This is a genomic window from Kribbella qitaiheensis (assembly GCF_042657745.1).
Lineage (GTDB): Bacteria > Actinomycetota > Actinomycetes > Propionibacteriales > Kribbellaceae > Kribbella > Kribbella qitaiheensis.
In genome coordinates this window covers 1-115343 of record NZ_JBHSKE010000005.1, presented here as the reverse complement: position 1 = coordinate 115343, position 115343 = coordinate 1, and the positions used below count along the sequence as shown (strand labels likewise).

Sequence of the window (115343 nt, the reverse complement as noted above, 5' to 3'; positions counted from 1 at the left end):
TGTCGTACGCCGGTGACTCGATCGCGCTGATCGCCCTGATGCTGCGGGTTTCCGGTGACGGCGGGCCGGGTGCGATCACCGCGCTGCTGCTGGCCTTCGCCGTACCGACCGTGGTGATGATCCCGTTCGCCGGCCGGATCGTGGACAGCTACGACTCGCGGACCGTGCTGGTCTGGTCGTCGCTGCTGCAGGCGGCCGCCGGGGTCGGCCTGGCGTTCTGCCACGGCCTGGCCGCCACGCTCGCCCTGGTCTGCGTCCTGCAGATCGGCCAGGCCGTCGCCGGACCCGCGTGGGGCGCCCTGATCCCGCGGATCGTCGGCGAGGACCTGGTCGGTCGCACGACCGGCACGAGTCAGGCCTTGATCGGCGTAGCCACTCTCGCCGGGTCGGCCGTCGGCGGCGTACTGGTCGGCTGGTCCGGTGATCGCGGGGCTCTATTGGTGGATGCCTCGACCTTCCTCGGGTTGGCGCTCGTCGCCCGGGTAGTCCGGACCCGCCGCAGCCCCGAGCCGGGCGCAGTACGGGAGCGCGGTGCACTGATGGCCGGCTTGCGGAGTATGTTCGCGGACCCGCTGCTGCGGATCCTGGTGCCGGCGCTGTGGGTGTTCGTCCTGGTCGGAGAGGCCGTCAACGTGGTCGAGGTCTTCCTGATCACGGACGAGATCGGCCTCGGCCCGAGTGGGTACGGCGGCGTCCTGGCGGCCCAGGGGGCCGGAGCGATCGCCGGTGCTTGGTTCACCGGCCGGTTGCGGACCGACAACGCCCGCTCACACGCCGTCCTCGCCGGTACGGCGGCGATCGGGTTGTCCTGCGTCCTGATGGGCCTGGCCGGCGGGGTGGTTCCGCTCGTGATCGGCGCTGTCGCGGTCGGATTCGGCAGCGGCATGCTGAATGCCGCGACCAGCACGCTGGTGGTGACCAGGTCGGCGGAACTGGTCCGGGGCCGGGTGATCGCCGCGCTGGGCGGCACCGCCCGTGCCTGCAGCCTGCTGGCCCTTCTGCTCGGCGGCCTGGCCGGCTCCATCTTGGGGCCGCGGGCAACGTTCGTGACCGGCGGCACCGGCTGCGCCGTCGCGGCGGTGGTCGCCGCAGTACTCCTGATTCGGGCCGGGAGAGGGGCTGCGGGTGGCCGTCCCGGGCAGGCGGAGCAGGGCGGCCCGCCTTCGGCGGTACTAATGGATTCGGTCGAGAGGGGAGTCAGTCACTAGCCTTTGGGGCATGACTGAGCCACGTGAGAACCCGGTGACCCCCGACAGCGGGCAGGACGACCTGCCCGAGCAGATGCGGGTCCGCCGGGAGAAGCGTGACCGGCTGCTGGCCGAGGGGGTCGAACCGTACCCGATCACGGTGCCCCGGACCCACCTGCTGAAGGACCTGCGAGCCCGGTACGACGGCCAGGAGCTCGAGCCGGACACCAAGACCGGTGAGCAGGTCTCCGTCGCCGGCCGGGTGATCTTCCTGCGCAACACCGGCAAGCTCTGCTTCGTCCGGCTGCGCGAGGGCGACGGCACCGAGCTGCAGGTGATGCTGTCGCTGGCCGACGTCGGTGAGGAGGAGCTGGCCCGGTTCAAGGCGCTGGTGGACATCGGCGACCTGCTGTCCGTGCAGGGCGAGGTGGTGACGAGCCGCCGCGGCGAGCTCTCGGTCCAGGCGACCGCCTGGCAGATGGTCGCCAAGACGCTCCGGCCGCTGCCGAACGAGTACAAGCCGCTGAGCGAGGAGTCCCGGGTCCGGCTGCGCTACGTGGACCTGATCGTCCGGCCGGAGGCGCGCGACATGGTCCGCATCAAGGCCGCCGTGCTGAAGTCGCTGCGCGCCACCCTGGACGCCCAGGACTACGTCGAGGTCGAGACGCCGGTCCTGCAGTTGACCAACGGCGGCGCGGCGGCCCGGCCGTTCCGGACCCACCTGAACGCCTTCGACCAGCAGATGCTGCTCCGGATCGCGCTCGAGCTGGATCTCAAGCGCGCGATGATCGGCGGCGTGGACCGGGTCTACGAGATCGGCCGGACCTTCCGCAACGAGGGACTCGACTCCACTCATGCCGCGGAATTCTCGATGCTGGAGGCCTATCAGGCCTACGGCGACTACAACACGATGAAGACTTTGCTTCGTGATCTGGTCCTGAATGCGGCGGAGGCCGTGGGCCGCACGGTGGTGACCGGACGTGACGGTTCCGAGATCGATCTGAGCGCGCCGTGGCGCGAGGCGAGCGTATTCGACCTGATCTCCGAAGCGGTCGGTGAACCGGTGGACGTGACCACCGACGCGGCCGCCCTGACCAAGCTCGCCGAACAGCACCAGGTCGAGTTGCAGCCGGGCTGGAATGCCGGCGAGATCGCGCTGGAGCTGTACGAGAAGCTGGTCGAGCACACCCTGATCCAGCCCACCTTCGTGCAAGACTATCCCGAGTCGGTGCGCCCGCTGGCGAAGCCGCACCGGTCAATTCCCGGGCTGGTCGAGGCTTTCGACCTGATCATCAACGGGGTCGAGCTGGCGCCGGCGTACTCGGAGCTCAACGACCCGGTGATCCAGCGTGAACGCCTGGTGGCACAGTCGTTGCTGGCCGCGGCCGGCGATCCCGAGGCGATGGACCTGGACGAGGATTTCCTCCGCGCGATGGAGTTCGGGATGCCGCCGGCCGGCGGGATGGGGATGGGCGTCGACCGGCTGGTGATGCTGTTCACCGGGGCCGGTATCCGCGAGACGATTCTCTTCCCGCTGCTTCGTCCGGAGTGACCTGATTGGCCGCTGAGAGCCGCCGATAAATCGGACCCGGGGACCGTTGCATAGCACAACCAACGGCCAAATCCATTCCCGGGTCCGATTTTTGTGCCGGACCGTCCTGCAGCCGGCTGAATACCGATGGTCACGACGGATGCGTTGCGTCGCCGGGTGCGGAGGTTTTAGTCACATCTTTCGGTTACATTGTGCCTGTTGAATGACACGGTGCCGGTTTGTGCGGTACAAATCAGGAGCAACAATTCCGCACGTTGATTGTGCCCGGTGGCGGGCGCGGAAAGGACTGTCATCGATGGCGCAAAGGGTCCAGGTGGTTCTCGAGGACGATCTCGACGGCGGTAAGGCCGACGAGACCGTGTCCTTCGGTCTGGATGGCTCGACGTACGAGATCGACCTGTCCAAGAAGAATGCCGCCAAGTTGCGTGACGCCCTGGCCGCCTACGTCGGAGCGGGGCGCCGGGTCACCGGCCGCCGCGGTGGCGCCGGCGGCCGTGCGCGCGGACGGGGCCGGTCCGCGACCGACTCCGCCGACATCCGCGCGTGGGCCAAGGACAACGGCTACGAGGTGAGCGAGCGGGGTCGTATCTCCGCCGAGGTGCGGGCGGCGTACAACGACGCCAAGTAATTCCCCGGACTGCGGTCCCGGCGCCAGCGATGGTGCCGGGACCGTCCGCATTCCGGCCGTTTCACACTGTGGACACGACGGGGACCGCCACGGCGATACCGGCCCGCGCGGATAGCTGAGCGGACAGGGAACTCCAAGAATTCGCTGGTGGCGAACACCGGGCGCGGCGGGAACACCGGGCCCGGTACAGAGGTTGTTCCCTTGTGATCCCCAGTTGGCGGCCGTACGAGAGGTCGCAGCTTGTTCGCTGAGAGCGAGCCTGTCGGTGCCGGGGACTAGCATGCATGTACGGGGGTCGGCCTATACGGCACGTCCGACTCCTCTGAGGCAAGGAGCGCTTTGGCGATGTTTGAACGATTTACGGACCGCGCCCGTCGGGTAGTCGTCCTGGCCCAGGAAGAGGCCAGGATGCTCAGCCACAACTACATCGGGACCGAGCACATCCTGCTCGGCCTGATCCACGAGGGTGAGGGTGTCGCCGCCAAGGCTCTCGAGAGCCTGGGTATCTCGCTGGAGGCTGTCCGCTCTCAGGTCGAGGAGATCATCGGCCAGGGGCAGCAGGCTCCGAGCGGGCACATCCCGTTCACCCCTCGCGCCAAGAAGGTACTGGAGCTCTCCCTGCGTGAGGCCCTGCAACTGGGCCACAACTACATCGGCACCGAGCACATCCTGCTCGGCCTCATCCGCGAGGGTGAGGGCGTCGCCGCGCAGGTCCTGGTCAAGCTCGGTGCGGACCTGAACAAGGTCCGTCAGCAGGTCATCCAGCTGCTGAGCGGGTACCAGGGCAAGGAGACGGCGTCCGCCGGCGCGCCCGCCGAGGGTGCGCCCAGCAGCTCCTTGGTGCTCGACCAGTTCGGCCGGAACCTCACCCAGGCCGCCCGTGAGTCCAAGCTCGACCCGGTGATCGGGCGCGAGAAGGAGATCGAGCGGGTCATGCAGGTGCTGTCCCGGCGGACCAAGAACAACCCGGTCCTGATCGGTGAGCCGGGCGTCGGCAAGACCGCGATCGTCGAGGGCCTGGCCCAGGCGATCGTGCGTGGCGACGTGCCCGAGACCCTGAAGGACAAGCAGATCTACACGCTCGACCTCGGCGCGCTGGTGGCCGGGTCGCGCTACCGCGGTGACTTCGAGGAGCGCCTGAAGAAGGTGCTGAAGGAGATCCGCACCCGCGGCGACATCGTGCTGTTCATCGACGAGATCCACACTCTCGTCGGGGCCGGCGCGGCCGAGGGCGCGATCGACGCGGCGAGCATCCTGAAGCCGATGCTGGCCCGTGGTGAGCTCCAGACGATCGGCGCCACCACCCTCGACGAGTACCGCAAGTACGTCGAGAAGGACGCCGCGCTGGAGCGCCGCTTCCAGCCGATCCAGGTGGCCGAGCCCTCGATCGCGCACACGATCGAGATCCTCAAGGGCCTCCGGGACCGCTACGAGGCGCACCACCGCGTCACCATCACCGACCCGGCCCTGGTCGCGTCGGCGCAGATGGCCGACCGGTACATCTCGGACCGCTTCCTGCCGGACAAGGCGATCGACCTGATCGACGAGGCCGGTTCCCGGTTGCGGATCCGCCGGATGACGGCTCCGCCGGACCTGCGCGAGTTCGACGAGAAGATCGCGAACGTGCGCCGGGAGAAGGAGTCGGCGATCGACGCCCAGGACTTCGAGCGGGCGGCGAGTCTTCGTGACGACGAGAAGAAGCTCATCAACGCGAAGGCCGAGCGCGAGAAGCAGTGGAAGGCCGGCGACATGGACGTCGTCGCCGAGGTCGACGAGGAGCTGATCGCCGAGGTGCTCAGCACCGCGACCGGCATCCCCGTCTTCCAGCTGACCGAGGAGGAGTCCTCCCGGCTGCTCAAGATGGAGGAGGAGCTGGCCAAGCGCTACATCGGCCAGACCGACGCCGTCAAGGCACTGTCCCGGTCGATCCGGCGGACCCGTGCGGGTCTGAAGGACCCGCGCCGGCCGAGCGGCTCGTTCATCTTCGCCGGTCCGTCCGGTGTCGGTAAGACCGAGCTGTCCAAGGCGCTGACCGAGTTCCTGTTCGGTGACGAGAAGTCGCTGATCAGCCTCGACATGTCCGAGTACTCCGAGAAGCACACGGCCTCACGGCTGTTCGGTTCGCCTCCCGGGTACGTCGGCTACGAAGAGGGCGGCCAGCTGACCGAGAAGGTGCGCCGCAAGCCGTTCAGCGTGGTGCTGTTCGACGAGGTGGAGAAGGCCCACCCGGACATCTTCAACTCGCTGCTGCAGATCCTGGACGAGGGTCGTCTGACCGACGCCCAGGGCCGCGTGGTCGACTTCAAGAACACCATCATCATCATGACCACGAACCTGGGTACTCGCGACATCTCCAAGGGCAGCCTCGGCTTCTCGCAGACCAGCGACACCTCCGGCTCGTACGAGAAGATGAAGGCGAAGGTGACGGAGGAGCTCAAGCAGCACTTCCGCCCCGAGTTCCTGAACCGCGTCGACGAGATCGTGGTCTTCCACCAGCACGACAAGGAAGCGATCGTCAAGATCGTCGACCTGATGGTCGCGCAGGTGGAGGAGCGGCTGAAGGACAAGGACATGGGCATCGAGCTCACCCCGGCGGCGAAGGCACTGGTCGCCGACCGTGGCTTCGACCCGGTCCTGGGTGCTCGCCCGCTGCGTCGCGCGCTGCAGCGTGACGTGGAGGACGTGCTGGCCGAGAAGATCCTGTTCGGGGAACTGCGTCCCGGCCAGATCGTGCTCGTCGACGTCGCCCCCGAGGGCACCGTCAGCGAGGACGGCGTGCCGGAGTTCTTCACCTTCAAGGGCACCCAGAAGGCCGCTACCAGCCCGGACCTGGAGCTGACCGAGATCGCCGGAGGTCCCTCCGGCCTTCAGGACACCTGATCCAGGCTCTGGCCTAGGCAAACCGAAGGGCTCCGCGGAAACCAGTCCGCGGGGCCCTTCGCCGTACTCAGGCGCGGTGACAGACCGCGCAGCGGCCGCGACAGTCATTGATTCCTCCGGCTTCACGTGCTTCCACGGTCGCGCCGGAGGTACCTCTGCCGCCTCGGTCCCACGGGTGGTGCCGCTCCCTCCGCCGAGTGATTCAGCGGGCGTTGCGCAGCCGGGTGACGGCTTCTTGGAGGGCCTCGTCGGTGGGGCGGGGCTGGTGGGTGCGGGAGGCGATCAGTTGGGCGGTGGCGGCGAGGAGCCAGGTGAAGCCGGTGATGGCGGCGAGGGCGGGGCCGGGGCCGGGCCAGGAGTCGCTGAGCGAGCCGAGGTCGCGTGCCTGCCAGGAACCTGCGATGAAGAGCATGGCGATGAGCGCGGTGACGGCTGCTGCCGCCTGGCTGTAGATGCTCGAGGAGGAGGCGGGCTTGGTGGGGTCACGCCGAGGGGGAAGAGCCAGCGCGAGGATCGAGGTGATGAGCCCGGCCAGCCAGGTGAGGGCCACCGATGGCTGGGTCTCCAGGCCGAGTTGCCAGACCGAGAGGCCGAGTCGCCGGCTGAAGGTCCACGGGAGCAGCAGCGTGACACCGGCCGCTAGTGCGGTCAGCAGAGTCACTCGGCCGAACCAGCGGTGCTGAGAGATCGCGAGCGCCTGCTCCGCGGCGTCCAGTCGGCGCGGGAGTTCCTCGTCGGGTAGCAGGTCGCTCATCGGGTGGGCTCCAGGCGGACGACGTCGGTGCCGAGTTCGAAGTACAGGGACTTGCCGATGACGGTGACCTGGTCGGCGGCCTGCGGGACGCATTGGGCCGGTCCGGCGATCACGGTGACCTTGCGAGGCCCGTCCACGCGGACCAGGTGGCTGCCGTCATACCCCCAGAGCTTCCCGTCCGGGCCGGCGAACCAGTCGCCGTCGGTGGTCCACTGGTCGGCGGCGACGCCGGTCGCGGTGATCGGCCAGCCGGAGGCCGCCCCGCCGAGCAGCGTGGTCGCCTTGCCGTCCTGCGAGACGTGGACGAGCCGCTCGCCCAGGACCATGGCCGCGTCGCCCGACCCGAGCTGGACCAGACCGTCCTGCTTCAGGGTGCCCTTCAGCTGGATGCGGCTCACCTGCGGGCCGGGACCGTAGAAGTTGTAGAACTGCCCGCTGATCGCGGTGACGAGCCTGCCGCCGGCAGCGGCCGCGAACTCCCCACGCTGGTCGGGCGCGACCGGCCGAGGATCGCGCACCGCCTCAGCCCCGGCGGCCGTCCAGTGCACCGCTACTTCGGCCGATGGCTTGCTCTGGCCGGCCACCGTCCACCACACACCGCCCAGCCCGTCCGGAGCCCACGCGTGCGCCGCATTAGGCACCCGGAGCCGAATGAGCTTGCCTTGGGCATCTAAACCCAGCTGCATGCCAGCGCCCGGAACCGCCTTGCCTGGCAGCCCTTCTGCGGTCACCGCTGGTTCCGCAGGCTGCACTGTCGGCAGCACGGTCGCCCTGTACTGCGTATTGCCATCCGCAGGCTTCCGGCGATCGCAACGAGCTGTTGGCTCGGGTGCAGCCGGGTAGGAGCCGGCTGAGGCCGCCGCGTCGGTGATCTCGAGGATCTGGTCCCCACCGCCCGGCGAAACCCCGAGCAGGACCGACCCGTCGGGCCGGGCCTCGATGCTGTCCACGCCGGCGGTTCCACCAGGCAGCTCACGCAGTACGCCGTCCGGAGTGATCACGGAGGTCGGGGAGCTCCCACCGAGCCACAGGTTGCCCCGAACGTCCACGCCGAACGCCTCAACCGTCAGGGAGGAGCTGGCCGCGTCCTTGCTCAGCAGGCAGCCGGCGGGAGAGACCCCGGTGAGCTGCTGCGGCACACCGCCAGGCCTGAGCATGGCAAGACCCGTCTGGCTGGTCCTCCAGGCCGTAGTGCCGTCCGGCCCGGTGGAGACGGCATTTCCTGGTCCGCCCGGTCCCGGATCGACCAGGAAGTCCTTGAGCGCCATGCCGCGCCGGAACTCGTTCGCCGGGATCTGCCAGGTGCTGGTCGATCCCCAGATCACCACCGAGCGATCCGCGTTGCGGTGAGTCATCGCAGGCCCTTGCCCGGTCGCCAGCACGTCGACGTCAGGTGTCACGTAGTAGCTGCCGTCGGAGTTCTTGTGGCTCAGGCTGATGTCTGCGGCAACCAGAGTCAGCGGGACCGAGAGGATCGCCCAGGGACGATTCCCGGGACCGCCGGCGAGCAGGACCATCCGGTTGTCCATCACCCCGAGCAGTGCGGGCGGAGTCACCCCATGGCTCAAGGCGACCCGCGGCAGCGCCACTCCGTCGCGGTACTCGAAGAGCGTGGAGCCTTCCGAGCCGGTCCGGCCGAGCAACCACTGGCCCGGCGTACCGTCGAGTGTTCCGGCGATGGAGTCCAGCGGGTCCGATGTTCCGATGGCGACGCGCATGCCGAGCCGGTCCACCAGTTGGCCGCCCTGAAGATCCAGTAGCCGATGCGGAGCCCCCGCCGCCACCACAGGCCGGTACTCCGGTGCTGCCGCGGCCGGTACGAACAGCCCGGCTGCAACGGCGGCCAGGCCGGTCACCGCAACCAGCACCAGGCGCAGGGTCCACCCGGGCGCGCGGCGGCGTACGGAGTGGGCTGTGGCGGCCGCACCGACAGCAAGAAGCAGCACCCCGAACGCCAGAGCGAGCCAGGCTCCGACGCCCACTCTGTAGCCGACTCCGTCGGAGAGCCTTGGCGGTAACTGCACGAGGGCGCTGAGGACACCGGCCACGACCAGAGCGCCAGTGGCGACCGCTGTCACGCGAAGGACGAGGTGGGCCGGCTTCGGCACGATCAAGGTGGCGACGGCCGCGCAGAGTGTCGCCAGCGCAGTCACTGCGAGCACCATTGCCCAGCCCTCGGCGGACGGGATCTCCCAGAGCTGGACGCGGGCCACGCCGGCCTCGGCGCCGGTAGGTCCGAGCGCCACCGGGTCGAGCAGATCACGCCAGGGGAGGACCGTCGACGCCAGCAGCAGTGCGGCGAGTGCGCCAGTCAGTACCGGCTCGATCGTTGTCCTGAGGTCGGCCGAGTTCTCGGCGACGGGGCCTAGGCGAAGGAAGGCGGCTCGCAGATCGGACTGGTCGAGCGGTTCGTCGGATGAATTTTCAGTAACATCCGCCGGCGCCGCGAGCAGGCGCGGCGGAGCCGGTGAGCGCGTCGCCCAGAAGGCCGCGATCGAGCTCGCCAGGCCCCCGCAGACCACGACGCCGATCACAGCCGGTGAGGTCGCGCAGCCCGTTCTTCCCTGGGTGGCAAGGCCGACCCAGGCGGTCGCGGTGACCACCACGAGGGCCACTGCGCCCCAGCCGCGAACCTGCGGCCGAAGCCAGATCCTGTCCGCACACAAGCGATCCGCGAGCAGCAGCGCCAGCACTGTGACCGGTACTGCGAGGGCGGCGCCCCGTCCGTTCACCGGCTGGGTCGTCGCGCGCCAGAGGTAACAGCCTGTGCTCGCGGAGCCGGGGATCAGCACGGCCACAGTGGCGGCGACGGCGAGACACGCGAGGGCTGCACTTTGCCACTGTGTTCGTCGTAAGGTCCTCCGGTGCTGTAGCTCCTCGGTCCGGAGCAGAGCCGCCGCGGCTTTCGATTCGGTGGGAAGATCGCGCAACGGCATGAAAAGAAGTTACCCGGCTGTCGATCTCGCTCGTTGTAGCTGCATGACCACAGGTTTCGGACCCGGACTGTTGGAGAGGGGGCCGGAGATGGAATCATCTCCTCGCATGGACGCCCCGCGTCTCTCTCTGACCCAGGAACCGGTCCCCGACGCCGGTTCCTTTGGCGTGCGGCAAGCGGGTGGCGTACTCGAGCGAGCGCAGCGGATCGCGGACACTCTGCGGGAGCAGGCGGAGCACGAGAACGACAGCGCCCTGGCGGAGGCGGAGCGGATCCGCGCCGATGCCGAGCGGGTCCGGGTCGCGGCGGAGCAGGTCGCGCAGAAGCTGCGGGACGACGCCGGCTCGGCGGCCCAGCGGCTGCTCAACGACACCGAGCGGGCCGCGGAGCAGCTCCGGTCCGAGGCCGAGGCCGATGCCGAGCGGGTCCGGCGCGAAGCCAACGCCGAGGCGGATCGGCTGCTCGAGGAGTCGACGGCCGCGGCCCAGCGACTGCGCAGCGAGTCCACCGCGGCGGCCGAGCGACTGCGGTCCGAGTCGGTCGCGGAGGCGGAGCGGGTCCGGTCGGCAGCCGAGGGGGAGGCCGAGCGGCTGAAGCTGGAATCGGAGAGCGCGGTCGAGCAGCTGCGCAGTACTGCGGCAGCCGGGGTGGCCCAGCGCCGATCCGAGTCGGAGGCGGCCGCCGAGCAACTGCGGGCCGAGTCCCACGCGGCGGCGGATCGGCTCCGGCAGGAGTCCCAGGCCGCCGCGGACCGGCGGCTGGCCGCGGCCGAGGCGGAAGCGGCCCGGCTGAAGGAAGACGCCGACGAGCTGGTCGACGAAGCCCGGCAGGCCCGCGAGTACGCCGCGCAGGCGGTCGAGCGCGCGAGCCGCGAGGCGCAGCAACTGGTCGCCGATGCCGGCGAGCAGGCCGCCCTGGTCTCCCAGGCCGCGGTGAACAACGAGGCCGAGCTGATCGCCCGGGCCGAGTCGGAGGCGAGCGAGCTCCGTACCGCGGTCGAGCGCGAGGCCGAGTCGGCGCGCGAGCGGGCAAGGGTCGAGATCGCCGACGCGCACGCCGAGATCGAGCGGCTGCGCGGTGAGAACCGGGCCGAGCTGGAGCGCCGGACCGCCGCGCTGGAGGAGACCGAGCGGGCCAAGCTGGCCGCGATCTCGCTCGAGATCGACAGGCTCCGGGCCGCGGCGGTCGAGGAGATCTCGGCGCGGAAGGCCGAGGCCGAGGAGGCCAACGAGCGCCTGATGGCCGACGCCCGGGCGCAGGCGAAGCTCGTCATCGACAGCATCGAGGCCGACCGGCGGACCGCGTCCGCCGAGGCGCAGCGGATCGTCGAGGACGCCAACCTGGCGGCCGAGACCGCCCTCGCGGAAGCCGAGAAGCAGACCGCCTGGAGCAAGAAGACGGTCGACGACCTGGTCGCCGCGGCCGAGCAGGAGGCCCGGGGCATCCGCGACCGGGCAGCGATGGACGTGGCCGAGGTGGCCCGGCAGAAGCGTGCCCATCTGCGCCGGGTGGTCAGCCGGACGACCAGCCGGCTCAAGCAGACCCAGACCGCGATCGCCAAGGAGAACGCCGAGCTGACGGCGCTCGCCGAGACGACGCTGAGTTCCGCCAACCAGCAGGCGGAGGCGACGCTGGCCGCCGTTACCCAGCAGGCGGAGAAGGTCACCTCCCAGGCGCAGGGCAGGGCGGACCGGCTGAAGGCCGCCGCCGAGGTCGAGGCCAAGGAGATCGTCACCCGGGCGAACCGCCGGGAGGCCGAAGCGCAGGCCAGCACGCAGGTGCTGCGCGAGCGCGCCGCCAAGGATCTGGCCGACGCGCAGCGGCAGTCGCACGAGCTGATCCGCAAGTCCCGCGCCGAGGCCCAGGGCCTCGAGGCGCAGGCCCGCGAGCACGCTGACGAGCTGCGCGCGCAGGCCCGTAAACTTCTCGCCGACGCCGAGGCGAGGGTCGCTGCGCTCAACCAGCGCCGCGACGAGATCACCAAGGAGCTCACCCAGCTTTCGGGTGTGATCGAGGCACTCGCTATCCCTGGGTTCCACGCAGGTGGTGGAATGTCCGGTAGCGAGGGTTCCACGGGGGAATCAGGATGAGGACGTGACAGTCAGATCCTTGTCAGTGACAATGTGTGATCCACCCACCCACCGAAGTGAGCATCAGAAGACATGAGCAGTGAAGCCCCAACCCCGTTCCGCACCGTTCTGCGTGGCTACGAGCCTGCCCAGGTGGACCAGCACGTTCGTGAGCTGACCACCTCGCTGACCGCACTGCAGCAGCAGTCCGAGCAGCTGCAGCGCCACGTCCAGGAGCTGCAGACCCGGACGGACGCGGCCGAGTCGGCCGTGATCACCGCCCAGGAGGACAACAAGGACCGCACGCCCACGTTCACCGAGTTCGGTGAGCGGGTGGCGAAGATCCTGTCGCTGGCCGACGACGAGGCCCGCGATCTGGTCACCCGGGCCCGTACCGACGCCGAGGCGATCGTCGCCGACGCCGAGGCGCACGCGAAGAAGGTCCGCAAGGAGGCCGAGCAGTACTCCCTGGACTGGAAGAGCGAGGTGGACGCCGAGGCTGCCCGCATCCTCGAAGAGGCGCGCACCCAGGCCGACGACATGCGCGACGAGGCCGAGCGCGACGCCACCGCGCGCCGTAGCGAGGCCCAGGCGCTGTACGAGCAGGAGCGGGCCAAGTCCGCCCAGGCAGCGGCCGCCTTCGAGACCACCCTGGCCGAGCGCCGGGGCAAGGTCGAGCAGGAGTTCGCCGCCCGGACGGCCCTGGCCGAGCAGCAGCTGGCGGCGGTCACCGACCGTGCGGCCCAGGTGCAGCGCGAGGCCGACCGTTCCCGCTCCGAGGCGGAGCGCCTGGCCCAGCAGCAGCTGGCCGACGCCAACCGTCAGGCGCAGGAGATCGTTGCCGCCGCCAAGGACAAGTCCGAGCGGATCCGCGCCGAGTCCGAGCGTGAGCTCGCGGCCGCGACGCAGCGCCGCGACAGCATCAACGCGCAGCTGACCAACGTCCGGCAGATGCTGGCCACGTTGTCCGGCAGCCCGGCGATGCCGCTGGACCTGCTCACCGACGACGACGCCGAGGCCACGGCGAACGGCAGCAAGAAGAACTGAGCACTAACCGCTGAGGCCGGCTCCCGGGGCAAACCACCCCGGGCCGGCCGCCAGCACCTCGCACCGGACCCGCACCCGCCGGCCCGGTTTTTCTGATGCTCTTCTCCGCTCTCGGAGTCAGGCCGGCAAGGCGTAGCGGTTCCGGGGGAGCGGATCCACCAGGCCGTCCGCGACCAGGCCGTCCAGGGCCCGCTCGCGCTGGAGCTGGTCGGGCCAGCAGGCGTCGAGGTCAGCCTTGGCGACGGCGCCGGCCGCGGCCCGCAGTACGGCGAGGAGGCGGCCGCGAGCCTGGCGGTCGGTGCCTTCGTAGGTCTGGCCCTTGCGCGGCGGCCCGGAGTACTGCGGACTGCCGGCCAGGACCCATGCGCACTGACTGCGGATCGGGCACTCGGCGCAGCGCGGTGTGCGAGCGGTGCAGACCAGCGCACCCAGTTCCATCGTCGCCACAGCCCAGCGAGCCGCAGTGGGCTCGTCGTCAGGCAGCGCGGATACCGCGAGCCGCTGGTCGGCCGCAGTCGGGGAGATGCTCGGCTGAGCAGTGCCCGTGAGTGCCCGGGCGAAGACGCGGCGCACGTTGGTGTCCACGACCGCGTGCCGCTGCCCGAAGGCGAACGACGCGATCGCGGCGGCCGTGTAGGTCCCGACGCCCGGCAGCGCGAGCAGCGCCGCGTGGTCGTCCGGTACTTCGCCGCCGTGCTGCTCCACGATCGCCCGAGCCGCCGCGTGAAGCCGCAGGGCGCGCCTGGGGTACCCCAAGCGGTCCCAGGCCCTCACAGCCTCACCTGGCGCCTCTCCGGCCAGGTCTGCCGGCTTCGGCCACCGCTCCATCCAGACCTCGTACGCCGGGAGCACCCGGGCAACGGGGGTCTGCTGCAGCATGAACTCGCTGACCATCACCGCCCAGGCGCCGGCCGAGGGGTCGCGCCAGGGCAGCGTGCGGGCATTCGCCGCGTACCAGCGCAGGACGGGCCCGTGCAGGGCTGATGCGAGCGAGAGCGGCGAGTCTGACATGGCGAGCACAATCCTGACATTAGGGTGCGAGCATGAGCAGCCTGCTCCGACCTGTCGGGCATCTGCCCGCCAGCGTCTACTGGTTCCGGCGCGCACTCGTGCTCGTCGTGCTGGTGGTCGTCCTGGTGGTGCTGGTCCGCGTGATCGGCGGAGGCGGTGGCGATCAGCAGAACACCGCGGCTACCGACCCCGGGCAGAGCCCCAGCACCCAGCCGACCGTCGTACCGACTTCCACGCCGTCGGGCCCGGCCAGTACGAAGACGTCGGGCGGCAAGACCTCGGAGCCGGGCAGGACCTCCGGGACGGCGAAGACGTCAGAGCCGCCGAAGGACGTGACGTGCACCGGCAGCGACGTGAAGATCGACGTGCTGCCGGCCGGCAGGTCGCTCGCGCCGGGTGCGTCGCTCAGCCTCGCGATCCAGTTGAGCGCCGTCGGGGACGAGTGCAAGGCGACGGTCGATCCCACCCGGCTGTCGTTGACGATCACCTCGGGCAATGACCAGATCTGGACCACGACCCATTGCGGGCAGGCGATTCCGCGCGCCACCCTCGTCCTTGCCAAGGGCAAGCAATCCACCACGACGGTGCTCTGGAACGGCCGCCGCTCCGGCCCCGGCTGCCTGCCCGGCCAGCCGCAGGCGAAGTCGGGAACCTATGTGGCCAAGGCCGTCTACGACGGCCGGGCCTCGACCGAGCAGGCCTTCCGGATCATCTAGGGCATCGGATCCCTACGCTGCTTCGGCTTTCGCGGTGGCCGTGTCGGCCGGCCGCTCGAGGTACTTGGGCTTGGTGAAGAACAGCGCGGCGATCAGGCCGATCACCAGTACTGCGGCGGGCAGCATCAGCGACTGTGCCATCGCGTCGCTGAAGCCCTGGTGCAACGCCTCCGGCAACTTGCCGCCACCGCCCTCGGCTGCGGCTGCTCCCCCCGGCACCATCGGCAGGTTCGCCGCCAGCCGCGCCTCCATCAGTACGGCGATGCCCGCGCTGCCCAGCACTGCCCCGACCTGACGGGTGGTGTTGTAGACGCCCGCGCCCGCTCCGGCCTGGTGCATGGGCAGGTTCCGCGTCGCGGTGCTGCCGATCGGCGCCCACATGAACCCGTTCGCGACACCGAGCAGCGCGATCGGCAGCAACAGTTCCCAGATCGGGACCGTCGGCTCGATCACCTGGCTGAGCCAGAACAGCGACACCGAGCAGCACAGCAGGCCGAACCCGGCGATGAACCGTGGCGGCGCCTTGTCGGTCAGCCGTCCCACGAACGGCGCCAGCGCACCCGAGATGACGGCCATCGGCACCAGCAGCAGCGCCGACCGGGTCGGGCTCAGCCCGCGCACGGTCTGCGCGTACAGCATCAACGGGAACGCCATCGCGGTGATCGCGAACCCGACTGTGGTGATCGCGGTGTTCGCCAGCGAGAAGTTGCGGTCCTTGAACAACGACAGCGGCAGCAACGGCTCGGTCTTGATCCGCGCCTGCCAGACCAGGAACAGCGCGATGAACACCAGGCCGGCGATGATCAGCGACCAGACCGACAGCGGTCCCTTGATCTGACCCCAGTCGTACTTCTGTCCCTCCTGGATGCCGAACACCAGGCAGAACAGGCCGACCGTGCTCAGCGCCACCCCGACCAGGTCGAACTTGTGCTCGTGCGTCGGCAGGTCCGGCACCAGCCGCCAGGCGAGCACGAAGCCGACCACGCCGATCGGTGCGTTCACGAAGAAGATCCACTGCCAGCCGAGGCCGTCGACAAGGACGCCGCCGAGGATCGGGCCGACGAGGGTCGCAACACCCGCGGTCGCACCCCACAGGCTCATCGCGCGGCCGCGCTCGTTCGGCGGGAAGACCCGGGTGATCACCGCCATCGTCTGCGGCGTCATCATCGACGCACCCAGGCCCTGGAACACCCGCGCGACGATCAGCATCTCGATCGAGGTGGTCAGGCCGCACCAGACGGATGCGAGGGTGAACAGCGTCAACCCGGCCAGGTACAGCTTCTTCGGGCCGACCCTGTCGCCGAGCCGCCCGGTGATGAGCAGCGGTACGGCGTACGCGAGCAAGTAGGCGCTCGTCACCCAGACGACCGTGCCGACGTCGGAATGCAGTTCGTTCAGGATCGCGGGCGTCGCCACCGAGACGATGGTCGTGTCGACCAGGATCATGAAGAAGCCCAGCACCAGGGCCCACAGTGCGGGCCACGGCCTCACGTCGGGGCTCAGCTTTTCTTGCTGCGGTACGGCCATGGCAGGTCCTTGCTCTCAATCCGGTTGACGATGGTCTGGAGCCAGTCACGCTCGGCGACGGCTTGGGTGCGCAGGTAGTCGGCCACGAACCAGTACGCCTCTTCGACGTCCTCGGTCCGGACCCGTTCGATCGTCGCCTCGATCTCGTCCACCTGCTTCTGCAGTAGTTCGAGGCGCCGGTTCAGCACCCGCACGGTCTCGTCGGCCGGCAGGTTGTGCGCCTCGCTGAGCGCCACCGGGAAGAGCGGGTACTCGTACACCGGGGTCTCGATCGCGTCGCTGATCCGCCGGCGCAGGGCGGCGTTCCCCTCGGCGGTGATCGCGTAGGTGGTGCGCTCGGGACGGTTCCCGGCCCTCTCGGTGCCGGTCGCCTCGACCAGTTGCTGACCGGCCAGCCGCTCGACCGTGTGGTACACGGTGCCCAGCCGGACCTTGATCAAGCGGTCCTCCTCGCGGCTCATCAGCACCTGGAACATCTCGTAGGCGTGCATCGGCCGCTCGTTCAGCAGGGCCAGCACGGCCATGCCGACGGGAGTCAGCTCCGTCATCGTCCTCCGCCTGGAATAGTCGGCGTGAATTGATCCACGTGGAGTATTACTCGCGCGACGGCGGTCACGCAAGCCTTGAGTGGACGCGGAAACGCGGCGCCGGCTGAAGCTCAGCCGGCGCCGCGTTCGCAGTACGGGAGGTCAGACGTAGCGTTCGAGGATGCTCGACTCGGCCAGCCGGGACAGGCCCTCGCGGACCGTCCGGGCGCGGTTCTCGCCGACGCCGTCGACCGTCTGCAGGTCGTCGATGCTGGCGGCGAGGAGCTTCTGCAGGTGGCCGAAGTGCTCGATCAGGCGGTCGATCACCGCACCGGGCAGGCGCGGCACCTTGGCCAGCAGGCGGTAGCCGCGTGGGGTGACCGCGGCGTCCAGTTGCTCGGCCCCACCGAGCTGCAACGCGCGAGCCACCTGGCCGATGTCGAGCAGATCCGTCGGGCTGACCGCGTCCAGCTCCAGCAGTACGTCGTCCGCCGTCTTGGGGCGACGCCCACTGGCCGGTGGCAGGTAGTCCCGCACGACCAGTTCGCGTTCACCCGCGACACCGGCGACGAGCTCGTTCAGCTGGAGGGTGAGCAGGCGTCCGTCGGTGCCGAGCTCGACGACGTACCCGTCGATCTCGGTGGCGATCCTGCGGACCATCTCGAGCCGCTGCGCGACCGCGGCCACGTCGCGAACGGTGACCAGGTCCTCGATCTCCAGCGCGGACAGCGTGCCGGACACCTCGTCGAGGCGGAGCTTGTAGCGCTCCAGGGTGGCGAGCGCCTGGTTCGCCCGGGACAGGATCGCGCCGGAGTCCTCGAGCACGTAGCGCTGGTCGTCGACGTACAGCGCGATGATGTGCATCGACTGCGACACCGAGATCACCGGGAAGCCGGTCTGCCGGGCGACGCGGTCGGCGGTGCGGTGCCGGGTGCCGGTCTCCTCGGTGTGGATCGACGGGTCCGGCATCAGGTGCACGGCGGCACGCAGCATCCGGCTCATGTCGCGGTCGAGGATGATCGCGCCGTCCATCTTGCTGAGCTCACGCAGACCGGTGGCAGTGAACTCCACCTCGATCTCGAACCCACCGGTCGAGATGGAGTCGACCACCTTGTCCTGTCCGAGGACCAGCAGGGCGCCGGTACGGCCCCGCAGGATTCGTTCCAGGCCTTCACGCAGTTCGGTACCGGGAGCCACGGCGGCGAGGGTCGCGCGCATCCGGGCGTCGGTGCTGTTCTTGTCGGAATTCGGGGCCACGGTCCCTGAGTCTATGCGGCTCAGACGTGCGTTGTGACCGACCCGCCTGCTTTCCGGCCACTCGTGCGACGGCGATCGGGTCGCATCTACGAACGCCCGTGCATCAGACCGTGCAACCGCTCGTGCACACGTGAAATCAGGGCTTTCCTGCTCCCGAACGTGATCGGGCGTGCCAGCTTGCGACGAGCGCGCGGCGGTCCAGAGGAGCAGGCTCGGGATCTCTACTGAGGTACATGCCGAGCACAACCGCTAAGCCCGCTATGGCGGGCAGCGCCGGCCATGGCCGCCCTAGCGGCAAGACTGCGAACCCCACACCACCAACCGCGGCTCGCAGCGTTCAGGGGCAGCGGATGATCTGGCCGGCGTAGGAAAGGCCGCCGCCGAAGCCGAACAGGAGGACGGGGGCGCCCACCGGGACCTCGCGCTTCTCGACCAGCTTCGACAGCGCGATCGGGATGCTCGCCGCGGAAGTGTTGCCGGACTCGATCACGTCGCACGCGACCACCGCGTTGACCGCGCCGAGGCGCTTGGCCAGCGGTTCGATGATGCGCAGGTTGGCCTGGTGCAGCACGACGCCGCCGAGTTCCTCGGGAGTGACGCCGCCCTTCTCGCAGACCTGCCGGGCGATCACCGGAAGCTGCGTGGTGGTCCAGCGGAAGACGCTCTGCCCCTCCTGGGCGAACTTCCCGTCGCGGCCCTCGATCCGGACCGCTTCCGACATCTCCGGCACCGAACCCCAGACGACCGGGCCGATCTCCGGCTCCTCGGTGGCGACCACCACGGCCGCGCCGGCGCCGTCGCCGATCAGGACGCAGGTGGTTCGGTCGGTCCAGTCCGTGAAGTCGCTCAGCTTCTCGACCCCGATCACCAGCGCCTTGGACGCGGCACCCGCCCGGATCGCGTGGTCGGCGGTGGCGAGCGCATGGCTGAACCCGGAGCAGGCCGTGTTCACATCCAGCGCCGCCGGGCTCCCCAGCCCGAGCCGGGCAGCCACCCGGGCGGCGATGTTGGGGGAGCGGTCGATCGCGGTACAGGTGGCGACGACGACCAGGTCGATCTCGGCGGTGTCGAGACCGGCGTTCGCGATGGCCTTCTCGGCCGCCCGCCAGGCCATCTCGTCCACCTGCTCGTCCGGCGCGGCGATCCGGCGCTCGCGGATCCCGACCCGACTCTGGATCCACTCGTCGTTCGTCTCGACCATCGTGGCCAGCTCGGCGTTGGTGAGCACTCGCTCCGGCTGGTAGTGGCCGAGGGCGACAACTTTCGAACCGGTCATCTCGAGTGCTCCTCAGGGGTCGGGGCCGGCCTGGGTCGGAGGCCGGTTGGGGGCGCCCACCAGCCTACGTTCCGGTTTCCCGCCGCACGGACACCCGTCTCACCCCCCGTACTGCGGCACGCGCGTCGGTGCGGTCTCGTCGGGGATGTCAATGCCGGCTGGTCGAGTCCGACCGGGAGGTGACAGCGATTGGTTCGAGGTTTCAGGAGTGCGTCATGCGGAAGATCATCCAGTTCGTTCACACCTCCCTTGATGGCTACATCGAGGGACCGAACGGGGAGTTTGACTGGCCTCAGTTGGGGCCGGAGTTGGAGGAGTATGGGCGCGAGCTTCACGGGCGGGCCGACACGTTCCTCTATGGGCGGGTTACCTGGGAGATGATGTCCGGCTTCTGGCCGCAGGCGGAGTCGATGTCCGATGATCCCCACGACCTCGCCTTTGCTCCCATCTGGCGCAAGACGCCGAAGGTGGTCGTCTCCACCGGCCTCACCCACGCCGACTGGAACACCACAGTCATCAACCGCGACGTGGCCGCGCGGTTGACCGCGATGAAGGAGCAGCCCGGCGGCGTCATCATCCTGACTGGCGGGAGCACCCTGGCCGGCAACCTGACGGAGCTGGGGTTGCTGGACGAGGTGCAGATGGTTGTCCACCCTGTGGTCCTTGGCGGCGGCAAACAGCTCTTCAAGGAAGGAACCCCTCGGCACCCTGTGGATCTGCTCGAGTCCCGCACCTTCGACGGTCGAGTAGTCCTCCATCGTCATGCGCCGTCGGTCAGAGGGTGAGTGCCGGTGTGGTCGACGCGGAACTTGAAGCCGTGCTTGGTGGTCCATTGCAGGGCTCCGTCGTTGAGGCGGTGGACTGTCCAGTGGCCGTGGGTTTTGACCCGGTGGCTGTAGCGCCGTAGCGGGGTGAGGTTGGTGGTGCTGGTTTGGCGTGGTGGTCGGTTGGCGTTGAAGTTGTAGGGCTGGATGTGGTCGAGGTCGGTGCTGTTGGTGGTTTCGGTGGTGCCGTAGGGGAATTGTTCGATGGGGTGGGTGAGTTTGATGTGTTCGCGGATGCGGCGGGGGATTTCGTAGGCGTCGACGCTGATCTTCTTGTTGAGGTCGATGACGGGCTTGACCACGATCTGGTCGTGGCCGAGGAGTTCTTCCAGGCGGTTGGCCAGGACGGGGCCGAAGCGTTCGACGCGGGTGATGCCGCCGCCGGCGAACAGGGTCTGGTCGGTGATGTGCACGTAGAGCGTCGTCCGGGCCGGCTTGCGCCCGCTGCCGCTGCCGGTGTCCCTGCCGTTGCCTCGGGTGTGGTTGCTGTAGGCGCCTTGTTTGATGGCGGCTAGTTTCTGGGCGAGTCCGCGGCGCGCGGCAGCATCCATCCCCGCGCCGGGTGCTTCGCCCGGGCCGGTGTGGTCGTGGTGGCTGCTGCTGTCGGTGCTGTGGGTGCGGTGGGTGGGCGCTGGTGGTGGTTCGGAGAGTAGGTCGAAGGCCGGCTCGCTGGGATGTGGCCCATCACGGTCTGCTTCGTCGTCCACGCCCGGCTCGTCCGGGGAGACCTGGTCTCGGGCCGTGGGTTGCGCTGCCGGGGTGTTGGTGAGGTGGTGGGTGACGGCGAGGAGTTCGCGGGCTAGGTCTGGGTCGGCGAGGATGCCGATGGCTTTGGCGCGGCGTTGGTCGAGGGGGTCGGTGTCGCCGAGGTCGGCGAGGGCGTCAGCGACCTGGGCGAGGGTGGTGTTGAGGCGGATGATGTCGCCGGTGGCGGCTTTGACGTACAAGGTGGTGGTGCCGTGTTCGTCGGTGCGGCCGGGCCAGACACCGCGTTCCTTGGCCTTGGCCTCGGCGGCGGCTTGGGCGGCTTCGGGGTCGGCTCGCCACAGGGCGGCGCGGACGATGTTGGCGATGCGGTGCGGGGTGACGGTGTCGACGATGGCGGCGAGTTCGGCGTCGACGATCGCGGCGGCCTGTTCGGACAGGTTGAGGCAGGCGGTGGCGATGGTGCAGGCTTTCCAGGCGGTGGCGTGCTCGGAGCGGACCTGGGCCCAGATCCGGGGCAGCCGGTGGCGCAGCGCGAGGGCCTGGCCGAAGAACGCGGCCGCGGAGCCGGTGGAGCGGCCGGTGACGGCGCCGAACTCGGCGACGGCGAACTCGGCCACCGCCGGGCAGCCCGGTCCGCCGTAGACGACGCCGCGTTCTCCACCAGGGACGGTCTGGTCGCCGCGGAGCGTGGCCGGGTCGGGGTGCAGGTCGGCGAAGTGCAGGGCCAGTTCGAGCAGCTCGACGTCGGTGCGGTTGCGCTGGGCGTGCAACCGCGCGGCCGAAGCGAGCGTCTCGGCCGCGCTCAACTCGGCTACATCACGGGGCACATCACAGGCGAACATGCGTTCGATACTACTGTGACTGATGAGGGCAGTGCAAATCGAGAAAGTGCCGAAAACCCTTATCCACAAGGGAAAAGTCGCGCTCAAGTAGCGGAGGAAATCGGGTATGCGTGGGCTAAGGACTGCGTAGTGGAGTCAGCTCCAGCGCGGGTCAGGCGATGCCGGCGGCGAGGACGGCGGCTCGGATGTCGCCGGCGGCGAAGACCCGGAGGCCGTATTTGGCTTGCATGTCCATGGGCTTGAGGTCTTTGCCGCGGTTGGGGGTGTCGGCGGGAACGATCGCCTTGGTGAAGCCCAGGCGTGCGGCCTCGGCGAGGCGTTTCTCCAGGCCGCCGACGCGACGGACCTCGCCTGCCAGACCGACCTCGCCGATGGAGATGAGGCCGGGGTGGATCGGCTTGTCCATCACCGAGGACGCGACCGCGATGGCGACTACGAGGTCCGCGACCCGAGTTTTATCAATTTAGTGTGCAGTGCTCGATCTGTTGGTGAGTGCGAGTGCGTCCGTAGGTCGGGTGGGAGGGGTCTTCGGCGGTGAGGATCTGCTGGCCGGCGCGGATCTCGACGGTGCGGTAGCGATGGGCAGTGCGGACGGACCTGTTGATCGACCAGCCGGTGCGATCTTCGGTCAAACGGTTCGCCGCGAAACCGATGCTCAGGTTGGCCTCGATCGAGTCGTGTTCGCCGTGGTAGATCGGCCGGGCATGGAGGTCGTGCTTGGACATGCGGAAATCAACGGGAACCCAGTCGCGTCGGTGAGCAACCCGATCGTGATCTGCGGCCTTAGCCGGCATTCCTTGGAGAACCCGGGCTCGCGGAAACCATCACCGGTGTCGGGCTCGAGGTACAGCGTTGCTCACGTCGTACCGCACCATTGATGCCCGCTCGAGCGCCGCGTGCTTGGCGCACACGCCGCCGCGAGGCCTCGCAGCCACGACTGGTCGGCATACGCCGGCATCACGGTGGTCCGTGACGCGGTCAAACAAGTCTCGTCGTACCGGCCGGGGACCCGGCCCCGGGCGCAAGGTGCTGATCCGCGCTGACGGGGTACAGACTCGCTCGTCAGTGCTGTTGCGACCAGGTTCGTTCGAAGTGTCGCATGAGTGCCGGATAGACGATCGCGTAGCGGAACGGCTTGATGAACGCCATGTACGCCTTGCCGAAGGTGCCGCGGGGTTTGACGTAGACGGTCATCTGCGCCCGGTATCGGCCGCTTCCCTGGTCCGCCCAGGCCAGGTGCATCACTCCGTACATGGTTCGGTTGGAGATTTCCTGGGCGAGTTCGGTGCGGGTGCGGTACAGGGGCCGGAACGGCTTGTCGGTGACCTGCGATGCTGGGGACTTGTCGCGGAGGTCGTCTGGGAGCCGCGCGAGCAGCGACGGTTCGCCGGTGCCGGGAACCGGTGGCCAGGCGCCGGCGGCGTCTGCGGATGTCGAAACGCGCCCGAGTCCGAACGCGCGTCCGAGCAGGTCGCGAATGCCCCACAGCAAGCGCACCGGCAGCGGCGCGGACGCCGGAAAGTCGAGGGTTTGCTGCGTCTTGATGACGGCTGGAAAATCGTGCGCGCCGCCCTCGATGGGAAGGGCCCAGACGTCCTCGACGTCGAAGTCGGGCACGATGTCGTCGATGATCCAGTCCTGGGTCTTCAGCACGTCGTTGGGGAGTCTCATCGGTCTTGCGTTCCTTTCGCGCAGAGGGCGCGGATGGGGCGGATCAGCGGGCGGTAGAACGGCCGGATCAGCCGTCCCGGGATGTGGCCGTGGCGCTCCTCGTGCCAGACCCGAGCCCGGGGATGGCCCTCGATCAGCCGGCCGATGATGCCTCGATCGAGGCGATGTGCCGGGAGCGTGGAACACACCTCGACCAGGCACAAGTGCTTGATGCTCATGTAGCCGTACTGGGCCGGGCTGACCAACCGGATCGGCGCGCCGTGATCGCCGCCGAGTGGGCGCCCGTTCACCCGGTCCGCGAGCAGGACGTCGTCCGCCAGCGCGTCCTGCGGCTCGACCACGGAGTTGATCCCGTCCAGACCCACGAACGTCAGGTGGCTGACGGAGACCTCGGAGTCGAGCGCCGGCTCGACGAAGGCGCGAAAGAAGTCGGCGAACCGCACCCCTTCCCATCGCAGGTCGGTCGCCGTCCAGCCGGAGACGCAGTGGAAGTCGGCGACGATCTCGCGCCGCGGCAGCGTGGCGAGCTCCGGCAGCCGCACCTCCGACGGCTTGCGCACGACGCCGCTGATCGCGATCACCGGAGCGTCTGGCACCGCGGGCGGCGGCCGGTGCAGGTGCGTGCCAAAGCGCGGGAATCCCTCGACGCGGCGTTGTCCGGGCGGAAGTGGCAACATCACGGACCTCCTTCACCGACCGACGGTCGGTCACCGACTTGCAGTCAGTCTTTTATGCTTGCCGGGTGACTGTCAAGAGGCTGCGGGAACGGCAGGCGGAGGCGACCCGGGAGCTGCTGGTCGGGATCGCGCGCGAGCGGTTCGTCGAGCAGGGCTACGCGGCGACCGCGATGGACGACATCGTCCAGCGCGCGGGTCTCGCGAAGGGCGCTCTTTACCACCACTTCAGCGGCAAGGACGCGCTGTTCACGGCGGTCTACGACGTGGTGCTGGACGAGACCGCTGGGGCGGTGATGGCCGCGGCCCTGGCCGAGGAGGATCCGTGGGCCGCGGTACGAGCGGGCCTGTCCGCGTTCCTCGACGCCTGCCTGCGCCCGGCGTTCCGGCGGATCGTGATCATCGACAGTGTGACCGTGCTGGCCGCCCGCGCGTGGGAAAGCGGCACGGAAGGCGTCGAGCTGCCAATGCTGCGGACCGTGCTGACGCCGCTGGTGGACAGCGGCGCGTTGCCCGGTGTCACACTCGACGCGCTGGCGCACCTCGCACTGGGCGGTCTCTACGGCTCAGCCCTCTACATTGCCCGTGCCGCCGACCCCGAGGCCGCCCGTGTCGAGGCTGACGTGGTGCTGGACGTCGTCCTGCGCGGCGTGCGGGCGGCGACCACCTAATTAGTGCGCAAATCGAGACAGCCGAGCCACCAAACCCCGAGGTCACAGGGCTACGCCCGCGCCAACCCCGCCTCGGTGATAAAAGTCAGGTTCGACGTCGGTGCGGTTGCGCTGGGCGTGGAGTTGTGCGGCCGAGGCGAGCGTCTCGGCCGCACTCAACTCGGCTACATCACGGGGCACATCACAGGCGAACATGTGTTCGATGTTATCGTCAGAAATGAGACCCGCGCAAGTCGGGAGAGTGTCGAAACCCCTTATCCACAAGGGGAAAGTTGCGCTCAAGCAGCGGTCGAAACCGGGTACGCATGCGCAAAAGGGATTGCGTAGTCGAGTCGGCTCCGCGTGGGTCAGGCGATGCCGGCGGCGAGGAGGGCGGCTCGGATGTCGCCGGCGGCGAAGACCCGGAGGCCGTACTTGGCTTGCATGTCCATGGGCTTGAGGTCTTTGCCGCGGTTGGGGGTGTCAGCCGGGACGATCGCCTTGGTGAAGCCGAGGCGGGCGGCCTCGGCGAGGCGTTTCTCCAGGCCGCCGACGCGACGGACCTCGCCTGCCAGACCGACCTCGCCGATGGAGATCAGGCCGGGGTGGATCGGCTTGTCCATCACCGAGGACGCGACCGCGATGGCCACTGCGAGGTCCGCGACGGGCTCGGTGATCTTCACGCCGCCCACGGTCGCGACGTACACCTCCTGGTCGGTCAGCTTCAGGCCGGCCCTGTTCCCCAGGACGGCGAGGACCATGGCGACGCGGGACGACTCGAGCCCGGACGTCGTACGGCGGGGTTGTGGTGCGGCGGACGGGCCGACCAGTGCCTGGACCTCGGCGAGCAACGGACGGCGGCCCTCCATCATCACGGTCACGCAGGTCCCGGCGACCGGCTCGGAATGCTCGGAGACGAACAGGCCGGTCGGGTCGCTCACCTCGACGATTCCGGTGTCGACCATGTCGAAGCAGCCGACCTCGTCGGACGGGCCGAAGCGGTTCTTCGTCGCGCGCACCATCCGGAAGCCGGAGTGCCGGTCGCCGTCGAACGCGAGGACGACGTCGACCAGGTGCTCCAGCATCCGTGGTCCGGCGATCGCGCCGTCCTTGGTGACGTGGCCGACGAGCACGACCGCGATGTTGCGTTCCTTCGCGAGGCGGACCAGTGCGCCGGTCACCTCGCGGACCTGGGTGACACCGCCGGGCGCGCCGTCGACCTCGGGGTGTGCCATCGTCTGCACCGAGTCGATCACCAGGAACGACGGGTCGACCGCGTCGACCTGGCCGACGACGGCACCCAGGTCGGTCTCGGCGGCCAGATAGAGCTCGTCGACCAGGGCGTCGGTGCGGCCGGCGCGCAGGCGGACCTGGGCGGCTGACTCTTCGCCGGAGACGTAGAGGGTGCGCTGGCCCCGGCGGGCGGACTGGGCGGCTACCTCGAGGAGGAGGGTTGACTTGCCGACGCCTGGCTCGCCGGCGAGCAGGATGACCGCGCCGGGGACGACACCGCCGCCGAGGACGCGGTCCAGCTCGCCGATGCCGGTCGGGCGTGACTCGGCTTCGATCGCGGAGACCTTGGCGATGGGCATGGCGGGCGAGGAGACCGGGCCGGCAGTGATCCGGGCAGCCTTGGGCGCACCGACCTCGGCGACCGTGCCCCACGCCTGGCACTCGCCACAGCGACCGATCCAGCGGGCTGTCGTCCACCCGCACTCGCTGCAGGCGAACGGCGATTTGCCCGCCTTCGATCTCGTCGACCCCGCTGCCTTCACCATGCCGACAAACCTAGGCGACTCCGCCGACAATCCTCGTCAGCCTGTCCACAGCTCGCCCGTTTCTTCTTGTTGGCGCGGGATCAGGAGCGCCAGCGTGTCAGTAGATGGTGGAGCCAGGAGGGGGTGCGATGCGGGGAGTCTTCGGGGAAGGCGGGTTGGGGATCTGCCGGATGGCGGGTGGCTTTCAGGTACTTGGTGAGGATGGGATGCGAGCTGTCGGGATCGCGGAGGGTGGCGCTTTGCTCGAGGATGGCTCGGGCGTTGTCCAGGCGGCCGGCTACTACTTCCGCTGAGCCGAGGTGTTGGAGGCAGCGGGCCTGGCCTTCGCGTTCGTCGATCTCGGAGTAGAGGTGTTCGGCTTGCTGCCACCACTTCTTGGCTTCCTGCGGGTTCCGCTGCATCCAGGCGGCCACGCCGGTCAGTTCGAGAGCGTGGGCGAGACCACTGGCGTCGCCCGCCGAGGACGCCTGCGCTGCGGCCGGACGCAACTGGTCGAGCGCGCTGTCGGGGTCCTGCTGGTACAGGTGGACGATCGCGAGGTCGATGTGGATCGCGATCTCGCCGGCGAAGTCCGGGCCCGGTCTACTGAGCCGTGCATCGTCCAGGCGGTCGCGGGCGTTGAGGACGGCCTCGTCGCGGTCGTTGCCGGCCGGTGCCTGTTCGGCGCGGGCCAGGTGCAGCAGAGCTCGCTCGACCTGTCGCCGCGTGGTCAAGGCCGCCGCCGTACGGCTGTGGCCATGCCGCGCAGGTGCGACGTTGTCGGAGATCCCCAGCCGCGTGCTCGCCGCCTCCAGCTCACCCATCAGCCGGTACGCCGTTGCCGCCCGGGCCGCGGCAAGCTCCGCCAGGTCGCGGCGGCCACAACCATCGGCCACAGCCGACAGGAACTCGCTCAGCTCCAGCAGTAGAGCCGGTTCCCGGCGGCGCAGGTACCAGCCTTCCAATGCGTCGCAGATCCGGGCGATGTCGTCCGCGTTCTCGTCCCGGGGCTTCTCGTCGGACAGCAGTTCCCGCAGCCGAGGTTCGTGCAGCTGGAACCACTCGGCGGCCGCCATGCCACCTGCGTCGGAGCCGAGCGAGATCGACCATTGCTCGGCTTCTTCGGCAGCCGTGCGGAGTTCGCCGGGCTCGTGCGGCGTATCGGCGCGCCACCGGCGGAAGCGACGCAACCCGACAGGTGCGTTGTAGATCGCCCAGATCAGCGCGAACAGGATCGTCAGGCTGAAGCCGACGACACTCACCCAGCCGCCACTGTCGAGACTCTGCGACAGCTTGTCGCCCGCGAGCCCGGACAGCAGCGCGGACGCGAGCGCGCTGATCCCGAAGAAGTCCCCGCGCCGCCGCTCTTGTTTCGCCGGCTTCTCGGGAGGCTGTTCGCCAGCCTTTTCGTCAGCGGGAGGAGTCACGGCTTGCTCCCCACAGTCAGCCCACGCACCACGGTCTGCCAGAACGACAACAGCAGCACAACAGGTACGACAGACGCCACCACCGCAGCAGCCGCCACGGTTCCACTCGAGGACGAGAACTGCCGCGCCTCACCCCACAACACCAGCGACAGCGGCGTCGTACCGGAGCCACTGATCAAGAAGCCGACGATGAAGTCGTTCCACACCAACGCGAACTCCAGCACAGCAACAGCAACCAACGCGGGCCGATACGTCCGCTGCACAGTCGCCAGTACTGCGCTCTGCCGCGCGGGCCCCTGGAGAGCCTCAGCAACGAGCACAGGAGGAGCCGACGCAAAGGCCGAGCGCAGCAACAACACAGCGAACGGCAACCCGGCAGCCGCGTGTACCAACGCCAGCGCGACTCGCGATCCGGCCAACCCAGCGGCGGAGATAGCGTCCCGCAGCGGCGCGGCATACATCTGCACCGGTGTCACAGCGAGCACCACGAACGCAGAGGTGACCACCCGTCCGAGCCACTGAGGTAGCCCACCCCAGGCGACCAGATAGGCGGTCGGTACGGCGATGGCCAGCAGCACGATCGTCGCGACAGCAGAGATCAGCACAGTGGACAGCAGAGCCCGCAACAGCCCCGCATTGGCCGCAGCAGCAAAGGAAGCAAGCCCAAGCCCGGCAGTGGACCACCAACCATGAAGCCCCGCCTCACGTGGCGAGTGCAGCGCCGTGGCGACGAGCACGACAGCCGGCAGGATCCAGAACAGGCCGACCGCGAACCCGATAGTCCACCCGATCCTCCGGACCCGGCGACTGGGCTTCGACCGGCCCAGCGACGGATCAGGTTTCACCACAGCGACAGGCATCGCCCACCGGCGCCGACGCAGCCCGCGTACGCCGATCACCGCGACTGCGGCCACGATCGCGAACAGCACCACACCGAGTGCCGCAGTACGACCGGCTGGCTCTCCAGTACTGGTAGCGCGCCACCAGTTCAGACCGAGCACATCCGCGTCCCGCTGCATCGGCCCGGGCACCACGATCAGAACGAGGTCGAAGACGCGCACAGCGGCGATCACCAGCGTCAGCGTCACCACGCCGGTGATCGGCCGAAGCAGCGGCAGTTCGAGCGCGAACAACCGCCGCCAGCCCGTGACACCTTCAGCAGCGACAGTCCGGCTCACGTCGTCCGGGATGGCGTCCAGGCCGGCGCGGAACAGCGATACGACGTACCCGAGCCAGGTCCAGCCGAACGCCGAGACCAGCACCAGCCAGAACAGTCCAGGCCCCAGCCACACCGGGCTCGACCCGAACAGCTGAGTCGCCACGGCCGTCATCGAGCCGCGCTCCGGAGACGCGTCGTAGATCAGGCGAAAGGTCGCGCCTGACACCAGCACCGAGACAGCGAACGGAATCACCAACGCAGGTTGGAGAAACGTCGACAGCCCGGGCAGTCGATAGCTCACGAGAGCCAGCAGGAAGCCGACCACGACCAGTCCGAGCGCCACCGCGATCCAGGCCAGACTGTTGCCGACGGCATGCAGTGCGGCCGGGTCGCCCATCACTGCGAAGTTCCCCAGACCGAAGGAACCGTCGGGTCGTCTGAAGGCGGCGACAACCGTCATGCCGATGGGAATCAGCAGCAGACTGCTCAACAGCAGGGCAGGAAGCCCCAGTAGATAAGGACTCGCGGGGCGACGCGGCTTGCCCGGCACGGGGCGTCCACTGATCTCCCGGCCGACCACCTCGAGCGTCAGGCCGTTGCTCTGCAGCCCCATCAGCTGTCCACCTTCTCCACGGCGCCGAGCTCGGCCAGCGCGGACTCCACCGCGCCCGGTACGACGTCGCTGCCGCGATTGCCGATCCGGACCAGGAAATCCGTCAGCACTCGCCAGAGTCCGTTGATGTCGCCCAGCCGCTTCAACCGGTCGGACAGGTCGAACTGCAACGAAGTACCGGGCGCGACGAGTTGCTCCGCCAGCCGGGTGAGCTCGGGCGAGTACCCCGCCGTCCGCCCGTCAGCAAGGAATCCGCCGGAGGCGATCCAGGGATCCACCGCGGCATGGACGGCGAGGCGGCGTACCAGGTCTTTGGCGTCGTCGGTCGACGGCCGGGGCAGCACCATCACGTCGCCGCCGACCACCACCGGAGCCGCGGCGCCCGGGCTGATCGGCGGGAAGGTGAACATCCCGATGTCCGCCGGGTCCGCGGCGAACGAACGCACCACGGGTTCGGCGAAGTCCGACGCGAGCACCATCGCGGCCCGGCGATGGCCGAACACCTCGACGATCGCGTCGGGGAACTGCTGCACGAGCGACCGCTCGACCCCGCCCGCCAGCGTCCCCGGCGCCGACCACATCGTGCCCAGCAGCCTGAGCGCGGCCGCGACCTGCGGCTGCTCCGAAGGCTTGGGTTTCGCCGTGGTCGCCAACGCCCGGTACGTCGAAGGCGAGGCGCCGAGCAAGACGTTCTCCAGGAAGTCCGTGAGCACCCAGCCGTCTCCAGCCGCCAGTGACAGCGGCCGGATGCCTGCCAGCGACAGCGACCGATTGAGCTCGAGCCAGTCTGACCAGAGCCTCGGGGGCTCCAGTCCGACCTTCTGCAACATGGACGGCCGATACCAGACCGCCGACTTGTGCGCGGTCTTGAACGGCACCCCGTACGTTGTGCCGTCGACCACCAGGAGTTCGTCCCAGAGCCGGGCCCGGCCACGAGCCGCCAGGTCGTCCGGGATCGATTCCAGGTCGTGCACGTGCTCGGGGACCAGCCCGGGCTGCGGGAGCATCACGATGTCGGGCCGCCGGGCGGAACGCGGGCCGAAGGCGGTGGAGATGTCGTCGCCGAGCGGGATCACCTCGACCGGGTAGTCGAGCTCGCCGAGCCCCTCGAGCACGCTGTGGAAGGCGCGGAGCTCCGTACCACTCCAGCTCACGGCAACCCGGACACTACGCCGCAGGCCGAGCACGTCCGGAGTACCGGAGCAGCCGGCGGCTACCAGTGTGACGGCGGCTCCGAGGAAGGCTCTGCGGCTACTCGGCATGGTGGAACCCCGTAGTACGAGCCGGGTCTGTGGTGATGAGCAGGAGTGCGGCGGACCAGAGCTCGGGGTTGTGGTCGAACCGCAGCAGCGATCCCCAGGTGGGTAGGCCGGCGGCGTCCTCGAGGACGATCACCGCGGGGTGGGCCCGGAGTGCACGAGCTACTCCGGCCAGACGGCGACGGCCAGGGGTGATCTCGTGCGGGTAGCGCTCCAGCACGTCCTCGAGGCCGCAGCGCGTCGCAGTGACGCGGCATTCGTCGGCGGCCGCGCGGCGGGTCACCCGGTGAGTGACAGTGTGGCCGTGGACGACGTTGCCGAGCACGGTGAGGTGTGGAAGGAGTCCGCCTTCGGCAGGGACTAAGCGGACCGCGCCACTGGTCTTCACGACGGCTGCTGGGGGTGGTTCGTCGAGTCCGGCGATGACGTCGGCCATCTGCCGGGCAGCGGCCGCATGGGCGACCACCACGGCTCGCTGCTCGCCTACGTCGATGCGGAGTTGCCGCGGTATGCCTGGCAACCCTTCGAGCAGGAGTCCGTCCATTCCGGCCTGGCGCCTCCCCACTCGGTGCGAATGTTCACCTTAGGGGGACAACCGGGTCTCTGCAGCCGATCCGCGCGCCGCTCCGTGTCGGCCGGCTGACAGACGGTGGTCTCAGTAGGTCCTGCTCCAGAGGTTGACGGCGTAGTCGACCTCGACGCCGCGGTGCGAGGCGATGATGCGTTCGGCGTCGGCGGGCTTGAACTCGATCCGGATCACCGCTTCCAGATCCTCACGCCGCTCGAACCGCCAGCCCATGTCGAGCTCGGTCCGCTGCCAGCCGCGCGCGATCCAGAACCGCTCCACCTCGGCCGCCTTGATCTTCGGGTAGCCCTCGCTGAACCAGCGTCCGAAGGTCGACCGGCTCCCGTCGTTGTCGATCACGAAGGCGGTGCCGCCGCGCCGCATCACCCGGTCCAGCTCGGCCAGCCCTGGCTCGCAACCCGGGCCGAAGAAGTACGCCCAGCGGGCGTGCATCACGTCCACCGACGCGTCCTCGACCGGCAGCTTCTGCGCGGTCCCCTGCCGGATCTCGACGTTCGCCAGGTCCTTGGTCCGCCGCCGCGCCGCGTCCGCCAGGTCACCGTGTGGCTCGACCCCGATCACCCGCGCCGCCGTCGCCGCGAACGTCGGCAGATGGAACCCGGTGCCGCAGCCCAGGTCGAGCACCGTCGCCCCGGCCCAGTCCCGCACCCGCCGCATCGCCGGCTCGAGCACGCCGTCCGGATCGACCGCCCGGTTCTCGACCTCGTAGACACCGGGGTGATGCCAGATGTTGGGACTCGGAATCCCACCCTGCGCGATGCTCGCCATACCGAAGACCTTAATTGCCTCCCGCAACTCAAAAGGATGGCGGTCCGGGAATGTATATAGGTTGAGCACTCAGTCCCTAGCAGCAATGCTGGCCGCCTGATTCGCTGACCCGGAGGTTCGAGTGCGACGCCGTGACTACGAGGGACCCGACGATCTCCGGTTGATGCAGGACCTGGTGCAGCGGACCTGGAGTCCACGGTCGCGCCTGCACATCGGCGACGTCGCTTGGGAGCGCAGCGTGAACGTCGGCCGGCGCGGAGACACCTGGCGTACTGCGCTGTGGGAGGACGAAGGCCAGGTGGTCGGCTGGGGCTGGGCGGAGTTGCCCGACCACCTCCTGCTCGTCGTCGATCCGGTCCGGCCCGAGGTCGCCGCCGAGGTCATCGCCTGGTACCGGGCACTCGCCCCCGACGGAGGCTGCAGCGTCCTCGAGGACGAGACCCACCTCGTCTCCGCGTTGGAGGCCGCCGGGTTCCACCCGGACGACGAGGCCCCGTTCTTCACGCATCACGACCTGTCGCTGAGCGACCTCCGTACTCCGGTGGTGCCCGACGGGTTCACCCTCCGGCACGTGCGACCGGATGAGGTGGAGAAGCGGGCGGCGGGTCATCGAGCCGCCTGGTCCGACTGGGGTCCGTCGAAAGTGACCGACGAGGACTTCGCCGCGGTGATGAGCACCTGGCCCTACCGGCCCGAGCTCGACTGGGTCGTCGAGGCCCCGAACGGCGACTTCGCGGCCAGTGCGCTGATCTGGCACGACGAGGTGCACAACGTCGGCCTGGTGGAGCCGGTCGGCTGCGCCCCGGAGTACAGGCGGCGTGGGTTGGGGCAGGCGGTGAACCTTGCCGCGCTGCACGCCCTGCGCGACGCCGGTGGCACCGACGCCAGGGTCTGCCCGCGTGGCGACGACGGCTACCCCTCCGCGCGGGCGCTCTACCAGTCCATCGGGTTCAAGCCGGGCGCGCGGACCAAGCTCTACGTTGCCTGAGGCAATGGCTTCGACGGCGTCGCCACGGCCAGCACCGCAACCGGGATGAGCAACATGCCGCAGAGCACGGCGAGCCAGTGGAAGCCGAGATGGGCGAGAACCGGGCCGGCGGCGATGCCCGCGATGGAGGCGAAGACACCCATCGTCAGGTCCGACAGCCCCTGCGCCGAGGTGCGGATGTCCTCAGGCACGGACCGGGACAGCAAGGTGGAACCCGCTACGAGGCAGGCGGACCAGCCTAGGCCGAGGAGGACCAGTGCGAGCCCGGTGAGGCTGTGCGCCTCGTCCGGAGCCAGCGCGGCGCATGTCATCGCCCCCGCCAGGATGGCCAGGCCGACGCCGATGGTGGGGATGCGGCCGATCCGGTCGGCCAGCCAGCCCATCACCGGGGACAGGGCGTACATGCCGGCCACGTGAGCGCTGATGACGAATCCCACGATCGTCAGCGAAGCGCCGTGGTGCCGCAGGTGCACCGAGGTCATCGACATCACCCCGACCATCACGGAGTGCGCGGCGGCGATCGACAGCAATCCCAAGCGGGCCTGGGGAATCACCATCACCCGCCGGAAGGTTGTTGCCAGCGGCTGGCGCTCCACCTTGGTCCGCACGGTCACCTGCTGCAGCCGGCGCAGCCCCATCCACACGACCGCCACTGCGAGAGTGAAGGCCACCACCGAGAAGATGTACGGCCCGGCGAGTGCCATCACGCCGACCGACGTACCGACCGAGCCGCCGACGCCGGTGAGGTTGGGCCCGACCACGACACCGATGGTGGTTGCCCAGACCACCAGTGAGAGGGACCTGGCGACGTGCTTGGGGTCAGCCGCATCCGTCGCGGCGTACCGGGCCTGGAGGTTGGAGGCGGAGCCGCTGCCGAACAGGCAGCCGGCGAGCAGCAGCAGGGCGAGCGAGTCGATCTGCGCGGCGACGATGCTGAGCAGCGCGCCGGCGACCGCGATCAGATAGCCGATCGTGAGCGACACCCGGCGCCCCTGCGACCGGGCCAGGCGCGCCAGCGGTACTGCGAGCATCGCGGCCCCGAGCGTCGTCGAGGTGGCGACGAGCCCGGCCATCGAAGTCGACCCCGAGATGTTCTCCGCGAGCAGTCCGGCCACGGCGAACCCGCTGGCCACGGCCACCCCGCCGAGCACATTGCTGACCACGAGCACGCGCAGCGTCCCGCGCTGCAGGTCGGCGGCAGTCGTCGGTACTGCGTCGGTGGGGCGGGCGGAGTCGGCGGTCACCCGCTCACCTTCTCATCGGAGCGGCGTCCCGGCAGCAGGTTTAGCGCGCCGCAGAACTGCTCGGCAGTGCTCCTGCGGGTGGATTGTGCGCAGTTCGGAGCGTGGACCTGACCTGTGCCCGCGGTGGTCCGCGCGGGTAGGGTCGCTCCGACGTGGCAGCATCGACCCTGACTGGAGTCCGGATGTCCGAACAGATCGCGATCGTCCCAGCCCCCCGAGAACTGGTCGTCGACGAAGGCCAGTGGATCACCGCGGACCCGGCCGCAGACGCCGTCCGGACCGTGGTGGAGAACCTCGGCGAGACCGAGTACCGGATCGACGTGACGCCTGAGGGCGCGCGCCTGTCCGCCGGTTCCGAGGACGCGCTCCGCCACGCCGAGCAGACCTACCGGCAGTTGCTGGACTCCGCCGTACCGGCCGAGGACGGGGCGGTCGCCGTACCGGCGGTGCGGATCGCGGACGCGCCGGCCTTCGCCTGGCGCGGGATGATGCTCGACGTCGCACGGCACTTCATGCCGAAGGTGTTCGTGCTCCGGGTCATCGACGCGATCGCGCTGCACCGGATGAACGTGCTGCACTTGCACCTCACCGACGACCAGGGCTGGCGGGTGCAGATCGACGCGTATCCGAAGCTCACCGAGGTCGGCGCCTGGCGGCCGGAGACCATGGTCGGCAAGATGTCGCACGGCCAGACCGAGTTCACGTACGACGGGACGCGGCACGGCGGCTTCTACACCAAGGACGACCTGCGCGAGATCGTCGGGTACGCCGCCGAGCGCGGGATCACCGTCGTCCCCGAGATCGACCTGCCGGGTCACATGCAGGCGGCGATCGCGGCGTACCCGGAGCTCGGCAACAACCCCGGCACCCAGCTCGGCGTACGGCAGATCTGGGGCATCAGCGACGACGTGCTGAACGTCAACGACGAGACGGTCGAGTTCGTCCGGACGGTCCTGCGCGAGGTGCTGGAGATCTTCCCCGGTCCGTACATCCACCTCGGCGGCGATGAGTGCCCGGACGTGCAGTGGCGTACGGCGGAGGCGGCGCAGGCGCGACAGGCCGAACTCGGGCTGACCGACGCCGGGCAACTCCAGGGCTGGTTCACCGCGCAGGTCTCGGCGGTGCTCACCGAGGACGGCCGGCGGCTGGTCGGCTGGGACGAGATGGTCGAGACGGACTGCCCGAAGGACGCCGTGATCATGGCCTGGCGTGGCCCCGACCGCGGCGAGGTGGCGGCCAAGGCCGGCCACGACGTGGTGATGGCGCCGAACCAGTCGGTGTACTTCGACTACTACCAGGGCGACCCGGAGACCGAGCCGCTGGCGATCGGCCACTTCACCCCGCTGGAGAAGGTGTACGACTTCGAGGTGATCCCGCCCGGCCTGACCGCCGAGGAGCAGGCCCGCATCGTCGGCACCCAGTGCCAGGTGTGGACGGAGTACATGGAAGGCCCCGACCAGGTCGGCTACATGCTGCTGCCCCGCCTCAGCGCCTTCGCCGAACGCGCCTGGGGCTCCCCGAAGACGTCGTACGACGACTTCCTCACCCGGCTGCGCCCCCATCTCACCCGGATCGAGTCCCTCGGCCTGAACTACCGCCCGCTGGACTGACGACCACGCAACGGCGGGGGTGCCTCCAGACAGGAGGTGCCCCCGCCGTTTGCTGTCTCGACAGTTAAGTCATAGCTTGCAGAGGGCATCTTGGGAGCGGAGGGCTGATGAGCGCGGTGGGGCCGCTGGATGCGATGTTCTTGCTGGGGGAGACGCGCGAGCAGCCGATGCATGTCGGCGGGCTGATGTTGTTCGAGCTGCCGGACGGCGCTCGCGACCAGGTGTTCCCGGACGGGACGCGGGACTACGTGTCGCGTCTCTACCAGGACATCGTCGCGGACCAGACGGTCAACCCGCTCTTCACCCGGCGGGTCCGGAACCGACCGCTCGACCTCGGTTACTGGTCCTGGCGGCAGGACCAGCAGATCGATCTCGAATACCACGTCCGGCTGTCCGGGCTGGCCCGGCCCGCGCGGTACAGGGAGTTGTTCGAGCTCACCAGCAGGTTGCACGGCATGCTGCTCGACCGGCGCCGGCCGTTGTGGGAGATGCAGTTGATCGAGGGCGTGCAGGGCCGCCGGTTCGCGGTCTACACCAAGATCCACCACTCGATGCTCGACGGCGTCACCGCGCTCCGGTGGATGCAGCAGATGCTCAGCCCGGATCCGACCCGGACCGGTATGCCGGCCCCGTACGCGTTGCCCGAGCAGGAGACCGTGGCGACCGGGCTCACGTCGGCGAGTGCGGCCGCTGGATTCTCCCCGGCCGCACTGGTCGCGGCGGCCGGGCGGACCGCGGGTGGTGCCGGACGGGTGCTGGCGAATCTGGCCGGGTTGTCGCCGGTCGGTCTGCGGGGTGCTCTGCGAGCGCTGCAGCACGACCACTCGTCAGTGGCGTTCCAAGCCCCGCAGACGATCTTCAACCAGCCGATCACCGGGGCCCGGCGGTTCGCCGCGCAGTCCTGGCCGATGGAGCGACTCGAGAAGGTCCGCGCGATCACCGGCGCCACTCTCAACGACGTGATGCTGGCGATGTGTTCAGGTGCCCTGCGCAACTACCTGCTGGACCTCGACGCCCTGCCGGACAAGGGGTTGACGGCGATGGTGCCGGTCTCGCTGCGCGGTACCGACAAGGAGGCGCCGGGCGGTGGCAACTCCCTCGCGACACTGATCGCGGATCTCGCCACCGACGAGGGAGACCCCGAGCGCCGGATCCGCCGCATCATGGACTCGACCACCTACGGCAAGGGAGTGCTGTCTGAGCTGACACCCCTTCAGAACCTGATGCTCGGAGCACTCGGCCTCGCCTCGGCGGGACCCGCCGCGGTGATCCCGGGACTGGCCGGCCGCGCCACCCCGCCGTACAACGTGGTGATCTCCAACATCCCCGGACCGGTCGAGAGCCCGCTGTACTGGAACCGGTCGCGGCTGCTCGGGATGTACCCGGCGTCGATCGTCCTGAACGGCCAGGCCCTCAACATCAGCGTCACCAGCTACGACCACCAACTGCACTTCGGCCTCACCGGCTGCCGCACCACAGTGCCCCACCTGCAACGCCTCCTGGCCCACCTGGAGACATCCCTCGCCGAGCTGGAGACTCTCTAGTACGGCACCCGGACTCCTACCAACGTCGACCTGCAGTCACTCGTTGTGGAGGACTTCGGCGATGGTGGCTCTGGCGGCGGAGCGCGCTGGGAGGAAGGCGCCCAGAGCGGCGATGACGATGCCGGCCAGGACCAGGAGGGCGAGTAGGCCCAAAGGATAGACGTCGAGCATGAAGTCGGGGATCTCGACCTGGGCGCCGTTGGCCATCGCGGGGACGACCAGGCGGTGGGCGATGATGCCGATCGGGATGCCGAGCAGGCCGCCGACGGCGCCGAGCGCGGCCATGGAGGTCACCACCATCAGCGTGACCTGGGCCGGCGTCATGCCGATCGACTTGAGCATGCCCAGGTCGCGCCGGCGTTCGCGGGTGTTGAGGACGACGGTGTTGAAGACGCCGAGTGCGGCCACGGTCCCGAGCATCAGGGTGAGCAGGATGACGGTCGCCAGCACGATTGCGATGAACGGGCCTGGATCCTGTCCCGGTACCTCCTCGAGGCCGGAGTCGCCGGCCTGGACGGCTTTGACATACGCATCGATGTCTGTGCCCGGCTTGAGCTGGACCTCGTAGGTGGTCGCCTCGGTGCCAGGCGCGACGAGCGCGAGCGTCTCCCAGTTCGACAGCACCTCTTCGCCCGAGTTGTACAGCACCTTGGCAACGATCCGCACCTGCGTGCTCTTGCCGCCGGACTGCAGCGCGATCGTGTCGCCGACCGCGACGCCCCGTTGCCGCAGGAACCGTTCGGACACGGCCACCTGCCCCGGTCCGTCGGGCCAGCGCCCCTCCAGCACCCGATAGCCGAGCTGGTTCGAGTCTCCGCGATAGAAGGTGACCCGCAGGTCCTGCTTCGTCCCGGCCAACCGCATCGGGAGATCATGGCTAGCCGTCACATAGAGCGCACCCGCCGACGACCGCAGCAGTGCCTCATCTGCGGAGTCACTCAACTTTGCGACGGGTCCTGCCGGCGAAACACCCTCCGGAACCAGCCGCGAACCGTTCTCCGCCCTCCCACCGAACATCGTCAGGTCGACGGCGCCGGCGCGGCTCGCGGCCGTCTGGTAGGTGGTCAACGACTCCCCGAGACCCACTGCCAGCGTCACACTCGTCACGCCGAGTACGACGGCTGCCAGCGTCAGGGCGGTGCGCGCCGGACGGGCGAACGGCAGTCCGAGGCCAAGGCTCACTGACCGCGGCAGCCGCGTGCCGCTGAGCCAACGCTGAGCGCGCAGACCACGACCGGCCCGGGGCGCGCTGCCCGCACTGATCGCCTCGGCGGCCGACAGACTGCGGGCTCGCAGCGAAGGCACAAGCGCGGACAGCGCGACCAGCAGCGGTACGCCGACCAGCGCCGCCATGTCCACCCAGACGGGTACGCCGACTCCCTCGGCGCCGTAGTTCTCGAAAGCCCTTGTCAGTAAGGACTCCGCGAGAACGTTGCCGAGGACAACCCCGAGCGCACAACCGACGATCGCCGGAATGGAGATCATCGCGAGATAGACCGCCATCACCTGCGTGGGCGTGAAGCCCAGGGCCTTGAGTACGCCGATATGCCGGAACCCGGCCACCACCGCACCACTGACCACGTTGGCGACGATGAGTACGGCGACCGCCAGCCCGAGCCAACCGAACACCAGCAGGAACGGCACGAACGTGTTCGGTTCGCCGGTGGCAACCGCCCTCAGAACCAGGTACGACTGCGTGCCGAGCAGCGCGCCCGACGGCAATCCGGCCGTCACCGCGGACTCGCCTGCCGCGACCTGCGCGTTGGTCGCCGACTGAGTGAAGCGGTAGAGCATCTGACTGGCGGTCGGCTTCAACGCGGTCATCTGCTCAGGCGTCACCCACGCGTCGGCCGACTCGCTCACGCTGTACGCGAATCCGACGACGGTCAGAGTGGGACCACCAGGCACGGTGAGCTGGTTCCCCACAGCCGGCGCGCCGCGTCCGCGACTGGAGGTGACCGGGTTCCGGTTGAGCACGATCTCGCCCGGCTTGTCCGGCCAGCGGCCTTCCCACACGTTGAGGCGGTCGACCGGCCCGCCGGCGTCCCCGCGGCCTACCACCACAAGTGACAGCGGAGGTCCGCCAACGTTCAGGTCGAGGGTGGCGATACCGAACGGGCCTGCCGAGGCCTCAGCGGTTCGTGCAGCTGCGGTGAGCCGGCTGTCCGAGACCTTGGTCCGGTCGTACGACGCCACGAGGTGTGCACCGCTTTGCCGCGAGTACGCCTGGTCGAAGGGACCTGTCGAGGCGGCCAGGAGTCCGAGTGCCACCACGATCATCGTGGTGGACAGTGCGACGACGACACCGATCACGAGCGTCTGGAGCCTGCGGCGCCGTACCGCTGCTCGCGACACCGTCCAGACGGCGCTCACGCCGTACGCTCCAGACTGCGCTCGCCGGCGACCTGTCCGTCGACGACCTCGATCAGGCGGCTGGCGCACCGAGTCGCGAGCTGCTGGTCGTGTGTCACCAGCAGCAGCGTTTGGCCGATCTGGTTGAGGTCGAGCAGCAGATCCATCACCTGCTCGCCGGCGCGCGTGTCCAACGCGCCGGTCGGCTCGTCGGCCAGCAGCACCGCCGGGCGGTTCATCAGCGCCCTGGCGACCGCGACACGTTGCCGCTCGCCACCGCTCAGCTGGGCCGGGTACGTGTTCTGGCGGCCCGCGATGCCGAGCTCTTCGAAGAGTTCGAGCGCGCGCTTGCGGGCGTGCGATGCCGAGGTGCCGGTCAGCTGCGCGGCCAGTGCGACATTGTCGAGCGCCGACAGATCGTCGAGCAGGTTGAAGAACTGAAAGATCATGCCGATCCGGCGACGGCGGTAGAGCGCCAGGCCCTTCTCGTTGAGCGTGCCCAGGTCCTCGCCGTGCACCACGACGGACCCCGAGGTCGGTCGGTCCAGTCCCGCGACCATGCTGAGCAGCGTGGACTTGCCGCTGCCGGACGGCCCCATCACTGCCACCGCCTCGCCGGCGTGGATCTCCAGCGACACCCCGTCCAACGCGACGGATTCGCCGTACTCCTTGCGCACCCGGCTGAGCTGAACGACTGCCTGTCCGTTGCCTTCGTCATCCGTCATGCGTTCAAGCTAGGCGCAGCCGCGCTCGCCGGACGTCAGTCTGCGGAGGTAACGTTCCCGCCCTGTCATCCCGGAGATGTACGGCGTGCCACCTGCGGAGGATGCGGAAACCGGCGCGCCTTGGGACAGTGGTCCATGTGTTCACGATCTGGCTGCCGATCGCGGTGGTGGCCCTGCTCGCCGCCGTGCTGCTGGCGGTCGCACTCGTCCGGGCCAGGCGGGCTCACGCCAGAGCGTTCGAGGAACGCGGCTGGCTGCTGGAACGGGAACGGGAGAGCGCCGCGCAGAACGCGGTCGACGCCGAGCGGGCCAGGATCGCCCAGGACCTGCACGACATCGTCAGCCACAACGTGAGCGTCATGGTGATCCAGGCCGGCGCGGCCCGGCATGTACTCGCGACGGATCCGGCCGATGCCGAGGCGGCGCTGCTCGCGGTCGAGGCGGCCGGACGCGACACGATGACCGAGCTCCGGCACCTGCTCGGGCTGCTCGCCCCGTCGTCCGACGGCCAGGACGACGAACAGCTGTCGCCGCAACCCAGTCTGAGCAGGTTGAGCCCGCTGATCGACCGGATCGCGTTTGCCGGCCTGCCGGTCGAGGTCCGCATCTCGGGCGAGCCGCGACCGCTTCCCGCGGGGGTCGACGTCACGGGGTACCGGATCATCCAAGAGGCGCTGACCAATGCGCTGAAGCACGGCGACGGCGTGAAGGCGGAGGTGACGGTGCGATACGCCGACCACGCGCTGCGCGTCGAGGTGCTGAACACCGGGCCGAGTGTTCTGTCCGGCGGGCGTCCGGCTCAGGCCAGGAACGACTCCGACGGCCGAGGGCTGCTCGGGTTGAGACAGCGGGTGGCGGTGTACGGCGGCGACCTCGACGCCAGGCGGAGAATCGGCGGCGGGTTCCGGGTCCGGGCCAAGATTCCGCTGGAACGCCCATGACGCAACCGCGGGTCGTGATCGCGGACGACCAGGCGCTGGTGCGGATCGGGTTCCGGATGATCCTGACCGCGCGCGGCATCGAGGTGGTCGGTGAAGCCGCCGATGGCGCTGAGGCGGTCGAGGCGGTACGCCGGCTGCGACCGGACGTCGTACTGATGGACATCCGGATGCCGACCATGGACGGCCTGGAAGCCACCCGGCGCATCCTCGCCGAGGCGCCGGACTGCCGCGTCCTGATGCTCACCACGTTCGACCTGGATCGCTATGTGTACGCCGCTTTGGCCGCGGGGGCCAGCGGGTTCCTGCTGAAGGACGTCACACCCGAACACCTCGCCAACGCGGTCCGCCTGGTCAACACCGGTGACGCGCTGCTCGCTCCCTCCATCACCCGCCGCCTGGTCGAACGGTTCGCGGTGTCGGAGCACGTGCCGTCGCAGCCCGCGATCCACCGCGACCTCACCGCACTGACGCCGCGGGAACTCGAAGTCCTCACCCTGATGGGCCGTGGCCTGTCCAACGCGGAGCTCGCCACGGAGCTGACTCTCAGCGAAGCGACGGTGAAGACCCACGTTGCCCGGATCTTCGCCAAACTGTCACTCCGTGACCGGGCCCAAGCTGTCGTCCTCGCCTACGAAACCGGCCTGGTCACGCCTGAACGGAGCTGATCGACTACCGGCCGTGGCGGTCTAGTACTACAGCAGTCGTACTAGGTACCGCGGCACGATCTCGGTTTCGCGGAAGCCGCCCGAGCCGTCCGGGTCGACCTTCCAGGCGCGGGCGTCGGGGAGGACGGAGACCGCTTCATGCAGGGCGCCATCGACGTAGTGCAGGCCGACGCCGTCCTCGGTCGCGTAGCCGCCGGGAAGAGCGCCCGAGGCAACCAACTGCCGGTACGCCGTACGCCGTGGCTGGTCGCCGAGGTCGTCGTGCACGCCGTTGCTCCATGGCAGCCAGCCGAGACCGTTGCTGAAGGCATCCTCGAACCACTGGACCACCAGCTGGTTGTCGCCCTCGGCGGTCGGGATGAAGCAGAACCTCGCCGGGCCGGACGCGCCGGCCAGCGACACGGCGTACGAGATCAGGTCGCGGGTCCGCGAGCGATCGCCGGTCAGGATCCCGGAGACCGCGAGGATCTGCGACGAGGTCACAACCGGACGATGCCCTGCGGGGTCTGGAAGACGGCGGCGACCAGGCCGGGCTGGCCGTTCGGTCCGACCCAGGCGACGTCGAGGTCGTCGAGCAGGTGGTCGGCCGGGTGGCCGATCCAGTCGGTCACCCGGCCCGGGTCGCCGGCGATCTCCAGCCCGGTCAGCTTGACGCCCTTGCCGCCGTTCGACGGGTGTTGGGTCAGGTCGTCCCAGTGGATGAAGAAGGGGAGTTGCGGGTCCGCGATCAGGCCCTTGACGCCGATCTGCCGCCAGGTGAGGTTGACCCCGTCCGGCCGGTGCCGGTTACCCGGGACGGCGTCGCGGCCGAGGCGCTTCTCCATCCGCTCCATGTCGCGGACCGCGACCACCCAGCCGAGCCAGCCGCCGCCCAGTTGCTTGCGGGCGCGGACGGCCTGGCCGAACGGCGCCTTGTCCGAGGACGGGTGGTCCAGCACGTCGACGACCTCGATGTAGCGGTCGTTCTCCAGCGGCAGGACGTGGTTCACCGTGCCGAAGCGCGGGTGCACCCCGCCGTCGACGAACTCGGCCCCGAGTACCGCGGAGAGCCGTTCGACGGTCGCCTGATACCCGTCCGGCCCGGCGGCATATGACAAGTGATCCAAGCGCATGCGAAACATTGTGTCGGCTCCCGGCCGGCCCCGCAGATCCGGGGTGTCAAACCAAGGCAACCCTTACCTGCAAACGGAACCCCCGGCGCACCCGGTTACTTGGAGGCTGGGTGGGGGAGCAAGGGCTTGGCGGCGGCCAGGTGTTGGCGGCAGAGGTCGGCCAGGACGTCGTACGCCTTCTCGCCCATCAGGGTCTGCAGTTCGACCTTGCTCGACTCGAAGACCGCCTCGACCGCGATGTGCGCCTCGGTGTTCCCGGTGCAATACCAGTCGAGGTCGTGACCGCCCGGGCCCCAGCCGCGCCGGTCGTACTCACCGATGCCGACCTCCGTGTACGACGTACCGTCCGGGCGCTCGACCTCGCGGAAGGTCCGGCGGATCGGGAGTTGCCAGCAGACGTCCGGCTTGGTCTCGACGAAGTGCACGCCCTGCTTCAGCGCCAGCCCGTGCAGCGCGCAGCCACCGCCGCCGGCGAAGTCCGGCCGGTTCAGGAAGATGCAGGCGCCCTCGAAGACGCGGGTCTTGCGGTCGCCCTCGTCGTCGGTCTCGACCCAGCCGTTCTTCTTGCCCTCCTTGCGGTACTGCCAGTCGTCGCTGGTCAGCTGCTTGACGTACTTCTTCACCCGGGCCTCGTCGTCGGCGTCGGAGAAGTGCGCGCCGAGGGTGCAGCACCCGTCGTTCGGGCGGCCCTTGTAGATGCCCTTGCAGCCGCCGCCGAAGATGCACGTCCAGTTGGACGTCAGCCAGGTCAGGTCGCAGCGGAACACCTGGTCGGCGTCGGCGGGGTCGACGAACTCGACGTAGGCACGGGGGAAATCAAGTGAGACCTCAGGCACCGGGAAAGCGTACGTCGTTCGCGGCGATACGCGGTCATCCCCGCCGGTACTGCGTGGGTTGCCGGGAGGTTGCCGATCGGCGCGACGGGATCAAATCTGCGGGAAGACCACCGCGGGCGGGCAAGGTGAACACCAGGAGTCCAGTAGCGTGGAGGGCATGCGGCTCGGCGTACTCGACGTGGGATCCAACACCGTCCACCTCCTCGTGGTGGACGCACACCGTGGTGCCGCCCCGCTGCCGGCGTACTCGCACAAGACCGAGCTGAGGCTCGCCGAGCACCTCGAACTGGACGGCACGATCGCGAAGTCCGGCGCCGACGGGCTGGTCTCCTTCGTCAAGGAGGCGGCCGAGCTGGCCGAGGACAAGGGCTGCCAGACGGTGCACGCCTTCGCCACCTCCGCGCTGCGCGAGGCCCCGAACGGCGAGAAGGTGCTGGAGCGCGTCCGCAAGGAGACCGGGATCGACCTCAACGTGCTCACCGGGCAGGACGAGGCCCGCCTGACGTTCCTCGCCGTCCGCCGTTGGTTCGGCTGGTCGTCCGGGCGGCTGGCCGTGTTCGACATAGGAGGTGGGTCGCTGGAGATCGCGGCCGGGTCGGACGAGGAACCGACGGTCGCCGTGTCCGTCCCGCTCGGCGCGGGCCGGCTCACCCGGGAGTCGCTGACCCAGGACCCGCCGGACCGCGACGAGGTCCGCGCCCTGCGTCGCCGGATCCGGATCGAGATGGCGGCGGTGGCGGGCGACGTACTGCGGGCCGGCAAGCCGCAGCGGTCGGTTGCCACCAGCAAGACGTTCCGGTCGCTGGCCAGAATCTGCGGGGCGGCGCCGTCCGAGGACGGCCCGTACGTGCCGCGGGCGTTGCGCCGCGACGATCTGACCGAGAAGATGCCGAAGCTGCTCAAGATGACGGCGGCCGAGCGGGCCGATCTGCCCGGTGTCTCCGCGGGCCGCGCCTCCCAGCTGGTCGCCGGCGCCCTGGTGGCCGACGCCGTGATGGACCTGTTCGACCTGGCCTCGCTCGAGGTCTGCCCGTGGGCTTTGCGCGAAGGCGTGATCCTGTCCCGCCTCGACCAGTTGCAACCCCGATGACTCCGGTCGCACCCTTGTGACCCGGTCGCCATCCCGATGACGAAGTGCGAAGGCACCAGCAGATGACCCCCCGCGACACCGCAAAGATCGGCCTCTCCAACGCTTCGGTCTACCCCGAGTCCACCGCCAGTTGTTTCGAGCTGGCGGCCCGGCTGGGGTACGACGGCGTCGAGCTGATGGTGGGGATCGACCCGCTGAGCACCCAGATCGACGCTGTCCAGCGGCTGGTCGACTACCACCAGCTCCCCGTGCTGGCGATCCACGCGCCCTGTCTGCTGATCACCCAGCGGGTCTGGGGCACCGACCCGTGGGGCAAGCTCGAGCGCAGTGCCGAGGCGGCCAAGGAGCTCGGCGCCGACGTGGTCGTGGTGCACCCGCCGTTCCGCTGGCAGCGTGACTACGCGCGCGGCTTCGTCGAGGGGATCGCGCGGCTGGAGGTGGAGACCGGGATCATCTTCGCGGTCGAGAACATGTACCCGTGGCGAGCGCCGGGCAAGGGCCTGCAGGCGTACGCGCCGAGCTGGGACCCGACCGAGCAGAGCTACGCGCACACCACGCTCGATCTGTCGCACGCGTCCACCGCGGAGCAGGACTGCGTCGACCTCGCCGCGACGATGGGGTCCACCCTCAAGCATGTGCACCTGACCGACGGCACGGGCTCGGCCAAGGACGAGCACCTGGTCCCCGGTCGCGGTACACAGCGGGCGGCCGACCTGCTGCAGGGCCTGGCGAACAACGACTTCCGCGGCCACATCATCCTCGAGATCAACACCCGCCGCGCGACCAGCCGGTCCGAGCGCGAGGTGGACCTGATCGAGTCGCTGGACTTCACCCGCAAGCACTTCGTCCGGACCACCGATGCCGTCTCGTCCCCGCGGTCGGCCTTCGCCGTGACCAGCGACGGCGAGGTGTCGGTGCTCGGCCCGTGACGGCCCGTACGCCGGGACGCCGCCCGGGTGGTCCCGACACGCGCGGCGAGATCCTCGCCGCGGCCCGAGAATCCTTTGCCGGCAAGGGGTTCGCGGCGACCTCGCTCCGGGCGGTCGCCCGGGAGGCCGGCGTCGACGCGGCGCTGGTCCACCACTACTTCGGTGGCAAGGACGAGTTGTTCATCGAGTCGATGGCGCTCCCGATCGACCCGCGCCAGGTGGCCGCGACCATCCTCGACGGCCCGCGCGACGAGCTCGGCCGCCGCATCATCACCGTCTTCCTCGGCGTCTGGGAATCCCACGACGGCCAGCAACGGATGAAGGCGATCCTGCGCAGCGTGGTCAGCAGCGACGAGGTCGCCCGGATGATGCGCGAAGGCATCACCCAGATGATCATCCAGCCGATCTCGCAGGTCCTGGAGGTCCCCGACGCCGAACTCCGCGTCTGCCTGGTGTCCAGCCAACTGCTCGGCATGGCCCTGACGCGCTACCTCGTCGAGCTCGACCCCATCGCCTCCGCCGACGTCCCCACCCTCATCGACCTGATGGCCCCCGCCATCCAGCACTACCTCACCGCCTGATCCCAGCGGACTCCTGATCGATCTGAGGTGTTGCCAGCGGAAGTGCTGCGCGCTAAATTCATCACATGATGAAAAACGCGACGGCAGTGGTGTGCCGGGATGTCGTGGTGGTGCGTGGGGAGCGGGAGGTCCTGCACGGGGTCGGGTTCGATCTCCGCGGCGGGTCGGTGACGGGGCTACTGGGGCCGTCGGGGTGCGGCAAGACGACGTTGATCCGGGCGATCGTGGGCCTGCAGGCCAAGGTCACCGGGCAGGTCGAGGTGCTCGGGCTGCCCGCCGGCGCGCCCAAGCTGCGCGGCCGGATCGGCTACGTCACGCAGGAGCCGAGCGTGTACGGCGACCTCACCGTGACCGAGAACCTGCGCTTCTTCGCCGCGGTACTAGGGGTCGGGTCGGACGACGTTGGTCGGGTGATCGACGCAGTCGACCTGCGCAGCCACGCGGACGCGCGGGTGGACCAGTTGTCCGGCGGCCAGCGATCCCGGGCCTCGCTCGCGGCCGCCCTGCTCGGCAACCCCGAACTGCTCGTCCTCGACGAACCCACGGTCGGCCTGGATCCCGTGTTGAGACGCGACCTGTGGGAGTTGTTCCACCGGCTCGCGGACGACGGCGCCACGCTGCTCGTGTCCAGCCACGTGATGGACGAGGCGAGCAGGTGCGACCGGCTGCTGCTGATGCGCGACGGCGACCTGCTCGCCGACGAGACCCCGCAGGTACTGCTGGAGTCGGCCGGCACCACCGACCTCGAGCAGGCCTTCCTCACTCTGATCGACCAGAAGGCAGGTGCGCGATGACCCCGCGAGTGACCTTGGCCGTGGCGGCCCGGGTGCTGGCGCAACTGCGCCGGGACCACCGAACCGTGGCCATGCTGATCGTGCTCCCGGCACTGCTGGTCACCCTCATGTGGTGGATGTTCCAGGGGTCGCCGAGCACCTTCGACCGGATCGGCGGACCGCTGCTGGCGGTGTTCCCCGCGATCATCATGTTCATCGTCACCTCGGTGGCGACGCTGCGCGAACGCTCCAGCGGCACCCTGTCCCGGCTGTTCACCATGCCGATGGCCAAGCTCGACTTCCTGCTCGGCTACGCACTGGCCTTCGCGCTGATTGCCGTGGTCCAGGCGATCGTGGTGGTCTCGATCTCGCTCTACGCGCTCGACCTCGACATCCAGGGCGCCCCCTGGCAACTCGGTGTGGTGGCAGTCCTCGACGGCGTTCTCGGTACTGCGCTGGGCCTGTTCGCGAGCGCCTTCGCCGCGACCGAGTTCCAGGCCGTCCAGATGATGCCGGCGGTGATGATCCCGCAGATCCTGCTGTGCGGACTCCTCGTGCCGCGCGACGACCTCCCCGACGTACTGCGGGCGGTCAGCGACGTGCTGCCACTCTCGTACGCCGTGGACGCGGTTGCCGGAGTTGCCCAGGGCAACGGATTCGGCAGTGGCGCCGGCGCCGATGCCCTGGTCGTGCTCGCGTTCATCCTGGCGGCGCTGGCCCTCGGCGCGGCTACCCTCAAACGTCGTACTGCTTGATCGGCGTCACGACAGGTGGCGGACGTGTTCCCAGGCGGGGTCGGGGGAGGCCTTGAGGTGGACCGGACCGTCGGGCCAGCCGCTCACCGCGGCCTGGAGCTGGGCCGCGGCCGGGGTGGTGCCGTCGACGTAGTAGTGCAGGATCCGCGAACCGGCGGCCGTCTCGTGCGCGAGCAGCCGGCCTGAGTCGCCGAGCCGGTCGCTGAGGTGGTCCTCGAAGTCGCGCAGGTGGCTGAGTGCGTCGTCCTGGGGAAGACCGTCCTCGCGAGCGTCGAGGTACGGCACCAGGACGGCCACGTGGGTGTCGAGGTGCGGCATCTGGATCGAGCGCAGCGGCACCATCGCGGTCGCCACCAGCCGGTCCCCGGCCTCTGTGGTTCCCTCCATCAGCCGCCAGCTCGGCCCGCCGTCGTCCGCGACGTGCGCGGCCGCGAACGACGCCACCGCCGGCAGCAGTTCCGCGATCGGTACTGCGTCCGCCGGCTGCTCCACCGCGGTGTCGATCGCGCCGACCCAGGTCTCCACCAGTTCCTCGCCGAGCACGAGATCGAGCAGCAGGAAGGTGACGCGCTTCTGCAGGTCCTCGGGAAGCTCGCGGAAGGTCGGGTGGTGCACCGCCACGTGCAGGGCGGCCTCGCGGGTGTCCGGCTCGATCGACACCAGGGCGGCGTCGATCTGGACCGGCGGCATCCCCTCGAACCTGATGGTGACGTCCGGCGCCGGGCGGCGCATGTCGGCGTACTCCCAGAGCTCGTCGGAGACCGGGGCGGCGCGCAGCCAGCGGCGCGCGATCGCCCGGGTGCCGGGGTCGCCGGCGGCGGTGACGACCAGGACGTGCCGGGCGTGCAGACCCGCGCCGAGCTCCCAGTCGAGGTTCGGGTGGATCCGGGAGACGTACCGGGACAGCAGGTCGGCGGTCGACCCGGGGTCCTTGCGGGAGATCGCGGCGGCGATCTCGGCTGCGCCGGAGGCGGTCCACCAGGCCCAGAACGCGGCGATCGGATCACCGCCGGCGGGCGCGGCCCGGCGGCGCTGGAGCCCCGGCCGCTTGAACAAGGGCCGCTTGAACAAAGGCATGGCGCATCTTCTCCCGGCCGAGGGTGCAGCCGATCCGGCGGCGCGGCGTCCGGCTGTCTCTCCACAGCACACTACGTGACCACACCACTGGACCAAGTGGTGTGGTGCTGGCCACACTGTGCCCAGTGAGGTGCCCAGTGATTAGGGAGCGTGACGTTCAGCCGCGTAACCTGCTGACACCCCTGAAACAGCGCGGCATATGGGGCCGGGTGGGCCGGGGTAACGAGGAGGAACGCGAAAGTGCTTCGGCGAGTCCTGCTGGGCGTGTCCCGCAGCCCCCAGATCAAGAAGGCCGTCTCGGCGATGCCCGTGTCCAGCGGCATCGTCGCGCGGTTCGTCGCCGGCGAGACCGCTCCGGAGGCCGTGCTGGCCACCGAGAAGCTAGTCAGCAACGGCCTGAACGTCAGCCTCGACCATCTCGGTGAGGACGTCACCGATCCCGCCGCCGCGACCGCGACCGCCGATGCGTACCTCGACGTGCTGAAGCAACTGTCCGCGGCCGGCCTGACCTCGCACGCCGAGGTCTCGGTCAAGCTCTCCGCGGTCGGCCAGGCGCTGCCCGGCGACGGCGAGAAGATCGCCCTGGAGAACGCCCGGACGATCTGCCTCGCGGCCCGCAACGCCGGCACCACGGTCACCCTGGACATGGAGGACCACACCACCACGGACTCCACCCTGAGCATCCTGCGCGAGCTCCGGCAGGACTTCCCCGAGACGGGCGCCGTGCTGCAGGCCTACCTGCGCCGTACCGAGGGCGACTGCCGCGACCTCGCGCACGAGGGCTCGCGGGTGCGGCTGTGCAAGGGCGCCTACAAGGAGCCCGAGTCGGTCGCCTACCAGGACAAGCGGGCCGTGGACAAGGCCTACGTCCGGGCGATGAAGATCCTGATGAACGGCGACGGCTACCCGATGATCGCCTCGCACGACCCACGGCTGATCGCGATCGCCGGGTCCCTGGCCGACCGCGCCGGCCGCGAGCGCGGCAGCTACGAGTACCAGATGCTCTACGGCATCCGCCCCGAGGAGCAGCTCCGCCTGTCCCGCGAGGGCCAGACCGTCCGCGTCTACATCCCGTACGGCGAGGACTGGTACGGGTACCTCGTCCGCCGGCTGGCCGAGCGCCCCGCCAACCTCCAGTTCTTCGCCCGCTCCCTGATCAGCAAGAAGTAGGTACTTCCGGGGACCGTCGGCAACCGACGACGGCAAGGCGCCGCGCCCCGGGTTCGCGGATGTCGTTCTGATGTCTATGCTGCGGTGCGTTGGACAACCTCGGGAGGGGAGGTTGGAGTGAGGCAATTCAACGCGCCGCCGGGTTGGCCGGAGCCGCCGAATGCTCGCTGGCGCCCGCCAAAGCGCTGGCAGCCGAAGGACAACTGGCCGCCGGCGCCGGCGGGATGGTCGTTCTGGACGAACGAGCACGGGCACCCGGTGCGCGGCCCGTTCGGACGGTACGGCGGACCCAGCCCGCTCCGGTACGGCGCGGTCGTCGCAGTGCTGCTCGTGCTGATCGGTCTGGTGCTGGTCAACCCATTCGGCCGGGGCGACTCCGGGCAGGCCTACGTTCCGCCGCCGACGACCCCGGAAACGGTCTCACCGTCCACGACGGAGCCGACGCCGACGCCAAGGCCGACGTCGACGCCGACCCGGACACCCGAGCCGTCCAAGACTCCGACGCCCGCCCAGACCTTGGTCCGGACGACCGCGACCTCGCCCACCCCGGCACCCGAGATCTCGCCGACGAGCTCGCAGAGCAGTACGGAGCCGACGACGACGCCGGCACCGGTGTCGCCGGCTGTCACGTACACGAGCTGTGCGGAGGTCCGTGCGGCCGGCAAGGCGCCCTTGCACCGAGGCGATCCGGGCTACTCGCGGGAGCTCGACCACAACGGCGACGGCGTGGCCTGCGAGCGCGGCAACTCCTGAACGGCCAGCGTGGACACCGCTAACCTGTGGCCATGACTAGTCAGGTGGCCATCCTCGGGGCCGGTGTGATGGGCGAGACGTTGCTGTCCGGGCTGTTGCGGGCGGGACGCCGACCGGAGGAGTTGCTGATCACCGAGCGGCGGGCCGAGCGCGCGACCGAGCTGCGCGAGCGGTACGGCGTGGACGTGGTGACGAACGTGGACGCGGCGGCGAAGGCGGACACGCTCGTCCTGGTGGTCAAGCCGCAGGACATGCCCGAGCTGCTCGCGGAGATCGCCCCGGCGGTCCAGGCCTCGCAGACTGTCGTCTCCCTGGCCGCTGGTATCACCACTGGTTTCATCGAGTCCCGGCTGCCCGAGGGCGTCGCTGTCGTCCGGGTGATGCCGAACACACCTGCGCTGGTGGACGAGGGCATGGCCGCGATCTCCCGCGGTGCGCACTGCGACGAGAGCCACCTGGTCCTGGCCGAAGGGCTGCTGGCCGCGACCGGCAAGGTGATCCGGGTGCCGGAGAAGCAGCAGGACGCGGTGACCGCGATCTCGGGGTCGGGTCCGGCGTACATCTTCTTCGTGGTCGAGTCGATGATCGAGGCCGGCGTGCACATGGGCCTGCCGCGCTCCACCGCGACCGAGCTCGTCGTGCAGACCGTGGTCGGCTCGGCGAAGCTCCTTCGCGAGACCGGCGAGCACCCCACCGTCCTCCGCGAACGCGTCACCTCCCCGGGCGGCACCACCGCGGCCGCAGTACGTGAGCTCGAGGACCACAAGGTCCGCGCGGCCTTCCTCTCCGCCATCGAGGCCGCCCGCAACAGATCCCGTGACCTCGCTGCCGAATGAGGGTCGCTATCCTGGGGCGCCGCGGTCTATCGGCCGGCGGTGACGGCGGTCCTCGCCGAGACGGCCTGGGCCTTTTTCAGGGGATGAGTCGATGTCGGGTCAGCTGGTCGGAGCCGATGGGTCTAGGGTCCCGCCCATGGGAAATCGTCCGGGCGGCGCCGAAGACGCTTCCGCACGCCCTGCTCACCTGACCGACGACACGGCCGAACAACCTCCCCCGCTGCCCTGGCAGGTGCCGCTGGATCCGGCGCCGTGGTGGGCCTGGGCGCTGTTCGTGCTGCCCTTCCTCGCCGTGCCCACGCTGAACTCCTGGCTCTGGATGGGGGCCCGCGATTTCCTCGCGGTCGGCCTGTTCACCCTGATCGGCGCATCCGTGGTCCGCGTCGCCGGCGGCGTCGTGCTCTACCGCGTCGAGATCACCGCGACCGCGCTGAAGGCCCGGACCAGCCTGCTCGTCCGCAGCCTCGCCTGGCAGGACGTGGACGACATCGAGATCGTCGACGGCTCGGTGGTGCTGACCAGCGGCAAGGACGAGAACGAGATCAACGGCATCGCCGAGGGCCGGACCGCGTACGTCGCCGCGGTGATGCAGGCGGTCCGCGCGGACGCCGACGCCCTGCCCGTACGCCGTGCCAGGCCGCGCCCGGGCATCGGCGTGCTGGTGGTCCTGCTGTACCTCGTCCTGTCGGTCGGCGCGTTCCTGCTGCGCTGGCACCTGGTCTGACGGGCATGCCCTAGGCTCGGTCGGGCCCCCGCCCTCCGGAAACCACCTGAACGGGAAAAGGTGAACGATGCTGGGACTGCCAGACCGGATCCAGGTCGGCCTGTTCGACCTGGACGGCGTCCTGACAGACACCGCGGCCGTGCATGCCGCGGCCTGGAAAGAGATGTTCGACAAGTTCCTTCAGCAGGACGCGGAGGAGAACGGCAAGCCGTACGTGCCCTTCGACGCGCGCGCCGAGTACGACCAGTACGTCGACGGCAAACCCCGCGTCGACGGAGTCCGGGACTTCCTCGCCTCTCGCGACATCGTCCTGCCGGAAGGCACCAACGACGATCCGGCCACCGCGCTCACGGTGAACGGACTCGGCAACCGTAAGAACGAGGCCGTCCGGCACCGCATCCGGACGCAGGGCGTGCAGGTCTTCGAGGGATCCCGCCGCTACCTGGAAGCTGCCAAGCAGGCGGGACTGCGCCGCGCTGTGGTGTCGTCCAGCGCCAACACCCATGAGGTTCTGGACGTGACCGGGCTCGCGCCGTACATCGAGGAAGTCGTGGACGGGCTGACGATCCGCTCCGAACACCTGCGCGGCAAACCGGCGCCCGACACCTTCCTGCTGGCGGCGAAGCGGTTGGGCGTCGACCCGCAGGAGGCGGCGGTCTTCGAGGACGCGTTGGTCGGCGTGGAGGCCGGGCGCGCAGGCGGGTTCGGCTTCGTGGTCGGCGTCGACCGGGTCGGCCACGCCGAGCAACTCCTTGCCCACGGCGCCGACATCGTCGTCCAGGATCTCGCCGAACTCCTGGACGGGGAGGTCCGATGATCGACCGCAAGCACCATCCGATCGACCCCTGGCGGCTGCGGGAGAACGAGGTCGAGCTGGAGAACCTGGCCCAGTCGGAGTCGCTGTTCGCCTTGTCCAACGGCCACATCGGTCTGCGCGGCAACCTCGACGAGGGCGAGCCGTACGCGATCCCCGGGACCTACCTGAACTCCTTCTACGAACGCCGCCCGCTGCCGTACGCCGAAGCGGGGTACGGGTATCCCGAGCAGGGCCAGACCCTGGTGGACGTCACCAACGGCAAGCTCATCCGGTTGATGGTGGACGACTCGCCCTTCGACATCCGGTACGGCGAACTGCACTCCCACGAGCGGGTGCTCGACTTCCGCTCCGGCATCCTGCAGCGCGACGCCGACTGGACCTCCCCGGGCGGCAAGCGGATCAAGGTGCGCTCCCGCCGGCTGGTGTCGCTGACCCAGCGGGCCGTCGCCGCGATCGAGTACGTCGTCGAGCCGGTCGACCAGCCGGCCCGGTTCGTCCTGCAGTCCGAGCTCGTCGCGAACGAGACCCAGCCCCCGCTGTCCAACGATCCCCGGGTCGCCGCCGCGCTCGACAGCCCGCTGGAGGCGGTGTCGCACGACCGCGACGACGAGGAGATCGTGCTGATCCACCGGACCAAGCGGAGCGACCTGCTGATGGCCGCGGGGATGAGCCACGAGATCGAGTCCCCCGGCCGGATCGCCGTCGACATCGACGTCCGGGACGACTGGGCCAGGACCACGGTCATCTGCGAGCTGAAGCCCGGTCAGTACCTGCGCGTGGTGAAGCTGCTCGCCTACGGCTGGTCGAGCCTGCGGTCCGAGACGGCCATCGGGGACCAGGTCGCCGCCGCGCTCGCCGGCGCCCGGTTCTCCGGCTGGAGCGGACTGGTCGAGCAGCAGAAGATGTTCCTCGACGACTTCTGGGACGCGGCGGACGTGGAGGTGCAGGGCCATGCGGAGCTCCAGCAGGCCGTCCGGTTCGCGCTGTTCCACGTCCTGCAGGCCGGTGCCCGGGCCGAGCGCCGGGCGATCCCGTCCAAGGGCCTGACCGGCGCCGGGTACGACGGTCACACCTTCTGGGACACCGAGGGTTTCGTGCTGCCCGTGCTGACCTACACGATGCCCGACGCGGCCGCCGACTCCCTGCGCTGGCGGCACTCGATCCTGGACCAGGCCAAGGAACGCGCGGCCGCCCTCGGGTTGCGCGGCGCGGCCTTCCCCTGGCGGACGATCCGCGGCCAGGAGTGCTCGGCGTACTGGCCTGCCGGTACCGCGGCGTTCCACCTCAACGCCGACATCGCCGAGGCGGTGATCCGCTACCACACGGCGACCGGCGACGATCAGTTCATGGAGGACGTCGGTCTCGAGCTGCTGGTGGAGACCGCGCGGCTGTGGATGTCCCTGGGCCACCACGACCGGCGCGGCCGCTGGCACATCGCCGGCGTGACCGGCCCGGACGAGTACAGCGCTGTTGCCGACGACAACGTCTTCACCAACCTGATGGCCTCGAAGAACCTGCGCGCCGCGGCCGAGTTCGCCGTCCTCCATCCCGCCAAGGCCCGCGCCCTGTCCGTGGACGCGGAGGAGGAGGCGTCCTGGCGGGACGCGGCCACCGACGTCTACATCCCGTACGACGAGGAGCTCGGCGTCCATCCGCAGGCCGAGGGCTTCACCGGGCACGCCGAGTGGGACTTCGAGGCATCCCGTGGCTACCCGCTGATGCTGCACCACCCGTACTTCGAGCTGTACCGCAAGCAGGTGATCAAGCAGGCCGACGTGATCCTGGCGACCTACTGGTGCGGCGAACTCTTCACGCCGGAGGAGAAGGCGCGCAACTTCGACTACTACGAGCGGCTCACGGTCCGGGACTCGTCCTTGTCGGCCTGCGTGCAAGCCGTGATGGCAGCCGAGGTGGGTCACCTGGACCTCGCCTACGACTACGCCTACGAGGCGGCGTTGATCGATCTGCTCGACCTGCACCACAACACTCGCGACGGTCTGCACATGGCGTCGCTCGGTGGTGCGTGGACGGCACTGGTCGCGGGCTTCGGCGGGTTGAGAAGTCGCGAGGGCAGGCTGTGCTTCAACCCGGCGCTGCCACCCGGCATGACCGAGTTGGCCTTCTCCATCCGGTGGCGGGGTGCGCGACTCCGCGTCGAGATCCGCCAGGACGAGGTCACCTATGCCGTGCACAACGGTGCCGACGTCGAGGTAACCCTCATGCACGCGGGCGAGGAGCTGACCGTGACCTCCGCCGAGCCGGTGACCCGTCCGGTCGAGCGACGCAAGCCGCTGCTGCCCCGTCCCACCCAGCCACCCGGCCGCGAGCCCTTGTCAGCCCTCGGCGGAAACCTCCCCGTCTAGCGCGTCACCTTGCGGACGACACCTGGTCGGCGTACCGGCTTGTGAAGTCCGGCATAGGGTCGGGGATATGGACTTTTCCCTGTGGCCCAGTGCGACCAGGAGCTGGCAAGAGGTTCTCGACGGCGCGGAGTACGCCGAGCGGACCGGCTGGCACGGCGTCTGGATGGCCGACCATTTCATGCAGAACGGCGACGACCTGTCCGTCCCGATGAACGAGTGCTTCGCCCTGCTGGCGGGCCTCGCGGTACGGACCGAACGGGTACGGCTCGGATCGATGGTGCTCGGTAACACCTACCGGCATCCGGCGGTGGTGGCGAACCAGGCGGCCACGATCGACCAGATGAGCGGAGGCCGGTTCGTGCTCGGCATCGGCGCCGGCTGGCAGAAGAACGAGCACCACGCCTACGGCATCGAACTGCCGCCGGTGAAGCAGTTGCTGGCCCGCTTCGAGGAGGCCTGCCAGGTCTTCCAGGGCCTGCTCACCCAGGACCGGGCCACCTTCGACGGCGAGTACTACCAGTTGAACGACGCGCCACTGGAACCGAAGCCCGCCAAGCTCCCGATCCTGATCGGGGCCGCGGGGGAGAAGGTGGCGCTGCGGATCGTCGCGAAGTATGCCGACGAGTGGAACCACTGGGGCCTGCCTGAGGTCGCTCAACACAAGGGCGAGGTGTTCCGCGCGCACTGCGAGAAGATCGGCCGGGACCCGTCGACGGTCCGCCGGTCCACCCAGGCGATGATCGAGGTCCTCGTCCCGGGTGACACCGAGGCGGAGGAACGCCGCGACCGGCTCACCGCCGCCGGCCGGCCGGTGATCATGGGATCGGCCGACCAGGTCCTCGACGTCGTCGCGCGCTACCCCGAGGCCGGGATCGACGAGTTCCTGGTGCCGGACGGCTTCCTGGGCAGCGGTTCACGCCGCTTCGACGCGCTGGAACGCCTGCGCGAAGAGGTCTTCAACAAGATCTAGGCCAGCCGGAGCGTCGCTACTACCGGCCAGTGGTCGCTGGGCAGCCGTCCGTCCGGGCGGTAGTGGGAGACGGCTGCCTCCACCGGCTGCCAGGCATCGTTGACCAGGATGTGGTCGATCCGATCCCGGTCGGTGGCTCCGGTGAACGAGTGCTCGGAGCCACCTTCCGAGGCCGGTACGACGTCGCGCAGGCCGGCCTCGGTCAGGGTCTTCAGCGGCGGCGAGCCCGGCGTCGCGTTCAGGTCGCCCATCACGATCCAGGGCAGCTCCGTCGCGGTCCATGCGGCGAGCAGCCGGGACGACTCCACCCGCGCCTTCTCACCGGCGTGGTCGTAGTGCGTGTTCGCCACCCCGATCCCGGTGCCGTCGGCGTGCCGCAGCCTCACCAGGGTCGCGATCCGGGTGAGGTGCGCGTCCCAGCCCACCGATCCCGGTGTCGACGGCTCGGCCGACAACCAACGGGTTTCGTGCGACTCGACCCGCCAGTCGCCCGGCCGGACCATCACCACCGAGTGCTCACCCTCGTGGACGCCGTCATCCCTGCCTTCGCCGACGATCTCCCAGTCCGGGAACCGCTGCTGGAGGTACTCGAGCTGGTCGGGCAGCACCTCCTGGAGGCCGACCACCTCGGCGTCGAGCGCCTCGATCGCGGCCGAGGTCGCCTCCCGCCGTACCGGCCAGGAGTCGTCGCCGTCGGGCGCCGAGGAGTTCCGGATGTTGAAGGTCGTCACGCGCAGTTGGAGAGTCACCCGGTCGATCCTGCCAAACCCATCGCGCGCACCGCCGCCTGGAGTCGCGGCCGGCTCGCCTCGCTCGCCCGGTCGCGCCCGCAGGCGAGCATCTCGTCGACGGTGCCGGGGTCGGACGCGAGGCGCGCGTACTCCTTCTGCAGCGGCTCGATCACGCCGAGCACCGCGTCCGCGACATCCGCCTTCAACTGCCCGTACGTCGAGTAGCCGCTCGCCAGCTCGACCGGATCCCCGTCGGTGCAGGCCGCCAGGATCTCCAGCAGGTTGGTGACTCCGGGCTTGGCCTCCTCGTCGTGGCGGACCTCCCCGTCGGAGTCGGTGACCGCCCGCATGACCTGCCGGCGGATCACGTCCGGCGGGTCCAGCAGCCGGATCGTGCCGACCGCGTCGTCCAGGTCGGACTTGCTCATCTTGGCCGTCGGCGTCTGCAGGTCCTTGATCCGCATCGCCAGCGCCGCCTTCTGGAGCTGCGGGACGACGAAGGTCTCGCCGTACTCCCGGTTGAAGCGGATCGCGATGTCCCGGGCGAGCTCGACGTGCTGGTCCTGGTCGCCGCCCACCGGGACCCGGTCCGTGCCGTAGAGCAGGATGTCCGCCGCCATCAGGCAGGGATAGGTGAACAGGGAGGCCCGGGTCATCGGTTTACCCCGGCCCTTCTCCTTGTACTGGATCATCCGGGACAGCTCGCCGACGTACGAGGTGCACTCGAGCAGGTACGCGAGCTGGGCGTGCGCGGGGACGTCCGACTGGATGAACACCGTGCCCGGGGGGAGTCCCGCGGCGAGCATCAGCGTCGCCATCTCGCGGGTCAGCACCCCGAGGCGGCGCGGATCGTGCTTGGTGGTCATGGCGTGCAGGTTCGCCACGAAGTAGAACCCATCCACGTCGGTGAACCGGCGCAGGGCACCGAGGTGGTTGCCGAGCGTGAGCCGACCGGACGGGGTGATGCCGGAGAGCGAGGTCATGGTTCCTTCTTTCGAACGGGCCTCGCTGAAGGGCATACAAAAAGGCCGCCTCGGCGAGGCGGCCTTTGGATGCGTGTGAACGCCGGGGGTCCGCCCTAGGCGGCCCACCACTGCAGCAGACGCGTTGTGTTCACGGAAGCAGAATAGCTCACGCGAGGTTCCCGGCGGCAGCACATTTCGGTCAGCGGGTTTGTGGGCGGGGTGGGGTGGTCTTGGCTGCTGCCAGGGCGTCGACGATGAGTCTGTTCCGGGCGATCTGACCTTGCGGTACCGAGGTGTGCACGCCGTCGCGGAGGTTGCGGACGCGGGCCGGATCCGCTGCCAGGTACTCCGCCCAGTGCACGACGCGCAGATTCGGGAATCTCCGGGCGCGGGCCTCCAACTGCTGGTTGACCCACGCGGTGTTGCGTCGATCGGCCTCGCGGACCGTCGGCGACAGCTTGACCCGGTCCACGTGGACGTTCACCCAGATCACCGTGCGGGTCCAGCCGACGATGCGCATCGCGCGGTCGACCTGCCGCCCGAACACGGGCGGCGCGAAGATGTCGTTCGACCCGGTCGCCATCAGGATCCGCCGGGGGAGCCCGAACTCCCGGGACCACCGCCCCAGCGCGTCGACTACCGCCGACGACGGCTGCCCCGACCAGTTGTGCATGGCCAGCGCGTCCCCGGTCCGCATCGCCAGCGTCCAGGCGAGCGGGTCGCCATCCTGGACGGCGATGCTGTCGCCGAACATCACCACACCGTCGCTCTCCACCACCCGGCGGACTTGCTCGTCCGGCGAGATCGACCGGTCCAGGTCGCGCCACGGACCCAGACCCCCCGATCCGTAGCCGTCCCCTGTCGCGGTCTGCGTCGCGGTGATCGCCGAAGCCGCCATCACGGCGCCCGTCAGCAACACCTGCCGGCGGCTGGGCAACGCCGGCCTGAGTTCTCCCCTCACGAAAGGAAGGGTGCTTGTCAATCGCGCGGAACACAAGCCGATCCGCGAGTGGTCCCGCCTGCGAGCGGGGGCGCGTACGGCGGGTGCGGGCTAAGGTCGGGGGCATGAGTGGTGAGGCGATGCTGGTCTTCGACGAGGGTCTGACGGCGTACGACTTCGGCCACGGCCACCCGATGAGTCCGATCCGGGTGGATCTGACGGTCCGACTGGCCCGTGCCCTCGGCGTACTGGATCTGCTGAAGGTGGTGCCGGCGCCGGTCGCCGACGACGCACTGCTGCGCACCGTGCACACAGCGGAGTACATCGAGGCCGTGAAGCATGCGGGCGCGGATCCCGACAGGCCCGATCTGGAGCACGGCCTCGGCACCGACGACACCTACTGCTTCCCGCAGATGCATGAGGCCTCCGCCCACGTGGTCGGCGCCTCCGTCGAGGCGGCCCGGGCCGTCTGGCAGGGCGACGTGCTGCATGCCGCCAACATCGCGGGCGGGCTGCACCACGCGATGCCCTCGCTGGCCAGCGGATTCTGCGTCTACAACGACCCCGCGATCGCGATCCAGTGGCTGCTCGACCATGGTGCCGAGCGCGTCGCGTATGTCGACGTGGACGTGCACCACGGCGACGGCGTACAGGCTGTCTTCTACAACGATCCGCGGGTGCTCACGGTGAGCCTGCACGAGTCGCCGACCACGTTGTTCCCGGGCACGGGGGCCGCGAGTGAGACCGGCGGACCTGACGCTGAAGGGACGTCGGTGAACATCCCGCTGCCGCCTGGTACCGGGGATGCCGGCTGGTTGCGCGCGTTCCACGCGATCGTGCCGGACGTGGTGAAGGCGTTCCGGCCGTCGGTGCTGGTGACGCAGCACGGGTGCGACTCCCACGTCGAGGACCCGTTGGCGCACCTGACGAAATCCGTCGACGGTCAGCGAGCGGCGTATCTGGCGCTGCACGACCTGGCCCACGAGGTCTGCGGAGGTAAGTGGGTCGCCACCGGAGGCGGCGGCTACGCGATCATCGACGTGGTACCGCGCGCCTGGACGCACCTGCTGGCGATCGTCGCGGGCCAGCCGATCGACCCGTCCACGCCGGTCCCGGAGTCGTGGCGCGAGGACGTGCGGATCCGGTACGCCCGGGTCGCGCCCTCGCGTATGACGGACGGCCGCGACGCGTCGTACGCCGACTGGTCGACCGGGTACAACCCCGACACCTGGCTGGACCGCTCGATCAAGGCGACCCGGGACGCCAGTTTCCCGCTGCTCGGACTCGATCCGTCGTACTAGCCATCCAGTCACACCAGACACCCCCTTTCCCATTCGCACCAACAGCCACTACGCTCGGTTCATGCACGGGCGGAGGTGCCGGAGGGGAAGCCGGCGCACGACCCGTGCTGGAAGTGCGGTGCGCAATGGCATCAAAGAAGTCCGGTGGTGAGTCGCCGCTCGCCGAGGTGAAGTTCCTGACCGTGGCTGAAGTCGCCACGGCCATGCGCGTGTCCAAGATGACGGTGTACCGCTTGGTGCACTCCGGAGAGCTGCCCGCGGTGCGGGTGGGTCGGTCGTTCCGGGTGTCCGAGGACGCCGTGCACGACTACCTCAAGGGCGCGTTCTTCCAGGCCGGATAACCACGAGAAGCGATGGCGGTCGGCTCCCTGCGGGGACCGGCCGCCTCGCCCTGCTCTTTTGCCACCTCCTGAGCCCGAGCGTTCGCAGTACCGGCGGGCTAGCCTGCCCATAGGTGGGGTGAGGTCGAAGGGGGAACGGTCATGACCGGTACTGCGGCGCGGTATCTCTACCTCGCACGGCATGGGGAGGCGTCACCTGATCAGAGCGAACTCTCCGCCGCCGGCCTTCGCCAGGCCGCTCTGCTCGGTGAGCGGCTTCGGTCGGCACCTCTGACAGCGATTCACCACAGTCCGCTCGCGCGGGCGGCGCAGACGGCCCGGCTGGTTCGCGGCCAGCTCGATGGCGTTCCGCTGGAGGAGTCCGAGCTGGTCGGCGACTACATCCCGTACGTGCCGGACAGAGACGAACTCCCGCCGGAACTGGCCGGCAGCACGCTGGATTTCCTGGCGCTGTTCTCACCGGAAGAGCTCGAGTCCGGTCCGCCGCTGGCCCAGCGAGCCCTTGCGGAGTTCACCGGACCGGTCGACGGAGACGAACCGCGGCATGAGCTCGTCGTGACTCACAACTTCGTCGTTGCCTGGTTGATCCGCGACGCTCTCGATGCCCCGAAGTGGCGGTGGATGGCGCTGAATCATGCGAACGCGGCGCTGACCGTCATCCGCTACGCGCCCGGCCGGGCCGCGAGCATGCTGGTCTACAACGACCTGGGGCATCTCCCTCCGGAGCTCCGCTGGACGGGGTTCCCGCCTGAGCTTCGGGTCTGAATCCTCTCGGTCCTTGGAGAGAGTGGTTGGTTCGCGGAAGCAGAGTGTCCGGGTTGGGTTCTACCGTGGCCGCATGACTGAGACTTTGCGGGAGATGCTGACCACGAAGGACATCGCCGGGGCGGAGCTTGCGGACTGGCGGAAGCTGGCGCAGGCGTTCCACGGGCGGTTCCTGACCGGTGATTTCGCGACCGGGGTGAAGTTCGTCGCGGCAATCGGTGCGCTCAGTGAGGAGCTGGGGCACCAGCCCGAAGTGAGGCTGACCGCTACGTGCGTCGACCTGAAGTTGATCAGTGACGACGCGGTCTACCAACCGGACGACGGGCCCGCGAAGCAGGTGTCGTGGGTGACTCAGAAGGACGTCGACGTGGCCCGGCGGATCAGCGAGATCGCCAAGGAGCAGGGGATCGCGGCGGACCCGCGAGCGGTGACCCAGATCGAGCTGGGGTTGGACACCGCCGATGTCGCAGCGCTCGGGCCGTTCTGGGCCGCGGTGCTCACGGGCAGCACCGATTCACGGCAGGGTGACGACGTTCGCGATCCGAGCGGGCAGGTGCCGATCATCTGGTTCCAGGGCACCGATGCGCACGAGACTCCGCGGCAGCGCTTCCACATCGACCTCTGGGTGCCGCCCGAGGTCGCCGAGGAGCGCATCGCCGCTGGGGTGGCGGCCGGCGGCGAGGTGGTCTACGACGAGGAAGCGCCGTCCTTCACCGTGCTCGCCGACCCCGAGGGCAACAAGGTCTGCGTCTGCACCTCCCTCGAGCGCTGACCTCCCCGCGGTCAGACCGCCAGGCGCTTGTGGATTTCTTCCAGGTCGGTGGCGACGACAGCGCCCCGCTCGGCCTCCTTGGCCAGGTACCCCGTGAGCTCGTTCGCGGCCTCGGTGGACTTGTCGCGAAGGCGGCCAACTCGCGCAGCGGCGTCGGCCTGCTCGGATTTCTTGCGCTTGCTGGTGGTCCAGTAGCGGTAGGCGCCGATGGCGATCAGGCCGAGCCCGGCCACGATCCACAACGGGTGGACCAGCCCGAGTCCGACGGCCACCACCAGCCCGGCGACCCCGAACGTCACCGGCCCGGCCAGGTCCCGGGACGACAGCGGAGCAACCGTCGCGGTGATCGCGGATTCGGCCGCGGCCAGCGACTGGCGTTCCGGGCCGTCGGGGAGCAAGGTGACCTGGCGCCACTCGATCTCGGTGGTGATCAGCCGGGGGCTGGGCACGCTCGCAGTACGGGCGAGTTCCTCGGCGCCGGCCACTACTCCGGCTGCGACGACTCGGAGCGCGGCCGCGGCGAGGTGTGGCTCCTCCGCGCGGCCGAGGTCGGCCTTCAGCAGCTCCTCGACGGAACCGGCCTGGTCGTCGAAGGATCCGCCGCCGCTGTCGATGCCGTCCGTGATGCGGGTTCGCAGTTCGGCGACTCGTGCCAGGGGGTCCCGCTCGGGTTCGCTGCCTTCGGAGACGAGCAACCGCAATAGGGCGGAAGTGCTGTCCGGGTCCGGGTGATCGCCGGCGCCGTACGCCAGGTCGCGGTCCGGCTCCAGCACCGCGGTGTCGCCGGTGATCGTCTCGACCGCCGACCGAAGCCGGCTGAGCCGCTCCCGGACCCTCGCCTGGGCGACGATCTCGGTGAAGTTCGGTGTGTACCCACGGGCTACGTCGCCCCGGGCCTCGACAGCCGCGAGCCACTGATCCGGGGATGCGGTGGCCGGCACCTGCAGCCGCGTCACGATCAGGGCCAACCCGTCGGACCCGAAGCCGCCGCGCGCGCCGGTCGTCCAGAGAGCACGCTGCACCCGGGTGACTGTCCCGTCGGCAGCCAAGGCGCCGAAGGCTGTGTTCAGCCAGTCAGTCCGGACGTGGTTTCGCCGGCCGAGTGCGGCAAGCGCCAGGCACAGGAAGATCGACGTACGGCGAGCGTCGCGTGCCATCGCCTCCGCCAGCGGCCCGCCCTCCGCCTCGTCGCCCGGCTGCTCGGTGGACAGGAGGCGCAGGGCATCAACGGCGGGCCCGAGCCAGTACTCCGGTACTTCGCGCGTCGCCGCGGGCGGGGTGTCGCCGGAGGCCAGAGCGGACAACACCTGCCCGGCGTGACGGCGTACCTCGGAGGCGTCGGCGAAGCCGATCAACTCATAGCGGATGTCGGACAGCTCGACGAAAGCGTCGAAGGCGGTGGTCAGCCGTTGCAGCCTGGATTCCATGCCGCCCTGGAGCTGGGACAACCGGGACCGGAGGCTCGAGGCGTCCGACAGCGCCCGGGACATCTCGCCCCGCAGTTCTTCCAGCTGCTGGTTCTGGCGGCGCTCGGTGTACCAGTCCGACGACATTGCGGCTCCCGTCCGTTCGGCAAATGCGCGCAACAGCATCCCGTGCGCCGGGGGTCAGACGCACGATCCTCACCGACGGCACCCACCGTTATCGTCGGGGGATGGTTGCTGAGCTTGTGGTGCCGACTGTGGAGTTACGGGAGTCGTGGCTGGACTCGCTGAAGGAGTGGGGTACTGCCCACCAGGACGGCGCGGGGCTGGGGGAGGGGGACGAGGTCGAGTCGCCCGAGGGTTTTGCGCGCTGGGTCGAGCGGTTGAGGCGGCAGGCGGTTCACTCGATTCCTGTCGATCCAGGACGGGTGCACGCCAGCTACTGGTGGATGGTCGAGGACGAGACGTACCTGGGTGCGATCTCGCTACGGCACGAGTTGAACGACTTCCTGCTCGATGCCGGCGGCCACATCGGGTACGGCGTACGGCCGTCTGCGCGTCGGCGTGGGCTGGCGACGTGGGCCTTGGGTGAGACGCTCGACAGAGCACGCGAGCTGGGGCTGACTCGCGTGCTCGTCACCTGTGACGACTCCAACGTCGCGTCCGCGCGCACGATCGAGGGCAACGGTGGGGTGCTCGAAGATGTGCGCACGACCACCCTGGGGTTGACCCGCCGCTACTGGATCGACTTGTGATCCAGCCGCGGGAAGAGCGGGGTCGCCGCCGGTAGGACGCCGTTGGAAGCGGTGCACTGCTCCTTGATGCGGGCTGAAGCCCCTGGCAGGAAGGGTTCCAGCTCGGCACCGATGGCCAGGCAGGATTCCAGGAGGGTCCAGAGCACCCCGTCCAGTTCCGGGGACCGGTCTCGCGCCAGTTCCCAAGGTCTGGTGGTCTCGATGCAGCGGTTGGCAGCCTCCACGATCGACCAGAGCGCGGCCGCGGCCCGGCGGAAGTCGAACTCCGCAAGGAACTCGGCGATCTCGCAGGGCTTGTCGTCGAAGACTCGCACCAGTTCCTCCGTCCCGGCTGCCACTCCGCCGATCGGCGTGGGGACGCGGCCGTCGCAGTACCGGTGGATCATCGAGACGACCCGGTTGACGAGGTTGCCCAAGCCGCCGGCGAGGTCCGTGTTGGCGCGGCTGATCAGGCGGTCCACGGTGAAGTCCGCGTCGCCGGTACGCGGGACCTCGCGGATCAGCCACCAGCGCACGGCATCCACCCCGAACTCGGCGGCCAGGGCGGCCGGGTCGATCGCCGTACCGCTCGATTTGCTGAGCTTGCGGCCGTCGACCGTGAGGTAGTCGTGAACGAAGATCGCCGTCGGCAGCGGCAGGCCCGCGGACAGCAGGATCGCCGGCCAGTAGACGGCGTGGAACCGGATGACTCCCTTGCCTGCAAGGTGAATCCGATGATTCGAACCAGTCCACCACTTGTCGAACGCGGTCTCGTCGGCACCGTAGCCGAGACTCGTCACGTAGTTGCCCAAGGCATCCCACCAGACATAGACGACCTGGTCGGGATCACCAGGAACCGGGATACCCCAGCCGCGAGCGCGCTGTTGCGACCGCGAGACGGAGAAGTCGTGCAACCCGCCCGCGATCAGGCTCAGTACTTCGTTGCGCCGGCTCGCCGGTACGACCCGTAGCCGGTTGCTGGAGATCAACTCCCGCAGGGTTTCGGCGTACCGGGACAGCCGGAAGAACCAGTTCTCCTCGGCCACGAGTTGCGGCTCGGTGCCATGCTCGGGGCATCGCCCGTCGGTGAGGTCGTCCACCGTGTAGAACTGTTCGCAGCCGACGCAGTACAGGCCCTCATAGTGCTTGCGGTAAAGGTCTCCCGCGGCGGCACACCGCTCCCACAACCGCTCGACTCCGACCTGGTGCCGCGGATCGCTGCTCGTGCGGATGAAGTCGTCGAACGACAACTCCAGCGGCCCACGCAGCCTTTCGAAGGCGGTTGCATTCCGATCGACCAACTCCTGTACTCCGATGCCCTCCGCCTCCGCGGCCAGCACGTTCTTCAGGGAGTTCTCGTCGGTCCCGGTGAGGAAACGGACCTCGTGTCCGGCCAGGCGGCGATGTCGTGCCAGCACGTCGGCCTGGACCAGTTCCAGGGCGAACCCCAGATGCGGCCGGGCATTGACGAACGGAATGGTCGTGGTGATGTAGGAACGCGTCATCGGTACCTCCTCATCAGCCGAGACGAGGCCCACAACGCGAAAGAGGCCCCGACTCGGGGCCTCGGAATCGTCAGATGTCCGTGTGTCAGCAGCCCCGCGCGCGGGGCATCATCGGCGACAACGGACGGATGCTCATACCAGCGAGGCTAACAGCCACCGCCGCTCAGTCCCAGCCATTAACGGGCGCTGTCACGGCCAGATCGACTGGGTGACCGCGAGACCGAGATAGGCCGAGCCAAGGGCGGCGAGAATGCTGGCCGCGACGTTCAGGGCAGCGGTGAATCGAGAACCTCGTTCGAACAGGCGCAGCGTCTCGTAGGAGAACGTCGAATAGGTGGTCAACGCACCGCAGAACCCTGTGCCCACGAGGAGCTGGACCCAGTGCGGCACGTCCGCGCCGCTCGTCGCGCCGGTGACGAAGCCGAGGATCGCCGACCCCACGACGTTCACGGTGAACGTGCCCCACGGGAAGTCGCTGTCGTGCCGTTTCTGGATGAAGCGGTCCGTCAGGTAGCGCAGTGGGGCGCCGACCAGCGCACCGGCGATCACCAGGAGCAGCTTCATCGCGACCTCCGGTGGACGAGCGCCCGGGTCGCCGTGGTGGTGACCCAGACCGCAGCCAGTGCGCCGATCACCGTGATCGCGAGGTAGAGCAACGCGGTGACGGGATGGCCGTCGTTGAGGAGTCCCTGGATGTCGACGGCGTAGGTGGAGAAGGTGGTGAAGCCGCCCAGGATTCCCGTTCCCAGGAAGGGCCGGAGCAGCCGGTGTCGCGTCCAGACCTCGGAGACGAGGACCATCAGGAGGCCGATCAACGCACAGCCCACGACGTTCATCAACAACGTGGCCCAGGGCAACGACCCGGACGGGGTCGGCCAGGCCAGACCGATCAGGTAGCGCGCCGAGGCGCCGATCGCACCGCCGACCGCGATCGCCGCGACGACCAGCGGTTCACTCGCCCGGACCTCGGCCGGAGCGGGGTGCCGCAGATCGACGTCGGGGTCGATCGGCTCCCGCGACGCCGGATCGAGGTGCCCGTGTGTCACTGGTGAGACCTTACGGCAGGCTCGGGATGCTGGTCTGGTGGTGGGGGAGACTGGCGGCCATGACGACGAGGTACGGCGGGCCAGGGGTGCGGCTGGCAGGAGACGGGCTGGTACTGCGGGAGTGGGAACGCGGCGACGTGGTCGCGATGGTGGAGTTGTTCGACAATCCCGAGGTCGCGTACTGGACGCCGCTCGTGACGCCGTTCGACCTGGCGGCGGCCGAGGCCTACGTCGACGCGGCGCACAGCGACAACGGGCGGATCCACCTCGCCATCACCACGGACGGCGGCGAGCCGATGGGCGAGGTGATGGTGAACGCGAAGGCCGCCGCCCTCGGGTACGCCGTGGGACCCGCCTTCCGCGGCCAGGGGTTGGCACACCGGTCGCTGATCCTGCTGACGGAGTACGCGCACGAGGTGCTCGGTCTCGACCGCCTGATCCTGGAGATCGAGCCGGCGAACGTCGCGAGCTCAGCCGTCGCCCGGCGGGCCGGCTACCACCTCACAGACCTCCCGCTCATCACCGTGACCGACAAGGGCCGCGAACTGACCCTCACCACCTGGGAACACCTCGCCTGAAGCCGGCTCAGAGGTCGAGGGACCAGTCGTTGCAGCGCGAGGAAGGCTGTCATCTCGGCAGTGTTGCACCGCTCCAGCAGCGAGAAGTCGTTCGCGGTCCACGGCCTCAGGGAGACCACGTCAGTTCCGCCGGGCCTTGAGGGCGAGGGCGTGGGGGACAGGCATGTCGCCGGGCTCCTCGATGTGTTCGACCGTGAGTTCGGGCTGGAGGAACGCGTTCAGCAACTCGGGCAGCGGGAGGTGGCGCATACCGACCTGCCGGCGGATCCCGTCGTCGCCCCACCACGGCTTCGGCTCGTGCCAGCCGGCCGTGCGGTACGTCGGGTGGACCAGGCGGCTGCCGTCCTCGTTCCACTCGACGTGTGGGCCGTTGAAGGACGGGTGGACTCCGTAGCAGACCAGCCGCCCGCCGGTTCGCAGTACGCGGACTGCTTCGCCGAGGGCTCCGGTGAAGTCGTCGAGATCGGTGGAGATCCACATCGCGATCACGGTGTCGAAGGATCCGTCGGCGAACGGCAGGACCGCGGCGTCCGCCTCGATCAGCGGGCCGTCGCTCCTGGTCCGGGCCAGCCGGAGCTGGTCCGCCGAGCGATCCACGCCGACGACGCTGCGCCCGCTGTCGCGAATGGTGTCGAAGTTCCGGCCGGTGCCGCAGCCGAGATCCAGGCAAGGGCCCGAACCGGGGCCGAGGAGCTCAGGGAGCGAGGGCAGATGACGTGGCGCGCCGACCACGAAACGGGCGTCGTACCAATCGGCCAAGCCGTTGTATCGAGCGGTCACACAGGCCTCCCAGTCGCCGGAAAACCACCCTATCCGGCCTCACTTAGGTCAGGAAGGTGACCAACAGGTAGGCTTTGCCGACGCTCTCTTTAAGTTTGGAAGGTCCACTGTGGGTTCCGTTATCAAGAAGCGCCGTAAGCGTATGGCGAAGAAGAAGCACCGCAAGCTGCTGAAGAAGACGCGGGTGCAGCGCCGCAAGCTCGGCAAGTAGCAAGTCCCGCCCGCCTGGCGACAGGCTGGCGTTGTGTGGAGTTGCTGTCTGGCTGGGGGTACTCGTGGCACAGGTAGTGATGGTTACCGGCGTCTCCCGGGACGCCGGTGCTCGTTGTGCCCGCCGCCTGGCAGCCGATCCCGGTGTCGACACCGTGATCGGCATCGACGTGGGGCCGCCGCGGGCCGAGCTCGGCCGGGTCCGGTTCGTCCGCGCGGACATCCGCAACCCCGTCATCGCGAAAGTCATCGCCGGTGAGGACGTCGACACCGTCGTCCACACGGGCGTCGTGGCGACCCCTGGCAGCGCCGGTGGCCGTTCGTCGATGAAGGAGATCAACGTCATCGGCACCATGCAGTTGCTCGCCGCGTGCCAGAAGGCACCCGGCCTGAGCAAGCTGGTGGTCAAGTCCTCGACCACCGTGTACGGCGCCGGCCCGCGCGACCCCGCGATGTTCACCGAGGAGATGGCGCCCCGGGCGATCCATCAGACCGGCTTGAGCAAGGACGCGGTCGAGGTCGAGGGCTACGTGCGCGGCTTCGCCCGGCGCCGCCCGGACGTCTGCGTCACCACCCTGCGGATGGCGAACTGGATCGGCCCGCAGACCGACTCTCCGATCACCCGGTACTTCGCGATGCCGGTGGTCCCGACCGTTTTCGGCTACGACGCTCGCCTGCAGTTCCTGCACGAGGACGACGGCGTCGAGGCGATCCACCACGCGACCGTGACCGACCTGCCCGGCACCTTCAACCTGGCCGGCGACGGCGTGCTCTCGCTCTCCCAGGCGATCCGCCGCCTCGGCCGCCCGGCGCTCCGGTTCCCCTCCTTCACCGCCGCCAGTACAGCGGCCGTCGTCCGCCGGGCCAGGCTCGCGGACTTCTCGCCCGACCAGATCACCTTCCTCACCTACGGCCGGGCTGTCGACACCACCCGGATGCGCAGCGAGTTCGGCTTCGAACCGAAGTACACGACCGCGAGCGCCTTCGACGACTTCCGCGCCTCGCTCGGCCCCGGCGCGGTCACGATCGCCTCGCGACTGGTGACCGCCGGGCTGAATGCCGGTCTGGGGGCACTCCGTGGCTGACGCCGACGTCATCCCGATCGGCTCCGGCGGACGCCCCGGCCGCGGCAGCGGACGCCGTACGACGCCGTCCGCCGCGGCCCGCGCACTCGCAGGCCCTGGGGCGGCGAAGGCTCGAAGTGCCCGCACCACCAAGCCTCGGGCCGCCGCCGTGGAATCCCCGGCCGAGCCTCGGGGTGTTGCCGCGCCTGGAGTACAGGCCGCGCCCGAGCCTGGAGTACAGGCCGCGGCTGAGACCGCAGTACAGGGTGGGCAGGACTTTGCCGGGTTCGAGAGGTTCGTCCGGTCGACGTTCGGGACCGATGGTGAGGCCAAGGTCGCGGAGTTCCTCGCGTTCATGCGGCGGCGGTTGACCGGGGACTACGAGGTCGACGAGTTCGGCTACGACCCCGAGCTCACCGACGAGGTGATCCTGTCCGTACTGCGCCCGCTGGCGGAGAAGTGGTTCCGGGTCGAGGTCCGGGGCGTGGAGAACATCCCCGACACCGGCGGCGCGCTGATCGTCGCGAACCACTCCGGCACGATGCCGCTGGACGGGCTGATCACCCAGTTGATCATCGCCGACCACACGAACCGCCCGCTGCGCACGCTCGCCGCGGACCTGGTGTTCCAGACGCCGTTCGTGGGGGAGTTGGCCCGCAAGGGCGGCGCGACCCTGGCGAGCAATGACGATGCCGAGCGGCTGCTGAGCCGGGGCAACCTGGTCGGCGTCTGGCCGGAGGGGTTCAAGGGGATCGGGAAGCCGTTCAGCGAGCGCTACAAGCTGCAGAGGTTCGGCCGCGGCGGGTTCGTCAGCGCGGCGATGCGCACCGGCGTACCGATCGTCCCCTGCTCGATCGTCGGCGCCGAGGAGATCTACCCGCTCGTCGGGAACATGGCGTCTCTCGCGCGGCTGCTGGGCGTCCCCTACATTCCGATCACGCCGTTCTTCCCGCTGCTGGGACCCCTCGGCCTGATCCCGCTGCCCTCCAAGTGGCTGATCGAGTTCGGCGAACCGATCCGCACCGACGACTTCGCCGAGGGCGCCGCCGACGACCCCATGCTCGTCTTCAACGTCACCGACCAGGTCCGCGAAACCATCCAGCAGACCCTCTACGCCCTGCTGATGCAACGCCGCAGCGTCTTCTTCTAGCCCGCCCCACCCCCCAGCTCTTCAGGTGGCTAGTTCACTTCCAGGGCGGGAGCAGGGTTTGGAGCACGCCGGGGAGGTTGATGGTAGGGAGGGGCAGGCTGAGGGTCGGAAAGGGCCAGGGCCAGCTCGGGGTGCCCGGTGTCGGCAGGGTCGGGACGGTGGGTCCTGACGGTGTCGTGGTGGGCTTGTCCGATGGGTTCGGTGGCGTCTTCAGGTCGGTCGGCTTCGACGTCGGCTCTTGCAGGATCGTCGGGTTCAGGCCCTTGGAAGGCACCGTGCTCGGCTTCGCGCTGGGAGCGCTCGGCTTGGTGCTGGGCACGGTCGTCGGCCCGGCGTTGCCGGGGTCGCTCGGCTCAGTGCCCGGGTTGGTGGTCGCCGGACCCGCGGTCTTCGGCGGCTTCGGCTTGTCGCACTTCGGGCACGCGACGGTCGTGTGCTGAGCGAGCTGCTCGATCGTGGCCAGGGCCTCGACCGCTCCCTTCAGCGACTCCGGCGGCAGCTTCGGAGCGAGCTCACCGATGGCCTGGCGGGCGCTGGTGATGAACGTCGTGACTACCGTGATGGAGGTGGAGTCGCCGTCCTGCTGGTACGAGGCTACGAGCCGGGACACACCCTTGCGGGCCTGCGCGGAGAAGTCGTCGAGCGTGCTGTTGATCGTGGTGACGTCGCCGCCGCGGTTGTCGGCCATCGCGTCGATCTCGGACAGCCGGGTCATCGCGTGCTGGAGCTCGCGCCGGCCCCGGGAGTCGTCCCCGACGCTGACGTTGGTGGAGACGTTCTCGATGCTGCGCTTCATCCCGTACAGCGTGTCGCCGGGCATCGCCTGCTGAGCGGCGGCGGCAGATCCGATGCCACCTCCGAGGAGGACCAGCGCAGCGGTACTGGCCACGAGCCGGATACGCCGGCCATGACGATGGCGGTGGCGGTGCCGGATATCTGTCACGGACGCGTCGTCGTCCTCGCGCGGAGGCGGTTCGTCCTGGTCGTCCGGTGTGCTGCGCACCACGGTCGGAGTCGTCGTCGCGGCACGGGCCGCGGCCTGCTCGAGGAGACGGTGCCTCAGCTCGGCAGTGAACTCCGGTCGCGGTGAGACTGCGCCGGCGGTCCTCAGCCGTCCAGCGAGCTCCACAGCATCCATCAGTTCAGGGTCATCGCTCAGTCGCGAAGAGTGACGGGGCCCGTGATCGACCGCGTGCGCGAATGCCTCCGCGCGCGCTCGAGCCCTGTGTAGGTCACTCATGAGTTCTCGTTCTCCTCAATGGCCAGCCGGGGTCACCGACAGGTCCTCACCAGGCAAACGAGGAATCTCCCTGACGGGTTACGAAAGACATTCGTTGTCATCCTCCTCACCTCAAGTCCTTGGGGATAACCTTCGCCAAGTGCCGTACGGCCCTCAGTTGCAGTTGCTTGACGGCGCCCTCCGACTTCTCGAGCGCCTTGGCCGTTTCAGCGATCGACAGACCGGCGAAGAATCGCATCGTCAGGCAGTCGCGTTGCTCGTCGGGAAGCGCCGCGACGGCGTCCCGCAGTACTTCGGCGGTGGCGGCGGCCAGCACATCGACGTCCGGGCCCTCCGTCAGCCGGTCGTGGGTCTCGATCTCGTCAGTGACCACCTCGAGCCGGACCCGGCCCGACTTGTAGTGGTCGGTGATCAGGTTCCGCGCGATCGTCACCAGCCAGGCACCGAAGTCCCGGCCCTGCCAGCGGAACGAGTCCAGTGCGCGCAGCGCCCGGACGAACGTCTCGCTGGTGAGGTCCTCCGCGAGCGCCGACGACGACACCCGCGCGTAGATGTAGCGATACACGGTCAGCGAGTACTCGTCGTACAGCTCGCCGAACGCACCGACATCCCCTGCCTGGGCGCGATCGACGAGCTCTGCGCGTCTCATCCCGTCCGGGCTTGGCTCCGGCGTCGTCAAGTTCTCTCCCCGTTCAACTGACACGTCTGCGTCTGACACATCCGCGAAGGCCCACAGCGGCTGAGACAGCACCGAGCGTTACGTCTGAAGCACCCGCTGTCAACAGTGCGCGGCGTGCCGCCGTCCGTCCGAGCCGATATTCACGGATCCGCCGGCCGATTGCTCGCGCAGGGCGCAGCAGCCCGTCGTACGGGTTGACCGCACACGGATCCCCCACCACCCCGGGCCTCGCAAGATCGTTCGCCGAGCCCGGGCAAGTCGTTGCGTGGGCCAGGTCCAGGCCGTCGTGCGACACCGGTGCGCGGACGTCGTCCGACTTCACCGGGCAGGGCAGGCTATCGCCCGGGAGTACACCTGTACAGCCCCCGTCACGCGTGCCTGCAATCGATCCCAGTACTCCGGTGAGGCGGAGCCGGCGCGCAGTTCACACGTCTTAGGTCGAGTCACAGGGAGCACCCTAATGGCCTCGTGGCAGACTCGCCTGGTGAACTTCAACTTCGCGGACACTCTTCGTGACACAGCGCGACGTCACGGCGAAGGTCTCGCGCTGGTAGACGGCGACCGGCGGCTGACCTGGGGCCAGCTCGACACGGCGGTGAACGCGGCTGCCCAGGGGTTCGCGGCAGCCGGCCTGGTCCCGGGGTACCGGGTGGTTCTGCTGATGGCCAACAGCGTCGAGTTCGTCACCTCCTACCTTGGATGTCTTCGCGCCGGGCTGGTCGCCGTACCGCTGAACACGGGCCTGACCAAGACCGAGGTCGGCCACGTGATCGCGCACTCCGGGGCCCGGATCGCGGTCACCGACGGGGACCTGGCGGACAAGGTCGAGGGCATCCGGGTGGTCCGTCCCGGCGAGCTGACCGGTCACGCTCCGCTCACGCCACAAACCGACCCAGAGGCGCTCGCCGTCCTGCTCTACACGTCCGGGACGAGTGGTGAGCCGCGCGCCGCGATGCTCACCCACCGGGCGCTCGGCGCGAACGTGAAGAATCTCGCCGACCTCGGCGAGGACCGGATGGGCCCGGACGACGTCGTGCTCGGCGTGCTGCCGATGTTCCACGCATTCGGCCTGAACGCGGTGCTCGGCTGGGCCGTCGCCACCGGCGCGGCGCTGATCCTCGAGCGGCGGTTCGACTCGACCGCCACGATCGACCTGATCCGCCGGTACGGCGTGACGCGGCTGCCGCTGGCTCCGCCGGCGCTGAACGCGTTCCTCGCCCGGCCGGATCTGAAGGACGCGCTCGGGACGGTGAAGGTGGTTCTCACCGGCGCGTCGACCCTCGAGCGCGGGCTCGCGGAGCGGTTCGAGCAGGCGACCGGGTTGTTCGTGCACCAGGGATACGGGCTGACCGAGGCGTCGCCAGGTGTCACCACGACCCTCGGCGAGGACGACCCGAAGCCCGGCTCGGTCGGTCGGGCCCTGCCGCATGTCGAGCTCCGGATCGCCGACGAGCAGGGCGAGGACGTCGAGGGTGACGACCCCGGCGAGATCGTGATCCGCGGCGGCAACCTGTTCTCGGGGTACTGGCCGGACAGCGTGGACGGGCCGGACGACGAGGGCTGGTACCGCACCGGCGACGTCGGCTACCTCGACGCCGACGGGGACCTGTTCCTGGTCGACCGGCTCCGCGAGCTGATCATCGTGTCCGGGTTCAACGTCTTCCCGAGCGAGGTGGAAGAGGTCCTGGTCACCGCCCCCGGAGTACGGGAGGCCGCCGTGATCGGCGTGCCGTCCGAAGAGACCGGCGAGGCGGTGAAGGCGTTCGTGGTACCGAAGACCGGCGCCGCGCCGGTGCCCGCCGAGATCCTGGAGTACGCCGGGACGCGGCTGGCGCGGTTCAAGTGCCCGGTGGAGATCGAGGTGGTCGACCACCTCCCGCACTCGGTCACCGGCAAGGTCGCCAAGGGCAGGTTGCGGGAGGCGGACCGGTGAGGGTGACGCTGTACGGGAAACCGGGCTGTCACCTCTGCGACGACGCCCGGGCGATCGTCGAGCAGGTCTGCGGCGAGCTCGGGGTCGGCTGGACCGAGATCGACATCACCCAGGACCCCGCCTTGTTCGAGCAGTACGCCGAACAGATCCCGGTCACCCTCGTCGACGGCCGCCAGCACGACTTCTGGCGGGTGGACCCGCTCAGGCTGAAGAAGGCCTTGACAAGTCAGTGATCTTCGCCGGGCGTCCGCTAGTGACATCCGTCATGGGTGTCATCGCCGATTTTGTTCTCACGTTCACAAGCTCCTAGAGTGGGGTAGTCGCCAGCCGTGAGGCGGTGACTTGCGAACCACCATTTCCAGGAGAATTGTGACGCCTGCCCGCAGCCGTCGCCCCGGCGCGCCGACGAGAACCGAACGCGGCATTCCCGAGGCCACTGTCGCGCGCTTGCCGGTGTATCTGCGGGCCCTGACCGCGCTGTCGGACAGTGGCATCGCCACCGCGTCGAGCGAGGATCTCGCGACCGCGGCCGGCGTCAACTCGGCCAAGCTCCGCAAGGACCTGTCCTACCTCGGCTCCTACGGCACCCGCGGCGTCGGCTACGACGTGGAGTACCTGCGCTACCAGATCGCCCGCGAGATCGGCGTCACCCAGGACTGGGCCGTGGTCATCGTCGGGATCGGAAACCTGGGCCACGCGCTGGCGAACTACTCCGGCTTCGGCACCCGCGGCTTCCGGATCGTGGCGCTGCTGGACGCCGACCCGAGCCTGGTCGGCGAGCGGATCGGCGAGATGGTGGTCCGCGACTTCGCCGAGCTCGAGGAGATCGTCGCCTCCGACCGGGTCTCGATCGGCGTCATCACCACTCCGGCCGGCCCCGCCCAGGAGGTCTGCGACCGCCTGGTCGCCGCCGGGGTGACGAGCATCCTGAACTTCGCGCCGGTGGTGCTGTCCGTGCCCGACGGCGTCGACATCCGCAAGGTGGACCTCTCGATCGAGTTGCAGATCCTGGCGTACCACGAACAACGAAAGTCCGGAGAGGCGGCGCTCCCCGAGGTGCCCGAGCTACCAGCGACGATGAACGGTCTGACCGATCTGCCCAGCGTGGGTGGGGGTGTCGGCGCATGAGCTACTTGGTCGTCGGCATCTCGCATCGCAGCGCGGACATCTCGGTCCTGGAACGGGTCGCCCTCGACCCGGACGCCGCGACCAAGCTGGCGCTGGCCGTGCAGCACACCCCGGCGGTGACCGAGTCGGCCGTGGTCGCCACCTGCAACCGCACCGAGGTCTACGCGACCGTCGACCGCTTCCACGCGGGCATGGACGAGGTCACCGCGATCCTGTCCGACCTCACCGGCGTACCGCTGCTGGATCTGGCTGAGCACCTCTACGTGCACTTCGAGGAGGGCGCGGTCGCGCACCTGTTCCAGGTCGCGGTCGGCCTGGACTCGATGATCGTCGGCGAGAGCCAGATCCTCGGCCAGGTGAAGGAGTCGCTGCGCGTCGGCCAGGACCTGGAGACGATCGGCACCGGCCTGAACGCCCTGTTCCAGCACGCGTTGCGGGTCGGCAAGCGCGCCCGCACCGAGACCGGCATCGACTCGGCCGGCCGCTCGGTGGTCTCCGCCGGACTCGAGGCCGTCGGCGGCTTCGCCGGCCGCCGCGCGCTGGTTGTCGGCGCCGGTTCGATGGCATCCCTGGCCGCGCAGACCCTGCTCGCGGGCGGTGCGACGAGCGTCACCATCGCGAACCGCAACTTCGATCGCGCCGCCGCCCTGGCGGACCGCGTCGGCGGTACTGCGATCCGCCTGGCCGAGGTCCCGGACGCGCTGACCGAGGCCGACCTGGTCGTGTCGTGCACCGGCGCGCGCGGCGTAGTACTGACCGAGGAGATGGTCCGGAACGCCGCGGACGGGCGGCCGTTCGGAGTACTGGACGTGGCTCTTCCGCGCGACGTGGACCCGGCCGCGGCGCGGATCCCCGGCGTCACCCTGGTCACCCTGGCGGACCTCGCCGGTACCGCGGGCGGCAGCGAGCACGACGTCGAGGAAGTACGGCGGATCGTCGGCGAGGAGACGGGTGCCTTCGAGGCGACCCGGCGGGCCGCGTCCGTCACCCCGACGGTGGTCGCGCTCCGGACGATGGCGAGCGAGCTCGTCGACGCCGAGCTGGCCCGGCTGGACCGCAAGCTGCCGGGGCTCGACGACGTCCAGCGCGGCGAGGTGGCCCGGACCATCCGCAGGGTGGTCGACAAGGTGCTGCACACCCCGACCGTGCGGGTGAAGGAACTCGCCGCGGATCCGGGCGGACCGACGTACGCGGACGCGCTGCGCGAGCTCTTCGCGCTGGACCCCGCGACGGTCGACGCGGTCACCGCTCCCAAGGCGACGCCGAAGACGGCCCTTGATCCGGCCCCTGATCCAGCACAGCATTCGGCACCGCAGATCACCGGAGGTGAGTCCGCATGATCCGGCTCGGTACCCGCCGCTCCGCGCTCGCGACAGCCCAGGCGACCCACGTCGCCGACAGCCTTCGGGCTCTCGGGCACGAGGTCGAGCTGGTGCCGATCGTGACCACCGGCGACACCAACAAGGCACCGCTGGAGCAGATCGGCGGCACCGGCGTCTTCGTCAGCGCGCTGCGCGACGCCCTTCTGGCCCACCAGATCGACGTCGCGGTGCACTCGCTGAAGGACCTGCCGACCATGCCGGTCGAAGGCCTGACGATCGGCGCAGTCCCGCAGCGCGAGGACCCCCGCGACGTACTGGTGGCCCGCGACGGCCTGAGCCTCGGCGAGCTGCAGACCGGCGCCCTGGTCGGGACCGGTTCACCCCGCCGGGTCGCGCAGCTGGAGGCGCTCGGACTGGGGCTGGAACTGACCGGCATCCGCGGCAACGTGGACAGCCGGATCGCGATGGTCGCCGAGGGCAAATTGGACGCGGTGGTGCTCGCGAGGGCAGGGTTGGCCAGGTTGGGCCGGCTTTCGGAGGTCACCGAGACGCTGGACCCGATCCAGGTTCTGCCGGCACCGGGACAAGGTGCCCTGGGCATCGAATGCCGCGCCGACGACGTCGCGGTACTGGAAGCTCTTGCTCCGCTGGAGGATCCCGCGGTACGCGCCGCGGTGACCGCGGAACGGCAGTTGCTGGCCACGCTCGAGGCAGGGTGCACGGCTCCGGTCGGCGCGCTTGCCGAGGTGGTCGAAGGTGAGGACGGGCCGGAGCTGTGGCTCCGGGGAGCGCTCGGCCAGGAGGGCGGCGTACGGCGGCTGTCGGCCAACGGGCCGGTGGACGACCCACGGGCCCTCGGGCGGGCACTCGCGAACGAGTTGCTGGAGCAGACATGACACCGGCACGGGGAACGACGGGCAGCAGCGGGACGAGCACGCGTGGGATTCAGAGGACGAGCAGGACAAGGGCAAAGGCGACAGCAGACGTGAGCAGCGCGAAGACAGCGGCCACCAAGGCACCCCAGAAGGTGCCGGCGAAGATCGCAGCCAGCACCACGACGGTCAAGCAGGCCAGACCGCTCGGGCACGTCACGTTCGTCGGCGTCGGACCGGGCGACCCCGCCCTGCTGACGCTGGCCGGCCGCGACGTGCTGGCGAACGCCGACGCCGTGGTGGTGGAGGGTCCCGAGCACGACGCTTTCCTGGCGTACTGCAAGCCGGGCGTCGAGATCGTGGACGGCTCCGGCGCCGAGGGCAGCCGGGCGCTGCGGGTCGCGGCCCGCGCCCGCCTGGTGGTGAAGACCGCCAAGACCTCGGCGAACGTGGTCCGCCTGCTCACCGGCGACCCGTTCACCTTCTCCAGCGGAGCCGAAGAGGCCGCCGCCTGCCGCAAGGCCGGGATCGGCTTCAACGTGGTTCCCGGTGTGAGCGAGGTCAGCGCCGTCCCGACGTACGCGGGCATCCCGCTGACGATGAAGGGCGACCGCGAGGTCACCGTGCTCGACCTGGCCGAGTCCAAGCTCGACTTCACCCGGCTGCACCCCAAGCAGACCCTCGTGCTGCTGAATGCGGTCGAAATGCTGAAGGAGACCACCACTGCGCTGGTCGAGGCCGGCTTCGACGCCGATACTCCGGTCGCTGCGACCGTCGGTGGCACCACCACGGCGCAGACCAGCGTGGTCGGCACCCTGGGCACGATCGTGGCCGACCTGCGTGCCGCCAAGCTGACGGGTGAGGCCGTCATCGTGGTCGGCGCGGTCGTCGAGCAGCGCGAGTCGCTCAGCTGGTTCGAGACCAAGCCGCTGTTCGGCTGGCGGATCCTGGTGCCGCGCACCAAAGACCAGGCCGGGCCGCTGATGGACCGGCTGCGCCGCTACGGCGCGATGCCGGAAGAGGTGCCGACGATCTCCGTCGAGCCGCCGCGCAACCCGCAGCAGATGGACAAGGCCATCCGTGGCCTGGTCGAGGGCCGGTACGAGTGGGTCGCCTTCACCTCGGTGAACGCGGTCAAGGCGGTCCGGGAGAAGTTCGACGAGTACGGCCTGGACGCGCGCGCCTTCTCCGGCCTGAAGATCGCCGCGGTCGGCGAGAAGACCGCCGAGGCGATCGGCGCCTGGGGCATCCGGCCGGACCTGCTGCCGTCGGGCGAGCAGTCCGCCGCCGGGCTGGTCGAGGACTGGCCGCCGTTCGACGAGGTGCTCGACCCGATCAACCGGGTCTTCCTGCCCCGCGCGGACATCGCCACCGAGACGCTGGTGGCCGGCCTGACCGATCTCGGCTGGGAGGTCGACGACGTCACGGCGTACCGGACCGTCCGGGCCGCTCCGCCGCCCGCGCCGACCCGCGAGGCGATCAAGTCCGGCAAGTTCGACGCGGTCGTCTTCACCTCGTCCTCGACGGTGCGCAACCTGGTCGGTATCGCCGGCAAGCCGCACGCGTCGACGGTGATCGCGGTGATCGGCCCGGCGACCCTGAAGACCGCCGAGGAGCACGGCCTGCGCGTGGACGCGATGGCCGAGTCCCCGTCGGCCGAGGAACTGGCCGACGCGCTGGCTCGATTCGGCGCCGACCGGCGTGACACCATGATCGAGGCCGGTGAACCGGTCACCCGCCCGTCCGAGCGCCGCTCGGGCTCACGTAGGAAGAGCTAGGTCGGTGACTGGTTTCCCGGGTGTCAGGCCGCGGCGGCTCCGGTCGTCCGCGGCAATGCGCAGGCTGGTCTCCGAGACCACGCTCGAGCCTCGTCAGTTGATCCTGCCGATGTTCATCCGGGAAGGCGCGCGCGAGCCGATCGCGATCAGCTCCATGCCGGGCGTCTACCAGCACACCCGCGACACCGCCCGCAAGGCGATCGCCGAGGCCGCTCAGCTCGGGATCGGTGGTGTCATGCTCTTCGGGGTGCCTTCGTCGAAGGACGAGGTCGGCTCCGGTGCGGTGGACCCGGACGGAATCCTGAACGTCGCGATCCGGGACGCTGTCTCCGAGGTCGGCGATGACCTGCTGGTGATGTCGGACCTCTGCCTGGACGAGTTCACCTCGCACGGGCACTGCGGCGTACTGGACTCTGCCGGTCGGGTGGACAACGACGCGACGCTGAAGATCTACGCGGAGATGGGCGTCGCCCAGGCCTCCGCCGGTGCGCACGTCGTGGGCCCGTCGGGGATGATGGACGGCCAGGTCGGCGCGATCCGTACCGCGCTGGACGCGGCCGGGCATCCCGACACGGTGATCCTGGCCTACGCCGCGAAGTACGCGTCGGCCTTCTTCGGCCCGTTCCGCGAGGCCGTGGACTCGTCGCTGCAGGGCGACCGCAAGACCTACCAGCAGGACCCGGCGAACGCCCGCGAGGCTCTGCGTGAGGTCGACCTGGACCTCGAGGAGGGTGCCGACATCGTGATGGTGAAGCCGGCCCTGGCGTACCTCGACATCATCCGCCACTTCCGCGACCACGTGAACGTACCCGTTGCCGCGTACAACGTCTCCGGCGAGTACGCGATGGTCGAAGCCGCCGCGGCCAACGGCTGGATCGATCGCGAGCGCGCGATCATGGAAACCCTCACCTCGATCCGCCGAGCGGGCGCCGACACCATCCTCACCTACTGGGCCGCCGAAGCCGCCCAACTCCTCCACCGCTGACCGAACGCGAGGTACTGCGCCCGGTCGGCCGGTACCGCTGAACGCTGCCGCAAGTCGGCCCTGCGGACCCCTACTGGGGACCTTGAACACCAGATGGCCTGTCCGGGGTCCCCAGACACTGTCCGAGGACCCCGACTTCGTACCAGCGGACCAGCCGCATCCGCCCCGCGATTTGGCCGCTGTGAGGAGTCCCGTACCGAGGGACAGGTAGATGTGCCGTCGCTCGGGTGCGGTCAGGCTCGGCCGTGGTGGGGGTGGGGCTGAATTGGCGACTACTACCTGTCGGTCGGTACGGCGTTGGTGGCGTTCGGGTGCTTCTTCCGCTGGGGTGGTATCTCGACAACGGCGTTCACGACATCGTCTTCCCCACCTGCCGAGGGTGTCGCTTCAGCCCTGGAGTGCGGGGTCTGCTGGTTGGTCGGACTTGGCGTCGTAGCGGCGGAAGGGCTTGTTGGTGGAGAGGGCGAGGATGCCTAGGATGCAGGCGGCGCCGCCGGTGATGATGCTGGTGACTGGGCCGAAGAGGCCGGCTACGGCGCCGGCTCGGACGTTGCCGAGGTTGGGGCCGCCCAGGCCGATGATGAAGTCGAGGGAGTTGAGGCGGCCTCGGAGTTCGTCGGGGGTGTTGGTTTGCAGGATCGTCGCGCGGAAGACGGTGGTGACGATGTCGGCGGCGCCTGCGATCGCGAGGAAGGTGACGGCCAGCCAGAGGTTGTGGGTCAGGCCGACGCTGCCGATGCCGGCGCCCCAGACGGCGACCGAGATGAGCATCGCCCGGCCCTGGCGGCGGATGTGGCCGAGAGGGCCGGAGAGTACTGCGGCGATCAGGCCGCCTATGCCGATGCCGGCGAACAGGTAGCCGACGGTTTGCGGGCCGCCGCCGAAGTGGGTGGCGGCGAGGGCGGGGAAGAGGGCGGTCGGCATCGCGAGGACGGTCGCGTTGAGGTCGATCAGGAAGATCATCCCGATCAGTTTGTGGTTCACCGCGTACTTGAGGCCCTCGACCACGGAGCGCAGGCCGACGCCGGTGCCGCCGCCCTCGGGTGGCATGGGTGGCAGCCGCTGGACGCTCACCATGACGGCTGCGAATGTCAACGCATCAATCCCGTACGCCGATTCGAGGCCGACCGTGGCGACCAGTACCCCGGCCAGCACGGGTGCGGCGATGATCGCGACCTGGAAGGACAACTGGCTCAACGCAGCGGCGGCCGGGAGTCGTTCGAGCGGGAGTACGCGCGGGATGAACGTCCGGCGTGAGGGGGTGTCGACCGCGCTCAGCGCCGCGGCGATTGCCGTGAGCAAGTAAAGCAGCCAGACCTGCCGCCACTCGAGCAATGCCTGCAGGGCGAACACGAGCGATACGAGCATCAGCCCACTGCTGGTGAACAGCACCAGCCGCCGCCGGTCGACCGCGTCCGCGATCGAGCCGCCGAACAACCCGAGCACCAAGGTCGGAACCAGGCTGGCGAGGCTGATCGCGCCGACCGCCACCGACGAGCCGGTCAGGTCGTACATCTGAATCGCGACCGCGACCATGGCCATCAGGCTGCCGATCGACGACAGCGACTGCCCGCCCCAGAGCCAGCGGAACTCCACCGACTCCCGCAGCGGCGTCACATCGGCGAACAACCTCCGGGCACCAGGCACAAGGAACGATTATCGTCCGCTGCGCGGCCTCCGACCAACCCAATTACCCACCACCCGGGGTCAGCGGTGGATGGTGTAGTCGGACTGGATCAGGCCGGCGCCCAGAGTGCGGGTGGCGTTGTGGGTGAGGGAGATGTCGTGGTCGAGTTCGCCGAAGAGTGGGATGCCTTGGCCGAGCAGGACCGGGACGACGGTGATGGTGAGTTCGTTCAGCAGGCCGGCACGGAGGAAGGTCTGCACGACCCGGCCGCCGTCCGCGTAGATCCGCTTGGCACCGCGGTCGTCCAGCGTCTGGACCAGGGCTTCGACGGTCCGGTGCACGATGATCCGCTCGTCGGCATCCAGCGGCAGCGTGCTGCTGAGCACCTCGACCTGCTTGCCCTCGTACGGCCAGAAGCCGAAGGTGAGCACCTTCTCGTAGGTGTTCCGGCCGAGCACGACGGTGTCGACCGCCGCCATGAACTCGTCGTACCCGGTGTCGCCGGCCTTCTCACCACGTTCGGTGAGCCAGTCGATCGACCCGTCCGGGCGCGCGATGAATCCGTCGAGGCTGGTCGCGATGAAAACCGCGGCATGGAAAGTCACCTTCCCTTTGTACAGCCTGCCACCGACACAGCACACCGAGGGACCGGTACTCCGGGTCAGCGGCATTCGTCCACGTGCATACGCGCCTACCCCTTCAGGCCTGTTTGGGCGAGGCCCTCGACGAACTGGCGTTGGGCGAGGACGAAGATGATCAGGACCGGGAGAGCGCTGAGGGTGGCGGCCGCCAACTGGACATTCCACATGGCCCCGCCGTACGCGTCGACGTACTGGGTGAGGGCCTGGGGGATGGTGAACTTGTCCTTGCTGGAGAGGAAAACGATCGGTTCCAGGTAGAGATTCCAGCTGTGCAGGAAGGTGAAGATCGAGACCGCGCCGATCGCGGGGCGGGCCAGCGGGAGCGACACCTGCCAGAACAGCCCGAGCCGGCCGAGCCCGTCGACCCGCCCGGCCTCCTCGAGCTCCTTCGGCAGGGTGATGAAGAACTGGCGCATGATGAAGGTGGCCAGCACGCTGGGCGCGCCGAGCATCGGGATCAGGATCAGCGGCCAGTGGGTGTTCACCAGGCCGAGCGAGTCGAACATCCGGTAGAGCGGGATGATCGTCACCTCGTTCGGCACCAGCAGCCCGGCCAGCACGATCACGAAGACCACCCCGGCGCCACGGAACTTGATCCGCGCGAAGGCGTAGCCGGCCAGCGACGACACCACCAGCGTGCCGAGGGTGACGATCACCGCGATGTACAGGCTGTTCAGGTACTGCCGGCCGAACGTCTGCAGCTCGAACACCTGCCGGTAGGCGTCCAAAGTCGCCGAGCGGGGCAGTAGCGACGGCGGGAACGCGAAGATCTCGTTCACCGGCTTCAGCGAGGCCGTCGCCATCCACCAAGTCGGGAAGACGAACGGGATGCAGCAGACCAGCAGGACGGCGTACGCGATGAGCCTGCCGCGGCGGCTCAGCCCGGAGACGGACGACTTACGACTCATGCCTGTGTTAGTCCTCATAGAACACCCACCTCCGGCGCATCCGCCATTGCAGGACCGTCAACCCGAGGACGATGGCGAACAGCAGCAGCGAGATCGTCGCGCCGTAACCGAAGTGATGGAACTGGAACGCCTGCTGGTACAGGTAGTAGACGAGCACGGTGGTCGAAGTACCAGGCCCGCCCTGCGTCAGTACTGCGATCTGCGCGAAGACCTGGAGTGACCCCACCACCGTGAGGATCGACGTGAGCAGGATCGTCGGGCTGATCAGCGGCACGGTGACCCGGCGGAACCGAGCCCAGGCCGACGCGCCGTCGATCCGGGCCGCCTCGTAGAGCTCGGCCGGAACCCCTTGCAGGGCAGCGAGAAACAGCACCATGTTCAGCCCGACGCCCTTGAACAGCTGCACCACGATCACCGAGATCATCGCCGTCGCGTCACCGCGCAACCAGTTCGGCCCGTCGATCCCGACCAGGTCCAGAAACCCGTTGATCCCGCCGTTGTCCTGCAGCAGGAAACCCCACACGATCGTCCAGGCGACCAGCGTCACCACGACAGGCGAGAAGAACAACGTGCGGAAGACGACCGTGCAGCGGAGCTTCTGGTTGAGCAGCACCGCGAGGAACAAGGCGAGACTGAGGTTCAGCGCCACCAGGCCGGCAGAGAACAATCCGGTCGCCCGGAGCGCCGGACCGAGTCGCGGGTCCGACGCCAGAGCCTTGAAGTTGTCACCGCCGACGAAGTCGAAGGTGCCGGCCAGCACGTTCCACTCGTGCAGGCTGTACCAGACACCCAGCCCGAGCGGAACGATGACGAAGGCAACGATCCCGGCCAGCTGCGGCGCGACGAACAGCCAGCCGGCCAGCTCGTCGCGCCGCCGCATCGTCCAGTACGGCGCCCGCTCGGCGGCCGGCGGGTCCGGCGCCGCCACTTGTTTGTCCAGAAGGATGGTCATTTGCTCAGCAGCGGGTTGATCTTCGTGCACACCCCGGACAGGACCGCCTTGACGTCCGCGTCGGGCTTCCACAGCGGGTCGAGCGCGGCGCGGACGGTCTGCTGGAGCTCGGCGTAGCCTGTGTGGCCCGTCTTGATGTCGCCGCGTTCGACACCGTCGATCACGACACTCTGCAACTGCGCCGGCTTGAGCAGCGGGTTCGCCTTGGCCAGCAGGTCCGTGGTCAGCTGGGACTTACGCGGCGGCGGGAAGAACTGCGCGAGCTTGGCCGAGTTCTCCTGGTTGGTGAAGTAGGCCAGGAACTTCTTCGCCTCGTCGGCGTGCTTGCCGCGCTTGAGAACGCCGATCCCCGCCTGGCCGACGACGGAGTACTCACCGGCCGGGCCCTTCGGCAGCGGCACCAGGTCCCACTTGAACTTCGCCTTCTCCAGCAGGGCCGCGCGGCTGATCTGGATGAGCACCATCGACGCGTCGCCGGCGAAGAAGTCGGTGGTCCGGCCCGGACCGGGCATCGCCTTGTCGGTGAAGACCATCTTGTGCACGAAGGTCATCGCGTCGACCATCTCGGGCTGGTCGAACCCGCAGGTCTTGCCGTCCTCGCTCCACGGCCGAGCGCCCCAGCCGGCCCAGATCGTGTTCAGCGTGTCCCAGCCCTTGTAGTCGAAGTCGCCGACCACGATGCCGCCCTTGCCGGTCTTCGCCTGTACTGCGGCGCCGGTCGCGACCGCCTGGTCCCAGGTCCAGGTGCCGGCCGCGATCTGCTGGGCCGGGGTCTGTCGCCCGGCCGCCGTCACCAGGTCGGTGTTGACGAAGACGCCCAGCGGCGAGGTGGAGAACGGGTAGGCGAACAGCTTGCCGTCCTGCTCCCAGGTGGCAGTTGCGCTCGGCAACAGATCCGCGTCCTTGTCGATCTCCTCCAGCGCGCCTGAGGAGACGAAATCGGGTGCGGTGCTCTCCAGGATCCAGGCCAGGTCGGGCGCGTTGCCGCCACCGATCTGGGTGGTCAGCGCGGTCGTGTAGCTGTCGAACGGGATCGACTCGAAGGTGATCTTGCCGACCTCCGGGTGGTCCTTCTTGTAGGCGGCGGCGATCTGGTCGAACAGCGCGGTGTGCTTGGCGTTCGCGCTCCAGATCGTCATCCGCAGGTCGACCGGGCCGGACGCGCCGGCCTCGTCGCCGGAGCCGCCACCGCAGCCGGCCAGTGCCAGCAGAGCTGCGGCCACACCGGCCGCGGTCAGCGTTCGGAGTTTCATGGTGTCAGTCCTCCATCAGTAGCCGGTACTCAGTAGCCTGCGATGGCCGGCCAGCTCAGTTCGACGCCCTGGGCGACCAGCCGTGCCTGGAAGTCGCTGAGCAGAGCAGGGGAGTTGCGGACCGCGCGCGGGCTGACGTCGCGGTCCAGGCAGAAGGCGGCGAGCAGCCCAGCGGCCTCGCCGACATTCCACTCGACCGGGTGCAGCCGGTAGCAGCCGTTGGTGATGTGCGTGGTGCCGAGGTTCTTGCCGGCCGGCAGCAGGTTCTCCACCCGCTGCGGGATCAGCGCCCCGAGCGGGATCCGGAACGGGCTGCTGGCCACGTCGATGTAGTTGTCGCCGCCGGTGGAAGGGTGCAGGTCGATCCGGTACATCCCGACGCCCACGCTGTCGGAGTACTCGACCGCGCCCTTCGCACCCCGTACCGCGACCGACAGGTCCTGCTCGACGATCGTGTACTCCGCGGCGATCCGCCGCGACTCCCGGATGTACGGCGCTTGGGCCAGGCCGTCGCTGGAGCCGAGCAGATCGCCGCGCAGGCGGAGTCCGCGGAAGCCGGTCCCGCCGTCCGGCCGGGGAGCCTCGGTCTGCAGCCAGTAGAAGACCGCCTGCGACAGTTCGCGCGCCCCGGCCAGATGCTTGTCCACGTCCGGTACGTCAATCACCGGGCCCTCGAGGTAGTCGATCATCGGCCAGTTCACCAGGCAGATGTCGCTCTCGTAGGCGCCGGGTACGAAGTGCCGCCGCGCCGCGATCCGCCGGAAGGTCCACAGGTTCGTGTCGCCGCCGGTACGCCGCTGGTCCGCGACCACCGCGAGCGGATCGTCGTCCGGGTTCGGCGTGAATGTGCGCCGCGAGGTCGCCAGCGTGCGCGGATCCGGCGCGTTCCACGACAGCATCCGGTCACCCCAGAACGGCGGCTGGTAGTTCCGCCAGAACGAGTAGTTGACCGGCTCGTCCCCGACCTGGTCGCCGTCAACGTGATCCACTGCGAAGCAGAACGAGACAGCCTGCATGTTCAGCGGCTGAGCCTCGTCCGGCGCACTTGGCTCACCGGTGGCGGCCTGCGACTCGAAGCCAGTCACGTACTCCGTGCCCGTGAGCGGTAGGAGCTCGCCGGTCTCCGTGGCGTCCAGTACGTAGGGCGCGGCCAGGGTGAGCTGGTCACCCGTGTCCCGGTGCTGCACGACCACGGACGTGACCCGGTCGCCGTCGGTGCCGGCCGAGACCGGCTTGTACGGCTGGAGCACCTGCAGGCGGCGGCTGGCGCGGTACGGCGCGAGCATGGGCTCCAGGACAGCCAGGGCGACTCGCGGTTCATGGCAAAGCTTGGACACGTACCCCGCGCCCGGGTTGAGCTCGGCGACGGCTCTAGACGCCTCGGTCAGCGGGTAGTGGCGCCGGTAGTAGTCCCGGATGCCCTCCCGGAGTTGCCGGTAGGAGGCGGTGACGCCGAACTGCTCCACCCAGGTGTGCTCGTCGGGCGGCACGGCCTGGCTGGTCAGCTGACCCCCGAGCCAGTCGTACTCCTCGGTCATCACGACCGAGCGACCGGCGCGCAGGGCGGACAGAGCCGCGGCGATACCGCCGAGCCCGCCACCGATGACCAGGACGTCCGTTTCCATCTATGAACCCTTCGGCTTGGCGAGGGTGCTTCCCTCTACTAGTTCGCAGGACAGCAGTTGCTGGGTCTCGGCCTCGTCGCCGGACAGGATCGCCTCGAGCAGACCGACGGCCTGCCGGCCCATCTCCTTGCGCGGGATGTGGAAGCCGGAGTAGTCGGCATCACTCGGCACCGGCCGGCTCGCATCACCGAGGGCGACCACGGATAGATCGCCCGGTACGTCGAGTCCGCGCTGCCGGGACGCCTCCGCGATCGCCGCCGCATCCGCCAGATCCTCGACGAACACCGCCGTCACCTGCTGAGCCAGCAACTCGTCCAGCACCTCGCTCAACTCGCGATCTGCTGGAGAGATGTGGAGGCCGCGCTCGGTGACCTCGCGGAACCCGCGCAAGCGGTCGGCCGACGACTCCGCGCCCTCGCCAGGGCCGACGAAGGCGACCCGCTCATGTCCGAGCTGGAGAGCCCGGGCGGTGACCGTGGCTGTCGCGCTCACGTAGTCGGCGCCGACGTACGGGATGGTGGCGCGGGCGTCGGGGAGTTCGGGATCGTCGCGGCGGCCGACGGAGACGAAGGGGTACTTCTCGGCGACCAGGCGGCTGAGTTCCTCGGCGGGGATGCGGCGGCCGAGCAGCAGTGAGCCGTCCGCGATCCGGAGCCGGTTGTTCTCGTGGAAGACGCGGCGGCGGCCGTCCGTCACGGGCGCGCTGGTGAACAGCAGCAGGTCGCAGCCGAGCTCCTCGGCGCTCTCCTCGATACCGCTCAGGAACGGGTGGTAGAAGTCCGCGCTCGCACTCGGGAACACCGACTCGTAGGTGAACACCCCGAGGATCTGGTTGCGCTGCTGCAGCAGCCGGCGGGCGAGTGGATCGGCGACGTACCCGGTCTCGCGGATCACCTTCAGCACCCGGTCCCGCGTCTCGGCCGGGATCCGCGCCGACGCGGCGGTGCGGTTGTTCAGGACCAAGGAGACGGTCGTCTGGCTCACCTTCGCCAGCCGGGCGATGTCGCGCTGGGTCAGCCGGGTCGTCATCGCTCACCTCCTTGAGTAATACGTATTGCCGGGCGTTGATCGGGAACGCTAGACCGCCCGGTCAACGGCCGTCAAGAGTGGATCGACCTAGTAATACGAATTAGCACCGTCCTGCTCTTGACGCCACCGAGTGCCGGACAGGAAACTCCTCGACCAGGGCAACCGCTTACCAACACCCCGCGCCGTCTCCGCCTGGACCCAGGAGTGCCGTATGACCCTGAACCGCCGCACATTGCTCGCCGGTGCCTCCGCCGCCGCCGTAGCCCCAGCTCTCACCACCCTCCCTGCTCACGCAGCCCTACCCGCGCGTTCAGCCGCCGCCGGACCTCATCCGCTGCTGCAGCCGCTCCCCGCGGGTGCCCCCGACCGGCGGTTGTTCGCGCCGCTGGAGCAGCGGTTCGCTCCGTACCTGGCGATCCTCGCGCCGATGGTGAACGACATCGTCGACGTCGACCCCGCGACGTACGGGTTCATGGGCGGGGGATGGTGGCGGACGCCGGCGCAGCCGTTCAACGCGCGGGTGCAGGAGCACGTGTTCACGCTCAGCTGGTTCTACGCCAACAAGCGCGCCTGGAACCCGTACTACCGCGACCCCGCGCTGCTCGGGCGCCTCGATGCGGCGCTGCAGCACTACTTGAAGCTGCAGAATCCCGACGGCTCGTGGCCGGAGTACGCGCCGGGGGAGCGGGGCAAGGCGTCGAGCGGCTTCGGCCTCGGCTACCTCGCCAAGACGCTGGCGAACCTCCGCCAAGCCAGAGCTCTGCCCGCCCGCCGCACCGAGCTGGAAGTTGCCCTGCGCAAGGGAGCCGCGTGGTACCTCGACCCGGGCAATGGTGTCGTCTGGGACGACCCGTTCCAGTACACGAACCAGGCGGTCGCGGGCGTGGCCGGCTCGGCGCTCTCGCTCACTCTGTTGCCGGATCGCGCGCTGTGGCAGCGACTTCAGGAGCGCATCCGGTACGTCGCGCGCTGGGCGCAGAGCCCGGCCGGGTTCTTCTACGACCCGCGCGGGATGGACATCAACTACAACTTCGAGGTGATGCTGCCGGAGATGGCCGAGTTGCGCCTGCTCACCGGCAACCCATTGCTCGTCTCGATGACCCGGAAGTTCAGCGACTGGTTCGGCTACAACCTGCTGCGTGAGCCCGACGGATCCGGCTGGCTCACGTACTACGCCGTCTCCGACCGCACCGCGACCGCGTACTACGACGACGTGATCCCGGACCCGGACCGGACGAACCTGGGCTCGCTCTTCGTCCCCGCAGTACCGGAACTGGGCGCCTTCTTCACCTCACGGGAAGACCGAGCGGCGACCCGTACCGCGTGGGCGGCGGATCCGGCGTCGGTGCAGCCGCTCGCCAAGCAGGACACCTCGCCGCGGATCATCGCGCATGCGCCGTACGGCGAGCGGTTCCCGAGCAGGTCGGCCAAGCGCGCCGCAATCGCCCGGATCCCGTACCTCCGCAAGGACAACTTCACCGAACTCCGCCGCGACGAGGTGGAGAACCAGGACTACCTCTACGTACGCCGCCCCGGCCTCTATCTGGGCGCGTACTTCGGAACCCGTGCAGGTAGTGCTGTCAAGGCAGGCACCGGCTTCCTCTGGCATCCGCAGGCCGGCACCGTGATCCACTCCCAGCAGACCGCCACCGGCTGCTGGGGAACGGTCCGCGCGGGCAAGGCCGATGCCGACAGCAATCTGGTCGCCGAGTACCCCTCGAAGGACCTGGTCCGCTACCGCACCACCGACTCGACGGTCGCGACCGAACTCGTCGTCGGCCGAGCCTCGGTGACCCGCCGGGTGACGGCGACAACGGCCGCCACCGAACAAATTCCCCTCGTCCTGCAGCCAGGTGATGAGGTCGTCTTCTCGGACGGCACCCTTGTTCCCTACAACGAGAGCCGTACCGCATCCGCCGACGGTCTGGTGATCCGTCGGGGCCGCACCACGATCAGCATCACCTGGACAGGCATCCGCGCGGCCTCCCTCGTGACCTCGACGCGCACCTACCTCCGCGATCAGCGCCGCCGCATCCACGTCCTCCGCATCCCGCACGACGGCACCCTCGAGACGACCGTGCGGACGGAGGCGTAACCGGATGGATCAGCTCAGCCGCCGCACGTTCCTCACCGTCAGCGGTACCGCGTTCGCCGGCGCGGCCGTGTTCGGCATCTCCGGCGGAGTCCTGCAAGCCGAAGCTGTTGGCAGACCCGGCGGCGCTTCGATCACGCGGCGAGGCAACATCTGGGTGCTGGAGAACGACGTCCTCCGCATCAAGCTCGACGCGTCCTCAGGCGGTATGTGGATCACCAGCATCTACAACAAGGAAGCGAGTCAGGACTACCAGGCATCCCGGCAGCCGCTGTTCTCCTACGAGTTCGACGGCACGACCGAGATCACGGCCGAGGACGGCTGGGAGATCCTCACCCCGCGCGTCAGCGACCTATGGATGCACACGGTCCAGGGGCGGGTGAAGGTCGGCCGCGAGCTCCGCATCCCCTTGCGCAGAACGGCCCCGCAGCCGATCACCGTCACCGCCGTGTTCGACCTGTACGACGGCCGCTCGGGCTGGCGTTTCCACACTCTGATCCGCAACGACTCGGCCGACAAGACGACGATCACCAACTCCACCGTGCTGGCGCTCGGTCTGCCGGATCGCCCGCACCGGCTGCACTACCCGCCGAACATGCGCTGGAAGAGCACCACCGGCTCACTCTCACCCGTCCCCGAGGGCAAGGCCGAACTGCCCAAGAAGGTCATCACCGTGTACGCCGAAGGGCACGGGTGGAGCCTCAGCCCCGAGGTCAACTGGAAGACCCAGCGTGGCAAGGGGAACTACCCAGCGGAGTACATGCTGCCGCCTTTCGCGGCGCTCAACGCGTGGCACGAGATCGACCACGTCCGGGTGACCACCAACCCGCAGTCGCTGCAGTTGGTGCTGTTCCCCGGTGAGGAGTTCGAGTACCTCTCGGTGAACCTGAGCGTGTTCACGGGTGACGTGATCGACGCGAAGATGGCCGAGGAGGAGCACTTCCGCCGGCGGTTCCGCTACAACAACGTCAGCACGCTGTTCAACACGAACGACTGGGACTACCGCGGCGGCCCGGGCAGCACGCTGCCGGACAACTACTACTACGACGTGATCATCCCGAAGGCCAAGCGGGCCCGGTTCGACATGGTGATGCTCGACGACCTCTGGAACACCACGCGCGACAGCATCGAGCCGAGCGCGGTGATGGCCAAGTCGATCCGCAGCCTGGACGAGTTCTCCCGGACGGTGACGGACACCGGGATGCGGCTCGGCCTCTGGTACAGCCTCAGCGGTGGTGGTCACGTCGAAGGCCGAGACCTCGCGGATCCCGTGCAACTGCAGGAGAAGCGGGCGCAGATCGAGACGCTGATCACGCAGTACCGGATGAGTCATCAGATGGTCGACCTGACCGAGTGGTGGCAGAACGAGTCCGTCACGACCTACTCACACCCCAGTGACAACGTTTACCGCAAGGCGGTGCTGAGCCGCCGGCTGCTGAACGACCTGGTCGAGAAGTACCCGCACTACCTGCCGAAGATGACGAGCGAACTGGACATCTGGCCGACCCAGGGCGACCGGAACACCAGCCTGCTGCACGTCGCCTACAACGGCTGGAACACGGCCAACGGCGGTATCACCGGTGAAGACCTCTCGCTGCGGACTGCGGTCACCGGCTTCGGGCACCTGCCGATGAGCTCGGCGTACATGAACGGCGGGCAGTTGACCGGCCGGATGGAGGACTACTACTCCTACCTGGCCGTGCGGAACGTGAAGTTCGGCCAGGACCCCGGCAAGCCCGGCACCTGGCCGGATGCGGCGGTCGACCTGATGGCCGCGTTCAACCGCTGGCGCAAGCACCCGCGCATCGCCCGGCTGACCGAACAGCCCTTCCGGCCGGTGTACCTCGGCAGCGGCTGGGACGGTACGACGTGGAACTCGAGCACCGGGCCGTTCGTGTGGCTCTGGACCGACGACGATCGCGGGGAAGCACTGGTGATCGCCACCGGCAAGGGTGGCTACGCGTCGACCGTGGTCGCCGATCTGCGCTGGTTGCGGCCCGGCCGGCGCTATGCGGTCGCCGACATCAGCCTGGATGACGACGGCTCCCACACCTACGCCTATCGGGGCACCTTCAGCACCGACGAGTTGAAGGAGTTCCCCATCGACCTGCGGACCAACACCTCGCGGGGCAAGGCGTTCTGGATCCGCGAGACCCAGGGCAGGAACCTCCACGTCCTCTATCCCGACGAGAACATCACCTCGTTCCAGCAACACGGATCGGCTCAGCGGATCGAGCTGAAGTTGACGGGGACTGCTGGAGCGCAGGCCGTCGTGGTCGTCGTTGATCCACGCACCAATCGAGGGCTGGCCAAGTCGATCCAGCTCAACGCCTCCGGAAAGGCGACGGCAACGATCAAGGCGTCCGAGCTGCTGCCGCCCGCACCTGTCAGCAAGGTGTTCGCCGAGCCGATCTACCGCGAAGCCGAGTTCCTGCCGCGGACAGCCGATGCCACCGCGACCGAGATCGGCGAGCCGAACGCCAGCAACGGTGCGTGGATCCTGGCCAACCTCACCGCCGTCGGGCAATCGGTCCAGTACACGGTCGACGTCCCCGCGGACGGCCTCTACCAGGTGGACGTGCGCTACAAGGAGAACGAGTCCCGCGGCCGGAGCCAGTTGTCGGTCGACGGCATCGCGCTCGGCCTGGAGGCGGACCACTTCCAGCCGCGCGGCATGTACAAGGGGATCGAGTTCCGCGAACGCCGGCAGGGCAACCTGCAGCTCACCAAAGGGAACCACTCGTTCCGCTTCACCTCGACAGGTCGCACCGGAACGAGCTATGCGGTTGGCGTCGACTACGTGAAACTCACGCCGACCGCCGCTCCGGCTCGGCTCACCTTCGAGGCGGAGACCTCATTCACCGCGACCAGTGCCACGGTGGTCACAACGGCTGACCCGGCCGCCTCGAAGGGCCAGTGGCACGCGCTCAAGGCAACCACGGTCGGCGACTGGGTCGAGTACTCCGTCACCATTCCGGCAGCCGGACGTTATCGGATCAGCTCAGTGGTCAAGGCTCACGCTGAAAGGGGCCAGGCGCAGCTACTTGTCAACGGCACCCAGCTCGGCGAGGTCTTCGACGAGTACCTGGCGCCCGCCGACGGTTCCTACCAGTACCGCGAGGTGACCCACGGCGAGGTCGACCTGCCGGCGGGATACGTCGTACTGCGGTATCGGGTGACCGGCCGCAACCAGGCGTCGGCGTCGTACGGGCTGGCGACCGACCAGATCCTGCTCAGCCCGGTGCCGCGGTTGACCCTTGCGGGCAAGGGGAATCTCCGGGTCGGCGAGCAAGCGGCGTACACGGTCGGGTACCTGCAGTTCGAGCCGTACTACGCGCAGAACCGGTACCTGCTGTGGACCGTCGAGCAGGAGAGCACCCGGGGAGTTCTGACGATCGACCAGAACGGCGTCGCGCAGGCGGCGACGCGCGGCAGCGCCGTGGTGCGTGTGACCAGCCAGATCGACCCGACCGCCACCGCGACGGTCGCGGTGACGGTCGGCTGAGATCAGGAGGTCCGCAGTTGAAGCGTGTACCGCGTCGGTGCCCTGCCGGTCAGGTAGACCCGGAGACCATCGGGAACCAGGCTGCCGTTGAGCTGGGTGTAGCGCTCGCCCGGGTCCATCGTGACCCGCGTAGTGCCGTTGCCCGGGCCGAACTCGATCCGGTCGGAGCCGACCGTGTAGGCACCGGTGCCCTCGGCAAGCTGATAGTTGCCGGTGCCCTCCAACGGCACGACGCCGCTCAGCGAGCCACCGGGCCGGAAGCACAGCTCGATCGCGAACGGCACCTCGGACTGCTCCAGTTCGAAGGTCAGGTCGAAGCCGTTGCCCACCTCCGTCACCGTGACACTGGTGCGCAGCGTGCGGTACTGCTTCGGCCGGTGCGGGAAGTCCATCGAGGCGTAGAACCTGCCGTCGAGGGTGAGGGCGTAGGCACCGTCCTTGCGCCGGTACCGCTTCGGCAGCGGCAGGTGGTACGGCACCTTCACCTCGTCCGACAACCGGAAGCTCCGCGACCCCGTACGCCGCAGGCCGTCGCTGCGGAAGTGGCCCGTGCTGAAGAACTGCGGGGACAACCGCACGGAGTCCAGGATCGCGGCACCCTGGCGGAGCTTGAAGAAGGTCGGGTTGGTGGACAGGCCCGAGGCGATCACCGGGATGTCGTGGAAGTCCGTGCCGCCGAAGAGCGTCGCGGTCCGGTCCCCGCGACGGATCCGGGCGAGCTGATGGGCCTCGTAGGTCTGGACGAAGTCCGCCGGGACGGGCTTCGCCGTCGGCAGCTGAGCGGCCAGCTCGGGCCGTTCGAGCACCTCCGCGAGGAAGTCGCCGACCTCGCCGGTGCCCCGCCGTTCGATGTCCTTGGCAACGGTCGCGAACCGGCCGTCGCTGTCATGCAGTGCCAGCTCGCGGAACTGGGTCAGGTACCACCAGACGTCGCGGATCCGGGTCTGGTCCTGCCGGCGAGAGGCGGTGGTGTCCACCTCGCCGTTCGGCTCCAGCAGGTACCGGGTGGCTTCGAGGTTGCGGCGGACGAAGCCGACCAGTTCGGGCCGGTCGCGCAGCCACGCGATCGTCAGCAGGCAGGGGTTGGTGACCTCGGAGGCGTAGGTGGCGCTCCGCTCGCTGTAGATCCCGTCGGGAGTGGCGTCGATGCCCTCGTCGAGCCAGTCGTCGATGCGCGCGGCGTACCGGCGGTCCGGGAACAGGTGGTGGGTGCGCGCCAGCGCGGCCGACACCTCCCAGCGGTGGTTGGGCGTGTGGACGCCACCTGTGGCCAGCGCGGGACCTGCCTTGCGGAGGATCTGCTCCAGGATCGCGCGGTGCGGCTCGGTGGCGGCCTGGCCGTCGGCGTCGAGCAACGCCCACATCATGCAGAGGTCCTGGATGGCGAAGGCGCTGTCGGGCGGCGAGTGCAGGTTGCCGACGTCGTAGAGGCCGTCCTCGTGCTGCAGCGCCGCCAGCCGGTCGCACAAGGTCCGGAGCGGGCCGAGCAGAGCGTTGTCGTGGTGATAGCGGGAACGGCCCCAGACATATCCCGAAATCAGCCGGCGGCCTTTCCGGGCAATGGTCCGGACGCTGTCGCCGGCGTTCTGGTAGCTGCTCAGGACGAGCGGGATCTGCGCCTCGTTGGCCTTGGTCAGGAATGCCAGGAACTCCTCGTCGACAGCCGCCACCGAAGGGTTGCCGGGCGTCGGAGTACCGGTCGTGGCGCTCGCGTGGCCGGGTATCAGCACCCCCGCGGACAGGCCGGTCAGGGAACCGGCGAGGAACGTTCGACGCTGCATAGGAGCCTCCGCAGGGACGGGAAAGCGATTGCCAAATGTCCAGTACTGTCGCTGCGTCACTTTGTCCTGTCAAGACTTCGCAGGTGTCCGGAATCGGTCACCGGATGTGTCTGCGAGACCTTGTCTGAACCGGTTCGCTGAACTAGTTTTGCCGACCTGGGTAAACGCTTTCCGATTTTGTCAAGGCTTTCTGGAGGTAAGAAAGTATGAGCGCGCTGAGTGAGCTGGGCACGCTCGGACGGAAGAAGCCGCCCGGGCAGAAGCCAGTCCGGGGCGGTGGGGCGGGGAAGGCCTACAAGAAGGACAACCTTGCGGCGTACCTGTTCCTGACGCCGTGGCTGCTCGGGCTGTTCCTGATCACCGTCGGGCCGATGGCCGCGTCGCTCTACCTGGCGTTCACGGACTACAACCTGATCCAGGCGCCGGAGTGGATCGGCCTGGAGAACTTCAGCCGGATGCTGTCCGACGAGCGGCTGCACAACTCGCTGCAGGTCACCTTCACGTATGTGTTCGTGTCGGTGCCGCTGCAACTCGCGGTGGCTCTGCTGCTGGCGGTGGTGCTGGACCGTGGTGTGCGCGGCATGGCCTTCTACCGTTCGGTCTTCTACCTCCCGTCGCTGCTCGGCTCGAGCGTCGCGATCGCGATCCTGTGGAAGCAGGTGTTCGGCACCGAGGGCCTGCTGAACCAGGTGCTCGCACCGTTCGGCTTCGACGGCCGGGGCTGGATCTCCGACCCGAGCACGGCGCTGGGAACCCTGGTGGTGCTGAACGTCTGGACCTTCGGCGCCCCGATGGTGATCTTCCTGGCCGGCCTGCGTCAGATCCCCTCGATGTACTACGAGGCGGCGTCGGTGGACGGCGCCGGGCCGATGCGCCGGTTCGCGAGCATCACCCTGCCGCTGCTCACCCCGATCATCTTCTTCAACCTGGTGCTGCAGATCATTCACGCGTTCCAGTCGTTCACCCAGGCGTTCGTCGTCTCCGGCGGCACCGGCGGACCGTCCGACTCGACGATGTTCTTCACGCTCTATCTCTACGACCGTGGCTTCGGCAATTTCGACATGGGCTACGCGTCCGCGATGGCGTGGTTCCTGCTCGTGATCATCGCAGCCTTCACCGCGGCGAACTTCATCGCCTCGAAGTACTGGGTGTTCTATGACGACTGAGACGATCCGCGTGGCGAACCGCCGGACCGCGACGATCAGCTGGGCCCGGATCCGGCCCGCCCTGACCCACGTCGCCCTCGCGGCCGCCGCCCTGGTGATGCTGTACCCCGTCATCTGGATGGTGGTCAGCTCGCTGCGGCCGGGCAACGAGATCTTCCGCGAGCCGGGCATCCTGGTCCGCGACCTGGAGATCAGCAACTACCGGGTCGGCTGGAACGCGCTGACCGAGCCGTTCACCCGGTACCTGCTGAACTCGGCCGCGGTGGTCTTCGGCGCGATCGTCGGCAACCTGGTGTCCTGCTCGATGGCGGCGTACGCCTTCGCCCGGCTGGAGTTCACCGGCAAGAAGTTCTGGTTCGCGATCATGCTGGTCACGATCATGCTGCCGATCCACGTGGTGATCGTGCCGCAGTACATCCTGTTCTCGCAGGCCGGCTGGATCAACACGTTCCTGCCGCTGATCGTGCCGAAGCTGCTCGCCACCGACGCCTTCTTCGTCTTCTTGATGGTGCAGTTCATCCGCGGCATCCCGCGCGAGCTGGACGAGGCGGCCCGGATCGACGGCTGCGGCCGGGCCGGGATCTTCCTGCGGGTGATCCTGCCGCTGATGGTGCCCGCGCTCGCGACCACCGCGATCTTCACGTTCATCTGGACCTGGAACGACTTCTTCAGCCAGCTGATCTACCTGACCGACCCGAAGATGTACACCGTTCCGGTCGCTCTGCGCTCCTTCGTGGACGCCACCGCGAGCACCTCCTGGGGATCGCTGTTCGCGATGTCGGTGGTCTCGCTCGTGCCGGTCTTCCTCGCGTTCTTGTTCGGCCAGCGGTACCTGATCAAGGGCATCGCCACCACAGGCATCAAGTAACCCGACCATCCGATTTGGCCCTGCCCACCAGAAAGGTTCACCACCATGAGGTTGCTACCTCGTCCTACCGCACCGCCGCGCCGGCGGTTACGTGCCCTCGCCGCCATCGCGATGGCGGGCGCCCTGCTGGCCGCCAGTGCCTGCGGTGGTGACTCCGGCGGCGCGTCCGCCGACGGGGAGGTCACCCTCCGCTTCAACTGGTGGGGCTCCGACACCCGCCACAAGATCACCCAGCAGGTGATCGACGCCTTCGAGAAGGACCACCCGAACATCAAGGTCAAGGGTGAGTTCGGCGAGTGGTCCGGCTACTGGGACAAGCTCGCCACCACCGTCGCCGCCAACGACGCGCCCGACATCATCCAGATGGACGAGAAGTACCTGCGCGAGTACGCCGACCGTGGCGCGCTGCTGGACCTGAAGAAGGCCGACGGCCTCGACACGTCCAAGTTCGAGCAGGACACCCTCGGGGCCGGCGAGTTCGACGGCGGGCTGTACGGGCTGAACGCCGGCATCAACGCCTTCACGATCGTGGCGAACCCGGCCGTCTTCAAGGCCGCCGGGGTGCCGCTGCCGGATGACACCACCTGGACCTGGGACCAGTACACCCAGATCGCCCAGCAGATCAGCGCGAAGCTGAACGGCAAGGGCTGGGGCACCGCGGCGTACGGAACCAACGACGCCAGCCTGAACATGTGGGCCCGGCAGCACGGCGAGTCGCTGTTCACCAGCGACGGCAAGCTCGGCGTCACCAAACAGGGCGTCACCGACTTCTATACCAACCTGCTGAAGATGCAGGAGGTCAAGGCGACGCCGTCGGCCGAGTTCACCTCGCAGGACATGAACGCGCCGCTCGACCAGTCCGGCATGGCGACCGGCAAGCTCGCCATGTCGTATGCCTGGAGCAACCAGTTGAACGCCCTCAGCAAGGCGTCCGGCCAGCAGCTGAAGCTGCTCCGGCTGCCGAGTGTCTCCGGCAAGGCGACCGAGAACGGCGCGTACTACAAGGGCTCGATGTTCTGGTCGATCTCCGCGCGGTCGAAGCACCCGAAGGAGTCGGCCGAGTTCGTCAGCTTCCTGGCCAACAACACCTCCGCCGGGGACCTGCTGCTGGCCGAGCGGGGCGTGCCGCCGAACACCGAGATCCGCGCGGCCGTCGCATCCAAGCTGCAGCCGGCCGACGCCGCCTCACAGGCCTTCATCCAGACCATCGCCAAGGAGCTCGGCGAGCCGTCACCGCCGCCGCCTGTCGGTGGTGGTCAGGTGGAGAAGATCATCCAGCGCTACACCACCGAGGTGATGTTCGGCCGGCTGAAGCCCGACCAGGCGGCCCAGCAGTTCATCGACGAGATCAACGGGGAGCTGACCAAATAGTGTTGCTGCAGGCAACTGATTGGCAGTGACCGGTACGCCGCGAGTGGCCGTGGCGGGTGTCCACGGCCACGGGGCGTCCCACGTGCGGCACGTCGCCCGGCTGGCAGCAGCCGGGCGCGTCCGCTTCGTCGCGGTCGCCGATCCCCGGCCACCCGCTGACGGGTTACTGCCCGAAGGAGTGGAGAACTTCCCGGAGTTGCGTGCGTTGCTGGCGGCGCGGGAGATCGACGTCGCCGTCATCAGCACGCCGATCCAGACTCACGTCCCGCTGGCCGAACTGGCCTTGCGGGCTGGGGCAGACGTGCTGCTCGAGAAACCGCCGACAGCGTCGTTGGCGGAGTTCGAGCAACTGTCCGCGGTGATCGCCGAGACTGGCCGGAGCTGTCAGGTCGGCTTCCAGGTGGCTGGTTCGCACGCTGCCCGGACGCTGGCCTCGATGGTTGCCGACGGGCAGCTCGGCGAGCTCCGGGGGATCGGCGCAGTCGGAGCGTGGGTGCGGACCGCGGAGTACTGGCAGCGGGCGCGTTGGGCCGGTCGGCGGTCACTCGATGGCGTGGCTGTCGTTGACGGCGTGGTCACCAATCCCTTCGCGCACTCGACCGCGGCCGCGTTGATGATCGACGGCTCGGCTCGTGCGGACCAGGTCGTCTCCGTCGAGACGGAGTTGTTCCGTGCCAACCCGATCGAGGCCGACGACACCTCGTCGGTGCGGATCCGCACGACTCGCGGTACGACGGTGCTGACCGCGCTGACCCTGTGCGCGGAAGTCCCCGGCGCCGAGCCGATGGTGATCGTGCACGGCTCCGCCGGCCGCGCAGTACTGCGGTATCCGTCGGACCGGCTGGAGATCACGATCGGCGGCCGCACCACCGTCACGCAGTACGGGCGGGACGATCTGCTGGAGAACCTGCTCGACCATCGGGCAGACCCCGCGACGCCGTTGCTGTCGCCGCTGGCCGCGACGGGTGGGTTCACCCGGGTCGTGGAGGCGGTCCGGATCGCGGATCCGCCCGCGGAGATCCCGGCCGAGCTGGTTCGCTGGCAGGGCGAAGGTCCGGAGCGCCGGCCGGTCGTGCTCGAGGTCGAGAAATGGGTGACCCGGGCAACCGAAGAACGCGGCTTGTTCAGTGAACTCGGCGCCCCCTGGGCACAACCACACACAGAGATGGAGTTCGGATAGATGACGCAAACCCTCGGCTGCAATCACGCCGTCGGCAAGTCCATCCAGGTGACCGCAGGTGACAGCGAGCTGTTCACCTACGTATACCGCCCGACCGATCCGCAGCTGGAGTCCCCGCGGCCCTACCTGCACCCGATCCGCACCCTCGGCGGTGATCTCGTCTCCGTGTTCCGGCCGCACGACCACGTCTGGCACAAGGGCATGACCTGGTCACTGCCGCACTTCGGCCACGAGAACTTCTGGGGCGGACCGACGTTCTCGGTCGAGCACGGCTACCAGCAGCTCGACAACAACGGCTCGATGGACCACGACCGGGTGGAAGCGCTCGACGTGTCCGAGGACCTGGTCCGGTTCTCGCACCACCTGTCCTGGCACACCCAGGCGGGCGAGCACGTGGTGGACGAGCTCCGCACGCTGGAGGTGCGGCTTGCCGACGATGGCTGGGTGCTGGTCTACGAGACCGGGATGACCAATGTCTCGGACGCCACGATCCAGATCGGCAGCCCGACCACCGCGGGCCGCCCGAACGCCGGCTACGGCGGACTCTTCTGGCGCGGCCCCCGCTCCTTCACCGGCGGCACCGTCCTCGCCCCGCAGGGCCTCGGCGGCGACGAGCTCCGCGGCCAGCGAGCCGCCTGGATGGGCTTCTCCGGCAAACACGACAGCACCGACCGAGCCTCCACTCTGATCATCGTCGACGCCGGCGAGAACCCGAACCACCCACCGGAATGGTTCGTCCGCTCCGAAGACTTCGCCGCCGTCTGCCCAGCCCCCTTCTTCAGCGAAGAACTCCCCTTCGAACCCGGGTCGACCCTCACCTTCCGCTACGCCACGCTGGTAGCCGACGAAGCCTCCGACAACGACCGAGCAGCCCACCTAGCCGCCCAAGCCACCAAGTCCCTAACCGCCGGCTGACCCCTCGAACTTCCAGGAACTAAGGGGTCGTACGCCGGATCTGAGGGGTTCCCCCGATGCAGCGATCGGTAGCGACGGCTGACTGTTGAGTGTGGGCGGCGAGCTACAGCCGCCTCGAGCGCTCTGGATGACGGTCCCGACCGTCTGCTGACCCCCGCCCGAAGCCTTGTTCGGCTACCTCGGCCAGGTCGATACTCGAGAAGTACCGGCCAGCGTGGCCGTCTCGGGGCGGGGCCTGCCGCAATGTCAGCGGCAGCTGAATCACCTTGCTGTCAAGCGTTTGAAGGGGGAACCGTGCCAACCGAACAAGAGTTTGAAGAGCTGTCGACGAAGTACGAGGAGCTGCGGAGCAAGTACGAGGAACTGAAGGAGCGCACCACGCTGACTGGTGACGACATGCCGGACAGAGGGACGGATCCGCCTGCTGACCCATGTCCTCCAAAGCCGTTGTCCGTCGCGTGGGGACGCCAATGCTGGGCGCCTCCTGTGTACTTCACGCTGACAGTCGGGATCGGCTGCTCGCCTGATCCAACCGGAGCAACCGGCGCAACCGTGGCGCGATTTGCGGAGCTCGACCAGGGATGATTCTGCTGCGGCCGGGGAGCGCGTTCGTGCTCCTCGGGCACGGCGCCCTGACTGATGCGGTTTTCGCGGCCCTTGGTGGTGCAGGCTTACCTGTCGACGAGATGGTCCGAGCGACGTACCCGCGACGTCGTGAAGATCTGTCGGAGTTGGTGCGGGATGCGGGTGCCGTCGTCGCGCTGGGCGACGGCACCCTGCCGGTCCTGCACCACTGGCTCAATGCGATCGGGCTCCAGGCCGCTGTGCCGACGCTGCACGTCGAGCTGAGCGGGGCGGCCGCCACGATCGGTCCGCTGGTACTTCCGGCGGAGGGAGCTTGCTACCTGTGCTGGCGAATGCGCGCACTTGCCTGTGCGGAGGACTTCGCCGACGCGATGGAACTGGAGGAAGAGCTCGTCGCCAGGCGGTCTCCGGAGGTAGAGGAACCGGTCTCGCCGACGCTGGTGCCGATAATCGTCGATGCCTTGGTGGCCGAGCTCCTCGCGCTGAGGACGGGGAGCTTGCAGCCGCGGCTGAGTGGTGCCGTGCTCACAGTGGACGGGCTGAGAGAGAAGCAGGCACTGCACTCACTGCTTGCACGCCCTGACTGCCCGGCCTGCTCCAGCCGCGGGCGCAAGCCAGTCGAGGCAAGGCCGGAGCGTGGTGAGACCGAGGTCGCCGCCAGAGACTTCGACAGCATCGCCCGTTCCACCGTCGACCCCGTCTGCGGGATGATCCGCGCACTTGACCCGATTCCCCCGCACGTCCAGGAGCCGAAGGCGCCGTACGTCGTGCGGGCCGAGCTGGCGAACGCTCGCTTCAGCACGGACGAAGGCTGCTTCGTCGTCTGCGAAGGCAAGGCGTGGACCGAGCAGGAGGCCCGCGACGGGGCACTCGGTGAGGCCTTGGAACGCTACGCCGCGATGACGTGGCGACCCGCGCAAAGGATCAGTTCGACGTATGACGCGTTGAACGGCGCGGGACTGCACCCACAGGACCTGGTGCTGTTCGCCGATCGGCAGTACGACGCTGTGCCGTTCCAGCGCTGGCAGCCACAGTCGCAGTTGGACTGGGTGCCCGCCCAGTCGCTGGTGACTGGCAAGGCGGTCTGGATTCCCTTGCTGGCAACGCATCTGGACTACCACCCGCCACCCGGAGCTGTGCTGTTCCAACCCACCTCGAACGGTTTCGCGGCCGGTTCGGATTGGAGCTCTGCGACCGAGAGGGCGTTGCTGGAGGTGGTCGAGAGGGACGCGTTCATGATCGCCTGGTCGCACCGGCTGCCCGGCCGGCGGGTGGCGGCAGCTCAGGTGCCGGATGAACGGATCCGCGGGTTGGCGGCGGCGTATGCCCAGCGAGGTGTCGAGCTCATGGTCCACCTCCTGCCAACCGATACTGTGGCGACCGTGGTCCTCGCGATCGCATGGTCCGATCGGCGGCCTGCCGCGACGATCGGACTCGGAGCCGCACTCGACCCGCTCGCCGCCGCGCGGTCCGCCGTACTCGAGGTCGGTCAGGTCCGGTCGGCACTCCGGACCCGCCTTGCATCTTCTGAGGTGCGGGCCCGCCTGGAGGAGCTGTCTGCCGCACCGGCCGAGGTCCTGTCGCTCGGAGACCACGATCTGAGGTACGCCGCGCCGGCGGTGGCCGCCGCCGGCATGCGCTTCCTCCGCGAGGCTCCCCTCGAACCATGGCCGGGCCTCCCACCGCAACCAGATGCTGCAGGCAACGGGTTGGAGGTCTTGACGCGGTCCTTGGCCGAGGTGGCACCGGACGTCCTGGCAGTCGACGTCACACCGCCGGATGTCGCCGGGCTCGGGGTCAGCGTGGTCCGTGGTCTGGTTCCGGGGTTCGTGCCGATCTGGTTCGGAGCGAAGGGCGCTCGGCTCGGCGGCACGCGACTGCTGGAGATGCCCAGCCGCATCGGCCTGCGCCAGCGGCCGGCTCTGCTGGACGAACTGAACCTCGATCCGCACCCCCTGGCCTGAACAGGCGGCCGGCGACCGACTCAAGGCTGGTCAGCCGCTGTCTGGCCGAGTCTCAGGGCCAGCGCGGACACCTCCTGGCGTGACGAGGTACCGGTCTTGTGGAGCAAGTTCGACACGTGCGTGCTGACGGTCTTCTCGCTGATGAACAGGGCTGCGGCGATCTCGGGGTAGGTGCGGCCGGCCACGAGGTGGGACAGCACCTCCCGCTCCCGCTTCGTCAGTGAAACCCAAGGCCCGGAACTGCCCGTCTCTGCCAGCGCTACCGGTTCCCGGAGCGGGATCCTGCAGAGACCGGCCAGAGTCTCCACCTGCTGCTGCAAGGGGATCGCGCCCATTTCGGCGGCGTAGCTGTGCGCCGATCTCAGCGGTGCGGCGACAGTGGCGCGACTTGCTCCCTCGTTGAGCAGAGCTTGGGCCAAGCGCCACGAAGCAGAGGCCTTCTCGCCTTCCAGGCCGGCAGCATCGCATCGGTCGACGACTTCCTGCCAGAGCGACGAAGTCGGGGTTTCTGCCTTGCAGCGTGCGCTCTCCGCAACGAACATGGCCTTCATCGCCGGCTGGACCAGGTCATCCTTCACCAGGACCTCGAAGGGCGCCGGCGGCGCGCTTTCGCGCAGGGCGACGAAATCCTCGAAGGTCGCCAGAACCCTCCTGACCTGCTCATCGTCGCGCTTGTCCCGCGCGGACTCGGCGAGGTCTGCGGCTGCCCGCGCGCCCCACATCAGCATCTCGTCGGCATCGCGAGGATCGGCGAGCTGGACGACCAGCGTTCGGGACAAGAGGTCGAGCGCCTGTCCCGCCTGTCCCGAGGCGACCAGGTACTCGGCCAGCGTGGCGGACGCGAAGATTCCCACGATCTCCTCTGCGCCCGGCACCAGCTCCTTGGCTCGCCGCATGTGCAGGTGCGCTGCTTGCAGGTCGCCCCGTCGGACCGACAAGGCGGTCGCACCGAACCGAACCATCGCGCTGGCGGCAGGCGCCGCGGGGAGTGAGAGGCCTTCGCGGATTGCCTGCTCGCACTCCGGCAGACGGCCGAGCGTCAGCAGATCGTGGGCCAGGACGCCCGCTGCGGAGGCCGCTATCGGAATCAGACCGCGGTGCAGGGCAAACGGAAGGAACTCGGCCCCCAGCGCAGCGCACTCTGCGACCCGGCCGCGCTGGATCAGATAGTTCATCCTGGTCACCAGAGTTCGCCAGATCAGCACAGGATCATCTGTCAGCCCGGCCCAACGGACGGCCTTGTCCGTGTCCTGGCCTGATCGCGCGTCCCGCTGGAAGGCGTTGGCCCGGGATGAGTACGCAAGGCTGAGAGCCTCGGTGGACCGGGCGTGTTCGGCAGCCCGTACCGCTTCCTCGGCGTCCGCCCGCGCCGGTTCGAGTTGGTTGTTCCACGCTTCGCGCCAACTGAGAACGGCCAGCGCCTCGGCGTACTCCTCGCTGTCCGGATAAGGCCGGCTCAGCTCGACCGCATGCTTGCCCTCGACAACGGGCAGTGTGGCTCCCCTCCCAGTCACCCACGCAGAGTCGGCCCATCGACGCACCAACCTGCTCGCCCGCAGCGGGTCGGCGTGCTCGTCGACGAGCTCGCACAGGCGGGTCCATGCCTGGAAGCCCGCCTCTGAGTCCCCGAACAGGTCGTTGGCTCGCGCGACGCGCTCGAGAAGGTCGATCTCCGCGGCGACGGAGCTGTCACCGTCGTGGACCAGCCGCCAGTACTTCGACGCCCGGAGCAGATGCATCGCCTCCTCGCGGGGCGATCTGAGGTTCTTCGCGAGGTCCGCCGCACGCAAAGACGCGTCGAGACAGGACGGCAGGGCGTGCGCCCCCGCGTAGTGGAGAGCCAGATCTCCGAGCCGGCGTAGCTCGTCGAGACCCTCCGCGGAGCGGGACTCGAGCGCCTTGGCCCACGCGGCGTGAACGGGTGCTGCCTCGCCCGGAACGAACGTCGCGTAGAGCACCTCGGCGAGCAGCGGATGGCGGAACCAGCAGAGTTCGGTCCCGTGCGACACACTGATGCCCGTGTTCGTGGCCTCGGCCAGCGAGGTGGTCAGGGCCTCCGGTCCGATGCCGCGTCCCGCACTGACCTCAGTCAGCGCTTCGATAGAGGTCGGTCGCCCTGCCACAGCGAGGATGCGCATCACTTCTCGCGGCACTGGGGGGAGGCGGTGCCATGCGGCGAGCAACGCACCGGACAGCTCGTCCGGCAGGTTGGCAGGGAGCCGCTCGTCAGCGACGGTGAGACCGTGCACCAGCAGCTCGCTGAGGTAGGGGTTGCCGTCGGATCGCTGAACGACATCGTCGACCAGCCCGAGCTGCGGAGATCCGCCAAGAAGCATGGTCAGCTGCTGCTCCGTCTCGTCCCGGGTAAGCCTGTTCAGTCGAAGATCAGTCACAGCCGGCAGGCGCCTCAGATCGGCCAGCCAGCCGTGCATCGGGTGTCCAGGCCCGAGCTCCTCATCCCGGAAAGTGGCGAGGATCACCAGTCGTTGGGTCCGGAATCCGGCCACCAGGTAGGCGAGTGCGTCGCGTGAGGCCAGGTCAGCCCACTGCACATCATCGACAACCAGGGCCGTCGGTCGTCGCGCGGCGATCGCCATCACCAGGGAGTCGGCGACCGCCAACAGCCGAACGGGACTGCCGGAGACGTGGGCGCCCAGGGAGGGGAGCAGGTCACCGGCAGCGGGAACCGCAGCCAGCACTTGCTCGCGGTCGTCGGGGTCGGCTGATTCAACCCAACCCTCCAACGCGCTGATCAGTGGGACATACGGGGAGTCCACCGAACCGAAGCGGACGCAGCGGCCCCAGAGAGTCGTGACTCCGTCGGCTTTCAGTTCGTCGCAGAGAGTGGCGGCCAGGCGGGTTTTGCCCACGCCTGCTTCGCCGTGTACCAGGACTGCACACGGTCGTCCTGTGCCGGCGCGCTGGGCTGCCGTTCGCAGGGCCCCCAGTTCCTCGATTCGACCGGCTAGACCGGGCGTGCGGGCGATAGTTGCCCCTCCCACAGGGCTTAGTCTGCGCCTCTTTCGCCCGGAAGTCCTGGCTATTAAGGGGAACTCAGTCCCGGCACAGGGTCCAGCTCCGGCAGAAAATGTCGGTCAGCGGAGGACGCGGGCGGCCTGGTTCGAGGGAGGGCGAGGGTGAAGGAAGTGTTGCCAGGCTCGGAGGTGACGGTGAGGGCGCCGCCGTGGGCCGTCGTGATGGATTGGGCTAGGGAGAGCCCCAGGCCGGAGCCGCCGGAGTCTCGGGTGCGGGAGGTATCGCCGCGGATGAAGCGTTTGAAAACGGTTGGCTCGAGCGTCTTCGGGATGCCGGGGCCGTCGTCGTGGATCGTGAGCACCGCCGAGTGGGGGTCGTCCGCGCGGAGGGTGACGGTCACGGTCGTGCCGCGCGGGGTGTGGTGTTTGTTCGCGGTCGGGTCTGCGCAGACTCAGCTCGGCGTACCCGTGGATCGTGGTCAGCGGGGTGCGCAGTTCGTGGGAGGCGTCGGCGACGAACTGGCGTACCTGGAGCTCGCTGCGATGTCTGGCATCCAGCGCCTTTTCCATGTGCCCCAGCAGGGTGTTCAGCGCGACCGCGACCTGGCCGACCTCGGTCCGCTCGTCGGTCAGGTGCTCCGGAACCCTTGCGGTCACACCGATTTCCCCGGTGGGCAGCGGGATGCCGGCCACCGCACGGGCTGTCTGGGCGACGTCCCGCAGCGGGCGCAGTTGACGCCGTACGACGAACACCGCGATGCCGCCGGCCGTGATCACGCCGAGCCTGGCCAGGGACGCCTCCCAGCCAAGCAGACTGGCGAGGGTGTCGTCGAGCTCCTTGGTGGGCAGACCGGTGATGACCTTGGTGGTGCCCAGCTCGGACGCTTGGACGCGGTACTGCCCGAGGCCGGGCAGCTCGACCGTGTCGTTGCGAGCGACCGGAACGTTCTGGAGTGTGCTGAGCGCCGGCGACGACAGTTGGGCGAGCTCGCCGTCCGCGGTGATGACGTTGCCAGCGGCCCCTGAATCGCTGAGATAGCTGCCTGGTCAGGTACGAGCTGATCGCGGCTGTGGTCAACCCGCTGATCAGAACACTGACCACGGCTACCAGCAGTACGACGGCCGCCGCGACCCGCGCGGTCATGGAGGTCGGCAGCCACCGGAGTAGCTGAAGACGGCGGACTACGCGGCCGAGCAGCCTTCGCAGCGCAGCGCCATCGTGAGCAGTTCGGCGATTGCGCCAGCAGGGTTCAGAACGTCGACCAGACGTCCTGACCCAGGAGGCAGCACGATGAACATCCACCCCACTCGCCGGATTGGCGCCCTGCGCCCCGGTGTCCTGACCACGCTCGAGTGTTCAGTTGGGTGTGTGGGTTTCGATGAACTCCTTGATGGCGGGGAGTTGGTCTCCGTGGATGGTGTGGCCGCCGTCGAAGGACAGGAGTTCGACCTGTGCGTCGCGGCGGCGGAGCTGCTCGGTGAGGCGGCTGGTCTGCTCGGGTGTCGCCATCGGGTCGCGGTTGCCGTTGACGATCAGCACGGGCTTGCCGGCCAGAGCGTGGTCCTGCGGTTCGTCGTCCTGGAAGGGCACCATCGCTGCGAGGAGTACTGCGCCGGCGAGTGCCTCGGGATGGCGCAGGAGCAAGGCCGAGGCCATGTTGGCTCCGTTCGAGAAGCCGACCGCCATCCAGGAACCCGCCGCCACGCCGTACTTCTGCTCGGCGGCGGTGAGGAAGGCGGCGAGCTCATCCGTCTGGTGCCGCAGGTCGTCCTCGTCGAACACACCCTCACGGACCCGGCGGAAGAACCGGGCCATTCCGTGCTCCGACACGGTGCCGCGAGGCGACAGCACCGGGGCGTCGGGCGCGAGGTGCTCCCGCAGTACGAGCAGGTCGTGTTCGTCGCCGCCGGTGCCGTGGAGCAGCAAGAGCGGGGGACTGCCCGACCCGGGCTCCCAGACATGGGGCCGTTGGAGCGCGTCGTCGCTCATCGGTCGACTTCTTCCGGTGTCGGAGGTGGCACGCGGAGGGTCGGCAGCGAGTTCTGGATCTGCTCCCGGTTCGGCTCCAGCCACGGCGGAAGCTTGAGGTGCTGACCGAGCTCCAGCAGCGGTTCGTCCACGGTGAACCCGGGCTGGTCGGTTGCGATCTCCAGCAGGACGCCGCCGGGTTCACGGAAGTAGATCGAGGTGAAGTACTGCCGGTCGAGGATCTCGGTGACCTGGATGCCGGCATCGATCAGCTCGAGCCGCCACCTCGCCTGGGTCTCCCGGTCGGGGGCCCTGAAGGCGATGTGGTGGACGGTGCCCGCCGCCTGCAGGCCTCGGGACGCCTTGCTGGGAAGGACATCCACCGCCGTACCGTCGTCCGTGCCGCCCTCCTGGCCGGACATCGTGAACCGGGTCCGGTCGATGGTGTTGTGGCCGAACTCCATCCCCAGCAGGCCGTTGAGCATCTCGGCCGTGGGGTCGAGGTCCTGCTCCGTCATGGTCACCGAGAACAAGCCCCGGATCGCGTTGTCGGCCGGTACGGCGGCAGCGCCGTCCCACCCGGAGCGGGAGTCGCCGTCGGAGGCGACCAACTCGATCACCAGGCCGTCGGGATCACGCAGCCGCAGGACCTCCTCGTCGGAGCGCGCGACCGGGGCGTCCGCGTCGACGCCGAGATCCTTGAGGCGCGTCTGCCACCAGCCGAGCGCCTCCGGCGGGATGCTGAACCCGGTGGCCGTGGTCAGGCCGGTGCCCTGCCTGCCCTGGTCGACTCCCGGCCACGGGAAGAACGTCAGCAGCGTGGACGGCTTGCCCGACTCGTCACCGTAGTACAGGTGATAAGTGTCGGGGGCGTCGAAGTTGACGGTCCGCTTGACCAGGCGCAGCCCCAGCACCGTGGTGTAGAAGTCGACATTCCGTTGCGGGTCCTCCGCAATGGCAGTGACGTGGTGAAGCCCGTGTGGTGCGACCGCTGCAGCCATCCGCTCGTCCCCTTTCGCTCGCTGCCCCCAGGATCCAGCTTGCCCCTTCGCGGCTCCGGAAAGTAGTCCCGTGGCGGAAGGTGAACAGATCTCACCGGCTGCGGTCAGAGAAGCTCGTCGGCGGCCCGGCGGAGGGCTGTCAGCTCCTCGTCGGCCCAGCCCTCGCCCCGGGACTCGGTACCGCGGATCAGGGGTTTGTCGATCAGGTGGAACCGGAGGTTGAAGATGCGTCCGACGACGGAAAGAAGCGGAATGGCGGCCAGGTCGGCCTCGGTGATCGGATGGTGCTCGCGGTAGCCGCGGAGGAAGGCCGGCCAGTGCGGGGTCGCGGCGACGCCGGTGAAATCGGCCGCGCGGTATCCCTCGGCGGACAGATCGAAGTCGTGCAGAGCGAGTCCGTCGTCGGTGATCAGCACGTTGTCGAGGCTGACGTCGCCGTGGCAAACCCCCCAGCTCAGCTGTTCGGAGTACTGCGCGAGGTTGTTCCGTACTGCGTCCGCCAGGTCCAGGAGCAGGTTCTCCTCCGCGGCGGCAAGGAAGGGGCGAATCTGCGCCAAAGGTTCATCCAGCCGCCGGTGGAGGTCGGACGGGCGGCGCGGATTCGGCGACGAAAAGGTGTCGGCGGCCGCGTGGAAGCGAGCCACCAGCCGGCCGAACCCGGAGTACAGGTCGTCCGTGAAAGGTGGCCGCGGCTTGGTGCCGGTGACGAACTCGGAGAGCACGAACGGGCGCTGTCCCTCGGCCGAATCGAGCACGCCGACCTCGTTGCCGTCGGCCAGCAGGTGGACCCGGGGCACCGGCAGGCCGGCGGCCAGATGTGCCGAAAGCCCTGTCTCCCAAAGGATTTCGGCCGGTTCCCAGCCGCCCGCACGGTACAGCTTGAGGACGTACCGGCCGTCCGGCGCGGCCAGTTCGTAAACGTCGTTCACCAACGAGCGGAGTAGGGTGCAGGTGGTGAAAGGGAGGTCGTAGACACCGGCGAGATGGTTGCGCAGGGCCAGTGGTTCGGGCAGCGACCGGAGCGTCGGAATCACCGGGCCGACCCTACGCGCGAGCCGGCCGGAATGCCTGGAAATAACCTCGGGAAATGGCCCGCGACGGGTATCCACAGGGTGGACGGCAGGTGTAAAAGTTGCCTTTCGCGGGCAGGAACGGAATCGTTGCCCGGATCACCTCCCCCTGAAGGCCCCGGAACCGGTAGCCTCATCCAGCCACCTGGGGAGGCATCGCATGACCATCACCGACGAACTGCCGGAGAGCCCAAACCGGTCAGGAGACCACGTCTTGCAGGAGAACACATCCAGCACCAGTACTGGCGAGCTCGCCAACGTACCCCTCACAGGTGCTGACAAAGTCGCCTACGCCTTCTATGCCACCGCGGCAACCGCCGCCCTCGTCGGTCAGGTCTGGGCCGGCGTCACCCATATCCCTTGGCCGGAGGAAGGCTTCTCGCCGTTCCTCAAGATCGCCCTCGTCACCCCGGCGGTCGCTGTCATCGAGCTCGGTGGTGTCGCCACCGCCGCCCTCGCCGACCTGCGCCGGCGCAAGGGTGAGCAGGCCTACGCGTACCGGGCCATGTCGTTGTTCGCGGCTGTCGTCGCGCTCGTTTTCAACGTGGTAGGCCACTGGCGGCCGGAGGAGCGGTTCCTCGCCTTCGGCTTCGGTGGTCTGTCCGCGTTCGCCTACGTGCTCTGGCTGATCCACAGCTCCGCCCGCCGCCGTGACGCGCTGCGCCGCGCCGGTCAGATGGCCACCACCGGTCCTGTGTACGGCGTGGTGCAGTGGGCGCGGGAGCCCAAGGTCACCTGGCTGGCCCGGGGCCTGGCGCTGGAGCACGGTTACGGCCTGTACGAGAGCCTCCGGGTGGCCCGGGTGCAGATGCGCAACAACGCGCGCCGTGACGCGATCGCCGGGACCGTGGCCGAGTACATCCGCTCCGAGCACCAGGACGAGCGGCTCGCGAAGATCGCCGAGACGACGTACGACGCGGACCGGCTGGCCGGGATGCTCGAGGAGCGGATCAACTACGAGGTCGTCACGAACAAGCTGACGCTGGCGATCTCCCCGCCCCCGCCGGCGCCCGAGCCGCAGCCGGTGCAGGAGGAGCGGACCGATCTCCGTGCCGCGGTCTGGGTGGTCGAGGGCACCACCCCGCCGCCGGTGCAGCAGATCCCGGTGCAGCAGTTGCCGGCCCAGCGGATCCGTCCGACCGGCGGTGTGCCGATTCGGGACGACGAGCAGTGGGGCGAGGCGATGACCGGCGAGCTGATGGCCGTCGACTACCTCCCCTACGACCGGACCACGGACGAGGCGCACGACGCCGAGGTGGTGGAGGAAGCCGCCGCCGCTGCCGCGGCCCAGCAGCCGGTCGTGGCCAAGCCGCGTCCCGAGTCGCCCTTCGCCCAGCCGCAGCCGTCCGCACCGCCTGCCGTTCCCCGGCCTGCCGTCCCTCAGGCTGCCGTTTCGCAGCCTGTCGTTTCGCAGTCTGTCGTCGAGCAGCAGCCTGTGGTTAGGGAGCCGGTGGCAGTCGAGGAGCGGCACGTCGTCGAGGCGGCGTCGCAGCCGGTCGTGAAGCCTGCCGCGAGGCCGGCGGTAGCCAAGCCTGCTCCGGTCAAGAAGCAGCCGAAGACCGTCGTGCGCAACGCTGTTCCCCAGTCCGTCGCGCCGGTGGCCGAAGAGCCGAAGGTCGTCGCGGCCCCTGAGCCCGAGCCGGTGCCGGCTCAGGTCAAAGAGCCCGCCGTCGTCGCCCGCGAGGTGACCTCCCGGACCACCTCGACCAGCTCGACGCCCCGGCCGGCGCCGAAGGCCGCGTCGTCCCGCAGCGACCTGGACAAGAAGCGGATGCGCGCCTGGGCCCTGCTGTCCGACTGGCCGTCGGACCGCCCGCGCAACGCCGAGACCCTCGCCTCAGCGATCGCCTCGACCGTCGAGGACGCCGCGGACTTCATCACGCAGTACGACGCGGAGCACGGGACCAGCAACCTCACGCTGGTCTCCAACTCGCAGAACTGAGTTCGACATCCGACGGGGGAAGTTGCTTGAGCTAGGCAACTTCCCCGTCGCCTTCGTGTCAGCGGGTGGGTTGTCCCAGGTTCACTGGTAGTTCGGCCAGGCCGCTGACCAGGACGCGGCGCCATCGGAGGTCTTCGGCGGGCTTGGCCAGGCTCATGTCCGGGAAGCGGCGGATGAGGGCGAGCAGGGACTCCTGCAACTCGATGCGGGCCAGTTGGGCGCCGAGGCAGAAGTGCGGGCCGAAGCCGAAGGACAGGTGCTTGTTGTCCTTGCGATCCAGCCGGAGCTCGTCCGGCTCGTGATAGGCGCGCGGGTCCCGGTTGGCCGAGTTCAGCGCGGCCATCACGCCTTCACCGGCTTTGATCTGTACTCCGTGCAGTTCCACGTCCTCGAGGGCGACCCGCAACTGGCCGACCTCGCTGAACCGGTTGAACCGCAGCAGTTCCTCGATCGCCGAGTCCACCAGCGAGTGGTCGGCGACGAGCTTGGCCCAGTTCTCCGGCCAGCGCAGCAGGGTGGCCACACAGCTCGAGATCTGGTTCGCGGAGGTCTCGTGGCCCGCGACCAGCAGGTTGACCCCGAACGAGATCAGCTCGTCATGGCTGAGCCGGTCGCTCTCCTCGCGGGCCCGGACGAGTTCGTCGAGCAGGTCCTCGGCCGGCGCCGCGGTGTTGGCGAGCTTCCGGGTGACCAGCTTGTCGATGTACTCCGTCAGGTCCGTCATCGCCTGCTCGACGAGATCCTTCTCCGCCATCCGCATGCTGTACCCGAGCTCGGTCCACTCGCGGAACTGCGCGCGGTTCTCGTACGGAACGCCCAGAAGTTGGCAGATCACCTGGATCGGCAAGGGCAACGCAACCAGCTCACGGATGTCCGCGCCATCACCGGCGGCCGCGACATCCTCCGCCAGCTGCGCCGACAGGTCCGCGACCCACGGCCGGGTCCGCTCGATCCGCCGATGCGCGAAGGTCGACGACACCAGCTTGCGCAGCCGGGTGTGCTCGGGCGGGTCGGTCGTGGTCAGGCTGTTCGGCATCGGCTTGGCGAGTGCCACCCGCGGCGCCCCCTGCTTGACCACCGCCGCCCGCGAGAACCGCGGATCCGCCAGCACCAGCCGGACATCGTCGTACCGGGTGACCAGCCAGACCCCGGCCCCCGCCAACGTCCGCACCCGCGCCACGGGCCGGCTCTCCCGCAACTCCGCGAACATCGGCGAAGGATCGAACTGGAAAGCATCGTGAAACGGGATCTCCAACACCGGTTCCGCCATCCCCCGACCCTAAGCGCCTCAGGTAACCCTTCGCCCGCCTTCTGCGAGTCGCACCTCAGGCGGCGAGACTCGTGTGACAAGACACCCACCTCGCGCTGCTAATGGGGCACGGCTGTACCGAGTGACAGGAAGTGGTCGCTCCCGACGTCAACCTTCACGCTCACCGAGGCGGCTGAGGCGCGGAGAGAACGCAGTACTACCTAATGGGTGTTATCGGGTCGGTCGCTGGCAGACTCGGTGCCTGTAGCCGCT

General features: G+C 69.0%; 99 protein-coding genes and 3 pseudogenes (1 of these 102 running past the window's edge). 51 read left to right on the top strand and 51 right to left on the bottom strand.

What is annotated here, in order from left to right; translation table 11 throughout:
• The 4 genes from ACFPJ1_RS03600 to ACFPJ1_RS03585 form a co-directional block, all read left to right on the top strand.
• Positions 1–1208 carry the 3' portion of an MFS transporter gene (locus tag ACFPJ1_RS03600; RefSeq protein WP_380101358.1) on the top strand. Its footprint begins 70 nt before the window's first position, so only the last 1208 of its 1278 coding nucleotides appear in the window; its start codon lies beyond the left edge, outside the window; its stop codon occupies positions 1206–1208.
• Positions 1209–1218: 10 nt separating this feature from the next.
• Positions 1219–2739, top strand: a complete 1521-nt coding sequence (lysS, locus tag ACFPJ1_RS03595; RefSeq protein WP_380101357.1) for a lysine--tRNA ligase — start codon at positions 1219–1221, stop codon at positions 2737–2739.
• Between the two features lie 295 nt (positions 2740–3034).
• Positions 3035–3367, top strand: a complete 333-nt coding sequence (locus ACFPJ1_RS03590) for a histone-like nucleoid-structuring protein Lsr2 (protein WP_380101356.1) — start codon at positions 3035–3037, stop codon at positions 3365–3367.
• A 345-nt stretch (positions 3368–3712) separates the two neighbouring features.
• Entirely contained in the window at positions 3713–6247 is a 2535-nt protein-coding gene (locus ACFPJ1_RS03585) for an ATP-dependent Clp protease ATP-binding subunit (protein ID WP_380101355.1), read from the top strand.
• A gap of 202 nt (positions 6248–6449) precedes the next feature.
• Here the strand turns inward: ACFPJ1_RS03585 and ACFPJ1_RS03580 are convergent, their stop codons facing one another.
• Together ACFPJ1_RS03580 and ACFPJ1_RS03575 are read right to left on the bottom strand one after the other, a co-directional pair.
• Positions 6450–7001: a hypothetical protein gene (locus ACFPJ1_RS03580; RefSeq protein WP_380101354.1), complete on the bottom strand. Its 552-nt coding sequence runs from the start codon at positions 6999–7001 to the stop codon at positions 6450–6452.
• Entirely contained in the window at positions 6998–9733 is a 2736-nt protein-coding gene (locus tag ACFPJ1_RS03575; protein WP_380101353.1) for a hypothetical protein, read from the bottom strand. The genes ACFPJ1_RS03580 and ACFPJ1_RS03575 overlap by 4 nt, the downstream gene beginning before the upstream one ends.
• A gap of 310 nt (positions 9734–10043) precedes the next feature.
• On the opposite strand from ACFPJ1_RS03575, the gene ACFPJ1_RS03570 reads away from it, so the two are divergent.
• Entirely contained in the window at positions 10044–12026 is a 1983-nt protein-coding gene (locus tag ACFPJ1_RS03570; RefSeq protein ID WP_380101352.1) for a kinetoplast-associated-like protein, read from the top strand.
• 72 nt (positions 12027–12098) lie between these two features.
• Positions 12099–13052, top strand: a complete 954-nt coding sequence (locus tag ACFPJ1_RS03565; RefSeq protein ID WP_132284441.1) for a coiled-coil domain-containing protein — start codon at positions 12099–12101, stop codon at positions 13050–13052.
• A gap of 117 nt (positions 13053–13169) precedes the next feature.
• Here ACFPJ1_RS03565 and ACFPJ1_RS03560 read toward each other — a convergent pair whose 3' ends face one another.
• The gene (locus tag ACFPJ1_RS03560) at positions 13170–14063 is read right to left on the bottom strand and encodes an HhH-GPD family protein (RefSeq protein ID WP_380101351.1); all 894 of its coding nucleotides are present in this window, start codon (positions 14061–14063) and stop codon (positions 13170–13172) included.
• A 32-nt stretch (positions 14064–14095) separates the two neighbouring features.
• Here ACFPJ1_RS03560 and ACFPJ1_RS03555 point away from each other — a divergent pair, with 32 nt between their 5' ends.
• A complete protein-coding gene (locus tag ACFPJ1_RS03555) occupies positions 14096–14779 on the top strand; it encodes a hypothetical protein (protein ID WP_380101350.1) in 684 nt (227 codons plus the stop codon).
• A gap of 12 nt (positions 14780–14791) precedes the next feature.
• On the opposite strand, the gene ACFPJ1_RS03550 is transcribed toward ACFPJ1_RS03555, so the two are convergent.
• From ACFPJ1_RS03550 to ACFPJ1_RS03535, 4 genes are all read right to left on the bottom strand, one after another.
• Complete coding sequence (locus ACFPJ1_RS03550; protein ID WP_380101349.1) at positions 14792–16306, bottom strand: DHA2 family efflux MFS transporter permease subunit; 1515 nt, start codon at positions 16304–16306, stop codon at positions 14792–14794.
• Positions 16279–16854, bottom strand: coding sequence for a PadR family transcriptional regulator (locus ACFPJ1_RS03545; protein ID WP_380101348.1), 576 nt, complete (start codon positions 16852–16854; stop codon positions 16279–16281). The genes ACFPJ1_RS03550 and ACFPJ1_RS03545 overlap by 28 nt, the downstream gene beginning before the upstream one ends.
• A gap of 141 nt (positions 16855–16995) precedes the next feature.
• The gene (gene disA, locus ACFPJ1_RS03540) at positions 16996–18090 is read right to left on the bottom strand and encodes a DNA integrity scanning diadenylate cyclase DisA (RefSeq protein ID WP_380101347.1); all 1095 of its coding nucleotides are present in this window, start codon (positions 18088–18090) and stop codon (positions 16996–16998) included.
• A 337-nt stretch (positions 18091–18427) separates the two neighbouring features.
• A complete protein-coding gene (locus tag ACFPJ1_RS03535) occupies positions 18428–19366 on the bottom strand; it encodes a beta-ketoacyl-ACP synthase III (protein WP_380101346.1) in 939 nt (312 codons plus the stop codon).
• Positions 19367–19581: 215 nt separating this feature from the next.
• Between ACFPJ1_RS03535 and ACFPJ1_RS03530 the strand changes: the two genes are divergently transcribed.
• Positions 19582–20151, top strand: coding sequence for a dihydrofolate reductase family protein (locus ACFPJ1_RS03530; protein ID WP_380101345.1), 570 nt, complete (start codon positions 19582–19584; stop codon positions 20149–20151).
• Here ACFPJ1_RS03530 and ACFPJ1_RS03525 read toward each other — a convergent pair.
• The 6 genes and pseudogenes from ACFPJ1_RS03525 to ACFPJ1_RS03500 all read right to left on the bottom strand — a co-directional run bounded on the left by ACFPJ1_RS03525 (position 20127) and on the right by ACFPJ1_RS03500 (position 24088).
• Positions 20127–21740 (bottom strand): 13E12 repeat family protein, encoded by a 1614-nt coding sequence (locus tag ACFPJ1_RS03525; protein ID WP_380101344.1) that lies wholly within the window; start codon positions 21738–21740, stop codon positions 20127–20129. The two genes, ACFPJ1_RS03530 and ACFPJ1_RS03525, sit on opposite strands and share 25 nt — an antisense overlap.
• Before the next feature lie 151 nt (positions 21741–21891).
• On the bottom strand, positions 21892–22203 hold the full coding sequence (locus ACFPJ1_RS03520) for a S16 family serine protease (protein WP_380101512.1): 312 nt from the start codon (positions 22201–22203) through the stop codon (positions 21892–21894).
• A pseudogene (locus ACFPJ1_RS03515) lies at positions 22199–22471 on the bottom strand (hypothetical protein); the annotation flags it as partial. The pseudogene ACFPJ1_RS03515 and the gene ACFPJ1_RS03520, both read right to left, overlap by 5 nt.
• Before the next feature lie 2 nt (positions 22472–22473).
• Positions 22474–22716: pseudogene (locus ACFPJ1_RS03510) on the bottom strand (IS1634 family transposase); the annotation flags it as partial.
• An 86-nt stretch (positions 22717–22802) separates the two neighbouring features.
• Positions 22803–23393, bottom strand: coding sequence for a DUF2867 domain-containing protein (locus tag ACFPJ1_RS03505; RefSeq protein WP_380101343.1), 591 nt, complete (start codon positions 23391–23393; stop codon positions 22803–22805).
• Between the two features lie 14 nt (positions 23394–23407).
• Complete coding sequence (locus ACFPJ1_RS03500) at positions 23408–24088, bottom strand: molybdopterin-dependent oxidoreductase (protein WP_380101342.1); 681 nt, start codon at positions 24086–24088, stop codon at positions 23408–23410.
• A gap of 65 nt (positions 24089–24153) precedes the next feature.
• Here ACFPJ1_RS03500 and ACFPJ1_RS03495 point away from each other — a divergent pair, with 65 nt between their 5' ends.
• Entirely contained in the window at positions 24154–24756 is a 603-nt protein-coding gene (locus ACFPJ1_RS03495) for a TetR/AcrR family transcriptional regulator (RefSeq protein WP_380101341.1), read from the top strand.
• 347 nt (positions 24757–25103) lie between these two features.
• Here the strand turns inward: ACFPJ1_RS03495 and radA are convergent, their stop codons facing one another.
• From radA to ACFPJ1_RS03465, 6 genes are all read right to left on the bottom strand, one after another.
• A complete protein-coding gene (gene radA / locus ACFPJ1_RS03490) occupies positions 25104–26513 on the bottom strand; it encodes a DNA repair protein RadA (protein ID WP_132189621.1) in 1410 nt (469 codons plus the stop codon).
• An 80-nt stretch (positions 26514–26593) separates the two neighbouring features.
• Entirely contained in the window at positions 26594–27919 is a 1326-nt protein-coding gene (locus ACFPJ1_RS03485) for a tetratricopeptide repeat protein (protein WP_380101340.1), read from the bottom strand.
• Complete coding sequence (locus ACFPJ1_RS03480) at positions 27916–29691, bottom strand: sugar ABC transporter permease (RefSeq protein WP_380101338.1); 1776 nt, start codon at positions 29689–29691, stop codon at positions 27916–27918. The genes ACFPJ1_RS03485 and ACFPJ1_RS03480 overlap by 4 nt, the downstream gene beginning before the upstream one ends.
• Positions 29691–30953, bottom strand: a complete 1263-nt coding sequence (locus ACFPJ1_RS03475; RefSeq protein WP_380101337.1) for an ABC transporter substrate-binding protein — start codon at positions 30951–30953, stop codon at positions 29691–29693. The genes ACFPJ1_RS03480 and ACFPJ1_RS03475 overlap by 1 nt, the downstream gene beginning before the upstream one ends.
• Positions 30943–31494, bottom strand: a complete 552-nt coding sequence (locus tag ACFPJ1_RS03470) for a P-loop NTPase family protein (RefSeq protein ID WP_380101335.1) — start codon at positions 31492–31494, stop codon at positions 30943–30945. The genes ACFPJ1_RS03475 and ACFPJ1_RS03470 overlap by 11 nt, the downstream gene beginning before the upstream one ends.
• 111 nt (positions 31495–31605) lie before the next feature.
• Complete coding sequence (locus ACFPJ1_RS03465) at positions 31606–32304, bottom strand: class I SAM-dependent methyltransferase (protein ID WP_380101333.1); 699 nt, start codon at positions 32302–32304, stop codon at positions 31606–31608.
• A gap of 121 nt (positions 32305–32425) precedes the next feature.
• On the opposite strand from ACFPJ1_RS03465, the gene ACFPJ1_RS03460 reads away from it, so the two are divergent.
• Positions 32426–33292, top strand: coding sequence for a GNAT family N-acetyltransferase (locus tag ACFPJ1_RS03460; protein WP_380101331.1), 867 nt, complete (start codon positions 32426–32428; stop codon positions 33290–33292).
• Here the strand turns inward: ACFPJ1_RS03460 and ACFPJ1_RS03455 are convergent.
• On the bottom strand, positions 33280–34536 hold the full coding sequence (locus ACFPJ1_RS03455; RefSeq protein ID WP_380101329.1) for an MFS transporter: 1257 nt from the start codon (positions 34534–34536) through the stop codon (positions 33280–33282). The genes ACFPJ1_RS03460 and ACFPJ1_RS03455 overlap by 13 nt on opposite strands.
• A 182-nt stretch (positions 34537–34718) precedes the next feature.
• On the opposite strand from ACFPJ1_RS03455, the gene ACFPJ1_RS03450 reads away from it, so the two are divergent.
• Positions 34719–36146, top strand: coding sequence for a beta-N-acetylhexosaminidase (locus tag ACFPJ1_RS03450; protein ID WP_380101327.1), 1428 nt, complete (start codon positions 34719–34721; stop codon positions 36144–36146).
• A 107-nt stretch (positions 36147–36253) separates the two neighbouring features.
• Positions 36254–37690, top strand: coding sequence for a WS/DGAT/MGAT family O-acyltransferase (locus ACFPJ1_RS03445; RefSeq protein ID WP_380101326.1), 1437 nt, complete (start codon positions 36254–36256; stop codon positions 37688–37690).
• A gap of 36 nt (positions 37691–37726) precedes the next feature.
• Here the strand turns inward: ACFPJ1_RS03445 and ACFPJ1_RS03440 are convergent, their stop codons facing one another.
• Both ACFPJ1_RS03440 and ACFPJ1_RS03435 read right to left on the bottom strand, forming a co-directional pair.
• Complete coding sequence (locus tag ACFPJ1_RS03440; protein ID WP_380101325.1) at positions 37727–40063, bottom strand: ABC transporter permease; 2337 nt, start codon at positions 40061–40063, stop codon at positions 37727–37729.
• Complete coding sequence (locus tag ACFPJ1_RS03435) at positions 40060–40767, bottom strand: ABC transporter ATP-binding protein (RefSeq protein WP_380101324.1); 708 nt, start codon at positions 40765–40767, stop codon at positions 40060–40062. The genes ACFPJ1_RS03440 and ACFPJ1_RS03435 overlap by 4 nt, the downstream gene beginning before the upstream one ends.
• 137 nt (positions 40768–40904) lie before the next feature.
• Between ACFPJ1_RS03435 and ACFPJ1_RS03430 the strand changes: the two genes are divergently transcribed.
• Positions 40905–41708 carry a sensor histidine kinase gene (locus ACFPJ1_RS03430; protein WP_380101323.1) on the top strand — a complete coding sequence of 268 codons (804 nt, stop codon included), beginning with the start codon at positions 40905–40907 and terminating at the stop codon, positions 41706–41708.
• Positions 41705–42373 carry a response regulator transcription factor gene (locus ACFPJ1_RS03425; protein ID WP_380101322.1) on the top strand — a complete coding sequence of 223 codons (669 nt, stop codon included), beginning with the start codon at positions 41705–41707 and terminating at the stop codon, positions 42371–42373. The genes ACFPJ1_RS03430 and ACFPJ1_RS03425 overlap by 4 nt, the downstream gene beginning before the upstream one ends.
• A gap of 27 nt (positions 42374–42400) precedes the next feature.
• Here the strand turns inward: ACFPJ1_RS03425 and ACFPJ1_RS03420 are convergent, their stop codons facing one another.
• The 3 genes from ACFPJ1_RS03420 to ACFPJ1_RS03410 form a co-directional block, all read right to left on the bottom strand.
• Positions 42401–42856, bottom strand: a complete 456-nt coding sequence (locus ACFPJ1_RS03420; RefSeq protein WP_380101321.1) for a hypothetical protein — start codon at positions 42854–42856, stop codon at positions 42401–42403.
• Positions 42853–43485, bottom strand: a complete 633-nt coding sequence (locus ACFPJ1_RS03415; RefSeq protein ID WP_380101320.1) for a VOC family protein — start codon at positions 43483–43485, stop codon at positions 42853–42855. The genes ACFPJ1_RS03420 and ACFPJ1_RS03415 overlap by 4 nt, the downstream gene beginning before the upstream one ends.
• A gap of 95 nt (positions 43486–43580) precedes the next feature.
• Entirely contained in the window at positions 43581–44321 is a 741-nt protein-coding gene (locus ACFPJ1_RS03410; protein ID WP_380101319.1) for a DUF3109 family protein, read from the bottom strand.
• 157 nt (positions 44322–44478) lie between these two features.
• On the opposite strand from ACFPJ1_RS03410, the gene ACFPJ1_RS03405 reads away from it, so the two are divergent.
• From ACFPJ1_RS03405 to ACFPJ1_RS03385, 5 genes are all read left to right on the top strand, one after another.
• Positions 44479–45411: a Ppx/GppA family phosphatase gene (locus ACFPJ1_RS03405; RefSeq protein ID WP_380101318.1), complete on the top strand. Its 933-nt coding sequence runs from the start codon at positions 44479–44481 to the stop codon at positions 45409–45411.
• Positions 45412–45473: 62 nt separating this feature from the next.
• Complete coding sequence (locus ACFPJ1_RS03400; RefSeq protein WP_380101317.1) at positions 45474–46340, top strand: sugar phosphate isomerase/epimerase family protein; 867 nt, start codon at positions 45474–45476, stop codon at positions 46338–46340.
• Entirely contained in the window at positions 46337–46921 is a 585-nt protein-coding gene (locus tag ACFPJ1_RS03395; RefSeq protein WP_380101316.1) for a TetR/AcrR family transcriptional regulator, read from the top strand. The genes ACFPJ1_RS03400 and ACFPJ1_RS03395 overlap by 4 nt, the downstream gene beginning before the upstream one ends.
• Positions 46922–46986: 65 nt before the next feature.
• A complete protein-coding gene (locus ACFPJ1_RS03390) occupies positions 46987–47715 on the top strand; it encodes an ABC transporter ATP-binding protein (protein WP_380101315.1) in 729 nt (242 codons plus the stop codon).
• Positions 47712–48449, top strand: coding sequence for an ABC transporter permease (locus tag ACFPJ1_RS03385; RefSeq protein WP_380101314.1), 738 nt, complete (start codon positions 47712–47714; stop codon positions 48447–48449). Before ACFPJ1_RS03390 ends, ACFPJ1_RS03385 begins: the two co-directional genes overlap by 4 nt.
• A 6-nt stretch (positions 48450–48455) precedes the next feature.
• Here ACFPJ1_RS03385 and ACFPJ1_RS03380 read toward each other — a convergent pair whose 3' ends face one another.
• Positions 48456–49526, bottom strand: coding sequence for a DUF695 domain-containing protein (locus ACFPJ1_RS03380; protein WP_380101313.1), 1071 nt, complete (start codon positions 49524–49526; stop codon positions 48456–48458).
• Between the two features lie 240 nt (positions 49527–49766).
• On the opposite strand from ACFPJ1_RS03380, the gene ACFPJ1_RS03375 reads away from it, so the two are divergent.
• From ACFPJ1_RS03375 to ACFPJ1_RS03345, 7 genes are all read left to right on the top strand, one after another.
• Positions 49767–50696, top strand: a complete 930-nt coding sequence (locus ACFPJ1_RS03375) for a proline dehydrogenase family protein (protein ID WP_380101312.1) — start codon at positions 49767–49769, stop codon at positions 50694–50696.
• Positions 50697–50813: 117 nt separating this feature from the next.
• Positions 50814–51449, top strand: a complete 636-nt coding sequence (locus ACFPJ1_RS03370) for an excalibur calcium-binding domain-containing protein (protein ID WP_380101311.1) — start codon at positions 50814–50816, stop codon at positions 51447–51449.
• Positions 51450–51481: 32 nt separating this feature from the next.
• Entirely contained in the window at positions 51482–52285 is an 804-nt protein-coding gene (proC, locus tag ACFPJ1_RS03365) for a pyrroline-5-carboxylate reductase (RefSeq protein WP_380101310.1), read from the top strand.
• A gap of 136 nt (positions 52286–52421) precedes the next feature.
• The gene (locus tag ACFPJ1_RS03360) at positions 52422–53009 is read left to right on the top strand and encodes a hypothetical protein (RefSeq protein ID WP_380101309.1); all 588 of its coding nucleotides are present in this window, start codon (positions 52422–52424) and stop codon (positions 53007–53009) included.
• Between the two features lie 67 nt (positions 53010–53076).
• Positions 53077–53826, top strand: a complete 750-nt coding sequence (locus tag ACFPJ1_RS03355; RefSeq protein WP_380101308.1) for a beta-phosphoglucomutase family hydrolase — start codon at positions 53077–53079, stop codon at positions 53824–53826.
• Positions 53823–56189: a glycoside hydrolase family 65 protein gene (locus tag ACFPJ1_RS03350; protein ID WP_380101307.1), complete on the top strand. Its 2367-nt coding sequence runs from the start codon at positions 53823–53825 to the stop codon at positions 56187–56189. The genes ACFPJ1_RS03355 and ACFPJ1_RS03350 overlap by 4 nt, the downstream gene beginning before the upstream one ends.
• Positions 56190–56256: 67 nt before the next feature.
• Positions 56257–57159 carry a TIGR03560 family F420-dependent LLM class oxidoreductase gene (locus tag ACFPJ1_RS03345; protein WP_380101306.1) on the top strand — a complete coding sequence of 301 codons (903 nt, stop codon included), beginning with the start codon at positions 56257–56259 and terminating at the stop codon, positions 57157–57159.
• Here ACFPJ1_RS03345 and ACFPJ1_RS03340 read toward each other — a convergent pair.
• The 3 genes from ACFPJ1_RS03340 to ACFPJ1_RS03330 form a co-directional block, all read right to left on the bottom strand.
• Positions 57156–57908 carry an endonuclease/exonuclease/phosphatase family protein gene (locus ACFPJ1_RS03340; RefSeq protein WP_380101304.1) on the bottom strand — a complete coding sequence of 251 codons (753 nt, stop codon included), beginning with the start codon at positions 57906–57908 and terminating at the stop codon, positions 57156–57158. The two genes, ACFPJ1_RS03345 and ACFPJ1_RS03340, sit on opposite strands and share 4 nt — an antisense overlap.
• Positions 57905–58873, bottom strand: a complete 969-nt coding sequence (gene trpS, locus ACFPJ1_RS03335) for a tryptophan--tRNA ligase (RefSeq protein ID WP_380101303.1) — start codon at positions 58871–58873, stop codon at positions 57905–57907. The genes ACFPJ1_RS03340 and trpS overlap by 4 nt, the downstream gene beginning before the upstream one ends.
• Positions 58874–59054: 181 nt before the next feature.
• Complete coding sequence (locus tag ACFPJ1_RS03330; RefSeq protein WP_380101302.1) at positions 59055–59816, bottom strand: SGNH/GDSL hydrolase family protein; 762 nt, start codon at positions 59814–59816, stop codon at positions 59055–59057.
• A gap of 104 nt (positions 59817–59920) precedes the next feature.
• Between ACFPJ1_RS03330 and ACFPJ1_RS03325 the strand changes: the two genes are divergently transcribed.
• The 4 genes from ACFPJ1_RS03325 (at position 59921) to ACFPJ1_RS03310 (ending at position 62974) form a co-directional block, all read left to right on the top strand.
• Positions 59921–61096, top strand: a complete 1176-nt coding sequence (locus ACFPJ1_RS03325) for an acetoin utilization protein AcuC (RefSeq protein ID WP_380101301.1) — start codon at positions 59921–59923, stop codon at positions 61094–61096.
• Between the two features lie 125 nt (positions 61097–61221).
• On the top strand, positions 61222–61437 hold the full coding sequence (locus ACFPJ1_RS03320; RefSeq protein ID WP_112248247.1) for a helix-turn-helix domain-containing protein: 216 nt from the start codon (positions 61222–61224) through the stop codon (positions 61435–61437).
• 141 nt (positions 61438–61578) lie between these two features.
• Positions 61579–62202: a histidine phosphatase family protein gene (locus ACFPJ1_RS03315; protein ID WP_380101300.1), complete on the top strand. Its 624-nt coding sequence runs from the start codon at positions 61579–61581 to the stop codon at positions 62200–62202.
• 73 nt (positions 62203–62275) lie between these two features.
• Positions 62276–62974, top strand: coding sequence for a VOC family protein (locus ACFPJ1_RS03310; protein WP_380101299.1), 699 nt, complete (start codon positions 62276–62278; stop codon positions 62972–62974).
• Between the two features lie 11 nt (positions 62975–62985).
• On the opposite strand, the gene ACFPJ1_RS03305 is transcribed toward ACFPJ1_RS03310, so the two are convergent.
• Positions 62986–64527 (bottom strand): hypothetical protein, encoded by a 1542-nt coding sequence (locus tag ACFPJ1_RS03305; protein WP_380101298.1) that lies wholly within the window; start codon positions 64525–64527, stop codon positions 62986–62988.
• Positions 64528–64628: 101 nt separating this feature from the next.
• Between ACFPJ1_RS03305 and ACFPJ1_RS03300 the strand changes: the two genes are divergently transcribed.
• A complete protein-coding gene (locus ACFPJ1_RS03300; RefSeq protein WP_380101297.1) occupies positions 64629–65153 on the top strand; it encodes a GNAT family N-acetyltransferase in 525 nt (174 codons plus the stop codon).
• Here ACFPJ1_RS03300 and metG read toward each other — a convergent pair.
• From metG to crcB (ACFPJ1_RS03285), 3 genes are all read right to left on the bottom strand, one after another.
• Positions 65135–66637, bottom strand: coding sequence for a methionine--tRNA ligase (metG, locus tag ACFPJ1_RS03295; protein ID WP_380101296.1), 1503 nt, complete (start codon positions 66635–66637; stop codon positions 65135–65137). The genes ACFPJ1_RS03300 and metG overlap by 19 nt on opposite strands.
• 189 nt (positions 66638–66826) lie before the next feature.
• Positions 66827–67201 carry a fluoride efflux transporter CrcB gene (crcB, locus tag ACFPJ1_RS03290; RefSeq protein WP_380101295.1) on the bottom strand — a complete coding sequence of 125 codons (375 nt, stop codon included), beginning with the start codon at positions 67199–67201 and terminating at the stop codon, positions 66827–66829.
• The gene (gene crcB, locus ACFPJ1_RS03285) at positions 67198–67683 is read right to left on the bottom strand and encodes a fluoride efflux transporter CrcB (RefSeq protein ID WP_380101294.1); all 486 of its coding nucleotides are present in this window, start codon (positions 67681–67683) and stop codon (positions 67198–67200) included. Before crcB (ACFPJ1_RS03285) ends, crcB (ACFPJ1_RS03290) begins: the two co-directional genes overlap by 4 nt.
• A 59-nt stretch (positions 67684–67742) precedes the next feature.
• Between crcB (ACFPJ1_RS03285) and ACFPJ1_RS03280 the strand changes: the two genes are divergently transcribed.
• Entirely contained in the window at positions 67743–68261 is a 519-nt protein-coding gene (locus ACFPJ1_RS03280) for a GNAT family N-acetyltransferase (RefSeq protein WP_380101293.1), read from the top strand.
• Positions 68262–68381: 120 nt separating this feature from the next.
• Here ACFPJ1_RS03280 and ACFPJ1_RS03275 read toward each other — a convergent pair whose 3' ends face one another.
• Positions 68382–69041, bottom strand: coding sequence for a class I SAM-dependent methyltransferase (locus tag ACFPJ1_RS03275; RefSeq protein WP_380101292.1), 660 nt, complete (start codon positions 69039–69041; stop codon positions 68382–68384).
• Positions 69042–69150: 109 nt separating this feature from the next.
• Between ACFPJ1_RS03275 and ACFPJ1_RS03270 the strand changes: the two genes are divergently transcribed.
• The 3 genes from ACFPJ1_RS03270 (at position 69151) to ACFPJ1_RS03260 (ending at position 71465) form a co-directional block, all read left to right on the top strand.
• The gene (locus ACFPJ1_RS03270; protein WP_008356322.1) at positions 69151–69252 is read left to right on the top strand and encodes a 30S ribosomal protein bS22; all 102 of its coding nucleotides are present in this window, start codon (positions 69151–69153) and stop codon (positions 69250–69252) included.
• A gap of 64 nt (positions 69253–69316) precedes the next feature.
• Positions 69317–70336 carry an NAD-dependent epimerase/dehydratase family protein gene (locus ACFPJ1_RS03265; protein WP_380101291.1) on the top strand — a complete coding sequence of 340 codons (1020 nt, stop codon included), beginning with the start codon at positions 69317–69319 and terminating at the stop codon, positions 70334–70336.
• Positions 70329–71465 (top strand): lysophospholipid acyltransferase family protein, encoded by a 1137-nt coding sequence (locus ACFPJ1_RS03260; protein WP_380101290.1) that lies wholly within the window; start codon positions 70329–70331, stop codon positions 71463–71465. The genes ACFPJ1_RS03265 and ACFPJ1_RS03260 overlap by 8 nt, the downstream gene beginning before the upstream one ends.
• Before the next feature lie 34 nt (positions 71466–71499).
• On the opposite strand, the gene ACFPJ1_RS03255 is transcribed toward ACFPJ1_RS03260, so the two are convergent.
• Together ACFPJ1_RS03255 and ACFPJ1_RS03250 are read right to left on the bottom strand one after the other, a co-directional pair.
• On the bottom strand, positions 71500–72603 hold the full coding sequence (locus ACFPJ1_RS03255; protein ID WP_380101289.1) for a DUF5667 domain-containing protein: 1104 nt from the start codon (positions 72601–72603) through the stop codon (positions 71500–71502).
• 208 nt (positions 72604–72811) lie between these two features.
• Positions 72812–73354, bottom strand: a complete 543-nt coding sequence (locus ACFPJ1_RS03250) for a sigma-70 family RNA polymerase sigma factor (RefSeq protein ID WP_380101288.1) — start codon at positions 73352–73354, stop codon at positions 72812–72814.
• Between the two features lie 514 nt (positions 73355–73868).
• Between ACFPJ1_RS03250 and ACFPJ1_RS03245 the strand changes: the two genes are divergently transcribed.
• The 7 genes from ACFPJ1_RS03245 (at position 73869) to hemB (ending at position 81402) form a co-directional block, all read left to right on the top strand.
• The gene (locus ACFPJ1_RS03245; protein WP_380101287.1) at positions 73869–75317 is read left to right on the top strand and encodes a class I adenylate-forming enzyme family protein; all 1449 of its coding nucleotides are present in this window, start codon (positions 73869–73871) and stop codon (positions 75315–75317) included.
• A complete protein-coding gene (locus tag ACFPJ1_RS03240) occupies positions 75314–75550 on the top strand; it encodes a glutaredoxin family protein (RefSeq protein ID WP_380101286.1) in 237 nt (78 codons plus the stop codon). Before ACFPJ1_RS03245 ends, ACFPJ1_RS03240 begins: the two co-directional genes overlap by 4 nt.
• Before the next feature lie 136 nt (positions 75551–75686).
• On the top strand, positions 75687–76445 hold the full coding sequence (locus ACFPJ1_RS03235) for a redox-sensing transcriptional repressor Rex (RefSeq protein WP_132189664.1): 759 nt from the start codon (positions 75687–75689) through the stop codon (positions 76443–76445).
• Positions 76442–77785, top strand: coding sequence for a glutamyl-tRNA reductase (locus ACFPJ1_RS03230; RefSeq protein ID WP_380101285.1), 1344 nt, complete (start codon positions 76442–76444; stop codon positions 77783–77785). The genes ACFPJ1_RS03235 and ACFPJ1_RS03230 overlap by 4 nt, the downstream gene beginning before the upstream one ends.
• Complete coding sequence (hemC, locus tag ACFPJ1_RS03225) at positions 77782–78663, top strand: hydroxymethylbilane synthase (protein WP_380101284.1); 882 nt, start codon at positions 77782–77784, stop codon at positions 78661–78663. Before ACFPJ1_RS03230 ends, hemC begins: the two co-directional genes overlap by 4 nt.
• Before the next feature lie 89 nt (positions 78664–78752).
• Entirely contained in the window at positions 78753–80417 is a 1665-nt protein-coding gene (locus tag ACFPJ1_RS03220) for a bifunctional uroporphyrinogen-III C-methyltransferase/uroporphyrinogen-III synthase (RefSeq protein ID WP_380101283.1), read from the top strand.
• Between the two features lie 4 nt (positions 80418–80421).
• Positions 80422–81402: a porphobilinogen synthase gene (gene hemB, locus ACFPJ1_RS03215; RefSeq protein WP_380101282.1), complete on the top strand. Its 981-nt coding sequence runs from the start codon at positions 80422–80424 to the stop codon at positions 81400–81402.
• Between the two features lie 387 nt (positions 81403–81789).
• On the opposite strand, the gene ACFPJ1_RS03210 is transcribed toward hemB, so the two are convergent.
• From ACFPJ1_RS03210 to ACFPJ1_RS03180, 7 genes are all read right to left on the bottom strand, one after another.
• Entirely contained in the window at positions 81790–83049 is a 1260-nt protein-coding gene (locus tag ACFPJ1_RS03210) for an MFS transporter (protein WP_380101281.1), read from the bottom strand.
• Between the two features lie 60 nt (positions 83050–83109).
• Positions 83110–83634, bottom strand: coding sequence for a dihydrofolate reductase family protein (locus ACFPJ1_RS03205; RefSeq protein WP_380101280.1), 525 nt, complete (start codon positions 83632–83634; stop codon positions 83110–83112).
• An 86-nt stretch (positions 83635–83720) separates the two neighbouring features.
• A complete protein-coding gene (locus ACFPJ1_RS03200) occupies positions 83721–84578 on the bottom strand; it encodes a carbohydrate ABC transporter permease (RefSeq protein WP_380101279.1) in 858 nt (285 codons plus the stop codon).
• A gap of 7 nt (positions 84579–84585) precedes the next feature.
• The gene (locus ACFPJ1_RS03195) at positions 84586–85530 is read right to left on the bottom strand and encodes a carbohydrate ABC transporter permease (protein ID WP_380101278.1); all 945 of its coding nucleotides are present in this window, start codon (positions 85528–85530) and stop codon (positions 84586–84588) included.
• The gene (locus ACFPJ1_RS03190) at positions 85527–86783 is read right to left on the bottom strand and encodes an ABC transporter substrate-binding protein (protein WP_380101277.1); all 1257 of its coding nucleotides are present in this window, start codon (positions 86781–86783) and stop codon (positions 85527–85529) included. Before ACFPJ1_RS03190 ends, ACFPJ1_RS03195 begins: the two co-directional genes overlap by 4 nt.
• 29 nt (positions 86784–86812) lie before the next feature.
• Positions 86813–88408: an FAD-dependent oxidoreductase gene (locus ACFPJ1_RS03185; protein WP_380101276.1), complete on the bottom strand. Its 1596-nt coding sequence runs from the start codon at positions 88406–88408 to the stop codon at positions 86813–86815.
• Positions 88409–89437 carry a LacI family DNA-binding transcriptional regulator gene (locus ACFPJ1_RS03180; RefSeq protein WP_380101274.1) on the bottom strand — a complete coding sequence of 343 codons (1029 nt, stop codon included), beginning with the start codon at positions 89435–89437 and terminating at the stop codon, positions 88409–88411.
• 211 nt (positions 89438–89648) lie between these two features.
• On the opposite strand from ACFPJ1_RS03180, the gene ACFPJ1_RS03175 reads away from it, so the two are divergent.
• On the top strand, positions 89649–91532 hold the full coding sequence (locus ACFPJ1_RS03175) for a hypothetical protein (RefSeq protein ID WP_380101273.1): 1884 nt from the start codon (positions 89649–89651) through the stop codon (positions 91530–91532).
• Positions 91533–91536: 4 nt separating this feature from the next.
• The gene (locus ACFPJ1_RS03170) at positions 91537–95034 is read left to right on the top strand and encodes a carbohydrate-binding protein (RefSeq protein ID WP_380101272.1); all 3498 of its coding nucleotides are present in this window, start codon (positions 91537–91539) and stop codon (positions 95032–95034) included.
• A gap of 2 nt (positions 95035–95036) precedes the next feature.
• Here ACFPJ1_RS03170 and ACFPJ1_RS03165 read toward each other — a convergent pair whose 3' ends face one another.
• A complete protein-coding gene (locus ACFPJ1_RS03165; protein ID WP_380101270.1) occupies positions 95037–96815 on the bottom strand; it encodes a hypothetical protein in 1779 nt (592 codons plus the stop codon).
• A gap of 206 nt (positions 96816–97021) precedes the next feature.
• Here ACFPJ1_RS03165 and ACFPJ1_RS03160 point away from each other — a divergent pair, with 206 nt between their 5' ends.
• The 6 genes from ACFPJ1_RS03160 (at position 97022) to ACFPJ1_RS03135 (ending at position 104864) form a co-directional block, all read left to right on the top strand.
• Positions 97022–97981 carry a carbohydrate ABC transporter permease gene (locus ACFPJ1_RS03160; protein ID WP_380101269.1) on the top strand — a complete coding sequence of 320 codons (960 nt, stop codon included), beginning with the start codon at positions 97022–97024 and terminating at the stop codon, positions 97979–97981.
• Positions 97971–98849 (top strand): carbohydrate ABC transporter permease, encoded by an 879-nt coding sequence (locus ACFPJ1_RS03155; RefSeq protein ID WP_380101268.1) that lies wholly within the window; start codon positions 97971–97973, stop codon positions 98847–98849. Before ACFPJ1_RS03160 ends, ACFPJ1_RS03155 begins: the two co-directional genes overlap by 11 nt.
• Positions 98850–98894: 45 nt before the next feature.
• Positions 98895–100220 (top strand): ABC transporter substrate-binding protein, encoded by a 1326-nt coding sequence (locus ACFPJ1_RS03150; protein ID WP_380101267.1) that lies wholly within the window; start codon positions 98895–98897, stop codon positions 100218–100220.
• Between the two features lie 25 nt (positions 100221–100245).
• A complete protein-coding gene (locus ACFPJ1_RS03145) occupies positions 100246–101400 on the top strand; it encodes a Gfo/Idh/MocA family protein (RefSeq protein ID WP_380101266.1) in 1155 nt (384 codons plus the stop codon).
• Entirely contained in the window at positions 101401–102315 is a 915-nt protein-coding gene (locus tag ACFPJ1_RS03140) for a DUF6807 domain-containing protein (protein ID WP_380101265.1), read from the top strand. It abuts the gene before it with no gap.
• 581 nt (positions 102316–102896) lie between these two features.
• Entirely contained in the window at positions 102897–104864 is a 1968-nt protein-coding gene (locus ACFPJ1_RS03135; RefSeq protein WP_380101264.1) for a TOMM precursor leader peptide-binding protein, read from the top strand.
• A gap of 20 nt (positions 104865–104884) precedes the next feature.
• Here ACFPJ1_RS03135 and ACFPJ1_RS03130 read toward each other — a convergent pair whose 3' ends face one another.
• From ACFPJ1_RS03130 to ACFPJ1_RS03105, 6 genes and pseudogenes are all read right to left on the bottom strand, one after another.
• A complete protein-coding gene (locus ACFPJ1_RS03130; RefSeq protein ID WP_380101263.1) occupies positions 104885–107866 on the bottom strand; it encodes a helix-turn-helix transcriptional regulator in 2982 nt (993 codons plus the stop codon).
• A gap of 41 nt (positions 107867–107907) precedes the next feature.
• Positions 107908–108240, bottom strand: a complete 333-nt coding sequence (locus ACFPJ1_RS03125) for an ATP-binding protein (RefSeq protein ID WP_380101261.1) — start codon at positions 108238–108240, stop codon at positions 107908–107910.
• 76 nt (positions 108241–108316) lie between these two features.
• Positions 108317–108532: pseudogene (locus ACFPJ1_RS03120) on the bottom strand (sensor histidine kinase); the annotation flags it as partial.
• A gap of 664 nt (positions 108533–109196) precedes the next feature.
• Positions 109197–109829 (bottom strand): alpha/beta hydrolase, encoded by a 633-nt coding sequence (locus ACFPJ1_RS03115; protein WP_380101260.1) that lies wholly within the window; start codon positions 109827–109829, stop codon positions 109197–109199.
• The gene (locus ACFPJ1_RS03110; RefSeq protein WP_380101259.1) at positions 109826–110809 is read right to left on the bottom strand and encodes a VOC family protein; all 984 of its coding nucleotides are present in this window, start codon (positions 110807–110809) and stop codon (positions 109826–109828) included. Before ACFPJ1_RS03110 ends, ACFPJ1_RS03115 begins: the two co-directional genes overlap by 4 nt.
• A 104-nt stretch (positions 110810–110913) precedes the next feature.
• On the bottom strand, positions 110914–111843 hold the full coding sequence (locus ACFPJ1_RS03105) for a phosphotransferase enzyme family protein (protein WP_380101258.1): 930 nt from the start codon (positions 111841–111843) through the stop codon (positions 110914–110916).
• Positions 111844–112039: 196 nt separating this feature from the next.
• Between ACFPJ1_RS03105 and ACFPJ1_RS03100 the strand changes: the two genes are divergently transcribed.
• Positions 112040–113821 (top strand): hypothetical protein, encoded by a 1782-nt coding sequence (locus ACFPJ1_RS03100; protein WP_380101257.1) that lies wholly within the window; start codon positions 112040–112042, stop codon positions 113819–113821.
• 58 nt (positions 113822–113879) lie between these two features.
• Here the strand turns inward: ACFPJ1_RS03100 and ACFPJ1_RS03095 are convergent, their stop codons facing one another.
• On the bottom strand, positions 113880–115091 hold the full coding sequence (locus ACFPJ1_RS03095) for a cytochrome P450 (protein ID WP_380101256.1): 1212 nt from the start codon (positions 115089–115091) through the stop codon (positions 113880–113882).
• Positions 115092–115343 lie beyond the last annotated feature (252 nt).

Bases quoted from the DNA above. Each gene is read 5' to 3' on its own strand.
- ACFPJ1_RS03175 (WP_380101273.1), top strand. From the start codon at position 89,649: ATGACCCTGAACCGCCGCACATTGCTCGCCGGTGCCTCCGCCGCCGCC.
- ACFPJ1_RS03445 (WP_380101326.1), top strand. From the start codon at position 36,254: ATGAGCGCGGTGGGGCCGCTGGATGCGATGTTCTTGCTGGGGGAGACG.
- radA (WP_132189621.1), bottom strand. From the start codon at position 26,513: ATGGTGAAGGCAGCGGGGTCGACGAGATCGAAGGCGGGCAAATCGCCG.
- ACFPJ1_RS03165 (WP_380101270.1), bottom strand. From the start codon at position 96,815: ATGCAGCGTCGAACGTTCCTCGCCGGTTCCCTGACCGGCCTGTCCGCG.
- crcB (WP_380101295.1), bottom strand. From the start codon at position 67,201: ATGAAGCTGCTCCTGGTGATCGCCGGTGCGCTGGTCGGCGCCCCACTG.
- ACFPJ1_RS03185 (WP_380101276.1), bottom strand. From the start codon at position 88,408: ATGGAAACGGACGTCCTGGTCATCGGTGGCGGGCTCGGCGGTATCGCC.
- ACFPJ1_RS03180 (WP_380101274.1), bottom strand. From the start codon at position 89,437: ATGACGACCCGGCTGACCCAGCGCGACATCGCCCGGCTGGCGAAGGTG.
- ACFPJ1_RS03580 (WP_380101354.1), bottom strand. From the start codon at position 7,001: ATGAGCGACCTGCTACCCGACGAGGAACTCCCGCGCCGACTGGACGCC.
- lysS (WP_380101357.1), top strand. From the start codon at position 1,219: ATGACTGAGCCACGTGAGAACCCGGTGACCCCCGACAGCGGGCAGGAC.
- ACFPJ1_RS03135 (WP_380101264.1), top strand. From the start codon at position 102,897: ATGATTCTGCTGCGGCCGGGGAGCGCGTTCGTGCTCCTCGGGCACGGC.
- ACFPJ1_RS03170 (WP_380101272.1), top strand. From the start codon at position 91,537: ATGGATCAGCTCAGCCGCCGCACGTTCCTCACCGTCAGCGGTACCGCG.
- ACFPJ1_RS03525 (WP_380101344.1), bottom strand. From the start codon at position 21,740: ATGTTCGCCTGTGATGTGCCCCGTGATGTAGCCGAGTTGAGCGCGGCC.
- proC (WP_380101310.1), top strand. From the start codon at position 51,482: ATGACTAGTCAGGTGGCCATCCTCGGGGCCGGTGTGATGGGCGAGACG.
- ACFPJ1_RS03590 (WP_380101356.1), top strand. From the start codon at position 3,035: ATGGCGCAAAGGGTCCAGGTGGTTCTCGAGGACGATCTCGACGGCGGT.
- ACFPJ1_RS03400 (WP_380101317.1), top strand. From the start codon at position 45,474: ATGACCCCCCGCGACACCGCAAAGATCGGCCTCTCCAACGCTTCGGTC.
- ACFPJ1_RS03200 (WP_380101279.1), bottom strand. From the start codon at position 84,578: ATGAGTCGTAAGTCGTCCGTCTCCGGGCTGAGCCGCCGCGGCAGGCTC.
- ACFPJ1_RS03160 (WP_380101269.1), top strand. From the start codon at position 97,022: ATGAGCGCGCTGAGTGAGCTGGGCACGCTCGGACGGAAGAAGCCGCCC.
- ACFPJ1_RS03230 (WP_380101285.1), top strand. From the start codon at position 76,442: ATGAGCTACTTGGTCGTCGGCATCTCGCATCGCAGCGCGGACATCTCG.
- ACFPJ1_RS03530 (WP_380101345.1), top strand. From the start codon at position 19,582: ATGCGGAAGATCATCCAGTTCGTTCACACCTCCCTTGATGGCTACATC.
- ACFPJ1_RS03385 (WP_380101314.1), top strand. From the start codon at position 47,712: ATGACCCCGCGAGTGACCTTGGCCGTGGCGGCCCGGGTGCTGGCGCAA.
- ACFPJ1_RS03345 (WP_380101306.1), top strand. From the start codon at position 56,257: ATGGACTTTTCCCTGTGGCCCAGTGCGACCAGGAGCTGGCAAGAGGTT.
- ACFPJ1_RS03450 (WP_380101327.1), top strand. From the start codon at position 34,719: ATGTCCGAACAGATCGCGATCGTCCCAGCCCCCCGAGAACTGGTCGTC.
- ACFPJ1_RS03310 (WP_380101299.1), top strand. From the start codon at position 62,276: ATGACTGAGACTTTGCGGGAGATGCTGACCACGAAGGACATCGCCGGG.
- ACFPJ1_RS03555 (WP_380101350.1), top strand. From the start codon at position 14,096: ATGAGCAGCCTGCTCCGACCTGTCGGGCATCTGCCCGCCAGCGTCTAC.
- trpS (WP_380101303.1), bottom strand. From the start codon at position 58,873: ATGACCTCGCTCTCCGGCATCACCCCGTCCGGTCGGCTCACGCTCGGC.
- ACFPJ1_RS03155 (WP_380101268.1), top strand. From the start codon at position 97,971: ATGACGACTGAGACGATCCGCGTGGCGAACCGCCGGACCGCGACGATC.
- ACFPJ1_RS03300 (WP_380101297.1), top strand. From the start codon at position 64,629: ATGGTTGCTGAGCTTGTGGTGCCGACTGTGGAGTTACGGGAGTCGTGG.
- ACFPJ1_RS03190 (WP_380101277.1), bottom strand. From the start codon at position 86,783: ATGAAACTCCGAACGCTGACCGCGGCCGGTGTGGCCGCAGCTCTGCTG.
- ACFPJ1_RS03305 (WP_380101298.1), bottom strand. From the start codon at position 64,527: ATGTCGTCGGACTGGTACACCGAGCGCCGCCAGAACCAGCAGCTGGAA.
- metG (WP_380101296.1), bottom strand. From the start codon at position 66,637: ATGACGCGTTCCTACATCACCACGACCATTCCGTTCGTCAATGCCCGG.
- ACFPJ1_RS03435 (WP_380101324.1), bottom strand. From the start codon at position 40,767: ATGACGGATGACGAAGGCAACGGACAGGCAGTCGTTCAGCTCAGCCGG.
- ACFPJ1_RS03255 (WP_380101289.1), bottom strand. From the start codon at position 72,603: ATGGATGCTGTGGAGCTCGCTGGACGGCTGAGGACCGCCGGCGCAGTC.
- ACFPJ1_RS03570 (WP_380101352.1), top strand. From the start codon at position 10,044: ATGGACGCCCCGCGTCTCTCTCTGACCCAGGAACCGGTCCCCGACGCC.
- ACFPJ1_RS03560 (WP_380101351.1), bottom strand. From the start codon at position 14,063: ATGTCAGACTCGCCGCTCTCGCTCGCATCAGCCCTGCACGGGCCCGTC.
- ACFPJ1_RS03320 (WP_112248247.1), top strand. From the start codon at position 61,222: ATGGCATCAAAGAAGTCCGGTGGTGAGTCGCCGCTCGCCGAGGTGAAG.
- ACFPJ1_RS03380 (WP_380101313.1), bottom strand. From the start codon at position 49,526: ATGCCTTTGTTCAAGCGGCCCTTGTTCAAGCGGCCGGGGCTCCAGCGC.
- ACFPJ1_RS03545 (WP_380101348.1), bottom strand. From the start codon at position 16,854: ATGACGGAGCTGACTCCCGTCGGCATGGCCGTGCTGGCCCTGCTGAAC.
- ACFPJ1_RS03100 (WP_380101257.1), top strand. From the start codon at position 112,040: ATGACCATCACCGACGAACTGCCGGAGAGCCCAAACCGGTCAGGAGAC.
- ACFPJ1_RS03565 (WP_132284441.1), top strand. From the start codon at position 12,099: ATGAGCAGTGAAGCCCCAACCCCGTTCCGCACCGTTCTGCGTGGCTAC.
- ACFPJ1_RS03390 (WP_380101315.1), top strand. From the start codon at position 46,987: ATGATGAAAAACGCGACGGCAGTGGTGTGCCGGGATGTCGTGGTGGTG.
- ACFPJ1_RS03550 (WP_380101349.1), bottom strand. From the start codon at position 16,306: ATGGCCGTACCGCAGCAAGAAAAGCTGAGCCCCGACGTGAGGCCGTGG.
- ACFPJ1_RS03500 (WP_380101342.1), bottom strand. From the start codon at position 24,088: ATGTTGCCACTTCCGCCCGGACAACGCCGCGTCGAGGGATTCCCGCGC.
- ACFPJ1_RS03095 (WP_380101256.1), bottom strand. From the start codon at position 115,091: ATGGCGGAACCGGTGTTGGAGATCCCGTTTCACGATGCTTTCCAGTTC.
- ACFPJ1_RS03140 (WP_380101265.1), top strand. From the start codon at position 101,401: ATGACGCAAACCCTCGGCTGCAATCACGCCGTCGGCAAGTCCATCCAG.
- ACFPJ1_RS03355 (WP_380101308.1), top strand. From the start codon at position 53,077: ATGCTGGGACTGCCAGACCGGATCCAGGTCGGCCTGTTCGACCTGGAC.
- ACFPJ1_RS03280 (WP_380101293.1), top strand. From the start codon at position 67,743: ATGACGACGAGGTACGGCGGGCCAGGGGTGCGGCTGGCAGGAGACGGG.
- ACFPJ1_RS03350 (WP_380101307.1), top strand. From the start codon at position 53,823: ATGATCGACCGCAAGCACCATCCGATCGACCCCTGGCGGCTGCGGGAG.
- ACFPJ1_RS03250 (WP_380101288.1), bottom strand. From the start codon at position 73,354: ATGAGACGCGCAGAGCTCGTCGATCGCGCCCAGGCAGGGGATGTCGGT.
- ACFPJ1_RS03405 (WP_380101318.1), top strand. From the start codon at position 44,479: ATGCGGCTCGGCGTACTCGACGTGGGATCCAACACCGTCCACCTCCTC.
- ACFPJ1_RS03585 (WP_380101355.1), top strand. From the start codon at position 3,713: ATGTTTGAACGATTTACGGACCGCGCCCGTCGGGTAGTCGTCCTGGCC.
- ACFPJ1_RS03150 (WP_380101267.1), top strand. From the start codon at position 98,895: ATGAGGTTGCTACCTCGTCCTACCGCACCGCCGCGCCGGCGGTTACGT.
- ACFPJ1_RS03425 (WP_380101322.1), top strand. From the start codon at position 41,705: ATGACGCAACCGCGGGTCGTGATCGCGGACGACCAGGCGCTGGTGCGG.
- ACFPJ1_RS03360 (WP_380101309.1), top strand. From the start codon at position 52,422: ATGGGAAATCGTCCGGGCGGCGCCGAAGACGCTTCCGCACGCCCTGCT.
- ACFPJ1_RS03480 (WP_380101338.1), bottom strand. From the start codon at position 29,691: ATGGGGCTGCAGAGCAACGGCCTGACGCTCGAGGTGGTCGGCCGGGAG.
- ACFPJ1_RS03470 (WP_380101335.1), bottom strand. From the start codon at position 31,494: ATGGACGGACTCCTGCTCGAAGGGTTGCCAGGCATACCGCGGCAACTC.
- ACFPJ1_RS03315 (WP_380101300.1), top strand. From the start codon at position 61,579: ATGACCGGTACTGCGGCGCGGTATCTCTACCTCGCACGGCATGGGGAG.
- ACFPJ1_RS03465 (WP_380101333.1), bottom strand. From the start codon at position 32,304: ATGGCGAGCATCGCGCAGGGTGGGATTCCGAGTCCCAACATCTGGCAT.
- ACFPJ1_RS03110 (WP_380101259.1), bottom strand. From the start codon at position 110,809: ATGGCTGCAGCGGTCGCACCACACGGGCTTCACCACGTCACTGCCATT.
- ACFPJ1_RS03115 (WP_380101260.1), bottom strand. From the start codon at position 109,829: ATGAGCGACGACGCGCTCCAACGGCCCCATGTCTGGGAGCCCGGGTCG.
- ACFPJ1_RS03325 (WP_380101301.1), top strand. From the start codon at position 59,921: ATGAGTGGTGAGGCGATGCTGGTCTTCGACGAGGGTCTGACGGCGTAC.
- ACFPJ1_RS03415 (WP_380101320.1), bottom strand. From the start codon at position 43,485: ATGCGCTTGGATCACTTGTCATATGCCGCCGGGCCGGACGGGTATCAG.
- ACFPJ1_RS03535 (WP_380101346.1), bottom strand. From the start codon at position 19,366: ATGACCGGTTCGAAAGTTGTCGCCCTCGGCCACTACCAGCCGGAGCGA.
- hemC (WP_380101284.1), top strand. From the start codon at position 77,782: ATGATCCGGCTCGGTACCCGCCGCTCCGCGCTCGCGACAGCCCAGGCG.
- ACFPJ1_RS03195 (WP_380101278.1), bottom strand. From the start codon at position 85,530: ATGACCATCCTTCTGGACAAACAAGTGGCGGCGCCGGACCCGCCGGCC.
- ACFPJ1_RS03475 (WP_380101337.1), bottom strand. From the start codon at position 30,953: ATGCCGAGTAGCCGCAGAGCCTTCCTCGGAGCCGCCGTCACACTGGTA.